The organism is Mucilaginibacter sp. PPCGB 2223 (genome assembly GCF_001705515.1).
In the GTDB taxonomy this organism is placed as follows: domain Bacteria; phylum Bacteroidota; class Bacteroidia; order Sphingobacteriales; family Sphingobacteriaceae; genus Mucilaginibacter.
This window is the reverse complement of sequence record NZ_MDJS01000002.1, coordinates 576,716-692,058: the sequence shown is the minus strand read 5'-3', so window position 1 is coordinate 692,058 and position 115,343 is coordinate 576,716. Positions and strand designations below refer to the sequence as shown.

Below are 115,343 nucleotides of genomic sequence, written 5' to 3'. Positions count from 1 at the left end.
ATCGACCACTATCGATCAGCGCCGCAAGTTTGCCAAACAGGCTTTCAATATCTCATCGCATTACGATAGCGCTATATTTAACTACTTTAACCAGGACGAGCCCATACCGGTATTTAAACAAAGCATACAAACCAGCCAAACCCTGCGCTACGGCGAAAACCCGCACCAGCAAGGCGTATTTTACGGCAACCTGGATGCGATGTTCACCAAGCTGAACGGTAAGGAGCTATCGTATAATAACCTGGTGGATGTTGATGCAGCGGTGCTGCTGATCGATGAATTTACCGAACCGACCATTGCCATATTAAAACATACCAATGCCTGCGGCATTGCTTCGCGATCGTTCATTAAAGAAGCCTGGCTGGATGCCCTGGCCTGCGACCCGGTTTCTGCCTTTGGCGGTGTGATCATCGCTAACGATGAGATCAACGAGGAAACTGCTATCGAGATCAGTAAGCTTTTTTTTGAGGTGCTGATTGCCCCCGCTTACACTGATGAAGCGTTAACACACCTTACCGCTAAAAAGAACCGCATTATTTTAGTGCGCAACCCGGTTGAGCTGCCTGTAAAACAGTTTAAGACTTTACTGAACGGCGTAATTGAGCAGGATAAGGACGCCGTGATTGAAGGACCGGAACAAATGAAGACAATTACCGTAAAAGCACCGACGGAGCACGAACTGCGCGACCTGTTCTTTGCCAATAAGGTAGTTAAGCATACCAAATCGAACACCATTGTTTTCGCTAAAGACAATACGCTGATCGCGAGCGGTGTTGGCCAAACATCCAGGGTTGATGCATTGCAGCAGGCCATTGTAAAAGCCAAGCACTTTGGTTTTGACCTGAACGGCGCGGTAATGGCCTCTGATGCGTTCTTCCCGTTCCCGGATTGTGCCGAGATTGCCGCCGATGCAGGTATAACTGCGATATTGCAACCCGGCGGTTCGATCAAGGATCAGGACTCGATAGATATGTGTAATGCAAAGGGCATAGCCATGGTAATGACCGGCGTGCGCCACTTTAAACATTAAAGCCCCACCCAAACCCTCCAGAGAAGGGAGGGCTTTACCGGGAGAGATTATTCATTAAGTGTTAGTTTTTCATGGTATTCGTGATCGCCGACGCAATTTAGAGAGGGGGCCGAAACTGATTAGTGAAATTCGTGTTAATAACTTAGCTTTGTAAATTATTTATCAACATAGCCAATGGGTCTATTTAATTTTTTTACGCAAGAAATTGCCATCGATTTAGGTACTGCAAATACCCTCATCATACATAACGATAAAGTTGTTGTCGACGAACCATCCATCGTCGCTTTCGACCGTACGACCAACAAGGTAATTGCCATTGGTAAACAGGCCATGCAGATGGAAGGTAAAACACACGATAATATCCGTACCGTTCGCCCGCTTAAAGACGGTGTAATTGCCGACTTTAACGCTGCCGAGCACATGATACGCGGCATGATCAAAATGATCAACCCGGGTAAAGGCTGGTTTTTCCCTTCGCTGCGGATGGTGATCTGTATCCCGTCGGGTATTACCGAGGTAGAGAAACGCGCCGTTAACGACTCGGCCGAGATTGCCGGCGCCAAAGAGGTTTACCTGATACACGAACCAATGGCTGCTGCCGTAGGTATCGGTATCGATGTGGAAGAGCCAATGGGCAACATGATCATCGATATCGGTGGCGGTACTACCGAGATCGCGGTTATTGCCTTATCGGGTATCGTTTGCGACCAGTCGATCCGCGTAGCGGGTGATAACTTCGACAGCGACATCGTTCAATACATTCGCCGCCAGCATAACATCATGATCGGCGACCGTACTGCCGAAAAGATCAAGATCGAAGTTGGCGCTGCATTGCCCGAACTGGCCGATCCGCCAGCCGATTTTGCCGTACAGGGCCGCGATTTGATGACCGGCGTACCAAAGCAGATCACGGTATCGTACACCGAGATAGCGCACTGCCTGGATAAATCCATCTCGAAAATTGAGGAAGCGATTTTAAAGGCGCTGGAGATCACTCCGCCCGAGCTTTCGGCCGATATTTACCAAACAGGTATTTATTTAACCGGCGGCGGCGCGTTGCTGCGTGGTTTGGATAAGCGTGTGGCAGCTAAGACCAAACTGCCGGTTCACGTTGCCGAAGACCCGCTGCGCGCTGTGGTAAGGGGCACTGGTATCGCCCTTAAAAATATTGGAAACTTTAAATTTTTGATGCAGTAATTTAGTAGTATTGCGTATAGCGATATGCGTATTGAGATATAAAGGCTTAACCCACACGCTGTCTCAATACGCAATACGCATATCTCAATACCCAATCAAATATAACAGGAAATGCGTAACCTCTGGATATTCATCAGCAAGTACAACGCATTTTTTCTGTTTGTTATTTTCGAGGTTTCGGCGCTGTTTATACTCATCAATTACAATTCCTTTCAGAAGGCGACTTATATCAGTTCATCAAACCAGATAACAGGGCTTGCTTACCAAAAGGTTGGCCAGGTTACCGAATACCTGTCGTTAGCTACGGTGAATGACAGCCTTGCAAGAGAGAACGCCCGGTTAAGAAGCGAACTGCGTTCGTCGTTCTACATCGACACACTGACCAAAAAATCCATAGCCGATAGCGTTTACAAGCAACAGTATACTTTCATTGTTGCCAAAGTGATCAACAACTCGGTAAACCATCGCAATAATTACATCACCATAAACAGGGGCAGTAAGGACGGGGTACAAAAAGATATGGGCGTTATCTGCGGCTCGGGCGTGGTAGGCTTTGTAGTTAATACTACCGATCACCTGGCCAATATCCAATCGGTTCTGCACAAAAAAACCAAGGTGAGCGCCATGCTGGCCGACACCCGCGATCTGGGCAGCTTTTTATGGGGCGATAACCTCGACCCCCATCAGGGCCTTTTGATCGACGTATCTAATAACGTTAAACCAAGGATAGGCGAAGCGGTAGTTACTTCTACCCTGTCGTCATTATATCCGGCCGGCATACCTATCGGCAAAATAAGCAACTTACATGCCAAAGAGGGCGGCATGTTTTTAAATATGGAAGTTAGCCTGGCTGTTGACTACAGTAAACTGGAATATGTGTACGTGGTAGTTAACAGGCTGGCTATGGAACAAAAACAAGTGGAGGCCACCAGGGTTAAAGATGAGTAGGACAATATTGATCAATGTGCTGCGCTTTTTTGTGCTGGTTTTTTTCCAGGTTTTCCTGTTCAAAAACATCACCCTGTACGATCTGTCAATCCCGTACCCTTATATCCTGATTATTTTATTGCTGCCATTCGAAACACCGAATATTGTATTGTTCCCGGTAGCATTTATTACAGGCTTAACAATCGATGCTTTTTACGATACACCCGGCCTGCATGCCGCAGCATGTACCTTGCTGGCGTTTGTGCGGATATCGTTCATCAACATTACCGTGCAGAAGGACGGCTTTGACAACGACCCCGAACCAACGCTCAGTATTATGGGCTTTCGCTGGTACTTTACCTATATCCTCGTATTAACCCTTATCCATCATTTCTTCTTATTTAACCTCGAAGTTTTCCGTATTTCCGAACTGCAATATACTTTTGTGAGGTTTCTGTTGAGTTCGTTATTTACCGTATTTTTAATGCTGTTATCAGGGTTGTTATTTTACAGGAAGAGGGAACGTTAATGAACAGTTTTTTTGAGCGCAGGTATTTCATACAGGCTTTATTTATAGTAATGGCGGTGGGTTTACTCGCCCGTCTTTATTATATCCAGCTCATCGATCCTCAATATACAGTATCGGCCAATAACAACGTATTACGCAGGATACTGCAATTCCCCGGCCGTGGACCGATATTGGATCGCAATGGAAAATCATTGGTACAAAACGAACCTGTTTATGATATTATGGTTACCCCCCGCGAGGTAAAGCCTTTTGACACGGTTGAGCTTTGCAAGTTGCTGGGCATTGACAGGGAAGGGTTTGATAAACGCTGGAAAAAGGCAGTTACCTATTCGCGCGGCATAGCCTCTCCTTTCGAAAAACAGCTACCTGTCAAGCTATACGCAGCTCTGCAGGAACACTTGTCTGAGTTTCCCGGCTTTTACGCCAACCAACGGTCAGTCCGTACTTATCCGGATTCGGTGGCAGCGCAATTTTTAGGCTACATCGATGAGGTGAACGATGACGATATTAAAAGATCAAATGGTTATTACCACCGCGGCGATTATATCGGACGTACGGGGGTCGAAAAGTCGTACGAACAATTGCTGCGCGGGCAGCGTGGCGTGCACAATGCCCTGGTCGATTCGCGCGGCGTAGAAAAAGAACAATACATGCATGGCGCGCTCGATACACTTCCTGTTGCCGGCGAGCGATTGATTTCCTCGCTTGATGTCCGCATCCAGAAACTTGGCGAGCAGCTGATGAAGAATAAAGTAGGCAGCATCGTCGCCATTGAGCCATCTACCGGTGAAATATTATGTTTTGTAAGCTCACCTACCTACGACCCTAACCTGATGGTAGGCCGCGAGCATGGTAACAACATTGCCGACCTCATCAAAAACCCGTATAAGCCTTTTGTTGTGAGGCCCATACAGGCGCAATATCCGCCAGGTTCGTCGTTTAAACCCTTGTCGGCATTGATCGCTTTGCAGGAAGGGATCATCACCCCGCAAACAACTTATTTTTGTGCAGGCGGTTACCAGGCTGGTAACCACTGGGTTGCCTGTACCCACCATCACGGCGTTACCGACCTGCGTTTAGGTATCGAGGGCTCGTGCAACGTGTATTTCTGCAGCGTTTTTGATAAGCTAATGAATACTAATGGCATAGCCAATACCCGAAACAATTATATCGATTGGAAAGCCCGGGTAAACAAATTCGGGTTCGGGGCAAAGCTGGATGTCGATCTTCCGCACGAGCTCAAAGGCTACGTTCCGGATACTACCCGTTACGACAAAGTTTTCAAGGGCAGAAAATGGCGCTCGAGCACTTTTATATCCGATGCGATCGGCCAGGGCGAAATCTTAGCCACGCCCCTGCAAATGGCCAATATCGATTGTATCATTGCCAATCATGGCTACTATTACGAGCCGCACCTTATCAAACGCATTGGCGATAAAGAGATCATCAAACCCGAATTTACTGTAAAACACAGCGTGGATATCGATCAGCAATACTTTGAACCGGTGATCGACGGGATGCAGGCTGTGGTTGACCATGGTACCGGTGCAGGTTCAAAAATACCCGGCATTGTCATGTGCGGTAAAACAGGCACGGCGCAAAACCCGCACGGCAAAAACCACTCGGTATTCGTAGCATTCGCTCCGCGCGTTAATCCAAAGATAGCTGTAGCGGTAGTGGTCGAGAACTCAGGCCAGGGTGCAGATTGGGCCGCACCTATCGCCAGCTTTATTGTAGAAAAATACCTGCGCGATAGCATCAGCAGCCGCCCATCGGGCAAAACTCCCGAATGGATCATGGCGCAAAACCTGTTGCCCGAGATCAAAGGCAGTAAACCAGTTAAAGCCGATACAGCAAAGCATACCGCTGCCGACAGTGCAAAGAGGGTTGCCAGGCTAAAAAAACCAGCAGATAAGAAAAAGGCGAAAAACCTTGGCGGACAAATATTAGCTATTCAAACCCGTAACGATGAGGACCAGTAACCAGCGCAGCTTCTTTTTCAACGTGGATTGGATAACCGTATTCATCTACCTGGCCCTGTGTACTATCGGCTGGTTCAACATCCATTCGGCTGTTTACGATGATAAATATCCCAGTATTATTGGCTTGCATACAAACTATGGTAAACAATTGCTGTTCATCATTGCCTCTATCAGCCTGGCTACTATTATATTATTACTCGACAGCCGTTTTTTTAGCGCACTGACCCCATTTTTTTACGGCATGACCGTTTTTTTACTATTGCTGGTATTGGTAATAGGGCACAATGTAATGGGCAACCAGGCCTGGATATCGGTAGGACCATTAAAACTTCAGCCTTCCGAATTCGCTAAATATTCGACGTGTTTATTATTAGCGCGATATCTCAGCGGGGTTAATATCAAAGTTACCGAAGTTAAATCGTTCTTCGCAGCAGCAGCCATCATCTTCTTCCCGATGGCGCTTATCAAAATGCAGCCCGATGATGGCTCAACGCTGGTATTTTGCTCATTGATATTTGTACTTTACCGCGAGGGGCTTTCGTCATACTTCCTCATTGTGGGCGCCATGTTCATCGGCCTGTTCATTTTATCCCTGTTGTTTAAAACCATCTTTGTGGTTGGCGGCATACTGATTGTGTTTGGCATTATCATAGCCATTGTAAGGCGAAACCGCAAGCGGGCGTTAACGGCATTGGCAGGTATGATACTGGCCATCGGGTTTACATTTGCCGTACCATTTGTGTACAAACACGTTATTAAAGAGCACCAGCGCGTACGTATCGACGAATGGCTGCAGTTATCAACAGATCTGAAAAAGGCCGGTTACAATGTTCACCAGAGTAAGATAGCCATAGGCTCGGGCAAATTGTGGGGTAAGGGCTATTTTAAAGGTACGCAAACGCGCTTCCAGTTTGTGCCCGAGCAAAGTACCGATTTTATTTTTTGTACAATAGGCGAAGAATGGGGCTTTGCAGGCTCTGTAGTAGTTATCGGCTTGTTTGTGTTTCTGATATTACGCATCATCCTCATCGCCGAACGGCAACGGGCGCCCTTCTCGCGCATTTATGGTTACGGGGTAGCCTGTATCATCTTCTTCCACTTCTTTATCAACATCGGCCTTACCATCGGCATAGTGCCGGTAATAGGCATACCACTACCTTTTGTAAGTTATGGCGGCTCATCGTTGTTGAGCTTTACCCTGCTGTTATTTACCCTGCTTAAACTGGATAGTAACCGGATGGGAATTGCGGGTGGTTAATCATCAGCTAAACCTTCGTCTCAGTAAAGCATAAAACTTCTCTACGGTAGCCTGTTTTTCATCCCAGCTGTTTTTCACCGCATAGTTTGTGCGTAAAAACTTATCGGCTTCTTCAAAACCGCTCATACGGTTTAATATCTCAATAGCTTCGCTGTAGCTTAAGCTGTAACCATGAAACAGATCTTTAACGTAAAGCATCTTATCGTTAAGATTGATAGCCGAACGCAAGTCTTTAATAGGGGGCAACTGCTCAGATATGCGTGTAGTGCCGCTTCTTTGTGCCGATAATATCTGGTTAAGGGTTAGCGGTGGCTTGTTAAAATCGTCCGGAGACTGGCTAACCGGCTCCGGTACAGCGTACGACGGCATTTCGGGCTGCGGGAAATCAGCCACCTGCTCGGTTTCGGTTGGCGTAATCTCCGGCACCGAAAAATGTTCCTCAACTTTCCTAAAAGCCGTATCATCGTCTATTACTTCGTCCCCGGTATAGTTATATTCCTCCCTACTCTCTTCTGCATCTTCATTTTCGTCGGTATAAACGATATCCTCATCCAAAACCAGTTCGTGCCGTATCACCGGTTCCTCGTGCACCGGAGTTTCATGCTCTTCTGCAACAGGAGCCTCAGGCTCATCAACAGGGAGTGCAGGTGGCAGTTCCGGTTCGGGCTCTTGTGTTTGAGTCGCTACTGCTTCTTCGGCAGGTTCAAAATCTGCGTACTCGGGCGTAGGTTCTTTCTTTTCGGGCGCAACACGCACCGGTTGTATTACGGGTTCAAAAAACTTTTCGGTAATGGTTGATGTTTTTTTAACCGTTTGCTTTACGGATTGCGTTTTGAGGGTTTGTTCGTTTATCTTGCGCAGTATCTCGATATGATCGGTTAAAAAATGGCCGTTGGCAACAAATAACTCCAGCTCCAGATCATTAACCGGCTCTTTGGTTTCCTCGATAAACTGGTACTGATCCTGCAGTTCTTTTAATATTACCCCAATTTTCTTTACAATTTCCTGCTGCTTCATAAATCGTAGGCGGTATATAATGTTGGTAAAATCCTCAATCAAAAATACCATTTAATTCTGATATTTGGTGTCAAATAAGGGTAAGATGCTATTTAGCGAAGACGTTTTTAAAAGAAAAAGTGAGTATGGTGGCAGTATTGAATTAATTTGCGGGTCGATGTTTTCGGGTAAAACCGAAGAACTCATACGCCGCCTTCGCCGTGCACAGATAGCAAAACTCAATGTAGAAATATTTAAACCTAAGATCGATGTGCGGTATGACGAAACCGCCGTTGTTTCGCACGATCTGAACTCCATCCACTCCACACCTGTCGAAAACGCCTCATCCATCCTGTTATTAGGTAGTAATACCCAGGTTGTAGGGATTGACGAAGCACAGTTTTTTGATGACGAACTGCCCGAGGTTTGCAATAAGCTGGCCAATAAAGGCATCCGGGTGATCGTGGCCGGCTTGGATATGGATTTTTCGGGCCGGCCTTTCGGACCAATGCCTGCCATTATGGCCATTGCCGAATCGGTAACCAAGGTGCATGCCGTTTGCGTAGTATGCGGTAACCCGGCGCTTTACTCGTACCGTTTGGTAGCCAGCGAAGCCAAAGTACTTTTAGGCGAAAAAGAAAGCTACGAGCCGCGCTGCCGGATTTGCTATAACCTCGATGGCGCGGTACATTAATGCTGGTGCAGGCTCAGGCGGTTACCGTCGGGGTCGGTAACGGCGGCGAAACGGCCCCATGGTGTTTGATCAACCTTGCCAACCTCAATCCCTTTTTCGTTTAATGATTTGATCTCAGCGTCAAGGTCATCCAGCGTTATTACCAAGCCATTAATACAGCCGGGCGTAAGGTTTTCGAACCAGTTTACCAGCGTAATGGTGGTTTGCGCCCCCGGAAAACCCAATTGCACCCAGGTTTGGTTAGGCCCCATTTTATTTTCGACGATCAGATCAAAACCCAACTTAAGATAAAACTCCTTGGCGCGCTGCTGATCGGTTACAGGTATGGAGATGATGCTGATCGTTTTCATAGTTGTTGATTTAATGTAGTTGTGTAAAAGTAAACCTCGTGAAACACTTTTACAACATTACAACCTTCCAACATTCAAACTTTCCAGCTAAACGTCTTTCTCCTCGCGCTTAACCAGCAATATCTCGTCATTATCCAACAACAAATAACCATACTCGTAACAAAAGTTATAAGTGCTGCCGGTTTTGGTCTGATAGATGCTGGTAATATAGTCGAAATCGAAACCTTTGCCCAAAAGCTTTTTGCGCGTGGTTTTGGTTTTACCCGATGGGTTAAGCTCCTCCATAATACGGCGGTTACGTTTAAGCGTATTATTGATATTACGCACCAGGTTATAACTATCGCTGTTGAGCTGGTTGTTGTAATTATTGCGGCACTGGTCGTCGCAAAACTTCTTATCCGACCGGCCGTGCAAAACTGTACCGCAATCCAAACAAAATCTTTCTTCGGGCATAAAATATTCGTTTACATAAAGTTAGGGATTATTTATCCATTTGCAAACGTTTACAAACGAAAGGTAATATTTATAACCGCTTATTATCCGGCTAAGTTTTGATGCCTGCTGCAACTTTGTACTGTCGAATTAAACACGATCATAAATTAAAAAACAGAGTCAATGAGCACATTAAAAAACAGCGTACGCCTGGTAGGTAACCTGGGTACCGATCCCGAAGTAAGAAATTTTGACAACAACCGTAAACTGGTGCGCCTGGCATTAGCCACTAACGAGAACTACAAGAACGACAAAGGCGAGAAGGTAACCGAAACACAGTGGCACAACATTGTGATATGGGGAGCGCAGGCCAAATTCGCCGAAGAGATACTCAGGAAAGGCGACGAGGTAGCCATCGATGGTAAGCTATCCAACAGGCATTATATAGATAAAGACGGTAATAAAAAATACGTAACCGAAATTGTAGCTAACGAGTTTTTAAAGATGAATGCGAGGAAGGTGCAATAGATGGTAAGTAGTCATCCTGAGCCTGTCGGCTTTCTATTTAGCCGACGGGCTCCCCATGACGTTCACATCATAAAATAATTAAAACACAATTACTTATATTTGTATGTACTTAGAAGCAAAAGAAACAACGCGGCTATACAAATTGTTATCTGAAAAATTAGGTGACGATACAACCGACGCAATGTTTAAATACATTGATAATAAAACTGAACGCTCTGTGGAAGCAACGATTAAGACATTAGCTACAAAGGAGGACCTCAATAATGGTCTTGCGAACGTTCGCAAAGAAGCAGCTGATAATAAAGCTGACACAATAAAGTGGATGTTTATTTTTTGGATAGGCCAAATCGGAGTTTTGCTTGCTATTATATTGCTATTTGTTAAAAAATAGAAATATCAATGTCTGAGCTCATTAAGACATTAGCTACAAAGGAAGATATCGCAAGCGTCAGAAGTGACCTTACGAATGGTCTTGCACATGTCAGAGAAGAGATGGCCAGTCTTAATGTGCAGATTCACAAAGAAATGGGGGAACTGAATATAAATATTCGTAAAGATATAAGTGAGAATAAAGCAGAAAGTATCAAATGGATGTTTATATTCTGGATCGGTCAAGTTGGAGCTACATTAGCAATAGTATTTCTATTTTTGAAGAAATAAGGGTACAATGTCAGAACTTATCGATACGATAGCGACAAAAGAAGATGTGACCGGCGAGGTTTCGAGCCTGCGAAAAGATATCCAGGTTACACAAAAGGATGTTTTTAGATGGATGCTCTTTTTTGCCCTATCTCAAACTGCAATATTTGCAGCAATGTTATTGGTACTTTCTTAAATAGCATATCAATTAAGGTGTACTCAAAGCCACCGGGATGATCTTCCCGTTAAAAAACTTATGACCTGTTAAGGCAAAATCGGCAATGTATTTTCCCATCTCAAAAGCCATCACCGGCGACTCGTACCCCGGGAAAGCTTTCTCCAGCATTTCGGTTTGTGCAGAGCCGAGCGCCAGGCAATTCACTTTAATTTGCCTGTCAGCCAGTTCGGCCGCGAGGCATTCGGTTAAAGTGTGCAGGGCAGCCTTGCTTGCCGAATAAGCCGATAACCCCGAAAATTTAGCGCTGCCCTGAAAACCGCCCATGCTGCCAATGTTTACAATATGCGAATTTACACCAATCAGTGGCAATAAAGCCTGGGTAATGCGCACATGGCCCAAAAAGTTGCTCTGTATCATCTCTACAAAATCCCCCTCGAGCAACTCTGCAAACGGTTTATTGATCAGCATACCTGCATTGTTAATCAGGATATCTACACGGCCGTTAAACCGGTCGGCTATAAACTGAACAAGATCATGATAATCGTCGTGTACAATATCAAACGCTATAGGGTATAAAGTACAATTTGGGTTCAAACCCAAAGCAATTTCATGCAGGCGGGCGAGTTTACCTTCCGACCGCGCGAGGGCAATAACCTGATGGTCGCCCGATAGTATCAATTCTAAAACCGCTTCAAATCCAACGCCGCTGCTTGCGCCGGTTATTATAATATTTGCCATTAAAACTAAAGTACAAAAATTTAGTGAGTCACCAACTTTTGCTCTACAGGATGTTGGATGAGGTAAAAACCATCGGTAATCAGTTTCTTTAGTTCGGGTTCTGCGATGATCCTGTTTTCGAGAAAAGTATGTATCTGCTCTGCTGTTTCAGGCAGTGCATGCTCATGATCCAGTATCTCCAGTATCTCTAATGCACACAACCAATCGCCGGGGTGATGCAATTGCAACTGCCGCCAAACATTAGCCAGGATACTATAGTCGGTATGGTTCGTGCGTACCTCGCGCACTTGCTGGTACAGGTGGTGCAGAGCAAGCGTTTTCGAATCGTAAACCGGGTGATGTGTATTGGTTTTGGGTTGGTAGGCTATAGTCTCGAAGGCTTCCTTGTCGGCAGCGCCACAAAATACCGATACGATCTTATCGCCTACAGCCATATCATAAACACCCCATTCGGGTTTAAATAAAATACTTCCATCAGCATCTGTTACTGTACAATCTTCGAAAGTAATGATCTGTATTTTGCCACCTGCCGATGTCATATTTTTCACCTTGCCTTTTATGGTAAGGCCGCTTTCAAAATCCAGCGTGGTGGTTCGGCCAATAACAATATCCATGTTATTCAGCTCGGCTTCGTCAAAATCCTCAAGCGCTTTTGCGTAGCCCGCCAACCTGCCAACAGGCGAGCTAAAGCCATCTTTATGATAATCCTTACCATGGCCGGGTAGTTGCTTATCGCGATAAGCCAGAGCAGTTGGACCAGTAGTTTTGATAAAATACGGCACATCCTTATTTATCTCCTTATCGGTAAACACACCCGATACCTGCAAACCCGAACTGTAAACGGCTGTACAGATATTCTTACTTTCGACAGCCTTTTGCAGCCCGTAGTTTCCGCCCACCCTAAAAGCCATTTTATCCGCAAATTGCTCTAAAACATCAATCAGGTTCTGGAAAGTTGGCGTAACAAAAAGCTGCGGCTGCGGCTTGGTGATATCGTAGCTATAATTGACAGTTTCGGGGCTATACCATAGTTTTTTTACATTGGGCGCCATACAAGTTGAGCTTTCGCCGATGGATGACAGCAGGCCGGCGCCATATATTTTAGGATTTTCCAGCGTACCTATCAGCCCATATTCCACTGTCCACCAGTGCAGGCGGCTCAGCAAAGCCATTTCGGATGGCTCGCCCATATTCTCCTGGCAGTACTCCACCTGTTTTTCGGCGGCTTCGATAGCTTTGGGGTCGGCATCCGGCATTTCTTTCAAAATAGATAATGCACGGATAGCTTCATATAATTCGAAATCCTGGGCCGAGAACATAGCTCTGGCCCCTATCGAACCAAAATAGCTCAGGTATTGGTGGTAGTCCTTATCCGCTATGATAGGCGCATGCCCTGCCGACTCGTGTATGATATCGGGCGCGGGCGTATATTCGATATGCTTTAACTGGCGGATATCGGCAGCTATGACCAGTACCCGGTAAGCCTGGTATTCCATAAAGGCGGCAGGCGGTATAAACCCATCAACTGTAACGGCTCCCCAGCCTATTTTTGCCAGGGCATCATTCATTTCCTGCAGGTTGGGTATCTTCTCGATAGTCAGCCCGGCTTTCTCCAGTCCGGGTATATAGGGGTAGTAAGCTACATCTTTCAGATAGCTGTAATTCTGCCTCATTACGTAGCGCCATACAGCATGATCTACCGGCGTATAATGCTCATAATGCTGATCTACAATGAATTGTTTAAGATGTGTTGGCAAAGCCGCCACCTGCGGGTTATTAAAATCATTAAAATCGCTCATGTTATTTTAGGTAATAACTAACGCGAAATTATGAAATTTAATATTGCAACTAAATTATCTGTTGATATTTAATTTGGACTTTACAACGAAATAACAATTATTTGATTACGCATTTGTTTCGGTAGGTTTTTCGCTTTTTGGCAAGCCATCTTCCAAACGCTTTGGGCGGATAACGTAGTATATCCCCAAAAGGGCAACAATTAACGAAATAATGTAAAACGTACCAGGCAGGAAAACCGCCAGCGATTTTTCCATCGGAAACCATTTGGTTAAATAGGTAAACACCGTTTCACGGATACCGGCGCCGCCAACGCTGATCGGGATAATGGTGGCTAAAGCCGATATCAGGAATGACAGCAGATAGGGTGAGAACTTACCGGTAAAATCCTGCCCTATGAGCACAAAAACAATAGCGATTACCTGGAATCCCTGTACGAAAATGGCTTTTAGGTGCGCCTCGAAAAAGTACCGGGTATACTCGCGGAAAAACTTGTAGGCCACAAAATAATAGATCGCCGATGCGGCTGCAAATATACCTAAAGGTATGCCGATATGGATATCGATCTGCGGGATCAAAAATATCAGGCCGACGGTGATCAGGCCGATCGCCCAAAGGCCGCTCAGCCTGTCGAACATAATGGCCCAGAACACCTTTTTTGCAGGCAGGTTATAATTTTTATGCAGCAGGTATATTTTATAACCATCGCCGCCGATACCTCCCGGAAGGATAAAATTATAGAACAACCCCAACAGGTATAAACGAAAATTAAATTTAGGGTTAAGCTTTAATCCTATCGACTTAAAAAAACTAATCAAGCGCCACGAGGAAACGATCATCGATATAAAAAAACTGATCAGCGCGGCCAGCATCCACCAGTAATTGGCATGCAGCAGCCGGTACTTTACATCGGCAAAAGGCACCTTACGGAACACGAAGTACAACAGCACTACGGTTACAGCTATTTTGAGGATAGTTTTGGTGGCCGTCCAGAGCTTATCCTTTAAAGTTTTAGGCTCGTGGTACTCTACGGTTTCTTCAATTTCTGTCATGCGCGGCAAAGATAGCAATTTAGCGATTAGTTAGTGGGCAACGGCCTTTAGATGATTAAACTGTTACATAGTTTAGTTGTTGTAACTCATTGCGATTAATTATGACCGGGCGATTAAAAATCAATTCGGGCAAAGCATATCCAGGTAAAATGAAAACCGTATTTTTGCGGCAAATATTGAAAGCGGTATGTCTAAAGTAAACGTTGGATTAGTGCAGATGACCTGCACGGCAAATAAACCCGAAAACCTGGCCAAAGCAATAAGCAAGGTTAAGGAAGCGGCTAAAAAAGGCGCCCAGGTTGTGTGCCTGCAGGAGCTGTTCACGTCGCTGTATTTTTGCGATGTGGAAGATCATGATAACTTCCAACTGGCCGAAACTATCCCCGGCCCATCGACAGATGAGCTGAGCAGGGTTGCTGCCGAATTAGGCGTAGTGATCATCGCTTCGCTTTTCGAAAAACGCGCGCAGGGCTTGTACCACAATACCACCGCGGTTATTGATGCTGATGGCCAATACTTAGGTAAATACCGCAAAATGCACATACCGGATGATCCGGGTTTTTACGAGAAATTTTATTTCACTCCCGGCGATTTGGGCTACAAGGTTTTCAAAACCAAATTTGCTACTATCGGCGTGCTCATCTGCTGGGATCAATGGTATCCTGAAGCAGCACGCATTACCGCGTTGATGGGCGCCGAAATATTATTCTACCCAACTGCTATCGGCTGGGCCTTAACGCAGGATGAAGCCACCAATGTAGAGCAATACAACGCATGGCAAACCATACAACGTTCGCATGCGGTAGCCAATGGCGTGCATGTGGTAAGCGTTAATCGTGTGGGCGAGGAAGCGGGCGTAAAATTCTGGGGCGGCTCGTTTGTGGCCAATCCGTTCGGCACGGTAATGTACCAGGCATCGCATGATAACGAAGAGGTAATACTGCAAGAACTTGATCTGCAAAAAACAGATTACTATCGTACGCACTGGCCGTTTCTGCGTGATCGCCGTATAGATTCATATCAGCCGATCACCAAAAGACTAATTGATGAGGAGTAATCAGTCCATAGTCGATAGACCATGGTCCATAGCCAACCACAATTAAAAATATTATAGAATGGCATTCAAATTTGAAAGTCTGCAGGTGTGGCACAAAGCCTTAGATCTGACTGATGAGATTCATGTTTTGACAAAGAAAAAATTCCCAAAGAATGAGTTGTTTATTTTAACATCACAAATCAAAAGAGCTGCTGATTCTGTTGTATTAAATATCGCGGAAGGCTCTACGGGACAAACTGATGCCGTCTTTAAAACATTTTTGGGTTATTCGTTACGATCTGGGATAGAAGTAGTTTCCTGTTTATTTATCGCAAAACGTAGGGCCTACCTTGCTGAGGATGACTTTCAGAGATTGTATAATGAATATGAGGCCCTTTCAAAAATGATCACAGCTTTACGAAACTCTTTATAAGTTTTACTATGGACTATGGACTATGGACTATGGACTCTCCCACTAGAGCAGGATATCACTTCCCCGCCGAATGGGCACCGCACACTGCTACCTGGCTGAGCTGGCCGCACAAGGAGGAATCATGGCCGGGTAAGATCGAGACGATCTATAAGCCTTATTGCGAATTCATTAAAATATTGACCGAGGGTGAACTGATTCGCATCAACGTGAAGGATGTCGAAATGGAAGCCTTCGCGAAAAGCGAGTTAGCCAAGGTAGGTGCCGATTTGAGTAAGGTTGAATTTTTCCATTTCCCGACAAACGATGCCTGGTGCCGCGATCATGGCCCGGCGTTTTTAATCAATACCGAAACCAAACAAAAAGCTATTGTCGATTGGGGGTACAACGCCTGGGGTGATAAGTATCCGCCATATGACCTGGATGATGTCATCCCGACCAAAATTGGCGAACATTTTAATCTGCCGGTTTACCATCCCGGTATCGTGATGGAAGGCGGTTCGGTAGATTTTAATGGTGAAGGCACTTTGCTGACCAGCACTGCCTGTTTACTGAACGAGAACCGCAACCCGCATCTCAACCAGCCACAGATTGAGGAATACCTGAAAAACTACTACGGCGTACAGCAAATTTTATGGCTGGGCGATGGCATAGTTGGCGATGACACCGATGGCCACATCGACGATATCACCCGTTTTGTAAACACCAATACAGTAGTTACCGTGGTTGAAGAAAATAAGCACGACGAGAACTACCACATCCTGCAGGAAAACCTGCAAATGCTGCGCGAGTTTAAACTGTTGAATGGCGAGCCGCTCAATATTATCGAGTTGCCAATGCCTTCGCCGGTGGTTTATGACGGGCAGCGTTTACCGGCATCGTACGCTAATTTCTATATCGGTAATGCGGCTGTTGTTGTGCCCACCTATCGTGACAAAAATGACGAGAAAGCATTGGAAATTTTACGTGCCTGTTTCCCGGACAGGAAGGTTGTAGGAATCGATTCGACGGATATCATCTGGGGATTGGGCAGTTTTCATTGCTTAAGCCAACAGGAGCCTGCTGTTTAATTAAACTTATTACCCCTGGTTTTGTTATAAACTCATAAATTCGGCAAACATTTAACCATCATCATGACTGCACTATATCCGTTAAAATTCAAATCCATTTATAAAGACAAAATTTGGGGTGGCCAAAAGATCAAAACCTATTTGGGCAAAGATTTTGGCAACTTACCCAACTGCGGCGAAACCTGGGAAATATCGGGTGTAAAAACAGATGTGTCGGTAGTGGATGGCGGCGCGCTGGATGGAGAATCGTTAGCAGATTTGCTGGAACAATATAAAGGCGAACTTGTCGGCAAAAAGATCTATGCGCATTTTGGTAACATCTTCCCGTTACTGGTAAAGTTTATCGACGCGAACGACTGGCTTTCCATCCAGGTACACCCTAACGATGAGCTGGCAAAAAAGCGTCATAACTCGTTCGGCAAAACCGAGATGTGGTACATTATCGAGTCGGACCCGGGTTCAACACTGATAGCCGGTTTTAACCAGCAGATTGACGAAAAGACCTATCTCGAAAAGCTGAACAGCGGGCATTTGATGGATATTCTGAATGTGGAAACTGCCGATGCGGGCGATACCTTTTTTTTACCGGCAGGCCGCGTACATACCATTGGCAAAGGTTTGTTACTGGCCGAAATTCAGCAAACGTCGGATATTACCTACCGCATTTATGATTTTGACCGCGTTGACGACCAAGGCAACAAACGCGAACTGCATACGCAGGAAGCGCTTGCTGCTTTAGATTATAAAGTATATCCCGATTATAAAACCCAATACACGCCAAAAGTTAACGAGGATGTACACCTGGTAACCTGCCCGTACTTTACCACCAACGTGATGGATTTTACGCACGGCACGAGTAAGGACTATTCGGCCCTCGATTCGTTTGTAATACATGTTTGTGTTGCCGGCGCTTATACCCTGGTTTGCAACGGCGAAAGCTACGATGTAAAAATGGGCGAATGTATTTTGTTGCCAAAAGTGATCGACCAGGTTGAGCTTAAAACTACCGGAGGTTTTAAAATCCTGGAAAGCTATATTGAATAGTGAGCAGTGAGTGGTCAGTAGCGAGTGATTGTTAGTCGGCTAAATTACTCACCATTTACTACTCGCAACTCACCATCTTATGCTGCCATATTGAACAGCTCGATCAGCTTATTGGGGCTAACCGGCTTTATTAAATAGTCTGAAACATCCGAAATACTTTTTGCGCGATCAATATCTTCGTTGCTGATTGAGGAGCTGATCATATAAACTGTGATTTTTTTCCCCAACTGGGGTTTAATTTTCACATAATTGTCCATAAAATCCCAGCCGTCCATCACCGGCATGTTAATATCAAGAAAGATAATATCAGGAAGAGTTGCCTGATTCTCGGGGTTGGCCAAAAAATCTATCGCCAGCTTACCGTTCTCAAATTCGATCAGATTGGGGCACAATTGTTTGATGCTGATCAGTTTTTTAAGGCCGTACACATAAATCTTATCGTCATCAATTACACAAACGGTCTTAATATTTTCCGAAAAGGTCATTACAGTTAGTTAAAATTACACTAACCTTATTGTAAATTTTGTGCCAACATTTACCGTACTTTCAACGGTGATGGTGCCACCCAGCGATTCTATCTGGTTACGGGTGATGAACAAGCCTATACCCTTTGCATTGGTGTTTTGATGAAAGGTTTTGTACATGCCGAAAACTTTGTCGGCATGTTTGGTCAGATCGATACCGGAGCCATTATCTTCAAAGGTTATATACGGGCGGCCTTCTTCAATATAGCTATTGCAAACAATACGGGGGCTGCGCCCAGGCTGGCGGTATTTTAACGAGTTTGTTAACAGGTTTAAAAATATACTTTCGAGGTAAGCTGGTATGTAGTTTACAACCGGGCAGGCCGAAAAATCGCAGCAGATGATGGCCTTGGTATCGGAGATATTGGTATCCAAAGCATTCTGGGTGTTTTTAAAAACAAGAGCAAGGTCTACAGGTTTAAGCTCCTTGTTTATTTCGGTCTGTATTTTTACGATCTCATTGAGGTGATCGATTGTAGTGGCCAGGCTTTCGCTGATAGAGCGGATGTTGTTAAATATCTCCTGACGGTCGTCAACAGAGATATCCTCTTCAAAAATGTTCACCATGAACTGCAGGTTGCCCGAATGCGACCGCAGATTATGTGATACGATGTGCGCAAAGTTTTGCAGCCTTTTGTTCTGTTCGCTTAATATATCAAGCGAGGCTTGCAGGTTAAGCTCTTTAGTTTTAATCTCATTAATATCCTGAAAAATCCCCCTGATAGTAACGCATTTACCTTCATCATTAATAACGGGTATGCCTTTTACGCGCAACCAGGTAGGGCCATTCTCCGCCGGACGAAATCTGAGCTCGAGGTCAAAAGGCTTGCAAAGCTCTGCCGCATCACGAACCGCATTAATGATTAACTGATGTTGGTCATCCTCAAAAAACTGAAGAACTTTGCCCAGATCAACAGATGATGTTGATGGAATATTGTCGAGCTCAGAGATTTCCTGCGACCAGCTCACCTGGCTGGTATCGTTATTGAGCTCCCAGCCGCCGATATTAGCAATCTTATTGGTTTCGGCCAGTATGAACTGATTTTTTTTAAGCTCAAGTTCATAACGCTTCTTCTGGTCGATGTCGGTTACAGCTCCGATCATTTTCAACAGTTTGCCGTTTTCATCGGGCCAGGCCTTACCCGAGCTCTCAAACCAGCAATAGCCATTATGCTTGGTCAGCATCCTGAATTCAACTTTGTAAACGGATGCGTCGATCAAATGATTTTTGAACGCATTGTAAACCAGTTCACGCTCGTCGGGATGTACCAGGTGATTGATAAAAAAATTATAGCTTTGTTCGATCTCACCGTAATCGTAACCTAATAATTCACAAAACTTGGGCGACCACCAGGCCTCATTAGTAACAATATTGCGCTCCCAGAGACCGGTGTTTGTGCTTTCTAAAAGATTAAGCAATTGCTCATTAGCCAAATAATGATCAGCATTTGAATCGTTGCCCGTATTTCTGTCAGCTAAGCTTATATTTATCTTTTCCGGCATTCCCGTCGGTCACTAATTGTTTTTCTTTAATAGGTTTATGCTATTGTTATGCTAAGGACAATATCCTTGCTTCTCCACGTTAAAACCAGCGATATCCGAATGGTTTTAATTGCAGACATTTATGCACAAAACATTTTCACCCCGGTTTTCTCAGTACCGGGTTCTAAAATTACATTGGTATCCTTAGTTCATATCAGTTAACGCCGGCAGCATTTGAGATATGCTTATGACGGTTTGCACAACTATTTATATAATCGGCGGATAAAAATAAAAAAAAAGCGGGAATATATTATAGTACTTTAATGATAATCAACAGTTTATTTAACAACCGGTTAAACAATCGATTGCTTTATAATATTTACGCCACGGCAAGTTAATATTTACTGCACCTGCTATTGATTATATTTTATTACAAAGCCGGGTTGCACCCGGCTTTGTAATATGATGTATATCTTAATTTAATTATCCGGCATCTACAGGTTGCCCCGCAAGTCCTGTTCGTGTTCTATAGCTTCAAATAAAGCTTTAAAATTACCCGCCCCGAACGACTTTGCCCCCTTGCGCTGAATGATCTCGAAAAACACGGTTGGCCTGTCTTCAACCGGTTTGGTAAATATCTGCAACAGGTACCCCTCATCATCACGGTCGACCAGGATGCCCAACCGTTTTAAAGGCTCCACATCCTCGTCGATCTGGCCTACACGATCCAATAATTCATCATAATAGGTAGTAGGTACGGTCAGGAATTCGATACCGCGGCTTTGCAGTTCGGTCACGGTTTTCACGATATCATGCGTAGCCAAAGCCAGGTGCTGCACACCTTCTCCTTCATAAAACTCCAGGTATTCTTCTATCTGGCTTTTCTTTTTGCCTTCGGCCGGCTCGTTTATCGGGAACTTCACAAAACCGTTGCCGTTACTCATCACCTTGCTCATCAGCGCGGAGTATTCGGTCGAGATCATTTTGTCATCAAAGGTGAGAATGTTTTTAAAGCCCAGAATATCTTCATAAAAATTAACCCACTGGTTCATTTTGTTCCAGCCAACATTACCTACACAGTGATCTACATACAGCAAACCGGTAGTTTCGGGATTGTACGTTGATTCCCATTTCTGATAACCGGGCAAAAACGGACCGTTATAATTTTTGCGTTCGACGAACAGGTGCACGGTTTCGCCGTAAAGGCAGATACCGCTTGTACGTACTTCGCCATGCTCGTCGGTTAAAGTTTGCGGTTGCTGATAGGGTATGGCGCCGCGGCCCACAGTCTGTTCAAAAGCATCGTAAGCGTCATCCACCCAAAGCGCAAGTATCTTTACACCGTCGCCATGTTTTTTGATATGCTCGGCAATGGGGTGATCTGAATGCATGGGGCTGGTGAGTACCAACCTGATCTTGCCCTGCTGTAATACGTACGATGCCCTGTCGCGCACGCCGGTTTCGGGGCCTGCATACGCTATGCTCTGAAAGCCGAAAGCCGTTTTATAAAAATGAGCTGCCTGCTTGGCATTACCTACGTAAAACTCAACATGATCTGTACCGTTCAGCGGTAAAAAATCGGCAGTAGCCTGTTTATTCTCTAAAATTTGTGGTTGCATTTTTTTGTGTTGTAATGTTGAAACGTTTTAATGTTAGCCCCCTCTAAATCTCCCCCGGATGGGGAGACTTTTTAAAGCCCTCCCTACTGGGGAGGGTTTGGGTGGGGCTCCCAGCTCTTATAATAATTTTCGTCTTCTATTTTAACGGCTTCTTCGGTGATCATCAGCGGGTGGAACGGATCGATCATGACAGCCAGTTCTTCTGTTTTTTCTTTACCGATTGATTTTTCGACGGTACCCGGGTGCGGCCCGTGCGGTATACCGCCGGGATGCAGCGTAATCTGGCCTTTCACTACACTTTTACGGCTCATAAAATCACCGTCGACATAATACAGCACTTCGTCGCTATCCACATTGCTGTGGTTGTATGGTGCAGGGATCGAATCGGGATGATAGTCATACTTCCTTGGCACAAATGAGCAGATCACAAAGTTATTACCCTCAAAAGTTTGGTGTACGGGTGGCGGTTGGTGCACACGGCCGGTTATCGGTTCAAAATCGTGTATCGAAAACGCCCATGGGTAATGAAAACCGTCCCAGCCGATAAAGTCGAAAGGATGCGTACCATAGATATAAGGATAGATCAATCCCTGCTTTTTGATCAATATTTTAAAGTCGCCCTTTTTATCGTGCGTCTGCAGGTTTTCGGGCCGTTTGATATCGCGCTCGCAGTAAGGCGAATGCTCCATTAATTGCCCGTAGCTGTTGCGGTAGCGTTTTGGCGGGCGTATGGGGCTAAAGCTTTCGACGATGAACAGCCGGTTATCTTCGCTATCAAATTCCAACTGATAAATAGTTCCGCGTGGCACAACCAGGTAATCGCCATATTCGAATTTGATGTCGCCGAAACCGGTTTTTAACGTGCCTGAGCCAACGTGGATAAAAATCACTTCATCCGCCTGGGCATTCTTAAAAAAATAATCGGTCATACTTTTACGCGGCGCAGCCAGCGAGATATGCAGATCGCTGTTCACCAAAACCGGTTTGCGGCTTTGCAGGTAATCGTCCTCTGGCTTTACATTAAAACCAATCAGGCTGGTATGCTTCAGGTGCTTCGCCCTCGCAATTTTAGGTTCGACGGAATATGGTTCACCCAGTTCTTTTACGATAGTCGGCGGGTAGCAATGGTACACCAGCGAGTACAGGCTCGAAAAGCCCTCGGTCGAAACCAGTTCTTCGGCGTAAAGCTCGCCATCGGGTTTTCGGAAAACCGTGTGCCGCTTATGCGGGATAGTGCCTAATGTATGATATATGGGCATGATACTTTTTGTTTAAAAAGTTGAAATGTTTGAACATTGTAAGGTTTGAAAGTTCCTTTTTGTTGGAACGCAGGGAGTGTTGGAATGTTAGTTAAGGCCAACTTTTCAACCTTACAACATTTCAACATAAAATAATTAAAGCGAGTATTGGGCAAGCACGATCTTCGCCAGCATGGCATCGCGGAACGAAACGGCTACATTATGCCAGATCTCCTGGTGAAGGTATCGGTACTTATCGGCTTTCATTGCTAATTGGTATAACAAATTTAAACCTTATTAGTTTAGTATGCAAGCATAATTTTATAACGCATTTTGCTATGGCGCTAATATTTTATTTGTTTAGATTTGATCAACCTTTTTAAACCAAATAACAGACCTTATGAAGTTAGTTTCGTATAAAACAGAAGACGAAGAGCACCTCGGCGTTTTTATAAACGGGCATATCTATAACCTGCACTCGTGCGATAAACTGATACCCGATAACATGCGCGATTTTTTGTTCGAGGGAGAAGAACTGATGGAGCATGCCAAGCGCGTCCACCGCGACATACGATCGGGTAAACTGGTGGCCCGGCAGGAAGTTTTTTATGAGCTGATAGCCCCGGTACCCCACCCCACCTCCTGCCGCGATGGCTATGCTTTCCGTCAGCATGTGGCTGCCGCACGCCGCAACCGCAAAGTGCCCATGATCGAGGAGTTTGACCAATATCCTGTTTTTTACTTTACTAATCATAACAGCATACAAGGCCCCGGCGATATCCGCTGCATGCCCGATCATTTTAACAAGCTCGATTTTGAACTGGAAGTGGCTGTTGTACTTAATAAAAAAGGCCGCAATATCAGGGCTCACGAAGCCGACGAATATATTGCCGGTTTTATGGTAATGAACGATATGAGCGCCCGCACCCTGCAAATGGAAGAAATGCTGCTTAACCTTGGCCCGGCAAAAGGCAAGGATTTTTCGACCGTGATTGGCCCCTGGCTGGTTACGCCAGATGAGCTGACGCAATACAGGGTCGCCCCCAGGGAAGGCCATACCGGCAACGCTTACGACCTGAAAATGAAATGCTGGGTGAATGGCAACCAGGTTTCGCAAGGTACAATGGCCGATATGGATTGGACCTTTGCCGAGATCATCGAGCGCGCTTCGTACGGTTGTGATGTATTGCCTGGTGATGTGATCGGTTCGGGCACTGTAGGCACCGGATGCTTTTTAGAGTTGAACGGCACCGGCTTATTAAACGATCCGGATTATAAGGTACAATGGCTGCAACCCGGCGATATTGTTGAGATGGAGGTGACCGGACTCGGTGTGTTGAGCAACACGATTATTAAAGAACAAACCGATTGGTCGATTTTGGATCAGAAAAAGACAAGTGTTGAAACGTTGTAATGTTTAAAAGTTAAAAGGTTAATCGTCATTTTTCAACTACTAATTCGATTAAAGTTATTTATGGCTAAAGTTGACGGGTTTGAAGACCTTGATATATGGAAAATAGCGATAGGAATAGCCGTTGATGTTTATCTCTTATGCGATTCTGAGCCATTAAAATCAGACTGGGGGATGAAGGATCAAATAAGACGGGCAGTTTGCTCCTTGTCTGATAATATTGCGGAAGGATTTGAATACAATAATAACGCCGACTTTATTCGTTTCTTAGTTTACGCGAAAGGCTCAGCGGGAGAATTTAGAAGTGAGCCGACGATTCTAAAACTTGCCGGAAAAATCAAACCTGAAATCGCTGATGAGCTTTCTATACGGAGTGTTGAGTTTTCGGCCAAAACGAAAACATTGATCGATTATCTGAAGAAGTTTGAAAAAGAAAAGAAGAAAGACAGATCTAAAAGTCACAAGTCAGAAACAGCTTGAAAAACAACATTCAAACATTTCAACCTTACAACTTTCCCACAAAATTGAAAACTTTATCCATATCCAATCTTACCCCCGTCGAAATACAAACCTATCTTAACGCAGCTATAGCGCCGCGGCCTATCTGTTTCGCTTCAACCGTCGATAAGGACGGCAGCGTGAACCTCAGCCCGTTCAGCTACTTTAATATATTCAGTGTTAACCCGCCGATGTGTATATTTTCGCCATCGCGCAGGGTAAGCAATGGTACGACCAAGCATACCTTACAAAATATCCTGGAGGTGCCGGAAGTAGTGATTAACATCGTGAATTACGATATGGTGCAGCAAACCTCACTGGCAAGCGTAGAGTACCCCAAAGGTGTTAACGAGTTTGTTAAGGCCGGGTTTACCGAGCTGATGTCGGAACTGGTGCGCCCGCCACGGGTGGCCGAGTCGCCGGTACAATTGGAGTGTTTGGTTAAAGAGGTGATCGCGCTGGGCGAACAGAACGGCGCCGGTAATTTAATTTTATGCGAAGTTAAACTCATCCATATACAAGACGACGTTCTGGACGAGAACGGCAAAATTGACCAGGAAAAGATGGACCATGTGGCCCGCCTTGGCGCCGACTGGTACTGCCGTGTTACCGACGATAACTTATTCAGGGTAGAGAAACCGGTGCGCACGGTTGGCATCGGCGTAGATTCGTTGCCTGCGGCAATCCGTAACTCGGCCGTATTAACCGGCAATAACCTGGGGCAGTTGGGTAATGTAGAGGCCCTGCCGACCGACGAGGAAGTAGAAACCTTTAGCCGGACCGACGAAATGAAAGAGTTACTCGACGCAACCATCGGCGACAGCCATACACGCACGGTGCATCTGCATTTAAAAGCCAAGCACTTGTTGGATAACGGGCAGGTTAAGGATGCCTGGAAAGTGTTGCTGATGTAAAGGTTAATACCAGGTCAGTTCGCCGCGCAGGTCGGTTTCGAGCAGGCGGGCAACTTTGATCGGGTCTTGCTCCTGCCCTAATACATACATCATCTTGGTGATGGCGGCTTCGTAAGTCATATCGTAGCCATTGGCTATGCCCATATCTTTTAGCTGCTTGCTGGTTTCGTAGCGGCCAAGCTCAACCGTACCAACTTTACATTGTGAAATATCGAGTATCACCTTACCATTATCTATCGCTTTTTTGAGGCAATCGATAAACCAGGCATCGGTAGTGGTATTACCTGCGCCGAAAGTTTCCATTACTATACCACGCGCATCGGCGTTCAAAATTGCATCAACAACCTTGGGGCTGATACCCGGATAAAGCTTTAATACAGCAATATCATTCACCAGGTTTTTATGTGCTTTAAACGGTTCGTTTTTAGGTTTCAGAATATAATTCTCACTAAAACGCAAATGCACGCCCGACTCCACCAGCACCGGATAGTTTGGCGAACGGAAGGCCTCAAATTTAGACGAATTGTATTTGAACGAACGGTTGCCGCGGAATAGCTTATAATCAAAATAGATACCAACCTCAGGTACCAGTGCACGGCCCTCTTTCATCGACGACGCAATTTCGATAGCGGTCATCAGGTTCTCCTTGGCATCGGTACGGATGGCGCTGATAGGTAATTGCGACCCGGTAAATATTACCGGCTTAGCCAGGTTTTCGAACATAAAGCTCAATGCCGATGCCGTGAACGACATAGTATCCGAACCATGCAGGATTACAAAGCCATCAACCCTGTCGTAATACTTCTCAACAATGCCTGCAAGCTCGCTCCATATGTCAGGGTTCATATTCGATGAATCGATGATATCATCAAACGAGCGCACCTCTATCTGGCAGTTGAGGCGCTCCAGCTCGGGCACGTTATCCATGATCTGCTCAAAGTTGATGGGCTTGAGCGTCTTTGTTTTTGGATCAGTCATCATACCAATTGTTCCGCCGGTATAGATGATCAATATCTTAGTCATGGATGTTTCTGTTAATTTTAAATCAAATACCTGTTAAACCCCAAATATCAGTTTCGAATTGGCCGTGGTAACAGCCGATAAATATTCCATATCAACCTGGTGCAGGTCGGCTATTTTTTGTGCGATATAGCTTAGGTACGAACTCTCGTTAGGTTTACCCCGATACGGAACGGGTGTAAGATAAGGAGAATCTGTTTCTAAAACTATATGTTTCAGCTCAATTTGTTGCACAACCTGAGCTAAACCCGAATTTTTATAGGTCACTACCCCGCCAATACCCAGGTAAAACCCCAGTGCTGTTATTCTTTGAGCCTGCTCAAACGTCCCGGTAAAGCAATGGAAAATACCCCGCAGCTTTTCATCCTGCTCTTCCAATAAAACAGCATAAACCTCATCAAATGCTTCGCGGCAGTGGATCACAATAGGCAGATCTAAGCTTTTGGCATGTTGTATCTGCTTTTTAAATGCCTTTTGCTGAAGGGGTAAAGTGCTTTTATCCCAATACAAATCGATGCCGATTTCGCCGATGGCATAGATCGGATAACCGACCTTCGCACTCAATATCTGCTCCAGCTCAGCTTCCCAATCGGGGGTAACGTGGCAGGGATGCAGCCCCAGCATGGCAAAGCAATTTTGCGGATAAGTATTCACCAGATCAACCACGCGGGACACCGAAGCCAGGTCGACATTCGGTAAAAATAAGCGGCTAACCCCTGCATCAAAGCTACGCTGCATTAAGGCGGCGCGTTTTTCGGTATCAACTTCGTAGTATAAATGGGTATGGGTATCGGTTAGCACCATGCCGCAAAAATAATAAAAAAATGCCTCCTGTTGGTACAGAAGGCATCCCTTTTATGTTAGCTCATTGTCCTTATTTCTTTTTGGCGGGCGTTTTCTTAGCTGTTGTCCCGGTTTTCTTTACCGGCTTTTTGGCAACTGCCGCTTTATGCGGGTGCTTTACCTTTACCAACTCGAGCTCAAACACCAGCGGGGTGAACGGACGGATATCATCGCTCATACCACGCTCGCCGTAAGCCAGGCTGCTCGGTATCACAAACGTGGCTTTCGAGCCTTCGTTCAATAAAGCCAGGCCTTCTTCCCAACCCTGGATCACCTGTCCTTCACCTAAAACAAGCTTCAGCGGCTCGTAAGTACGGCCCGGATTATATACGCTCGACATTTTGGCCACCGGCTCCAAACTGGTATCGAATACCTTGCCTGCCAGCGTATGGCCCACATAGTTTACAAATACGGTATCGCCTTTTGCCGGTTTAGCTTTGATGGACGGCTGTGTAACCACATATTTTAAGCCTGAAAGCGTAGTGGTGGCATTCAGTTTCTGATCGGCAACGTATTTGGTTATCGCGCTTGCTTCGGCATCTTTTAACTGCTGCATTTGCGCGTTACGTTCGGCAATGGCATCAGCCAGCGACTGTACTCGCTCAATTTTAATGTTAAACGCCAGGTAACTGCCTTTGGTCAGAAACGGGGGGCGGCTTTCCTCGTGGCCTTTAAACAGCGAGTCGGTCGGCACTTTTACTATAGCGCTGTCTTTCTGATTAAACAGCGGGAAGATGTCCATCAGGTCGCCGACGTTTTGCGATGGCTGGATTTGTATTTTAACCGGGCCGCCGTTAGCATAGCTGCTGGTTAAAACCGAGTCTTTATCGGTCTTTTGGATAAAGTTAAAGGTGATCACATCGCTCAGCTTGATCCTGGTAGTATCGCCCGATTTGTAAATATGGTATAATACCCCTTTACTGGTTTTGGTAAAATCGGGGGTGGTTTGGGCTTTCGCCGTGCCAAAAAGCGCAGCGCTTATCAGCAATAAAACGCCATAACGTAAATTCATCTTTTTCTGTATCAAATAAAATGCCTCTCCGGTATTTGGGAGAGGCATGGTCAATGGTTGATTTTTATCTTATTTTTTGGTAGCAGGTGCCTGTGCCTGCGGTTGGGCCACCATAGGGGCGGCAGGTTTTGGTGCATTAGGGTTTGGATGTACGATACTCACAACTTCGATATCAAACACCAGTGGCGATGATGGTGGAATAGGACCACCGCCCTGCTCGCCATAACCCAATGAAGAAGGGATGATGAACGTGGCTTTAGCGCCTTTGCTCAGCAGCAGCATACCTTCGTCAAGGCCCGGGATGATGGCATGGGCGCCAACAGCAACGCGCATTGGCTGATATGGGTGCATTGGTGTCATTTTATTTTTGGTCGCAATATCCTGCAGGCTGGTATCGAATACTTTTCCGTTAAGGAATTTACCTACATAGTTTGCAACCACGGTATCGCCGGCGGCCGGTTTAACGTTATCGCCCGGAGTTGTGATAATGTAGTTTAAGCCTGAAGCGGTTTTGGTTACATTAAGCTTATTGCTTTCGATGTAGTTTTTGATCTTACCTGGTTCGGCAGCTTTTGCGGCATCGCCGATTGATTTAACATAAGCAGAAACTTTTTTCTGGAACACAGAATCGGCAACACCTTTTTCTTTCGGAATAACTTTTTCTATACGGATAGTATACACAAAGTACTTGCCTTTAAAGCCCGGAGGTTTTGGCTGGCCGCTCTTTTTAGCAACGGTATCGGCATTGATCTTTACCACGATGCTGTCGCCTTCGCCTACCAGGCTAAGTGCCGAAAGCAGGTCGCCTTTAAACGATGGTTTCTGATCGAGTAAAAATGCCGGGTGGCCACTTTCGTAAGTGCTCGATAATACAGAGTCGCCTTCGCTTTTGATTACACCGTTAAGACTAACAAAGTCGCCTTCCTTGATGGTTGCGCTGCTTTTATGGTCAACTATGTTGTATAGCATACCGCCATCGCCTTGCTTAAAACCGCCTTTACAGCCCGCCAGGCCTGCGGCTACTGCTAAAATCACTAACTTTTTTTTCATTTTTTTCTTATTGCATTAATAGTTTTTTGTATTCAGGTAATATTGATTTAAATTTTTGTACTACGTTTTCCAGCTTATCTGTCGAGCTGCCGCCTGCCGCATTACGGTGGCCACCGCCTTCAAAGTATTTTTTACATACCTCGTTAGCCGGGAAATCGCCGCGCGAACGCAACGAAAGCTTAACTTTATCGGGCCTCTCGACGATAAAAGCAGCTAATTTAATGCCTGTGATCGATAACGCAAAATTCACGATACCTTCGGTATCGCCCGTTACAATGTTGTAGTGTTCAAGTTCGGCACGGGTAACGCTGATCAGGGCCGTGTGGTAATCGTAAAATACCTCGAGCTTCTGTGTAAGGCAATGGCCCAGGAAGCGTAAACGACTTTCGGACGAGTTATCGTAAACCAGTTGGTGGATGCGCCAGTTTTCGGCGCCGGCATCGATCAGGTCGGCTGTGATGCGATGCACACCGGCAGTCGTCGTCGGGAAGCGGAACGAGCCCGAATCGGTCATGATGCCGGTATACAGGCAGGTAGCCACATCTTTATTGATGAGCTTTGGCTCCTGCATCTCATCCACAATAAACCTGTAAACCAATTGTGCCGATGCGCAGGCATTGATATCCCATACGCGGTAATCGTCAAAATCCTGCGGTTCGAGGTGATGGTCGATCATCAACTTAACCGCCGCAGATTTGCCAACAAATTCGCCCATCTCGTTAATACGCCCAAGGGCGTTAAAATCGAGGCAGCAGATGATATCGGCATCGGCAATAAGCTGATTGGAAAGCTCTGTTTGCTCGGGGTAAATAATCACATTCTCGTTGCCCGGCATCCAGTTAAAAATCTCCGGGTAATCGCTCGGGGTAATTACTTTGGCATGATGCCCCTTTTGTATCAAATAATTATACAAACCTAAAGATGAGCCCATAGCATCCCCATCCGGTTTATGATGGGTGGTAATGACAATCTGTTTAGGTTTGGCTAATAATTCTCGCAGCGAGGCTATCTCTAACATATTTTCAAAAGAGTTACAAAGCTAAATAAATAAATCAAATACAAAACCATGTATTTTATTATTAACACTTTATGATACGGCTTTAAAAACATATTTTTGCGGCACTTTTAATACTGATATGGAATCGAACAAAACATTCACGATGATTAAACCCGATGCTGTTGCCAATGGACACATCGGTGCTATTTTAGACAAGATCACCAAAAGCGGCTTTAAGATAGTTGCCCTAAAATACACCGCGCTGAGCGCGCAAAAAGCAGGCGAATTTTACGCTGTGCACGCAGGCCGCCCTTTTTATAACGACCTGGTGACCTTCATGTCGTCGGGGCCGATAGTTGCCGCCATCCTGGAGAAAGATAACGCCGTTGCCGATTTCCGTACCCTGATCGGAGCTACCGACCCGAGCAAAGCCGAGCCGGGCACCATCCGTGCGCTGTTTGCCAAATCGATCGACGCGAACGCAGTTCATGGTTCAGACTCGGACGAGAACGCACAAATTGAAGGCAGTTTCTTCTTCTCGGCTTTCGAGAAATTTTAATCAAAACGCTCAAGCTATTGGTTTTTAATTAAAGTATGCTAAATTTGGATGCGCTTTAATTAAAAACCATTGTTTGGCACAAAGCTTGTACAATAAAAACCGTTGTTTTTGGTTTTACGTACGTTAAGCAGTTTAATTTTAGCCCCACATTAACATGAAAAGAGTATTAAAAGCAGTGATTTACGCTATTACAACAGTATTGTTGTTACTCTTTTGCATCTATATATTCCGCTTTCATCCCGAAATACAATTTGCCTTTTTATTACCGGGTTTATTTTTGATCCTGTTTTCGGCATTTTTGAACGATTTCTCCAGCAAATCGCGCATGGTCAGAGGAAAATAATCTCCTCAATCAAAACAGTCCCCGCTTTTTCGTTTATTTTCTCGATGATCTGCAATTTCATGAGCTGTATCTCGTTTCTAACTACTGATGATTCTATCCGCAGAAAGAGCTTTTTTTCGTAGATGTAGATTTCTTTGGTCCGATTGGCGACAGATTTCCCCATCAGGTCGCCCCAGTGCACCACAACCGATGTTTCCTCAAACTTTCGTTTAAGCTTGTAAACATTGAGCATCTGCTCTATCGCTTCTTTAATCGGCTTATCGTTGGCTTTACGCATTTACGGCTCCTTTCTCAACCTTAAACAGGTTGATATCGATATTGAGGTTATTAAAAATGCCCTGCATCCGCCCGGCGCTGGTATCGGTGATGAACACCTGCCCGAAATCATTGTCGGATACCATTTGCATCAGTTTATGGGTGCGGTTTTCATCCAGCTTATCAAATATATCGTCGAGCAGCAGCAGTGGTTTATAACCTTTTTGCTGGTACAAAAAGGTATATTGCGCGAGTTTCAACGCAATCAGAAATGATTTTTGCTGCCCCTGCGAGCCAAACTTTTTCATGGCCATGCCATGAATGGTAAACTGCAGGTCGTCTTTATGAATACCTGTAGTGGTCCGCTCCAGCATGCGGTCGCGTTCGGTTGATTTTTTGAGTAAACCGGCATAATCATCGGTTAACAACTGCGATTCGTAAACCAGTTCGACCTGCTCGGCATCATTGCTGATAAAGCGGTAATGTTGATTGAATATCCCGGTAAAAGCTTCCATAAAAGCCTTCCGCTTTTCAAATATCCGGTTGCCCGATGCTATCAGCTGCTCATCATAAACCTCAAGCATCGCCGCATCGTATTTACCCGTATCGGCTATCAGCTTCAGTAAAGCGTTACGGTTGATCAATGTTTTATTATAGGCTATCAGTTCGTCGAGGTAATGGTTGTCTGTTTGAGATATGACGTTATCGATGAACTTGCGGCGCTCCTCGCTACCTTCAATGATGATACTGATATCGTACGGCGATATCATCACCAGCGGAAACAGGCCGATATGATCAGCCAGCCGCTGATATTCTTTTTTGTTCCTTTTAAACTGCTTCTTCTGGTTGCGTTTCAGGCCACAGGCTACAACCTCGCGCTGGCCGTCTTTTTCAAACGTGCCATTGATCATAAAAAAATCGGCGCCTTGCCTGATCTGCTGGCTATCTATCGGGTTAAAATAGCTTTTGCACAAGGCCAGGTAATGTATGGCATCAAGCAGGTTGGTTTTACCGGCACCGTTATTACCTGCAAAGGCGTTTACGCCGGGCCTGAACGATAATTCGGCCTCGGTATAATTTTTAAAATTCAATAAAGAAAGCTGCTGTAGATACATGCCGGGTTAATTTTCAAAGGTAATACTAAAGCGCCTTTCGGACGGCTAAATGTTACCGATTTATTTAAACAAAAAAAGCTATTGTTAAAAATGACAAAAAGCGTATTTTTGCACTCTTAATTTTAGAACAGAAATGTCAAATACCCAAGCGAATACGCCAGTTGTTAAGTCGGAAAACGAATTCGGAAAAACCGGAAAATTTGTTTTAGACAATCAAAAAAGCCTTATTTTCATAGCAGGAGCTATAATAGCCCTTATACTTTTATATTTTGCCTATCAGAAATTTTACCTTGCCCCCCGCGAATTGGAAGCTACCGAGCAAATGCACGTAGCCCAGGATTTTTGGGCGAAAAAAGATTGGGACAAAGCTATTAAGGGCGACGCCGGTTACCCCGGTTTTGAAAAAATCATTAACGATTACAGCAATACCAAAGCGGCTAACCTTGCTTATTTTTACCTGGGGACTGCTTACCTTAACAAAGGCGATTTCCAGAAAGCGGTTGATAATTTCACCAACTTCAGAGGCGATGATGCCGTGGTAGCCAGCGAAGCCCTGGGCAGCACCGGCGATGCTTATGTTGAACTGAAGAATTACGACAAAGCCGAAACCTATTTCAAAAAAGCTGTTGATAAAGCCAGCAACGACTTTTTAAGCCCCTTGTATCTTAAAAAATTAGGTTTGGTTTATGATGCCGAAAAAAATTACAAGTCGGCTGTCGAAACTTTTCAGAAAATAAAAACCGATTACCCAACCAGCAGCGAGGCGCAAACTATAGATGAGTATATTGCCCGCGACCAGGCACGTCAATAATATTTGTGAGTGGTGAATGGTGAGTTGTGAGTAGTTAAGCGCCCTTCTCCACCAGAAAATATAATATAGCGATGGGTTTGAAACCCATCGCTATCCGAAAAAACCACTCACCGCTCACTCATAAACCACTCACCAAATGGCCACCCAGCTTAAAAATCTTTCCGATTTTTCGAATACCGAGATACCTTCGGCAGCGCCGTATAAATTTGGCATTGTGGTAGCCGAGTGGAACGCCGAAATAACCAAAGCATTGTATGACGGCGCTTATCAAAGCCTCATCAGTAACGGTGCCCTGCCCGAAAATATTTTCAACTACTCAGTTCCGGGCAGCTTTGAACTCACGTCGGGCGCCGACCTTATGCTAAAAAACTTAAAGTTAGATGCCGTGATTTGCCTTGGTTGCGTAATACAGGGTGAAACAAGGCATTTTGATTTTATTTGCAACGCTGTTGCCAACGGCATCAGCAATGTGGCTATTAAATACGCAAAACCTGTTATATTTGGTGTGTTAACCACCGATAACCAGCAACAGGCTATCGACCGCGCCGGTGGCAAACATGGTAACAAAGGCGACGAAGCTGCAATAACTGCTATTAAGATGGCAAATTTAGCTGCAACTTTAAATACTTAATTACGTTTAACACCGTTATTGATTTAAGTACCGTTTTAGTATGAAAAAGTTGATCTACATTTTAGTTTTAGTTGCTGCCCTGGCTACAGTTGGCAGTTTATCGTCCTGCTCCGAAAGATTGTGCGCTGCTTACGGCACAAACCACAAATAAACAGGCATTTGTCAATTTTTTGATCCGCCCTGTTAAAGCCACATGGTTTTTATTTCCTTTGCAGTAGAATTAACACACACGAGAATTTTTTATGAGGTGGATTGCATTAGAATCGGCGGAGCAAATAAAAAACATTCAACAAAACCCCGGCTATACTATCATTTTTAAACACAGCACCCGCTGTTCCATCAGCATGATGGCCAAACGCAAATTTGAGTTAGATTGGGACGAACTGCCCGAAGATATTTCACTTTACTTTTTAGATCTCATCAGATACCGCGAACTATCCAACCAGATAGCCAGCGACTTCCACGTGCATCACGAATCGCCGCAACTGCTGCTGATTAAAGACGGCGAGTGCATTCTTGACCAATCGCACAGCGGGATATCGGTCGAGGAAGCGATGTCGGTACTTTAGTCCGAAAGACAGGAAGACCGAAAGTCCGAAAGTCATTTTATTACTTTTTTTCAAACTTCCGATCTTATACTTCTTCTTTCCGACTTCCGGACTTATCGGACTGCGGACTACACCTACCATCCAAAATCAACCGTCTTTACCAGGTCGGTATGCAGGCTGTAGTAAACGGGGCATGTTAAAGCCGCGTCAGCAAGCAGTTTCTTTTGCTCGTCGGTATAGACAGCCGGGAATTCGAATTTTATGGCGATCTCGGCCACGCGGCGCGGATTTGCCGCCATAATTTTGGTGATGGAGCATTTGGCGCCATCCAGGTCGATGCCGTCCTTAGCCGTGCGGATAGCCATAGTGGTTAGCATACAGGTACCTAACGATGTTGCCAGCAGGTCGGTTGGCGAAAAAGCCTCGCCTCTACCCTGGTTGTCGGTCGGTGCATCGGTTAATATTTTAGTGCCGCTCTGTAAGTGGATATTTTCGGTGCGGAAGCCGCCTACATATACTGTTTCTACTGTTGCCATTTTTTAGTGAATAGTGAGTGGTGAATGGTGAGTTGTTATTGTTTATTCGATATTTTTAGATGTGCTGCGTGCAGCATGCAATAATTGACACAAATCTAACAACTCAATAACCAATAACTTAATATCCAATAAATATTTCCCTACTTTTGTAACATGATTGAACTGCCGGTAGTGAGTGCGAACCAGGTACAACGCAAACCCGATTGGTTAAGGGTTAAATTACCTGTAGGCAAAGAGTATGCCCATGTACGTAGTTTGGTTGATACCCACAAGCTGCATACCATCTGCGAAAGCGGAAATTGCCCCAATATGGGCGAGTGCTGGGGAGCCGGCACAGCCACCTTTATGATTTTAGGCAACATCTGTACCCGCTCGTGCTCGTTTTGCGCGGTGGCTACCGGGCGCCCGCTGGCTGTCGATCTGGACGAACCCAACCGTGTGGCCAACTCGGTTAAGCTGATGCAGGTTAAGCATTGTGTGATCACTTCTGTCGACCGTGACGACCTGAAAGACGGCGGTTCAATCATCTGGGCCGAAACCATCAACGCCATCCGCCGTGAAAGCCCCGAAACAACCCTGGAAACTTTATTACCCGATTTCAAGGGCATCTGGGAAAACCTTGACCGCGTGATAGCCGTTCGCCCCGAAGTAGTATCACACAACCTCGAAACGGTAAGGCGCTTAACCAAAGAAGTGCGTATACAGGCCAAATACGATCGCAGCCTGGAGTGCCTGAGCCGTATATCTGCCGCCGGGCTGCGTACCAAATCGGGCATTATGCTGGGTTTGGGCGAAAATGAAGAAGATGTGATCCAGGCGATGGAAGATCTGCTGGCAGCCGGGGTACACATCCTCACATTAGGGCAATATTTACAGCCAACCAAGGCGCATCACCCGGTTATCGACTGGGTTACCCCCGAACAATTTGCGAACTACAAACGTATAGGAGAGGAAATGGGGTTCAGATATGTAGAGAGCGGGCCGCTCGTTCGCTCATCCTATCATGCTGAAAAACATCTGTTTGATTTTTAAGAAATCATTGTTACTTTCACATCGTTGAGTCCGAAAAGAAAAATATCACTGACCGAGGAGGAATTAGTACAGGCATTGCGCAACCGTGAAAAGATTGCTGCCGATGCTTTATATGATATGTATTCGGCATCGCTGTTCGGTGTTATTTCGCGCATCATTACGGATACGGCCGTAGCCGAAGATGTATTGCAGGAAACTTTTATTAAAATCTGGAATTCTTTTTCGGGCTATAGTGCCGAAAAAGGCCGCCTGTTTACCTGGATGGTAAATATCGCCCGTAACCTGGCTATCGATAAGGTACGGTCGAAAGATTTTAAGAACCAAAGTAAAAACCACGAGTTAGAAAATAACGTAACTTTTATCGACGAGCAAAGGAACACGGTGTATAAACCTGAATTGCTTGGAGTTAAAGACTTAGTTGATAAGTTAAAACCCGAGCAGAAAATTATTCTGGACCTGGTTTATTTTAAAGGGTACACCCATGTGGAAGTAGCCGAAGAACTGGACGTCCCTTTGGGTACGGTTAAAACCCGTTTAAGGATGGCGATTATGCAGTTAAGGAGATATTTTAATTAAAGTGGAAGACGTAAAAGCATATATGGAGACAGGGATACTGGAGCTTTATGTTCTGGGCGATATAAGCCCCGAAGAGAAGGCCCGGGTGGAGGAGATGGCTTCGAAATACCCCGAGATCAGGGCCGAAATAACGGCGATTGAAAAAGGGTTGGAAGCGTATGCATCAGAAAACGCAGTTGAACCGCCGGCACACTTACGCGACAGGGTATTGAACAGCCTGTTAACGACATTTGCCGACGATAACAAGTTTCCGACAAGAGAATTTTTAGAGAACGATATCGACGACGAGGTTGACGAGCCGGCCGGAAAAGTAATAGCTTTACCCGCTGCAAAAGCTAACAGTTTTTATAAATATGCCTTTGCGGCTTGTTTAGTAGCATTGATAGCAAGCCTGGCAGCCATTTATTCGCTGAACGCACGACTAAACGATTCGTACGGGCAGATCGCTTCGCTACAACAGCGCAATCAAAGTTTTGCCAACCAGGTAAATTACATGCAAGGCGAAATAGATATATTTCACGACCCGGCTTACAAACTGGTCCATTTGCAGGGCACGCCAAAGTCGCCGGCCTCGGCCATGACAGTTGCCTGGAACCCGGCAAAGAAAAAAGTCATGGTGGATATGCAGGATATGAAACTGCCGGCCAACGATCAGGAACATCAATACCAATTATGGGCCATCGTAGCGGGTAAACCGGTTAGCCTGGGTGTATTTGATGCTAAAGCCGACAGTACAGGCATGATACCGATGGACCAGGTAGCTAACGCGGCAGCCTTTGCCGTAACCTTAGAAAAACGCGGCGGGGTGCAAAACCCGACTATGAGCCAGATGATGGTTATTGCAAGTATCTGATCAGCAAACCGATATAAATCATTATTTAAAATATAAAAGCCATCCACACGATGGCTTTTTTTATATAACCCATCTGTTACAAAAAAATATTCAAAAAAGTGTAACTATCGGTATAGTTGCTACGTCTTATACTAAAAAGCGGGATAAACAGTTAATAGTGTGTTAATCGCTTTTTAAACATAGCAGTATAATTTTGCTGCTATTCAAGATATGAGTATTTCGTTCTTTATAAGGTCAGTTAATAGAGAAAACGGCTGTTGATACTTCAGCCGTTTTTTTTATGCCTTGAGTTTTGCCATAACAACCGGCATGTGTTTAGCAACTTCGCCGGCTACTACGGTTGTAAGTTTTGCAGGCAAAGCCAAATCATCCCCGGCCATGCCGTGCAGGTACACACCCATCAAACAAGCATCTTCGGGCAGGTAACCTTGCGCCAGCAGCGATGCGATCACGCCTGTTAGCACATCTCCCATGCCGCCACTTGCCATTGCCGGGTTACCGGTAGGATTAAAATATACCATACCTTGCGGGGTGCCGATGATGGTATATTGATTCTTCAATACAATGTATATCTTAAACTCTTTAGCTTTTTCGATAAGCTTTTCAATACGCCCCCACCAGTTTCGGTGTTCGCCAAACAGCCGGTCGAACTCTTTCATGTGCGGCGTCAGGATACTGTTCGCGGGAACTTTTTCCAACAGATGATTTTCGGCTACCAGGTTTAACGCGTCGGCATCGATCACCATAGGTTTATTAAATTCGGCAAATGCGGCTTGCAGCAAATTCAGGGCATCGGCATGTTTACCTAAGCCCGGCCCGATGGCAATAGCACTGAATTTATTCCACTCTGTTTTGGGCGGGTGATGATCTTTGCGCACAATAGCCATTACTTCGGGATGTGCAGTATTTAAAGCGATTAAACCGCTTTCGGGAATGCAGGCCGTAGTCAAACCGGCGCCGGTATGCGCGCAAGCCGACGAACATAGCAAAGCCGCACCCATGGTTTCGGGCTGACCGGCTATGATCAGCGCATGGCCATAAGTGCCTTTGTGTGTAAATTTTCTACGGAGTTTTAATTTGCTGGTTATATCTGCCTGCTCCAATAGCTGATACGGCGTATTTTGCTGCCGGATGTATTCGGGCTTGATGCCGATATCTGCCACCACAAAGTCATCCATGTATTTGGCCGACTCGGGCAGTAAAAAATTGATCTTGGGCTGCTGAAAGGTGATAACGAGATTGGCTTTTAATACGGCAGCATCCGCCGGCACCTCGCCATCACCCATAAAGCCTGTTGGGATATCGATGGCTATAACTTCCTTATCCAGGCTGTTCAAATGATCAACCAGTTTTTTATAAGCACCGGTTAATGGTTTATTTAAGCCGGTGCCTAACAAACCATCGATCAGGATACCGGCATCTTCTTCGGGCAGTTTATCGCCGGGATGTATCTCGGTAACTTCTATGCTTCTCAGCCGCTTCAGGTTTGTGTAGAAATCACCGGTTGATTTATCGGAAAACCGGGCGATTTTAACCTTAACATTTTTATAGCGTGCCTGATGCAGCAAACGTGCAATAGCTAAACCATCCCCGCCATTGTTACCTGTACCGCAGTAAACTGCAATATTTTTTTCCTTGTCGGGATAATGCTTGACGATGCATGTTACAAAAGCTTTCGCGGCACGCTCCATCAGGTCGACCGAGCTTGTGGGTTCGTGTTCGATAGTGTAGGCGTCGGCAGCTTTGATTTGCGGGGATGTGAGGAGTGGTTGCATGGTTAATGATAACTAATTTAACAGCAACATGCTTAACGGAAGAGTTACTTCTTATACCGTTTCGGTCTGCGGCTGGTATGAAATATCGAATACACCTGTACCAACTTTTTATTTTCGTCAACCCGGTAGATAATCTGATATGGGAATATCTTCAATGTTGCATGATGATAGCGTTTCGCAAACTTCACCACAAATTGATGTGGGTTCAATTCAACTTGTTTAAGATAGTCATTAACCTCGTCAATAAGATCATAACCCAGATCAGGTCTTTGTTCCTGATACCAATTAAATGCTTCCTGCAATTCTTCAATCGCAATATCAAGTAACCGGATTGTATACATTAAGTACGCACAAATCGTTTCCGAACTTCCTCCCAGGGCTGGCTCTTCATCTCACCATTTTCAAAAGCCTTTTCCCTGCTAAGTATTTCTTCTTCCTGCTCTTGCGACAAAGTAAGGTCGTCGTTAGTTCTGTAGCTAATGTTTTTTTTATGCAAAAACTCCAACAAAGCCTTTTCCTCTTCTTGATTATGGATATCAATGGTAAGTGTTGTCATGAGTATTACTTTATATTCAAATATAACGATTTTGCTCAACAAAAAGTTTAGCGGGTAAGCCCGAGTCTTTTTATCCAACAACCAGCACGTTCATCCGGTCTACTTCAACTTTGCCGTCAATTCCATTTCCTTTTTCAGGAATTTACCGGTAAAACTCTCTTTAACCTTGCACAAACCTTCAGGCGTGCCTTCGAACAGGATTTTGCCACCACCCGAGCCGCCTTCGGGGCCGAGGTCGATCACATGATCGACAACCTTAATTACGTCCAGGTTATGCTCGATAACTAAAACCGTATTGCCTTTATCAACCAGCAATTGAATTACACCTAAAAGCACGTTGATGTCTTCGAAATGCAAGCCCGTAGTTGGCTCATCTAAAATATAAAACGTATTACCCGTATCTTTCTTTGAGAGCTCGGTAGCCAGTTTTACGCGTTGCGCCTCACCGCCGGATAATGTTGTTGACGACTGCCCCAGGGTGATGTAACCCAAGCCTACATCCTGCAGGGTTTGTATCTTGCGCTGGATGGATGGGATATGCTCAAAAAACGAACAGCCGTCCTCGATGCTCATATCCAGCACATCGCTGATGGATTTGCCGCGATAGCGTACTTCCAGCGTTTCGCGGTTGTAGCGGCGGCCGTTACACTCTTCGCAGGGTACCTGCACATCGGGCAAAAAGTTCATTTCGATCACTTTCATGCCCGCGCCCTGGCAGGTTTCGCAGCGGCCGCCTTTGACGTTGAACGAGAAACGGCCGGGTTTATAACCACGTATCTTCGACTCGGGCAAACCAACATACAGGTTACGGATATCCGAAAATACGCCGGTATAAGTTGCCGGGTTTGAGCGTGGCGTACGTCCGATCGGTGTCTGATCGATCTCGATCACTTTATCGATATGCTCCAGCCCTTCTATCTTTTCGTAAGGCAGCGGGTGTTTCTTAGCACGGAAAAAGTGATGGTTTAATATCGGGTACAGCGTTTCAGTGATCAAACTCGATTTACCGCTGCCCGATACGCCGGTAACGCCAATGAGTTTCCCTAACGGAAAATCAACCGAAACTTTCTTCAAATTATGCCCGGTAGCTTTTTTAAGTGATAATGTTTTACCATTGCCTTCTCTCCTCTTTGCAGGAATAGCAATGGCGCGCTCGCCGTTCAAATACGATGTGGTCAGCGTATGTTCTTTCATCAATTGCGCCGGTGTACCTTCGGCAACAACGGTGCCGCCGTGCACGCCGGCAGCAGGGCCCATATCGATCACGTGGTCGGCTTCGAGGATCATGTCTTTATCGTGCTCAACCACTAAAACAGTATTACCCAGGTCGCGCAGGTTTTTCAGGGCGTTGATCAAACGGTCGTTATCGCGCTGGTGCAAGCCAATGCTCGGCTCATCAAGGATGTACATCACGTTCATCAGCTGCGATCCGATCTGTGTAGCCAGGCGGATGCGCTGCGCCTCGCCGCCCGAAAGGGTTTTGGCGGTGCGGTCTAAAGTCAGATAACTCAACCCTACGTCCAGCAAAAAGCCGATGCGTGCGCGTATCTCCTTCAGTATTTCTTTGGCGATGATGTTCTGGCGTTCGTTCAGGCGGCTCTCCAAACCATCGAACCAGGCGCTGAGGCTAACAATATCCATACAAGCCAGCTCGAAGATGTTCTTTTCATCCACCTTAAAATGCAGCGATTCCTTTTTCAAACGTGCGCCATCGCAAACCGGGCAGGTCTTTAAAACACGGAATGAATCCATATCGCCTAAAGCATCCTCGCCACGCTTTTCCTGCTGCTCTTCGAGCATTTTAACAATGCCGTCGAAACTGATCTGGTAATTGGTAACGTTCCATTTGTTGTATTCAACCGGCACAGTGATCAGTTCGTGCGAACCGTTGAGGATGACCTCCAGCGTTTCGCGCGGGATCTTTTCTATCGGTGTGCTTAACGCAAAATCGTACTTCTTGGCCAAAGCTTTCAGCACCTGAAATATCCAGGTTTCGCGGTATTCGCCGATCGGGGCCAGGCCACCATTCATGATGCTCAGTTTGGGATTCGGTATTACCGATGCCTCATCAACCTCGAAAATATAGCCCAGGCCGTCGCAACGTTCGCAGGCGCCGTAAGGCGAGTTGAAGGAAAAGGTATTGGGCTGCGGCTCATCGTACGATATGCCCGAAACCGGATCCATCAGGTATTTGCTGAAATAATACAGCTTGCCATCCTTATCAGCAATACGAATGATGCCCTTAGCCAACTTAACAGCAGTTTGGATGGAAGTATGCAGGCGCTTGGTATCGCTTTCGCGGATAGTCAGGCGGTCGACAACAATATCTATGTCGTGTATCTTGTACCGGTCGACCTGCATTTTTGGTTCCACGTTCAATATCTCGCCATCAACCCAAACTTTTACATAGCCTTGCTTGCGTATCTGCTCAAAAAGCTCGCGGTAATGGCCCTTACGGCCTTTCACTACCGGCGCCAGCACATTCACCGGCTGTCCGTCGAATTTTTCGAGGATCGTTTTCAGGATCTGGTCCTCGCTCATGCGCTCCATCTTTTCGCCAGATACGTACGAATAGGCATCGCCGGCGCGGGCGTACAGCAAGCGCATAAAATCGTAAATCTCGGTAATGGTGCCTACGGTTGAGCGCGGGTTTTTACTGGTGGTTTTCTGCTCGATGGCGATAACCGGGCTCAGGCCCGAAACTTTATCAACGTCCGGACGCTCCATGCCGCCCATAAACTGGCGCGAGTAGGCCGAAAATGTTTCCATATAGCGGCGCTGCCCTTCGGCATAAATGGTATCGAACGCTAACGACGATTTGCCGCTGCCGCTTAAACCTGTGATAACCACCAGCTTATTGCGCGGAAAGGACACATCGATATTTTTTAAATTATGTACCCGGGCACCATACACCTCCACTTCACTTTGCTCGCCAAGGTCGATTGTTTTTTCGCTCATATATTTTGCAGAAACAAGTATTTATAACCCCAAAAGCGCTCAACGGGTTTTACAATTTTGCCGCTTTTCGAAGCCTGCGAAGATACGGAAAAAACACTTGAAATACTACAGATTTTAGTAAAATGCAATTATTGTAAAGAATTGGATATTAGGATGACAGAGGGGGTGGATCAATTTGTTTGGTAAAGGCTAACAGGAGATAAATACAATCATATGATTATACATAGAAAGGGAAATGAATTATAATTCACAGGCCAAACATGGCTTACTGCTTTGAGCTTTATGCTTTCTGCTCTTTTTGGGCGATGCCTGCGGCCGGGCTATCCCTACCCGTCCGGCAGGCGGGCGCTCATACTACACAGGCCTTAGCCACGAGGACTGGTATCCACTATTATCCCTAACGCGGTGCATCTGGGCATAAAAAAGCCCGCTTTTTTTAAGCGGGCTGTAAAACGTGCTCCTTAACTGATCAGGTGTTAATCGAAAGATAGCTTATCAGCATTATGCTGGGCTATCATAGCCAAAATCGGCTTCTCGGTAGTATAACCATAATCCATCGGGTGGTTAATGATCTCTTTCATGGCAACCAGGCTATACACATATACACCCGTTTCGCGGTTCATGTGCATTTTAAAATAATTGGCCTGTTTCTGGCTGCGCACCAGCTGTGCCAGGTTAGGCGAGCCTGTGTTGTAAGCAGCTGCCACCATTACCCAGCTTTTAAATTCGCCGTGCAGCTCGTTGAGGTACTTGCAGGCTGCGATGGTCGATTTACGGATGTCCAAACGTTCATCGTGCTTTTTACCCACACGCAAACCATAGGTACGTGCCGTACCGGGCATAAACTGCCATGGGCCGTAAGCTCCGCGCGATGATTTACCTTCGCCAAAACCGGCTTCAACCAGCGGGATGTACTTAAAATCGTCGGGGATACCGTGTGCTTTTAAAATAGGTTCGATGATCGGGAACCATTGTTCGGCCTTACGGTGCAGGATGTCGCTCTGTACATTGCCGAAGCTATGCCTTTGCAGGCAAAGCCTCATTTTTACCTTTACTTTTTTATCACCCAAAGGCAGGGTTTCGTTGGCAAAATTTAATGCAGCCGGCTTAGCGCTTTTGTATAAAATAAAGCTGTAATTCGGTTGGTAATTTTGCGGTGTTTTTCGGATTTTTTCGGTGCCGAAAGACAGCTCGAACATGATCATCAGCGCCAGTATTACGGAGCACGTAAGTAAGCATTTTTTAATCATTTTCTTTCCTATCATTCACAAATCATTTAGTTAAAAACCGCTGCAAAGATAACCCATACCCATCACACAATCAAACACTTACGTAAAAAACAATTTTCAAAAAGCTTTGTTTGGCCTCAAAAAACAGCGTTTTTAGCAACTTAAAGCTGGATTTTTGCAGGGGGGATTTTTGCATATTTTTCCCAAAATCGCGCCTGATTTTGATCGATTTTTAAGTTTTTTACGATTAATTTTTTTAATTTTTGATTAAAAATCGTCGTAAAATTACTCTTGTCAGGATGCGAAAAAATGTATACTTTTGTTGCCCCGCTGAGACAGCGTTAACCCGACAAATATGGCATTCAAAAAATCAGGAAACAGTCGCGACGACAGATCCGCCAACTCATCCCGCAGAACTCCGTCGCAAGGAGGCGAAAGACCGGCCCGTTCAGGTTCGGCTTCACGATCAAAAACACCATCAACAGGTTTCAAAAAATTTGAGTCGGATAGCGACCGGCCAAAAAAGAAATTTGACGGCGAAGCAACCGGTGAAAGAAAACCGTTCAAAAAAACCGGCGAGGGCTACAAAGGCAAACCAGCCGGCGATTTTAAAAGCAGGCCTTACGGCAGCAAAGACTTTTCTGACAAGCCATCACGCGAAGGCGGTTATAAAAAGCCATACGGCACCAAAGATTTCGGCGATAAGCCAGGCGGCGACCGCCGCTTTAAAAAAGAAGGCGAAAGCGATTTTAAACGCAAACCCTACGGCACCAAAGATTTTAACGATCGCCCATCCCGCGAAGGCGGCTTTAAAAAGGAAGGTTCGGGCTACAAAGGCAAAACCGAAGGCGATAGCCGCCCTTTCCGTTTACGTAAAGACAGCAATACCGGCACCAGCCGCCCATCGGATAAACCACGTTCGGTACGCGAAACTTTTTTCGACGCCGACCAGCCACAGCCTGAGCGCACCATGCGCGGGCGCAAAAAATCAGCAACCCAAGATCCGGACAAAGGCAAAATACGCCTTAACCGCTATATCTCGAACGCGGGCATCTGCTCGCGCCGCAAAGCCGACGAGTTGATCGTTGCCGGTGTAATATCGGTAAACGGCGAAGTAGTATCGGAGCTGGGCTTTAAGGTCGACCCGATGCGCGACGAGGTACGCTACAACGGCGAGACCCTGAAACGCGAAAAGATGGTGTATGTATTATTGAATAAACCAAAAGACTATATTACTACTACTGACGACCCGCAGGAACGCCGCACCGTGATGCACCTGGTTGAAAAGGCCAGCAAAGAGCGCATTTACCCGGTTGGCCGCCTTGATCGCAACACTACCGGTTTGTTACTGATGACCAACGATGGCGACCTGGCCGATAAACTATCGCACCCGCGCAGCAACATCACCAAGCTTTACCAGGTTGAACTGGATAAAAGCCTCACCCAGGGCGACCTGAATAAAATTGCTTACGGCCTTGAACTGGAAGACGGCCTGATCAAACCCGACAGCATCAGCTATGTACAGGGTGGCAGCAAACGCGAGATAGGCATACAGATACACAGCGGCAAAAACCGCATCGTACGCCGTATTTTCGAGAGCCTGGGCTATAATGTAGTTAAGCTCGACCGCTCGATCTATGCCGGTTTAACCAAAAAAGACCTGCCCCGCGGCCGCTGGCGCTTTTTAGAGGAGCAGGAGATCATTCAGTTGAAGCATTTGATATAGTTGGGGGAAGTCCGGAAGACGGAAAGTCCGGAAGTCCGAAAGATTTTTCCTAACATGAACATCGACGATTGGCGGTGTGCGAACTTTACATCTTTCGGACTTTACTGACTTGCGGACTCTCTTATTCTTCTGGCAGATTTACTAACTTGCGGCGCAATTATTAAAACCATCTGCATCCATGAAGAAGTTTTTCCTGATAGCCCTGATTGCTTTACCCACATTTTTACACGCCCAAACCGGGAGTAAAGTTTACGATCTGCTTGTCGGCACCTACACCACCGGCAAAAGCCAGGGCATTTATGTATACCATTTTGATACCGGCACAGGCAAGATCACTTATCTTAACAAGGTTACCGGCGTAGATAACCCATCGTATATAGCTATCGCGCGGGGTAACCATTTTGTGTACTCGGTAAACGAGGTGGGTACCGACCGTAAGGGAAGCGTAAGCGCGTTCGCGTTCGATGCGGCATCGGGCGGGCTGAAGCTGATCAACAAACAACCGTCCATCGGTGCGGGCCCGTGTTATATCTTACTGGATAAAGCCCGCAAAAATGCTTTTGTGGCTAACTATGCCGGTGGAAGTTTTACCGTGCTGCCCATCAATGCCGATGGCTCGCTGGCTGCACCGTCACAAAACATACAGGATCAAGACCATAGTATCGACAAAACCCGCCAGAACGAGCCGCATGTGCATACCGCCATACTATCGCCCGATGAGAAATACCTGATGTATACCGATTTGGGTACCGATAAGATCAACATCTGCAAATATGATCCTTCGGCTGCAAAGCCCTTAACACCTGCCAACCCGGCTTTTGCAGCTGTTACGCCCGGCGGCGGCCCGCGGCACCTGGCTTTTCACCCCAACGGAAAGTTTTTATACCTGATACAGGAAATGGGCGCACGGATTGCTGTTTACGATTATCATAAGGGGCAACTAAAGGAAATATCGACCGCGAGCCTGGTCCCAGATGGTTTTAAGGGTACTGTTGGGGCTGCCGACATCCACATCTCGGCCGATGGTAAATTTTTATACAGCACCAATCGCGGCGACGCTAACGAATTGGAGGTGTTTGCCATTGATAAAAGCACCGGGGCACTGACATTCGTTCAGCGCACATCAACACTGGGTAAGACACCACGGAATTTTACTTTGGATCCTACCGGTAACTTTTTGCTGGTTGCCAACCAGAACAGCGATGATGTGTATGTTTTCAGGATTGATAAGGAGACAGGCAAACTGACCTATACCGGCGAGAAACTGGAAGTGGGCAACCCATCGTGTTTGAAGTTTTGCCCGGCGGAATAAGCATCTGTTTTTTGCTTAAATGCCTATTATTTCGTATATTTAAAGGTTACGGCGCAAGGCCCCTGGTCAAAAAATGGATTGTGAATTTGGCAACCGGGCACCGATACCTTTTAGAAAAATACCCATAAATACCCCCCTGTCCGGGTTTTTGGTTGCGAATTTGGCAACGCGGTTCTTGTTGGTGAGAACACCAGCGGGGTGCAGGCTAAAAATGTGGCGAGAATACCCATAAATACCCATGTGTTTGCGTTAAGGATAGCAGCGCCTGCCTGCCGGCAGGCAGGGATAGCCTGACCCGTAGGGGAACGCCCTGCTTAAGAGTAGCGGTTTTTAGTTGCAGTAGCACCTTGTAAAGCTGTAAGCTATTACTTTTCAAACTCTTTCCCTGCCACTGCTACTGCCGCTGCCACTTTCCCCACCCTGGTTATGACACGAATGAAAAAAATTCTAACTTCGAGGCCTGGAATAGTGGATGCTATCCCCCATCGGTGAAATCATAACCCATCGGTGGAATCAAACAAAAGCGAAATCAAACAAACAAAAATGAAATTACTGGAAGGAAAAACCGCGCTGATTACAGGTGCATCGAAAGGTATAGGCCGTAAAATTGCCGAAAAGTTTGCCGAGCATGGCGCCAATGTGGCATTTACCTATTTATCGTCGGTTGAAAAAGGTATAGCTTTAGAGCAGGAGTTACAAGGCTTTGGCACTAAGGTAAAAGGTTACCGCAGCGATGCCTCGAAGTTTGACGAAGCCGAAAAACTGATCAATGATATCGTTACCGATTTTGGCACTTTACATATCGTGGTGAACAACGCTGGCATCACTAAAGATAATTTATTGCTCCGCATGACCGAGGCCGACTTTGACGAAGTGATCGAAGTAAACCTGAAATCGATCTTCAACACTACTAAAGTGGCATCGAAGATCATGCTTAAAAACCGCCAGGGCGTGTTCATCAACATGAGCTCGGTTGTGGGCGTTCAGGGCAATGCGGGCCAATCAAACTACGCTGCTTCGAAAGCGGGTATCATCGGGTTCAGCAAATCGATAGCTAAAGAGCTGGGCTCACGCAATATCCGCACCAACGTGGTTGCGCCGGGCTTTATCAAAACCGAAATGACCGACGTGCTCGACCCTAAAGTAGTTGAGGGCTGGGAAGCGAATATCCCGTTAAAACGTGGTGGTACGCCAGAGGATGTCGCCAATGCCTGCGTTTTCCTGGCATCGGATATGGCATCGTACATTACCGGGCAGGTTATTCCTGTAGACGGGGGGATGCTTTAAAAAGTTAAAAGTCAAAAATTAAAAAGTCAAAAAAGACTTTTTACCGATTAGTGCTTTTGTAATTTCTTTAACATACAAACCTGCTGCTTTGTAATAGGTTTTAAAAACAGCATATTTGATTTCAGGATATGCTGTTTTTATTTTCGATAACATGGGGTTCGGTTTCGGGATGGTGGGTACCTGGTTGCCTGGTGCTGGGTGGCCTGTACGCCTGGCTTTTATACCGGCAACCGACCAGCCTCACCAAAAACTGGCGGTATATCCTCGGCGCTATCCGCACTGTTGTAGTCGCACTGATCGCCTTTCTGCTACTGTCGCCGCTCATCAAATCGGTCACTACACACCCGCAAAAGCCGCTCATCCTGGTTACGCAGGATAATTCGGCATCCATCCGGTTATTCAAACCTGCGGGGTTTGAGCCCGGGCAATTTGTCGATCAGCTTGGCAATTTGAAAAAAGTTTTGGGCGATGGTTATGATGTGCGTGAGTTTAACTTCAGCGACCGGCTCAGGGATAGCCTCTCCACCAAATTTGATGGTAAGCAAACCGATATATCGGGCGTATTTAAAAGCCTGAACGACCGCTTCTCGAACCAGAACATAGGCGCCGTAGTTTTAGCTACCGATGGTTTATACAACAAAGGCAGCAGCCCGCAATACAATGCAGGCAACCTGAAAGCCAGTGTTTACACCATAGCCCTGGGCGATACCGTACCCAAACGCGACCTGCTGATAGCCAATGTAAACTATAACAAAACGGCTTTTTTAGGCAACGATTTTGAAGTGGAGATCTTGACCGAGGCATACCAGAGCAAAGGTGAGAACATGCGGCTAAGCATTGCCGAAGACGGCGGCCCGGTTTTTAGCCAGAATGTTCAGGTAACAGATAATGCTTTCCGTAAAACAATAACCGCAAAGCTGCATGCCGATAAGAAGGGCATTCATAAGTTTACTTTCAGCATACAGCCGGTTGCCAACGAGATATCGACAGCCAATAATACCGAGACCATCTATATCGAGGTTTTGGATGCCAAACAAAAGATACTGCTGGTGTACAACGGCCCGCATCCGGATGTGACGGCCATCAAGCAATCGCTGGAAGATAACCGCAACTACGAGGTAAGAACCACTTTACTAAGTAAACTGAATGAAGCCGAATTGGGAACTTACAGTGTGGCGATTTTATATCAACTGCCAACAAACAGTACCTCGGTAATACCCTCAACCTTGCTGAGCAAGCTGAAGCAGCAAAAAATACCGGTTTGGTATATGGTGGGCGCACAGTCGGATATTTTCCAGGTGAATGCCGCGCAGAAGATCGTACGCATCAACGCCGGCAGGCAGGATGTGCAGGAAACCTTTGCCATGCCCGATGCCAATTTCAGCCTGTTCACCCTGACCGATTCTACCCGGCGTGAACTGGCCTCGCTACCGCCTTTATCGGCACCGTTCGGCAATTACAGTGTAGCTTCGGCACAGTCGGTTTTGCTGAAACAGAAGATTGGTACGATAGAAACTTCGTACCCTTTACTGGCCTTTGGCGAAGAGGACGGGCGCCGCGAAGCGGTATTGACCGGTGAGGGTTTATGGAAATGGCGTTTGGCCGAGTTTCAGTCGCAAGGCAATTACCGTGCGTTTGATGAACTGCTGGGTCAATCGGTACAATATCTTACAGCTAAAAACAACAAAACCAGGTTCAGGGTTTACCCGGCGAAGAACGTATTCGACGATGGCGAGGATGTCCTGTTCAATGCCGAGTTGTATAACGATGCGCTCGAACTGGTAAATACGCCCGATGTAAACATCGAACTGAAAAGCAAAACCGGCAAAACTTACAACTTTGTTTTTACGCGTAACGGCCAAAGCTATACCCTCAATGCACACGCATTGCCTACCGATGAATACACTTATTCGGCCAAAGCCCGACTGGGCGACAAAACCCTGACGGCTACAGGTCAGTTCATCATCAAACCGCTGAACGCCGAAACACGCCAGAGCGCGGCTGACCATCACCTGCTGTACACACTGGCTCATCAAAACGGCGGCGTAATGCTGCGGCCAAATCAAATAGATAAACTGGCCGAACTCATCCGCAAAAACGAGAACATCAAAACACTGGTTTATGATGACAAAACATACAAGGACCTCATCGACGAAAAATGGTTGTTTGTGGTGATATTGGCCTTGCTAAGTGCCGAGTGGTTTTTGAGGAAGCGGGAAGGGGAAGCGTAGCCCCCCCAACCCCCTAAAGGGGGGAGATGATAACCATATCAAAATATATTAGGCGGTTTAAAAATTCGTTATCTTTATAAAAAGAAATTACTATGCTTACAAGGGATAAAGTAAAGGAATTGGTTGATCATATGCCTGAGAACTTTTCTGTGGACGATCTGGTTGAGAAAGTTATCTTACTTCAAAAAATTGAAGAAGCCGAGGTTGAAATTAAAAATGGAGAAAGTATAGACTGGGAGGATCTGAAAAAGGAAATGGATACATGGTGAAAATAATCTTTTCAAGATCAGCGAAACGCGATTTAAAAGAGATTTTCGACTTCATTAAAAGAGATTCTATCCGATACGCAGTTTTAGAAAAACAGCACATTATTGAGGCGATAGATAAATTACTTCTGCATCCGGAAAAAGGTAAGGTGTTTGAGGGAAATCCTGCTTATCGCGAATTGGTTTTTAGAAACTATAGAATTATATACCGCATTGTGTCCGATGTTCAACTAAGGATCCTCACTATCCAACACCATGCCCGCTCAGCAGGAAACAACCCGGCTTTTAAAGACGACGAATAAAACCCTACCTTTGCACAGTGAGCGAAAAAACCATCCTGAAACTGCAATTACCTACCGACCCGCTTTGGGTGAAAAACGTGGTAGAAAGCAATATCGAAGAAATACTGACCGACCATGCGTATTGCGAACAAAAGGCCGCAAGCAATGCCATTACGCTCATCGTACAGAACCCGCAGTACCCCGACCTGGTGCAGGAGATGGCCCTGCTGGTGCAGGAAGAGATGGACCACTTTAAACGCGTACACGATATCATTATCAAACGCGGCTATGCCTTCGGTAAGGAGCGCAAGGATGATTACGTGAACGAACTCTTTAAGTTTTTAACCAAAGGCGGCAGCCGGCAAACCCAATTGATCGAGCGCCTGCTTTTTTCGGCCATGATCGAAGCGCGCAGTTGCGAACGTTTTAAGGTATTATCCGAAAATATCAACGACGACGAACTGGCTGCCTTTTACCACGAGCTGATGATCAGCGAAGCCGGGCATTACACCATGTTTTTACGCCTTGCCAAAAAATACGCCGGCGATATTGATGTGGATGCCCGCTGGAAAGAGTTTTTAGCTTATGAAGCCGAAGTAGTGAAAAACTATGGTAAAAGTGAGACGATACACGGGTAGTTATTGGTTATTGAGTTGCCAGGTCATTTATCTATCTTAACCTGATGAAAAAGCTGCTCGCTTTACTGCCGGTTATTTTTACAACCTGCACGGTATTGGCACAACGATCGAGACCGAAATACCCACCGCCGCCAACGCATCCACCAACCAAGGCAGAACAAAAGGCTTTTGATTACCACAACGATTGCGTACACCGGGATACTTATACCGCAGCACAAAGGCTCAGGTTTTATCCATTTAACAAGGCAGCCAAGGTTATATTGGTTTCATTTTATGGCCCGCTACCTCCGATGGAACCGGCTGATACAGTTCCTCCATACTATAGACCTTTACATGGTTTAAAACTTCCGGGTTTTGATACGATTGGTAAACTAAAATATCCGTTTGATGGTAAAAATGTTGATTATTCTGCTTTTATGGAACAGGTTACATTGACCAAAAACCAGGTAAACAAGCTTACAGATATCTTTTATAATATTAATATACGCGGAACCCCGCTTCCGCCTGGTATGTTAGACATAGCCGACCCAGGGGCCAGCTGTTTTAATCCCCGAAACGCCGTTTTATTTGTGGATGCGAATGGCAATACATTTGCCTATATCGAAATCTGCTTTGAATGCGAAAGGGTTGAATTATACCCTGAAAAGCTTAAAATGTGGGAATGGTGTGATGATAAATGGGGATTGGTCAGAAACTACTTTGCTTCCGCTGGCATCAGATGGGGTGTAACCGTTTTAAACAGGCGTACCTACAAACACAAAAAAGTGGAGATGATCAAAAAGGATAAGTTTGAATTTTAACTTTTAAAAACTCCCACCACATTCCGCATATAGTTATCGATAGTCGCCGTATCCACCACATCGGCCATCAAACCGATGTACATATCCGGGCGTACGATCAATGTTTTACGCTGATCGGCTTTGACCTCAAAAGCATCAAACACGTGGCGGTTTTTATTACTTGGCGGCAGGTAAAAAAAGTTGAGCGTTTGGGCGTAGTTCTGTGTTATCCATCGTGCAAGGGCAAACAGTTCCGTTTCGGGGATGTGCCCTAAGGTTATCAGCGTAAAACCGGGCTTGGCGCACCATTCGTGCAGGTCGGTTTCCTCGTGCTTCTTTTCATCGTGTACTTTGAGGTACGGGAGCCTGTCGCCCGCTTTTACTTTGGTTGCCTGGCTTAAGTGCAGGTTAAGTTTGCTTTCGCGATAGCTGATACCGGTTTGCGATATGATGAGGAACAGCTTTTCCTTAATCGTTTCGTTGCTCCACATCGTTTCCAATATCCGCGGCATGATCCATCGCTTAAAAAAGCTCACCAGCAGGTTGCCCGACATGGCAAGATTGAACGCTTTGTCGGTCGTTTTGAGCAACGACTTTGCGACAGGCATCCGCTCATCAGCATAACTATCCAGGATAGTTTCGTTTGTTTGTTTATTGACCACAGCTGCCAGCTTCCAGGCCAGGTTATAGGCGTCCTGCAAACCGGTATTCATCCCCTGCCCGCCAACCGGCGAGTGGATATGCGCGGCATCGCCAACCAAAAAACACCGGCCCGACCTGAATTTTTCGGCCATGCGGTGGTGCAACTTATATGTTGTAAACCAGTGGCATTGTTTTACCTGCTGCTCTTTGCCGGTAACTTCCTTAAGCCACGGCAGCACATCATCAAGGGTAACCTCCCGGCCCTCTACACCGGGTGGGATATTGCCGATGATACGGTAACGGTTAGGTTCAGGGAGCGGGAAAAAACCCGTAAAGCTATCCGGCGACAGGTGGATGTTCATGTAGTCCGTCGGCTCACCCTCTAACTCCACGTCGGCAAGGTAAAAGTAATGCGGGTAGGTATCGCCGTTAAAGGCGATATCCGATTGCTTGCGCACGGCGCTATGCGCGCCATCGGCCCCGATCAGCCAGTCAGTTGTCAGCTGGTATTCTTCGCCATTGCCCTGCGCCAGGGTAACGACAATTTTATCCGCCTGCTGACCGATGCTTTTCAAACTGGTATCCCAATAAACCGGGCAACAGTTTTGGGTAAGATAATCGAGCAATACCCGTTCATTTTTATATTGCTGGTAAAGAAAAACGTAGGGATATGGCGTTTTGCCCTGCCCTATCTGCCCAACGGGTAAAGTAGCCAGCGGTTTACCTTTTTGATTGAAGATCAGTCCCTGCGCCTGTTTCCCGTCGGATAAAACCCTGTCGATTATACCTAACTGGCGGTAGATCTCAAGTGAACGGGCTTGTACCACGATGGCGTTAGAATGCTGCGTGATGCCCTGCTTGCTATCGATGATTACAGGTTGTATGCCGTAACGCAGTAATTGCGCCGCCATCATCAGCCCGGTAGGCCCGGCGCCAACGATCAAAATTGGTGTATGTTGCTCTCCCGGTTTCATCTGTCAGGAATGGAATAAAAGGAAAATGGTTGGTTTTTTATGCAGGTCGGGTATTTGCTTTTTCCAGTCGCCCGCACTTTGGGTTTTGATCAGTTCATCTTCGGCAGTAATATTGCAGGCAATGCAAAGCCTGGTTTTAGGGTTGCAGGTACGCAATATTTCTTCGAGCATCTGGTTATTGCGGAACGGTGTTTCAATAAACAATTGCGTTTGGCTAAAACGCTCTGCATGGCTTTCAAGTTCCTTAATGCGTTTAGAGCGCTGTGCCTTGTCTATCGGCAGATAACCATGAAAAGTAAAGCTCTGCCCGTTAAAGCCCGAAGCCATCAACGCCAGTAAGATAGAGCTTGGACCTACCAGGGGGACTACTTTTATGCCACGTTTATGCGCTTCGGCAACAATATCCGCTCCCGGGTCGGCAATGCCGGGGCAGCCCGCCTCGCTCATTAAGCCAACATCTTTACCGCTTTCCAATCCTGTAAAAAACTGGCCCGGCCCGCTCTCACGTTTATGTTTACCATAATCATGGATCACCAGTTCGCTTTGCGGGATCTTCAATCCGGCTTCTTTTAAAAACTTGCGCGCGGTTTTTTCGTTCTCTACTATGTACTCTTTAATCTGGTTTATCGTTTCAACCAGGTAAGGTGTAAACGATTTTGCCGCAGCATTGTCGGCAAGGGGTACAGGTATGAGGTAAAGCGTCCCTTTAGGCATCTTGCAAAAATGAATTTTTTTTTCGTAAATTAAGATCGCGAAAGGAGATCAATATAGATGAAATCGTTAGGCATCAACTGGTTTATTGAAGGCCGGATTGATTTTGAACATAAAAAATACATCCTGCTCGATTACCTGCAGGAGATAAACCGGCATTTTGATAAGAGCCGGCTTTATCCCAACTTAACCGATCTGATATTTCATTACAATAATCTGTTAAGTTTTAAAGAGAATAAGAACTCGCTGCAACAGGCATTTCCGCAACGGCTAACCCAGGTTGAGATAGCGGCGGTAAAGCTTACCTATCAAAAAATTGTGGAAGACGATAACTCACTGAAAGAGATCGAGCAGATTATTGCTTACGCGATGGGGCAAATGGACCCGGCCATAAAAACCGGCAAGGAGATTTATGACTTTGTGGAGCGCCACCTCAATATCGAAACCGTTGGCGTTGTACCGCTGATACCCTACCACGGTTATTTTTCGCTGCGCAATGGCAGCGAAAGCGGCCATTTTGTGTACGAATACCAGATCACCCTGTTTGAAGGCAAGGATGATAAATACCGTGGCATTAATACCCGCTTTGTGGACATGTATAAAAGCAGCCTGACCCATACGCCCGAATGGATCAAAAGCGACCTCATCCGCCGCTACAGGCACCTGCCCAACCCGGCTGTTTATCATGTTGAGAGCGATATCAGCTTCCCGATGGAGCAAACGTTATTGCCGGTGGCTAAAAAAAGTTTAGTAAAGTATATCAGCCAAGTGGCGTAGTTAGTCCACAGCTGATAGTCCATAGACCATAGCTTTTGTCTTTTTTATGGACTATCGACCATGGACCATGGACTAAAACACCACTTTCCCCATTGCCGTAACCAACGACGAGATACGCACGGCGTCGAAAATGCGCTCTTCGGTAGTGCCCATTTGTATCAGCGAGTTTTCGTGCGCGTTTACGCACATTTCGCAGCCGTTAACGGCGGATACCGCCAGGCTCATCAGTTCAAAAAACTCTTTGCCGGTAACGGGTTTCATCATGATCTGCATGCGGATACGCGCCGGTATCTGGGTGTATTTTTCCTTTTGCGTAAAGTGGCGGAAACGATAAAACACGTTATTCGATGCCAGTAACGATGCACAGGCGGCAGCCTCGGCGATATCGGCATCGGTAGCGCCCTGTTCGACGGCGTATTTGGTAAAAAATTCGGTCAGCGGTTTGTTGTTGTTATTGATGGCTGTGGTCAGGCCCAGCAAGCCACATTCTTTAGTGCTCAAATGTTCCGAAGTAAGTGTACTGCCGAAGTTCAGCTTCAGGTCGCGCAGATAGCGCGATTCGCCTTTCTCCAGTAAAGTTAAACTATCGGTGCGGTAACCGGCGTCGAGGCCAAGGCTTTGCAATATTTCGGATATGATCTCTATTGATTCGCTCATTATATTGGTTGTCTGTTGCGGGTTGTCTGTTGCCAGTTCGGCCTGCGCACTATCTTTCGATAAGTTCGGCAAGACACCCCTGTTTTTATAAAACTTTTCTTAAACAATAAATCCCCGCATTTACACACGGGGATTTGGTATACCTTTTATTAAGGGGAAATTATACGGTTAAAGTTTCCTGGCCTTTTTCCCAGTTGCAAGGGCAAAGTTCGTCGGTTTGCAAACCATCAAGCACGCGCAAAACTTCTTTCACGTTACGGCCCACGCTCAGGTCGTTAACGCTTACCCAGCGGATGATGCCTTGCGGGTCGATGATGAAAGTAGCACGGTAAGCAATTTTTTCGGTAGGCTCTAAAATACCCAGCTCTTCAGCCAGTGATTTCGAAGTATCGGCCAGCATCGGGAACTTTAGGTCGCGCAGGTCGGCATGATCCCTTCTCCAGGCAGCATGTACAAACTCGCTGTCGGTCGAAGCGCCGATCAAACGGGCATCGCGGTCGCGAAATTCGCCGAAGTTCTTGTTAAATTCAGCAATCTCGGTAGGGCAAACAAAAGTAAAATCCTTTGGCCACCAAAACATTACTGTCCAAACGTTGTCGTCGTTTACCAGGTAATCCGATGTTAAAGTTTCAAACTCTTTGCCTTTTTCGATGCTTACAACAGCAGTTTTAGTAAATGAAGGGAATTTTTGTCCTATGGTTAACATAATTGCAAATATTTTAATTGTTTATTGCAACAAATATAAGCAATTAAGCCTTTAGGTTCAATTGTATTAATCAATAGGGTATAGATTTTGTTTATATGAGCAAGCGGTTGATTATGATGCGATTAGCACATCCGAAAGCTGTTGAAACGTTGTAAGGTTGAAAGGTTATAATATTGAAAAGCTATAGACCAATTTATATGCTCGTAATCTTTTGATTCAATCATTCGGGCCTTCAATCATTCATTCATTGATCTCGGGCGTTCCCCGTGGGTCGGGCTATCCCTGCCCGTCCGGCAGGCAGGCGCTACTATCCCCAACGCGGCAGTTTTAATATCGCATATGGTGTTCAGACAGAAAAACTGCCACTGCTACTCAAAACTTCAAACCTATCCCTCAGGCCGGCATGCGCAATTCTGCTGCTTGCTCCATCGGGATAACCACACTTGGCGCCGGGGCCGGATTTCCGAATAATTTAAGCAACCTGATAATGCGCGGTGCTGCGAGGCTGTTATGCTTAATATCGTCAAAGCCCATCATCTGTTCGAGCTCGTTATCAGCAAAAAGGCGGTAATCCATGCTGCGGTTGGCAAAATTACGGTAGCTTACAGGCATGTCGGCAATGATCTCGATATCGTAATGGCGTTCATCCTGGTGAATATTACCCATTAGCTGGATAACGCTATTTTTGGGCCCTTCGATTAGTTGAATGTATTTACCGCCTGCATAAAACAGCATGCCGGTAATATTATTCTGTGCGTTGCTTTGACGCGACAGCATGAGCTGGCTAAAAAAGTCGCGCTCGTTAAAATTGTTCTTCAAATAACTGATATAAATAACCTGGTGTAGCATAAGTAACGTTTAAGTTAACTTATGGTTATACGCGTATTTTAATTTAGAGTTACAAAAACATTGAGTTTTTACAACTATTTATTTAAAATAGTAAAACAACGCGGTTTGAATTTACATAAACGAAAGCATGAGGGCGTACCTGACGAATTATCTGATAAGTAAGGGCGATCAGGATAACAAAAATCAGATATTCTTTGCCTCAATGATTTTAAAGAATTCTTCGCGGTAGGTATCGCCAACGGGGATGATCTTATCTTTTATCCAGATACGGCTGCGTTCGATACTATCGATCTTATTGATAGCAACAATATATGATTTATGCACCCTGATAAAATGCCTTTCGGGAAGCGCTTCTTCCATCTTTTTCATGATCTGGAGGGTGATGATACGCTCTGCCGTAGTAAAAATAGAGATATAGTCCTTTAAACCTTCAATAAATAAGATATCGTTCAGGTATACTTTCTGAATCTTATGCTCGGTCTTCACAAAGATGAAATCGCTCAGGAGGTCCTGCTGAGGTGCAGCTTCCTCCTTGATAACGGGCGCCGGACTGGCCGACGGTTGTATGATCTGCTGGGCCTTTTGCACCGATTTATAAAACCTGTCGAAAGCGATGGGTTTTAATAAATAGTCGACCACATCCAGCTCATAACCCTCCAAAGCGTATTGCGAGTAAGCAGTTGTGAGTATCACTTTAACCTTGCCATTGGCAATCTTTAAAAATTGGATGCCGGTAAGTTCGGGCATCTGCACGTCAAGAAACACCAGATCGGCGCTGCCATCCTGCACCAGTTGCAATGCCTCGATAGGGTTGGTGGTAGCCTTAACCAGCTGTAAAAAAGGTATTTTGCTGATGTAATCTTCCAGTATATGCAGGGCCAGTGGCTCATCGTCGACTACCAAACACTTGATCATGGCTATAAATTTAAGGATAATTCGCAAACATAGCTCTCGGGGTTATCAACTATGTCTAACTGGTACTTGCCAGGATACAGCAGATCGAGCCTGCGTTTAACGTTAATGAGCCCTATGCCGCCCGCGGCATCTTTGTTAAACTGGTGTTTTTTGTTCTCGATCTTAAACACCAGCCAGTCGGGGCGGATATAGATCTGTATGCTGATAGGGTTGGCCACATCGTTGGCTACGCCATGTTTAAACGCATTTTCGATAAACGAGATCAATAACAACGGAACTATTTTTTGATGATCGACCGTGCCGCTTACCTGGAAATCGACAAAAGCCTTGCTTCCAAAACGTATCTTTTGCAGGTCGATATAGTTTTGCAGGTATTGCAGCTCTTTACCCAGGTCGACCTTGTTATCGTTGCACTCGTAGAGCATGTAACGCATAATTTCGGATAGTTTCAGTATAGCTTCGGGCGTAGTCTCGCTTTTTTGATAAGCCAGCGAGTATATGGTATTGAGCGAGTTGAATAAAAAGTGCGGGTTGATCTGCGATTTGAGGAAAGCCAGTTCGGCACTTAAACGCTGGTTCTCCAGGTCGCGCTGGATGCGTTCGTTCAAAAACCAGTCGAGTGTAAATTTGAGTACCGTGCTCAAAAACACAAAAATGAGGCTGGTAAAGAACGAACTTAAATAGTACGACCAAAAGGTAATCGTTTCGTGCTCGCGTACCAGTACATATCCTTTAAAGATATTGGCCAGGCCATATTTCAGTACACCATAAATCAGTATCACCAGCAAAACCATCAGGTTGTATCTGAGATACTTTTTGTGATTTAAATACGCCGGTATCAGCACCAGGTAGTTGAGGTAGAACAAGCTGATATTAACCAGCCCGAACAGCAGAAAGATAACGATAAGCCCTTCGGTGGGTATTTTGGTATTGCCGTGAGTGATGAACATGAAAAATGCGATCATGCATGTCCAGAAAAGCGTGTGCCAGAATATTTGCCAGCCTTTTTTCATCTTCAAAATTGTTACCGGTTACCGTAAACTCTATCGTTCAGCCATTTAACCGCATCGATAGTTTACTGCATCTAAAATAATATAATTAGCAATAATACAATTTGTGTTTAGATGTACCACCCGTTTTTAACGATGAACCCCAACCCAAACCCGACGAACCGGTTAGTTGCCGCCGCTGCCTGTTGGTCTATAATTACGGTGTGTTGGTCTAAATGTTTTTAGCAGTCAGATAATTAGCTGTTCATTTGTATCATCAAAATCAAACATCACAATCAAATCAGACCATGAAAAAGTTCATTACTAACTCAAACCCATTTGTACTGTTAGTTGTACCGGTGTTATTTGCTATGATCATGGGTGTAAGTTATCAGTTTAAAGCCAAAACCAACTTTGCTGCTATCGACGGTTCGTATAAACAAAGCACTTCGTTATTCGTAAAAGGTGTAACTTTGTTTAAGGCGGTATGTTCCGTTAGCAAAGAAAAATTATGGTAATCCGTACCGACAGGTTATCTTTTCACTTCGGCGATCAGCAGGTTGTAAAATCTGTATCGCTCGAAGTTCCGCAAGGAAGCATCTATGGTTTTTTAGGCCCCAACGGCGCCGGCAAAACCACTACCATTAAACTACTGCTAAACCTGTTGCACGCCGAAAACGGCACGATACAGATCTTCGACAAGGATCTGCAAACCAACCGGATCGAAATACTATCACAAATAGGCTCATTAATTGAGCAGCCGGCCATTTACGGGCACCTTACCGGTAAGGAAAACCTGTGCAACCGTGCCCTGCTGTTGCAGGTACCGGCCGAGCGTGTTGACGAAATGCTGGAATTGGTACGTCTAAAAAGCGCTGCCAACAAAAAAGCTAAACAATACTCGTTAGGTATGAAACAACGCCTGGGCATTGCTTTGGCGTTACTGTCTGACCCCAAACTGATCATCTTAGACGAGCCCACCAACGGCCTCGACCCTAACGGTATCATCGAAATACGCCAGTTGCTCATCCGTTTGGTGAAAGAACACGGCAAAACTGTTTTCATATCGAGCCACCTGCTTGCCGAAATTGAGCGTATGGCTACACACGTGGGTATTATCAACCATGGCGACCTGGTTTTCCAGGGCACCATCGATGAGTTGGCCGGCCTGAGCAAACCCCTGGTGCAAATTGAAGTTGATAACGGTGTTGATGCGGCCAATTTGCTGACGCGTAATGGATATACCATAAACGGCATTGAAGAGAATACCTTGCTCTTACCCTATACCAGTAAAGAAGACACTGGTAAAATGAATGCCCTGCTTAACCAGAACAGTTACATGGTATACAGCATCGGCAAAGTGCAAAAAGACCTGGAAAATTTATTTTTAGATATAACCCAAAATACCTAACCCATGAAAGGATTTATATTATCACTCCGCTCGGAGTTTTATAAGAGCCGCAAAACCATGGGTTTTTGGTGTGCCGTTATTTTGCCGTTAATCATTGTGGGACTGATATTCATTGGTTTTTTAACCCATCCGGGTAATTTATCAAAGTATCCCGGTATGGCGCTGTGGATGTTTTATGTGGCGCCAATATCGGTTATCATGGGTAATTTGCTGTTGCCGATGTATATCATATTTGCATCGTACTCGGTAAACGCGATGGAGCATAAAGCTGATACCTGGAAAACGCTTTTTACCTTGCCCATATCAAAATGGTCGGTTTATACGGCTAAATATGTTTTTGCCATGTTTCTGCTGTTTTTGTGCCTGCTGCTTTTTTACCTCTTTTTATTAGGTAGCGGTAACCTGTTAGGCGTATTAAAACCCGAACTTAAATTTTACGATTACCACGTTGAAAGCTATCTGGCGCAAGTGTACACCAAGTTATTTTTGGTATCGCTGGGCATACTGTCGTTACAATTTTTAATGAGCTTGCTTTGGAGCGATTTCATCAAACCCATGGGTATAGGTTTTGTATGTACCATAGCCGGCTTGATAGCCGTTGGCGTAGGATGGCAATATGCCTATTTTATCCCTTATGCCGCCCCTGCTTTAGCCAATAGCCCGTTGAAAAGCAATAATAACACGGCACATAATAGTGGCGTGCCTCACTTAACCGTTGATATGTTTACCAAAGAAGTTTGGGTAAGCCTTGTGGTTGCTGCTGTGGTATTTATCTTGGGCTTTTTCATTGTACAGAAAAAGAGCGTTAAGTAAGCTCCACCGTCTAAACCAGTATAAGTTTAACGCCTTGTTTTTTGATATGCTCCAGCTCGGGCGATCTCGAATTGGTTATCAGTGTATCAACAATGCTGTTATCTGCAAATTGCAAATAGGTTTCTTTTCCAATCTTACTTTCATCGCATAGCAAATATGTTTTTACGCTTTGGGCAGCAAATGCCTGCGTAATATCGGCCTCCAGTTCGCTGTTGGCAAATAATCCTCTGCGGGATATGCCGTCGACACCTAAAAAGGCCTTTGTTGTATGATACCTGGCTATATGCGCCTGGGCTATGCGGCCATGTACTGCCTGGCGTTCGTCGTCAAACTCGCCACCGATAATATTAATACCAATGCCGCTGTTTTGCAATTCGTAAACAACAGGCATAGAGTTGGTGATCACCTTTATTTTTTTATTGCGGATAAACTGGCAAAGCCTGAACACGGTACTCCCGCAATCCATAAAAATAACATCGCCATCATTTATCTCTTTTGCTGCTGCCCTGCATATTTCATCTTTGGCCCCCACATTTTTAGCAGCCTTGTTCATAAAAGTGTGGGGGATTTCGTGCGGGTTAACTTTCATTGCACCGCCATGGGTACGGTACAGCAGGCCATCGGCAGCCATTTGGTTCAAATCGCGCCTGAGCGTTATTTCGGATGTTTTCAGTTCGAGCGCCATTTTCTTAACGTCGATTTCGCCCACCCTGTCCAGTTTTTCAATGATTTTTTGCTTCCTGCTTTGAAAACTCATTATTTATCTTTTAGATTTGTTCAAAAATAATCATAAACAATCAAAATCAATCATATAATTTTGAACAACATTAAAATTCTTAACACGGAAATATTATCCGATAACTGGTACACGTTAAAAAAAGTAACCTATCAAAGTACACATGCCGATGGCTCTGTACATACCCAAAGCCGCGAAGCTTACGACCGGGGGAACGGGGCCGTTATCCTGCTTTACAACAAAGCCAAACAAACCGTAATACTAACGCGCCAGTTCAGGATGCCGACTTATATTAACGGTAATGCTGATGGTTACCTTATTGAATGCTGCGCCGGTTTGTTAGATAAGGACAATGCCGAAGACTGCATCCGCAAAGAAACGCAGGAAGAAACCGGCTATAAAATATCCGAAGTAAAAAAGATATTCGAGGCCTATATGTCGCCGGGCTCGGTTACCGAGATATTATACTTTTTTGTTGCGGAATACGATAAGGATATGCAGGTAAGCGACGGCGGCGGCTTAGCCGAAGAGCAGGAGCATATTGAAGTGCTGGAAATTCCGTTTGCCAAAGCCCTGCAAATGATAGGCTCCGGCGAAATACGGGATGCCAAAACTATCATGCTGTTGCAATATGCGCAGATTAATCAATTGTTATGAAACCTATGACCATTTTAATTGCCGGGCCATACCGCTCGGGCACCAACGACGACCCTGTATTAATTCAGCAAAATCTCGATCGGCTGGAAGCAATGGCCTTGCCGCTTTTTCGGGCGGGCCATATTCCGCTTATTGGCGAATGGCTGGCTTTACCTTTATTGAAACTGGCCGGGTCGGCCAAACCGGGCGACGAAGCTTACCAGGAAATATCATACCCGGTAGCGCACCGCCTCATTACCAAGTGCGATGCCATTTTACGTATCGAAGGCGCATCAAAAGGTGCCGATGCCGATGTGGAAGTAGCACGCAAACTCGGGCTTAAGATATTTTATAATCTCGAAGATATTTTGGCGCTCTGACGCCTGTTAAGCAATTTACCGTCCGCGCGCCGGCCTTGGGTAAACAGGTAAACTCTCGTGCCCCTCGGCGTCGACAGCCTGCACGGCAAAAAGGTAATTATCCTTCGAAAAATTGAGCGTGGTTTCGTTACCTGTCACGTAAAATTTCTTTTCCCAGTACGGGCTGATGGTTTCGCGCATTAAGATGTTATAACCAGCCGGTTTTTTTCCTATTGTTGGTGTATTCCATTTCAGCGTGGTTTTATTGGTCAGCTCGGCAGTGGTAACCACCACGTTTTCGGGTGCGGCTGGGGCGCTGGCCAGGTTTGCCAGAACTGAAAGGTTCATGCGCGCTACTTTCTGGATAAATTTGTAGTTGGCAAATTCGGGCAGGTCGCCGTAAACAATGCCGTTTTCGGTACGCAGGTCCTGGTGTTGGTGGGTAAAGTCTTCGTTCATTTCGGTAAACCTGACGGCGGTAAACCCGTTCAGCTGGAACGAGGTTTGATCGCCGCCACGTAAAAAACGATCGCGGCGATAGATCAGTTTTACATCCAGCTGGCTGACATAGCGCTCGGCAGTTTCCTTAATGTAGCGCGCCAGCTGCCGCGATGGGCTATCGTTTTCGCCTCCGTTGCTAACCAGACCGTTTATAGCCAATGCAGCGCGGCGGGCAGCGACCGAATCGCCTCGCGGCGCTATATCTGTCGATGGTATACCTTCGCTAAATACCCGCACATGCACATCATCATCCAGGTTATTATCCTGCCCATGGGTGTTGCCCACGATATCGTTGTTCAGCATGGCGTCGACGTTCCATTTCTCGTCGCGGGCGCGTTTGGCGATATGTGCCGAACCGTTCAGGCCCTGCTCCTCACCCGGAACCGCCATAAAAATAATCGTAGCCGGGAACGAGCGTTTGGCCATCACCCGGCATATCTCCATCGATACCGCCGTTCCGGATGCATCATCCACAGCTCCCGGCTCAACGGCGTTGGCGTTCATCACGTCCGTCACCCTCGAATCGTAATGGCCCGATACCACATAAATGCGTGTATCGGTAGGGTCGGTACCTTTTAATATAGCCAGCACGTTTTTGAGCACGGTAGGCTTATCAAAACGGCCGCCTGCAGGCTGGGTAAAAACATCAAATTCCACATGCATGCGGCCGTTGCTTGCGGCAGCATATTTTTCCATTTCGCTTTTTATCCAGTTACGTGCCGCCCCGATGCCTTCGGTTTTGCTGGTCGTATCGCTCAGTGTATTGCGGGTTTTAAAACTTACCAGCTTGCTTACAATGGCTTCGATATTTTGCGAGGATACTTCGTCAACCATCTGTTTGATAGCCGCATCCTGCTTAACAGTGGTTTGCGCGTTGGTATAAAAACCGGTAAAGCAGAACAATAAGGCAAAGGGTAAATATCTTTTCATCGGGGCGTTATTTTTGTTTTGAAGGTCAGCCTATTTAATTTTCCTAATTTCCATTTTCCCAATATATTAATTTGTAACAAATTTGTTAGTCGCGGCTTTATTTTTTTAAGCCGTATTTGGATAGTTTTGTTTAACTGACTTTATCAAACAATCATGAAGAAAAAACTACTCCTTACGGCGCTGTTAAGCGCATCAATGGCTGCCACGGCATTTGCCCAGGATACACCCGATCCGGCAATGGTTAAAAAAATTCGCGAAGAAGGTCTGAACCATTCCCAGGTAATGGACATCGCTTTTCATATTACCGATGTTTCGGGCCCAAGGCTATCGGGTTCGCCGGGTTTAAAGCGCGCCCAGGACTGGGTTGTTGAAAAACTGAAAAGCTGGGGCATGGTGAATACCAAACGCGAAGACTGGGGCAAATTCGGCAAAGGCTGGGAAGTACAAAAAAACTATGCGGCTATAACTGTACCTTATTATCATGCAATCATCGCTATCCCCAAAGCCTGGACACCCGGCACAGGCGGATTAATACAAGGCGATGTAATGTATATTAAAGCCGATACCGTTACCGATTTAGATAAATATAAAGGCAAAATTAAAGGCAAAATTGTAATTGTTGACGCACGTCCACCGGCCGAAATCAATTTTACCCGCCCCGATGCAGCACGTTATGCCGATACCACGTTAGAGCAGATGGCCAAGGCCACTGCCGGCGCCCCTGGCAGGCGCGGCAATTTCGCAGGCCGGCGCGGTAACCTCGCAGGCTTGCTTGCTTTACGTACGGCATTAACCAAATTCGAACTGGAAGAAGGTGCTGCCCTGGTGCTGAGCCAGGCACGTGGTACCGACGGTACGGTATTTACTACCAACGGTGCATCATACCGCGATACGGCTAAGGCTGTTTGCCCTGAGCTGGAAGTAAGCGCCGAAGACTATCAGCGCATTTTACGTTTAACCAAAGCTAACATTAAGGTAAGCATGGAAGCCGATATCAAAACCGAATTCTTCACTAAGGACCTTGACGGTTATGACGTAGTTGGCGAAATACCCGGCACCGACTCTAAACTGAAAGCACAACTGGTAATGCTGGGCGGCCACCTCGACTCGTGGCACGGCGCTACCGGCGGTACCGACAACGCCGCAGGTGCAGCGGTGATGATCGAGGCGATGCGCATCCTTAAAACTATCGGTGTTAAACCCAAACGCACCATCAGGATTGCTTTATGGAGCGGCGAAGAACAAGGCGAGTACGGCTCGCGCAATTATGTGATCAACCATTTTGCCGACCCCAAAGATATGGTACTGAAGCCCGAGCATGCACTGGTTTCGGCGTATTATAATTTAGACAATGGTACGGGCAAAATACGCGGCGTTTATCTGCAGGGCAATGCCGCCGCGGGGCCTATCTTCCAATCGTGGCTGGAGCCGTTTAAGGATCTGGGAGCTAATACAGTAACCATCCGCAACACGGGCAGTACCGACCATGTTCCGTTCGACGCGGTGGGCATACCGGGTTTCCAGTTTATACAGGACCCTATGGATTATAACTCGCGTACCCATCACAGCAACCAGGATACTTATGATAAAATAAGCGAAGAGGACCTGAAACAAGCCGCAACCATTGTTGCCTCGTTTGTATACAATACTTCGGAACGTGCCGATATGATACCGCGCAAAGAGTTGCCTAAAGCAGGCGCTCCCCAAGGTTTTTAAGGGTAATAAATCAAAAGGCACCGGGCGAAACCCGGTGCCTTTTGATTTAGGATAATTACTTTTATGCCATGGTTCGATAAGTTCGCCATGACAGCCCCGCTCCCGGATCCGGGTTAAGGATGGCAGCGCCTGCCTGCCGGCAGGCAGGGATACCGGCCAGTGGCTAATGCCCGTGTAGTATGAGCGCCCGCCTGCCGGACGGGCAGGAACAGCCCGGCCCGCAGGGAACGCCCAAAACAATGATTAACGGTCCGAATGATTGAATTAAAAAGCCTGTACATATTATAAATCCTTTCGAATAAACTCCGTCAAAAACCCTATCGATATCAGGTTTAACATCCCATAAAATTTCCCAATTGTTAAACTTTGTTAAATACACTCATTATCCACAGATATTAGCACAAAAATTTCGCAACTAACTAATTAGTTCGTAGCTTTATACTTATGACGCAGATAAAAGAGTTAACCCGTGCCGAGGAGCAATTGATGCAAGTGCTGTGGCAGTTAAAAAAAGGGTTTGTTAAAGATGTAATAGATGAATTGCCCGAGCCGAAGCCCGCTTACAATACCGTATCGACTATCATCAGGATACTGGAGACCAAAGGCTTTATCGATCACACTGCTCATGGCAAAAGCCACGAGTATTTCCCCATTATCAGTAAAGAGCAGTACCAAAACTTCGCTACCGAAAAGTTATTGAACGGATACTTTGATAATTCGGTGCAGCACATGTTTTCGTACTTCGTAAAAAAAGAAAAGATCGACCTGAAAGAGGCCGACGAGATCATGAAATTAATTGAGAAATTAAAGAACAAGTAAGCAATTACTACTATGACCTGGTGGCACTATTTATTGCTGGTAAATTTGTACCTGCTACTGTTTTATGGGTTTTACGCGTTGCTGCTCCGCAACGAAACGTTTTTTCAGCTAAACAGGGCATACCTTGTTGCAGGTGCCTTTTTATCGTTTATTATACCGGGTATACAATCCAGCTGGATTAAGCAGCTGTTTATCACCCAAAAGGTGCAGCAAACCATTTATGCCACCATTTACCACCCCGACCTGGTTTACCAGGCTAAACCCGCAGAAGGTTTTACTTTTACCATTGGGCAGGCGTTCGCCGTAATTTATATAGGTGTTGCTGTTTTTTTATTGGGAAGGTTTTTCTTCCAATTGCTGTCGGTTAAAAAAATCATCAGCAACCTCGAATCATCGGCGGCGTTTTCATTTTTCAGTAAGATAAAAATTGACGACACTTTGCCCGGGCAGCAAACTATTATGGACCACGAGGAAGTACATGCCAAACAATGGCATTCGGCCGATGTGCTGTTCATCGAAGCAGTGATGATCATCAACTGGTTTAACCCGGTAGTGTATTTTTACCGCAAGGCCATAAAGCATGTGCACGAGTTCATTGCTGATAAAAAAGCCATCGAACGCGGCACTTCAAAAACTGAGTATGCTTACCTGTTATTAAGCCAGACTTTTGGCGCCGTGCCGCACCAGCTCACTAATAACTTTTTTAATAAGAGCCTGTTGAAGCATCGTATCATCATGCTCAACAAGGATGAGTCGAAACGCCGTAAGCTGTTGAAATATGGTTTATCTGCACCGCTTTTCGCGGCTATGCTCATCCTGTCGTCGGCGACGGTAAAAAACAGCAATGTAGTACGGCTCATCAATAAAAAAACCGAGCAGATTTTCCTGATGAACCCGATGCCCGAAAAACAAACCACTGGCGAAGTAACGATAGATTCGGGAGATAAGCAGCCTGAATTAAAGATAGACGGGCAACAGCCGAAAGATATTAAAATAGATATTTCCGAAGCCCCCGCACCGCAGGATAAGGCTAAAATTGCTGAGGAGAAAGTGGTGGCCGATAACAATCAGGTATTTACTGCGGTTGAAATTCAACCCGAGTTTCCGGGCGGCGAAGCGGCTTTAACCCGGTTTTTACAGCAAAACTTAAGATACCCCGCCCTGGCTAAGGAGAACGGTGTACAGGGTAAAGTTTTTTTACAATTCGTGGTGCAGAAAGACGGTGATATTGATAACCTCAAAGTGCTGCGCGACCCCGGAAGCGGTTTGGGCGACGAAGCCCTACGCGTACTGGCCGAATCGCCAAAATGGAGACCCGGTATCCAAAACGGGCGCACAGTAAATGTGCAGTATACAATACCTGTTAGTTTTAAGCTCAATAACGATGATAACAACTTTAGGCGGGATACCCTGCGCCGAATGTTAAGTGCAGTGAGCGTTGTAGGGCGGGCAACAAGGCCGGCGCATTTTATAGGCCCGGTCATCGATACAGACGGCGCCCGCAGCAAACAGGTAGCTGCCGGTAAAATGTATTATTATTTTAAAACTACAACTGCTGCTACGCAGGTTAACGACCCGGTTTACTATGTGAATGGGAAAGAGGTTACCCGCGATCAAATGATGGCTATTAAACCCGACCAAATACAAAATATACAGGTAACCAAAGAGCCGGATAATAACGATAAGTTAAAAAAGCCAATTGTAACAATCTTGTTAAAGAGCGCCAAGGCCGACCATCAGTAGAATTTATTGCTTAAAACTATCAGAAGCCTATTTTTAAGCAAAAAATATTTTCCCTATTAAATTTGGATTATTGCCTCAATAAACGCTAATTTTATGGGATAAGATTAAACTCTTAAAACACAGAAAAATACGTTTAGGCAAAGGCCGTAAAAACGGTTCGGTGTAATAGGATTTAATAGGATTTTAATTGTTAATTTTTTTGGGGAAAGCCGCTCATCAAACCAATGAGCGGCTTTTATTTTTAGTGTGCATCTGCGGGTAAAGCAACAGATTTTTTAAACGGTTGCAAGTAGATCAAAGGTATACTGAACAGCATGATCAAACCCGCTACCCAGTAAGCATCATCGTAGGTTAGCAACAAGGTCTGCCTCACAACTTTACCTTCCATAGCTTTCATAGCCATTGTGGTAGCGTCTATCAAACTGCTGCCTTTAGCCATAAAGTTTGCTATCAGCCCGTTTTTTTGCTGGATGTAAGCATTGTTATACGGGTTGATGTTCTCCAGCAAAATGCTCCGGTGATAACCCTGGCGTATGTGGATCAGCGTTGTTAAAGCCGCTATACCGAACGAACCGCCTAACTGGCGCATCATGTTGTTCAAACCTGTACCCTGTCCCAACTCGGGCCCTTTCAAATCCTGAATAGCCAGTGTGGTTAATGGCACGAACAACAAAGCCATACCCACACCGCGTATCACCAGCGGCCAAAAGAAATCGCCGGTGCCGGATGCCAGTGTTGAGCGGCTCAGCATGGTCGTAAAAACAAAGAACAATATCATACCGCCGGTAGCCATAAATTGCGCCGGCACACCTCCCTTTAACATCTTACCGATAAAAGGCATCATGATGATGGTACACATACCGCCCGGAAACAATATTAAACCGGTTTGCTGAGGCGAAAACCCAAGCAGGTTTTGACAAAACACCGGGAATACGAATACCGACCCGTATAAGCCAAAGCCCAAAACAAATGATGTAAACATACCCACGGCAAAACTCCGGTGCCGCAATATCTTAAAGTTTACGATCGGGAACTCAAAAGTCATCTCGCGCCAGATAAAGAAGAACAAGCCAAGTATTGCGGTAATGGTCAGTATCAATATATACGTTTTCGCAAACCAATCTTCGCTTTCGCCTTTTTCCAACACGGTTTGCAAGCTGCCTACCGCCAAAGCCAACAGGGCGATGCCCCACCAGTCTACCGGTTTACCTTTGGCATCTTTTGGCGTCTCCCTTACAAAGGTTACGGTTAAAAACGCGGCCAATGCACCTACCGGGATATTCACATAAAATATCCATGGCCAGGTAAAGTGCTCGGTAATAAAACCGCCTATGGTTGGCCCAACCGTTGGGCCAAATACAGCGCCCAAACCAAATAAAGCTGTCGCTGTACCGATTTCTTCACGGGGCCAAGTCTCCACCAAAATCGCCTGCCCGGTTGATATCAAACCGCCGCCGGCAAAACCTTGTATGATGCGGAAGATAACCAGTTCGTTCAAACTGGTGGCATTACCGCACAAAAACGATACGGCAGTAAATATGATAATTGATGCTAAAAAGTAATTCTTCCTGCCAAAGCGGCTTCCCAGCCAGCCCGACATAGGCAATACAATTACGTTGGCTACCGAATAGCCTGTTACCACCCAGGCTATATCCTCGAGGGTTGCCCCGAGGTTACCCTGCATATCAGGGAGGGATACGTTCACAATCGTGGTATCAATGAGCTCCAAAAGGGCCGCAATGATAACCGTAATGGTGATGATCCATTTCCTAAAACCTGTTTCAGCCATTATTAATTGTATTAATTAGTCTTTATATATTACAGATACCTTTACGCTCATACCCGGGCGCAGTTTTTTCATTACGTCGTCAGCAGCTTTGATCTTAATCTTTACCGGCACGCGTTGTACCACTTTTACATAGTTACCGGTAGCATTATCAGGCGGCAGCAGCGAAAATTTAGCACCCGTAGCAGGCGAAAAATTGTAAACTTCGCCCTCTATCTTCTGATCGGGCAACGCGTCAACTTCGACGTCTACTTTTTCGCCCGAGCGAAGGTTGCCCAGCTGGGTTTCTTTAAAATTAGCAGTGATGAACAAGCTGCCATCCTCAACTACCGAGAACAGGGTTTGCCCCGCCTGTACCAGTTGCCCTTTTTGTACATTCTTTTTCGATACCGTACCGGTTGCAGGGGCGGTGATGCGGGTATAGCTTAACTGCAGTTTAGCAAAATCGATATCGGCTTGCTTTTGGCTAACGCCGGTATTGGCAACGTTTAACTGGCTGCGTGTACCGGCAACCTGATCTTGCGCGGCCTTTAATTGCGATTGTGCACCTTTGTATTGTTCTTGCATGGCTACCAGGCTGGCCCTGGCAGCATCGCGGGTTACCTGTGCCTGCTCAAATTGTTGTTGGGTCACGCTACCGTCTTTCACCAGGTTGGCATAACGTTCGTAATCGCGCTGTGCCTGTAATAATTTAACCCTTGCGGTCTCAACGTTTGCGCCTACCGTAGCAACGTTTGCCGAAGCGGCGGCCACATTAGCCGTTGTTGACGATATCTGCGATTCGGATACGCCTACAGTAGCGCTGGCGCCTTTTTGCGAGGCCTCAGCCTGCTCCAGTTTAACTTTATAATCGCGATCGTCTAATTTAACGAGTAACTGGCCTGCAGTTACGTGTTGGTTGTCTTCGAATAAAAGACTGTCTACATATCCGCCAACGCGGGCAACTACAGGGCTGATGTTGCCGTCGATCTGGGCATCATCTGTATCCTCGTGTTTGCTGTAGTATATGTATTCTTTGACGCCAAAAATGATACCCGCTACCAGTAATAACCCTAAAATAACAGGCATTACTTTGCTCGACTTTTTGGTTGTTTCTTCGTGTTCTGATGTCTTTGCCATTGTATTGTTTGATTTTATTTGTTCAGTTTTCCGGTTGATTTTAATAAAGTGTAATAAGCCAGTCCGGCATCGGCCTTAGCCAGCTCCAGGTTTATCTGAGCCTGGTACAGTAATGTTTGCGCATCTACCCTGTCAGTCGCCGAAGCGATATTGCTTTGGTATTTCGACTCGAGTATCTTGTTGTTTTCGCCGGCTTGTTCGATCGACGTTTGCAACAGTTTTACCTTATCCTGCGCGGTTAAAAAATTTTGATAGTTGCGGTTCACCTCGTTCTTCAGGTTATCGATGGTGATACCTTTACTGATCACGGTTTCCTGTTGTTGTATCTTAGCCTCGGCCACTTTGTTTTTGGCTGTCCACAGGTTGCCGAAGTTCCAGGATACCGTTGCGCCAAGCGTGATAGGTAAAATGTAACTGCCGCCTTGCGGGATAGGGTTCCCCGATGCATCGATATAATACAGGTTAGCACCTACCGACAGGTTTGGCAGGGTTTGCGATGCCACTGTTTTGATATTTGTTTCGGCAACCTTATTTTGCAGGTCGAGCTGTTTCAACTCCTGGCGTGCAGCCATAGCTGTATCCAGATAATTTGAAAGCGGGGCAAGGCTGCGGCCGGCTTCGTTAATATCTGCAATTTTAAGATTTGTGCTTTCGGGCAAACCCATTAAAATATCCAGGTTGTAATTAATGATCTTGCGGTTGCTTTCCAGGTCGATGCCGTTAAGCTCGATGTTCGACCGCTGCAGCTGGAAACGCAGCACATCGTTTTTGGTTACCAACCCCTGTTCAAAAAAGCGCTGAGCCTGTTTCAATTGCTGATCCACTGCGGCGATGTTCTGAGCTACTACTTTTTGGCTTTGCAGCACTTTGTAAAGATTGTAATAAGCGCTGATCACGTCGTAAGCTATCTGATCCTTGTCTTTTTCGGCGTCCAGGCGGGCTATCTGTGTTAACAGATCGGTTGACAGCTGGGCATATTTTAAGCGGTAACCGCCAAAAATGGTTTCCTGTATGCCGGCTAAGCCAATGTAAGCGTCGGCGCTGCTTGGCAGGTGTATCGACGAGCCGCCCAGATCGAGCGTATGCGCCGGTATTTCGGCACGGTTATAAGCAAAACTCGCCGAACCGGTTGGCAGTACGCGGTCTTTAGCCTGGTTGTATTGCGATACAGCACGATCGATCTTGGCTTGCGACAGCTTAAGCGTTTTGCTGTTATCGAGCGCCAGTTTAATAGCTTCGCTAATAGTAACAGTACGCTCCTGCGCCTGCGCGCTTATGCCTAATGCGCTCAAAAGCAATAAGATAACGCCGTATCTCGCTGCTTTTTGCGCCACTTGTTTTAAGAGGAATGTAGTGGTTTGATTGTTTGGTGTCATTGTTTTACTAAGTAAGATTTTATCAATTTTTTCATATATACCTTCATGCGGGGTTTTAAACTAACCTCAAGGTAAGTGTCGTCGAGCATATCGATACCCAATACCCGCGATGTGATATGCGGGGAGTTGACGACATAATTTTTGGTACCGAAAATCGTCATCACGATCATTTCCGGGTCGGCATCGCTGTAGAACTGACCATTATCTATACCGTCCTGGATTATTTTTTTGATCTCATAAACGTTGGTCATCAATATATCGGTCATTTTATCGGTTATTTCCGACCGTTTATTGAAGAGCTCCCTGTTAATAAGCTTTTGAAAGCAACTGTTGTTCACAATCCGGTCGACGTAGTTTTCGATACAGCGTTCCATCTTGTCCCAGGCCGAGATGCTGCCATCGCTGCCGATATTTTGCAGCAAGGTTCTGAATGCCGATATCTTACGCTCAAAAACGGCCAGGTATAAACCTTCTTTGCTGCCAAAGTAATAGTTCAGCATGGCCATATTTACGCCTGCCTCGCCCGAAATTGCCCGGGTTGAGGCGCCGTCATATCCTAATTCAGAAAAAATCCTTTCTGCCACATCAAGGATATGATCCTTTTTATCTGTCTTCTCTTTTTCCATTGTTCTGATTACCGATACAAAATTAATCAAACGATTGATTAATTAAATGAAGTTTATGTCATCTTTTTGTAAACACATGTGGATTGTCACAATTGCTCGCAATAGCATTAACATCCTGTTAAACATAAGGCAGGTTTATTATGTTTTTCTTAGTTATTGAATTTCAACGGGATATGTTTGTTTTTAGGGTGAGATACCTGAAAGTTGAAAAGGTTAAGTTTATCGTAGTTTGCCGGGTATTAAAAGCCGGAGACTGACTAAGGGGTGGAAACTATTTAAAAATTGAGAGAGCTAAAAGGTACGGTAACTTACAATATTTCGTAATTTTTTGATTTAGTTGTTAATTATCCTTTTATGGGCGTGCCCCAGTGGGTCGGGCTATACGCTTATACTGCACAGGCGTTAGCCACAAGGCCGGTATCCGCTTCTATCCCTCACGCATACTTGCAGATATGTCCCGTAGGTACTACCCGTTTGTGGTCGAAACATTAATTAAAAATGTTTTATGCCTCGTTAGAGGCTACCCCCATTCACCCTGTATAACAAGAAGGATAGCACCTGCGGCGGAAAAAACCTATTATTTTATACTGCAAATAGGTAGCCCTACGGGACATATTTTCATAGTTATGAGCAGATTCTTATTTTATTTTTTTGTTCGACAACTGGTAAGATTTGACAACTTTCAAAAAGTTGTCAAATCTAAAACCATCACATCTCATCACCATAAATTTACATTACCCGCATAAACCTTACCGCAGCTTTTCGTTATCTTTCGGCATTTATTAAACCACCCTTATGAAATTTCGTAGTTCAGCTATCCTATTGCTGCTTGTGGCGCGCACTGCCTTTGCGCAAACCGCGCCGCCTGCATCACTTACCGATATCAAACAGTCGCTAAAAAAACTCAACGTTTTAGGCAGCGTACTGTATGTGGCCGCGCACCCGGATGATGAGAACACCCGCCTGCTGGCTTACCTGGCGCAGGAGAAACATTACCGTACCGGTTACCTGGCTTTAACCCGGGGCGACGGCGGGCAGAACCTGATCGGTAACGACCAAAGCGAGTTACTGGGTTTGGTACGCACGCAGGAATTGCTGGCTGCACGACGCGTTGATGGTGCCGAGCAGTTCTTCAGCCGCGCAAACGACTTTGGTTTTTCAAAAGGCCCGGATGAAACATTAAAAATATGGGACCGCGAAAAAGTATTGAGCGATGTGGTGTGGACCATCCGCAAGTTTAAACCCGATGTGATCATCTGCCGCTTCCCTACCACCGGCGAAGGCGGGCACGGGCACCATACTTCATCGGCTATTTTGGCGCAAGAGGCTTTTACGGCTGCTGCCGACCCGAAACGCTTCCCCGAACAACTGCAATACGTACAGCCATGGCAGGCCAAACGCCTGTTGTGGAACACTTTTAATTTCGGCGGCGCCAACACTACCGCGCCCGATCAGTTTAAGATAGATGTAGGCGTTTACAATGCTTTATTAGGTAAAGGCTATGGCGAAATAGCTGCCGACAGCCGCTCGAACCATAAAAGCCAGGGATTTGGTTCGGCAAAAACACGCGGGCAGTCTTTCGAGTATTTTAGAACTATACTGGGTGCCGTACCTCGTACCGACCTGTTCGATGATGTGAACACTACCTGGCGCCGGGTGAAAGACGGCGAACCGATTGAGCAAACCGTTAATACCATTGCTAAAGCTTTTGATGAAAACAATCCGGCAGGGTCTGTACCTGCATTGGTACAATTGCTGGGTCGCGTCGAAAAAATACCCGACGCTTACTGGCGCGAGCAAAAAACAAAAGAGTTGAAAGACCTGATAGCTGCCTGTGCCGGACTGTGGTTTGAGGCTTATGCCGCCGAGCCCACCTATGCCATTGGCGACAGTATCCCGGTAAGGGCACAGATCATCGACCGGTATAACGACAGGGTTAAACTGGCCGTTATCACAACTAACGGCGTTAACAAGCCGATGCCGCTGGCTCTGCAGAACAACCAACTGCAAACGGTTAACAGCAAAGTATTTGCAGATAAACTTACCCAGCCTTACTGGCTTGAAACGCCGCACAACATTGGCAGCTATAACATCTCTAATCAGCAATTGGTGGGCAATCCCGAAAATCCCGATCTGCCGTCAGTGGGTTTTGAGTTTGTCATCGAAGGCAAACCTATACGCTTTGAGCGCCGTTTGGTTTATAAATATGTAGACCCTGTACGCGGCGAGGTTTACCAACCGGTGGCAATTACACCTCCGGTAACGGCAAATATTGCCAGCCAGGTTTATGTGTTTAATACTGGTGTTCCACAAAACCTGGTAGTTAAGATGAAGAGTTTCCGTAAGGAGCCATTTGGCAGTATCCACCTAAAATTGCCCAAAGGCTGGAAATCGGAACCGGAAAATATCGACTTTAAGAATAAAAACAAGGGCGAAGAGTGGATAGAGCGTTTTACCATTACCCCTACCGGCAACCAAACCGAGAATGGGACAGTTGAGGCCGGGGTAACCGCCGGGATGAACAAAACGGTTTATAATTATGGTATTAAGGTGATCAACTACGAGCATATCCCGGTGATTACCTTGTTTCCGCCCGCACAGGCGCAGTTGCTCAATTTGAACCTAAAACTGGCCGGTAAAAAGATCGGTTATATTGATGGCGCGGGCGACCTGATACCCGATGCCTTGCGCCAGGCCGGTTACGAAGTGCATGAGCTTGACGAAAAAGAAATTATGAACGGCGACCTGGGCCAATATGATGCCATTGTTACCGGTGTACGTGCTTATAACGTAAACAGCCGCCTTGTTGTTGAGCAGCCGAAGTTGATGGAATACGTAAAAAACGGCGGCAATCTGCTGGTACAATACAACAACAACCAGGGTATCGTGGTGAATGATATCGGCCCGTACCCTTTCCGTGTGGTAAACCAGCGCGTTACCGACGAGAATGCCAAAGTAACCGTAACCGACCCGAACAGCCCGGTACTGAACTACCCCAACAAGATCGTTCCGTCTGACTTTGACGGCTGGGTGCAGGAACGCGGCTTATATTTTACCACCGGCGCCGACAGCCGTTACCAGGCCCCGCTGCAGATGAACGACGCCGGTGAAGCGCCAAACAGCGGCTCGCTGATCATGACGGATTATGGCAAAGGCAGGTTTATTTATACTTCGCTGTCGTTCTTCAGGCAGTTGCCTGCGGGTGTGCCCGGGGCTTATAAGCTGTTTATTAATATGCTGAGTAAGCCAGCGCAGCCGGTGAATTGAGAAGTAATTACCCGTTGTTATATGACGGTAAAGATTTCTCGTCGCTACGCTCGCTCGAAATGACAACTTCATAATTCATAAAAAGAAAAACCCGGATAAACCGGGTTTCTTTTTATATCAATTTTAGAGAGATTTGACAACTTTTAAAAAGTTGTCAAATCTAAATTACACGCCTAACAACAACCTCGCAGGATCTTCCAGCAATTGTTTTACACGTACCAGGAAGCTTACCGATTCGCGGCCGTCGATGATGCGGTGATCGTACGACAGGGCCAGGTACATCATCGGGCGGATAACCACTTGTCCGTTTACGGCTACCGGCCGCTCAACAATGTTGTGCATACCTAATATAGCCGACTGCGGTGAGTTGATGATCGGCGTCGACATCATCGAACCGAATACACCGCCGTTGGTGATGGTGAATGTGCCGCCGGTCATTTCGGCAAGGCTTAATTTATTTTCGCGGGCTTTACCTGCTAAAACAACCACGGCTTTCTCAATATCAGCCAGGCTCATTGCTTCGGCATTGCGAATAACCGGAACAACCAGGCCTTTAGGAGCAGATACCGCGATAGATACATCTACAAAATCGCTGTAGATGATCTCTTCGCCTTCGATGCGGGCGTTTACTGCGGGCCATTCTTTTAAAGCCTCGCAAACCGCTTTGGTGAAGAACGACATGAAGCCTAAACCAACACCGTGTTTTTCTTTGAATTTATCTTTGTATTTGCTGCGCAGCTCCATAATCGGCGACATGTCGACCTCGTTAAAGGTGGTGAGCATCGCGGTTTCGTTTTTAACAGCTACCAAACGTTTGGCAACAGTTTTACGCAGCGGCGACATTTTTTCGTGTCTTTCGTTTCTTGCTCCCGCTACCGCAATAGGCTGCGGTGCCGGAGCAGCGGCTGCCGGCTTTGCCGGTTGAGCCGCAGGGGCAGATTTTTGTGCATTCAGCGCATCCTCTTTAGTGATACGGCCACTAACACCCGTACCGCTTACCGAAGCAGGGTCGACACCTTTTTCGGCTAATATTTTACCTGCAGCAGGCGATGGTGTGCCCGATGCGTAGTTTGAGGCTGATTGAGCGGGTGCTGAAACCGGAGTAGCAGTTACAGCAGCAGCGGGTTGTGCTACAGGAGCAGCAAGCGGAACACCAGCACCAGCGCTGATACTGCAGACAACGGCACCAATAGCCAATACATCGCCCTCTTTAGCAATGGTTTTTAATGTACCGGGTTGTTCGGCAGTTAGCTCAAAAGTAGCTTTGTCTGATTCGAGTTCGGCGATGGCTTCGTCCATAGCAACGGTGTCGCCATCTTTTTTCAGCCAGCGCGATAGGGTCACTTCGGTGATCGACTCGCCTACCGGCGGAACTTTTACTTCGATAGTTTTACCGGCAGGTACTGCTGCCGGAGCTGCAACAGGGGCTTTATCGGCAACTGGGGCCGGTACTGCTTCGGCAACTGGGGCAGCGGTCGGTTTAGCCGGTACCGCGCCACCGTCTTCAATAATACAAACAGGCGCGCCAACTGCAATGGTGTCGCCCTCTTTGGCAATAGTTTTTAAAGTTCCGGCTTGCTCGGCAGTTAGTTCAAAAGTAGCTTTGTCTGATTCCAATTCGGCAATCACTTCATCCATCGCCACTACATCGCCATCCTTTTTAATCCAGCGTGATAAAGTAACCTCTGTGATCGATTCGCCCACCGGCGGAACTTTTATTTCTAAACTCATAATATGATATGGTATAACAAATTAATCTGCGTTTGTCTCGGCCATTTTTTCGACCGTTTTTTTAACTGCTTTTTTAGCTGTCTCGGTAACAGGTGCTTCAAAAGCTTTACCTACGATATACAATTGCTGCGAGGTATGCTGTTTAGCATAACCTGTAGCGGTACTGCTGGCCTCCTTGCGCGAGATCACATCCAGCACCAGATCGGTTTTGCGGAACTTGCGCCACATATAAGGCCATGCACCCATGTTCTCAGGTTCTTCCTGCACCCAGATAAACTCGGTAGCGTTGGCATATTTGGCCTTAAGTTTCAGCATCTGCTGCATTGGGGTCGGGTATAACTGTTCAATACGAACAATGGCCACATCCTTGCGTTTGTCGGCCTGCTGTTTCTCGAGCAGGTCGTAATATATTTTACCTGAGCAGAACAGTACGCGTTTTACGCCCTTTTCGGTAACGTAAGCATCGTCAATCAGCTCGCGGAACCTGCCTTTGGTAAACTCGTCAATAGTAGATACGCAAGCGGCGCTGCGCAGCAAGCTTTTAGGTGTAAAGATTACCAGTGGTTTGCGGTACTCGCGGTGTAACTGGCGGCGCAGTACGTGGAAGAAGTTTGCCGGCGTGGTACAGTTGGCAACCTGGATATTGTTATCGGCACAAAGCTCCATAAAACGTTCGATACGTGCCGACGAGTGTTCTGGGCCCTGGCCTTCGTAACCGTGCGGCAGTAACATTACTAAACCGTTACCGCGCTGCCATTTGGTTTCGGCGCTGGCTACGTACTGGTCGACGATGATCTGAGCTCCGTTAAAAAAGTCGCCGAACTGGGCTTCCCAGATGGTTAGGGTTGACGGATCGGCCAAAGCGTAACCGTACTCAAAACCCAAAACGCCATATTCGGATAAGTGCGAATTGTAGATATCGAATTTGGCAGCTTTATCTAAAGTATTTAAAGGCGTGTATTCCTCTTCGCTATCGGCTAAAGTTAATACTGCATGGCGGTGTGAAAAAGTACCGCGTTTAACGTCTTCACCACTTAAGCGAACGCGTGAACCTTCGCGCAGTAACGAACCGTAAGCAATCAGCTCGCCCATGGCCCAATCGAAAGTGCGGGTTTCGGTCACCATTTTGCGGCGTTCTTCAAACAGCTTTTCGATCTTTTTAAAAAACTCTTTATCTTTCGGCAGCTCGGTTATCCTGTTGCCTATCGCTAAAAACTCCTTTTCGCTGATGGCAGTATCCGGCTGTTCGGTTATTTCTTTTTCGGCAGCAATATGCAGGCCTTTCCAGGCGCCGGCAAACATCGGCTTGCTTTGCGTAAATTTCTCTTCGGCTTTCGATTCGTCGAGCATCACCTGTAATTTGCCACGGAAAGCTTTTTCCATCTCGGCAGCCAAAGTAGCGCCGATAGCGCCTTCGCTCAACAGCTTCTGGTTGTAGATCTGCAGCGGGTTAGGGTGCGATTCGATGGCCTTATATAATAAGGGCTGGGTGAATTTAGGTTCGTCAGACTCATTATGACCGTAACGGCGGTAGCAGAGGATATCGATAAACACATCCTCGTGGAAAGTTTGGCGATATTCCATTGCCATATTGACAACGTAAGCTAAGGCTTCAGCATCATCACCATTAACATGGAACACAGGCGAGAGCACGGTTTTGGCAATATCGGTACAGTAGGTGCTCGAACGGGCGTCTTTATAATTAGTGGTAAAACCGATCTGGTTGTTGATCACCAGGTGAATGGTGCCGCCGGTGCGGTAACCATCCAGTTTCATCATCTGTAAAACTTCGTAAACAATACCCTGACCGGCAACCGAAGCATCACCATGTATTAATATAGGTGCGATCTTGCTAAAGTCGTGGCCATATTTAAAGTCGAGTTTAGCCCGGGTCAAACCTTCAACAACCGGGTCGACAGCCTCAAGGTGCGACGGGTTAGGGCAAAGGCTCAGGTGTATTTTTTTACCGCTGTTGGTGCTGATATCGTTCGAGTAACCTAAGTGGTATTTAACGTCGCCGCTGAAAGCCGAATCATCTTCGAAAGTTTTACCCTGAAATTCGCTGAAAATTTCTTTGTAGCTTTTTTTCATGATGTTGGCCAGCACGTTTAAACGGCCGCGGTGCGCCATACCGATCACAAATTCTTCCAAACCCAGTTCGGCGCCTTTTTCGATAACCGAATCGAGGGCCGGAATTAAAGCCTCTGCGCCTTCGAGCGAGAACCGCTTTTGACCCAGGAATTTAGTGCCTAAAAAGTTCTCGAACAGTACGGCTTCGTTCAGTTTATTGAGGATGCGTTTTTTCTCTTCGATCGAGAAGTGCGGCGTGTTGCGTTCCTTCTCCATCCTGTCCTCAAACCACTTGGTTTTTATCGGGTTACGGATGTATTTATATTCGGCACCTATCGACTGGCAATAGGTTTGCTCCAGCAGGTCGTGTATATCGCGTAGTTTGGCCGCGCCTAAACCTACTTCAACACCGGCGTTGAAAACGGTATCCAGGTCGGCATCGCTCAGGCCAAAAGTTTCGAGTTCTTTACCGGGAAAGTACTTTTGCGGCTCCCGAACCGGGTTTGTTTTGGTAAACAGGTGCCCGCGCGAACGGAACCCGTTGATCATATTGAGTACGTTGATCTCTTTTAAGAAGTGCTCGTTGCTTTCGGGGGCGGTGGTGGCGCCACCAATTTCGGCCGACTCTGAGCCCCGGCCAAAATCAAAGCCTTCGAAGAATTTTTGCCAGCCGAACTCTACCGATTCGGGGTCTTGTTGATAAGCTTGATAAAGGGTATCAATATAGGCAGCGTTGGCGCTGTTAACATAATTTAGACGATCCATGTGAAATAAATCAGTGAAACATTGCAAAATTAAAACAATAAAGCCATAAAAAACTCATTTAATTGGAAATAACTTTTTAAAAAAGGGGCTTTTTGAGCTTTTAACTGGCCGAAATTAACAGATTTTAACTTGCACCTGTAAAGTAAGGTATAATAATTGTACCAATCGGTATATTCTGACAAATTGACTTAATTCTTATTTTCTTAATGAAACTTGCTATTTTTTATGACGAATATCATGGAGTGTCATTTTTACCTTAATTATTGAAAAATATTGAAGCGCTTGGGGCTTATTGAAGCTGAAAAGTGCTGTGTTATAAAGTTTGGGTTTAAAACGTGGAATACTCTATAGAAGGCATCTTTAATCAGTCAATGTTTTAAAAGAAGAGTTGGATCAGGGAAAACTATTTGGGCGTTGCCTCCGGCCGCGCTTTCCCTGCCCGTCCGGCAGGCGGGCGCTTCAATCGCTAACGCAGCCTGTAAAAGATTTAATTAATGATGAAACGTTTCGCGGATATAATCGCGCAACTTGCCGAAGCCCTCAATAGCGATAGCTAACAGGCCGATGATCAACGTATATTCCTCGAAAGAGTTCATCGCGCAGAAAGGTTTATAATAGTATGACGCTATCCGTGAGATAAAGTTACGCTTTTCTGGTTAATTATTTTCCAGGGTGCTTCGATGGCCAGTTCGGGATAAGTTTCTTCATCGATATGATACAACGCCCTTTCGGCGGGGCTTAAGTTAAAGGGTGTATGCACCTGCTTGCCAGGTATCAAAGTGAGTTGCGGCAGCCAGGTTTTAACATACTCGCCTTTCGGGTCGAATTCAAGTGCCTGTTTTAATACATTAAACTGCCGGTTCTCGCGCGGGTCGTTACCCACCCCGGCTACGTATGCCCAGTTGCCCCAGTTGCTGGCCGGCGAATAGTCGATCAGTTTTTCTTCGAAGTAGGCGGCGCCCCAGGTCCAGTTCACTTTCAGGTCGTGCACTAAAAAGCTGGCTACGTTTTGCCTGCCGCGGTTGCTCATAAAACCAGTGGCGTTGAGCTCACGCATATTGGCGTCGATAAAAGGCATACCGGTTTGCCCGGCTTTCCATTTCTCAAAAAGCTCCTGCTGGTTGGATGATACCTCAGGCGCCCGGCCTTTAAAACCGCCCGCCTTAAAAAACTGGTTTCCATACTTTTTAAACATAAAGCGGAAGTAATCGCGCCAGAGTAATTCAAATATCAGCCAGTAGGTAGAGTCGTTTGCACCGCGTTGCTGCTCATAGCGTTTTACTTCCCAATACAGCTCACGCGTCGAGAGGCAGCCAACGGCAAGCCATGGCGAAAACTTGGAAGAGTAACCCGCGCCAAGCAAACCATTGCGGGTTATTTTATAGGTTTTAAGCAGGTCGCTCTCCCAAAAATATCGGTGCATGTGCTTTAAACCTTCGGTTTCGCCGCCTATAAAGCGCATCACGGCGCGGGGGTCGTCGGCAGGCGCGGTCAAACCCAATTGTTCGATGGTTGGTATTTCGCCGGCATCATCAATAGCAGGCACATTAATAGTAGCCGGCGTTTCGAACGATGGACGGATATCGCTGTCGCGCTCTATCTTTTTCCGAAAAACGGTAAAAACGTCGGGTATATCCTTGATCGGGAAAGGCAGATCTTCTTTATGATACAGGGTGTGCCCGATAAAATGCTTGAGGTTCAAACGTATCTTCCACAATGCGGCTTCAACTTCTGCCGAAATACTCGTCTCTTCAAAAGCCACTTCGCGGTGGTGATAAACTTCGGATACCTGGTATTGCTGGGCAAGTTGCGGGATAATGTCGGCCGGGTTGCCAAAACGCACGATCAGGTCGCCGCCGGCTGTGCGTAAAGTTTCGCGCAGGTTAGTTACCGATTCGATTAAAAAGCGTGCCTGAAAGCTCCCGGTTTTGTGTGTACCGAACAGGGTGATTTTAAAATAGAACGGGTCGAAAACGTACACCGGCAAAATTTTATCGGCCTTACGGGTAGCCTCCAATAGAATTTCATTGTCGTGTATACGCAGATCGTTTCGGAACCAGACGAGTATCGTTTTATCGCTCATATTAAAACTCACCACAACCCCGGGCAGGGTTTACAAAATGTAAAAATGCGAATTTTTTACGTTTTACGCATTCAATTCTGTAATGTTTGACATTTTAGTAACATTTAACTGCACCTTCGTACGGAAATTTACTCAGAGGTATAAATACATATGGTCGTATGTTCGACGATTAGTGTACCTTTAGTTCGATGAGCTCTTTACGGTATCCTATTTATTTAACATTGCTGATACTTACCTGGGTGATGGCCCCGGGTAAGGTTAAGTCACAAGACGCCAGCCAGCGTACACCAGTGCAAATAGATTCTATCATAAGTAGTAAAACAGCTAAAAATGGCAAACTGGATAGCATATCAGGCGGTTACGATGGACATTATACTTTTTACAAAAAGATAATATTCATAAAAACCAACGTCGAAAAAGGTTTTTACTTTTACTATACTTTGCTCTTCAATAAACAGCTCTTTTATCGTGAGGAGAATTATTCGAGTACTAATTTAAAAACGCCTAAACACACCATAGAGAAATTTTATTTTCTAAACAATCAGCCGGTAAAGTTTGTAAGAACTGTAGTATACGGAGATTTTAAAAATCCGGCCTCAAAAAACATAACAACAATATACCTTGACCAACAGATAATCACCCAAGTCAACACGTCAGGCAACCGCCAGTTTACAGCGAAACAATTGTCCAATTTTCAGAACTATATCAATAGCAAACTACCCTGTGTTAAAACAAGTAAACCTTTGCTGTTTTAAATTAGCCGTGTTAGCCGAATTTACAAACAAAACAAGAGGGTAACGTATTTATTATAAGTGTCGCGCAAAGAGTTTATCTATAGAGCAAGCCTAAATAGCTGCTTAAGTGCAAAACGCATCCCAAAATCAAAAAATAATGATTTGATGACTATGCCTATTAAAAAAGATTTATTATCTTTAAAACACCAATTATAAACTTATTGTAAGTTACGTAGCCGCCCCTTATATCTCTCGTGCATAGGCTTAGTGCGTAGTTTTTTTTATTTACTAAATTTTATAGTCCAATGAAAAAGATCAGGAACATACTCGAAAACAAAGGACACCAGGTTTACTCAGTTAGCCCCGAAACTTCTGTTTATGATGCTTTACAGGTAATGATGGAGAAGAATATCAGCTCGCTGCTGATTATGGAAAGCGAAGCATTGAAAGGTATTTTTACTGAACGCGACTATGCACGCAAACTGGTGCTGATGGGCAAATCATCAAAAGAAACACCCATCGGCGAAATTATGACGGCCGATCTGTACACTATTGCCCTTAACGACTCGATAGACCACTGTATGGAGCTGATGAGCAACCATAAGATAAGGCACCTGCCTGTTATTGATAACAACCGGGTAACGGGCATGGTATCGATAGGTGATGTGGTAAAATTCATCATCGAGGATCAAAAACGTACCATACAGCAGCTGGAAAGTTATATAGCTTCGTAATGTGCAAATGATTCGTATAAGCGTTTGATTTATTTGCAGATTTACTCATCCGCACATTTGAACATCTAAAAAAAGCCCATAAATACCCATGTGTTATATGAGGCTAATTGGCTAACTTTACTATTGCTAAGCGAAACACATGAGCAAACATATTTTAATTACCGGCGGTACGGGCATACTTGGGCGTAACCTAACCCAAACTTTACTGCAAAAAGGTTTTACAGTTAGCCATTTAAGCCGTAAGCCTGGCAAAAACCCCGATGTTAAAACCTACCTGTGGAATGTTGAGCAGGGCGTTATCCATCCCGACTGTATTACCGGCGTAGATACCATAGTGCATTTAGCGGGCGAAGGCATAGCCGACAAACGCTGGACGGACGAGCGTAAAAAGGTCTTGATTGAAAGCAGAACCAAATCCATTGAGCTTATTTACAGTTTACTACGAGCCAATCCGGGCCACCAGGTAAAAAACGTCATTTCGGCTTCGGGCGTAGGGTACTACGGTAATAGCGGCGAAGAGCTGATGTACGAGGACAATATCCCATCGCAGAGCTTTTTGGGTGAATGCTGTGTATTGTGGGAAAAAGCTGTTGACAAAGGATTGGAGCTGGATATGCGGGTGGTGAAGTTTCGCACCGGGGTAGTTTTAACTTTGGATGGCGGCGCATTACCGCAGATAGCTGCGCCGATTAAATTAGGTGTGGGTTCGCCACTGGGCGACGGCCTGCAATGGGTGCCCTGGATACACATACAAGACGCCATAGGCATGTACCTGATGGCTATTGAGAACGAAGAACTGCAGGGCGTGTATAACATGGTTGCGCCAAACGCCGTAACGAACAAGCAACTCACCCAGGCTATTGCACAGCAGTTGCATAAAGTGCTATGGGCGCCCAACGTACCCGCATGGCTGCTTAAATTGCTGTTTGGCGAAATGAGCACGGTAATATTGGGCAGCACCAAAGTTTCGGCAGCGAGGATACAGATAGCCGGCTATAAGTTTTTGTACGAAAAAGCCGGCGATGCGCTGGAAGCGCTATACGGCCCGCCGAAGATTTTGCAGGAAGAGCTGATACCCGAAAAACAGCCGGAGGAGAATTAATCAAGAGACAAAAAGCAAGAGCAAGGCAAAAATTTCTTACAATTTCCCCCCCCTTGTTTTATTCGCATCATTTGCACATCATTAAATCACCCTGCACAACAAACCCTTAAGATATTCTCCTTCGGGAAACGATGCCCTTACAGGATGATCGCCAGGCTGGCAAAACTGGTGGATGAACTGCACTTCTTTACCGGCATCCAGGGCGGCCCAGGCCAGTATCTGTTTAAAGGTGGTCATATCCATAGCGCCGGAGCAGGAATAGGTTGCAAGTAAGCCGCCGGGGGTTAGCAATAACATGGCTAAGCGGTTCAGGTCTTTATAGGCGCGTGCGGCACGGTCTAAAGCCGAGCGCGAGGGTGCGTATTTGGGCGGGTCGAGGATGATGAGATCGAAGGTTTCGCCGTCTTCTTTGAATTTACGCAACTGCTTGTTGACGTCGGATTGGATGGCGCGATGCTCCAGGGTATCGAATTCGTTTAAAGCCAGGTTGCTCATCAGTGTTTCGATAGCCAGGGCCGAGCTATCCACGCTGGTTACCGATCTGGCCTCGTTTTGGAAACAATTGAGCGTGAAGCCGCCAGTATAGCAAAAGCAATCGAGCACGTTTTTATTGTTGGCGTAATGTGCCAGCACACGGCGGTTGTCGCGCTGATCGCAATAGAAACCCGACTTTTGCCCTTCGGCGATATTGATGCCGTAACGCAGGCCGTTCTCAACCACTTCAACCAGTTCGGACGGCTGGCTGCCGGCTAATATACCGAACGATGGCGCCATGCCTTCGTGCTCTCGCGATGAGGCATCGCTGCGGTCGAATATACTGGCGGGATTCAATAGTTTTTGCAGCTCATCGATGATAATGGGCTTAACCTTCTCCATACCCGAGGTGAGTATTTGCAGCGACAGGTGATCGGCATATTTGTCTACGATCAACCCCGGCAGGTAGTCGGATTCGCTAAAGATGAGACGACAGGTATCGGTGATGCCCTCTTCTAAAATAGATTGACGTGCTGCCACTGCAACTGCTACTTTGCTGCGCCACCAGGCCTCGTCGATGGTAACGGCCTCGTCCCATTCCAGCAGGCGCAAGGCTACGCGCGATTGATCGTTATAAAAACCATAGGCCATAAAGGTGCCTTTGGCATCGAGCAGTTTTACAATTTCGCCATTGGCGGGTTTGCCTTTAACCCGCTCTATCGCACCCGAAAATACCCAGGGGTGCTTTTGTAAAACCGCTTTCTCTTTACCTTTCTTTAGTATAACGTCGATCATGGGTGCAAAGGTAATTTTTTTAGGTGAGTAGTGAATGGTGAGTGAGTTGAATCGAATAGAACCACTCTCTACTCATAATTCACCGCTCACTTCATTATATTTGCCCTATGGAAACTATATCCTGGCATGATTTTGAAAAGGTTGAATTGAGGGTTGGAACCATCCTCCAGGCACTCGATTTCCCCGAAGCCCGTAAACCTGCTTATAAGGTACAGGTTGATTTTGGTCCGCTGGGAATTAAATGGAGCAGCGCACAGATTACCAAACATTATAGTAAAGAAGAGTTGACCGGCCGGCAGATCATCGGGGTGGTGAATTTCCCTAAAAAACAGATCGGCCCGTTCATGTCGGAATTTTTGGTAACCGGCTTTGCCGACGAGAATGGCGATATTGTATTATCCGCAATTGATAAACCTGTGCCCAACGGGCAAAAACTGATATAATGAGATTTATAAGCTTTGGCGATGAGCCCGAAATTGTACCCGATATTTTTTTTATGAAAGAGGCCTTTAAGGAAGCGCAATTAGCCCTGGCCGAGGATGAGATACCCATCGGGGCAGTGGTGGTTTGTAACGGGCAGATCATCGGCCGCGGGCATAACCTTACCGAGCGCCTGAACGATGTATCGGCACATGCCGAAATGCAGGCGCTGACCGCTGCAGCAAACTATATGGGCGGTAAATATCTGCCCGAGTGCACGCTGTACGTTACCCTTGAGCCCTGCGTGATGTGCGCCGGGGCATCGTATTGGTTCCAGGTAGGGAGGATAGTTTTTGGCGCTTATGATACCAAACTGGGCTTTGGGCGCATCAATCAAAAAATAACCCATCCTAAAACCCAGATAACGGGCGGCATTATGGAAAACGAGTGCGGCGAACTGGTACGCGGGTTCTTTAAAAATAAAAGACTTAAAAGTTAACACTTCAGTGAACAAATATCCCGCATCTGCCTTTATATTTGTGGTGTTACTATTCCAAACAAATAATTTAACCTTTAAAAATAATCACTATGGCCTTTGAATTACCAGCGTTACCTTACGCTACCGACGCCCTCGAACCGCACATTGATAAACTGACTATGGAAATTCACCATGGCAAACATCACCAGGCTTATGTAACCAACCTCAACGCAGCGTTGGAAGGCAAACCTGAGGCTAACAGCAGCATCGAAGATATTATCCATAACATTTCGAAATTCCCGGCACCTGTACGTAACAATGGTGGCGGCCATTACAACCATACTTTTTTCTGGACCATCCTGTCGCCAAACGGCGGTGGCGAGCCAAACGGCGACCTGGCAGCAGCTATCAATAGCGCTTTCGGTTCGTTTGCCGATTTTAAAACCAAATTCAGCCAAGCCGGCGCTACCCGTTTTGGTTCGGGCTGGGCATGGTTAATTGTTGGCGCCGATAAAAAACTGGCTGTAACCTCAACCCCTAACCAGGATAATACCTTAATGGACATTGCCGAAGTAAAAGGCACGCCGATTTTGGGTGTTGATGTTTGGGAGCACGCTTACTACCTGAAATATCAAAACCGCCGCCCGGATTACCTGGCTGCTTTCTTCAATGTGATCAACTGGGCGCACGTTGCCGAGTTATACAAAAAAGCGATAGGATAATCATTCTTATATCAAAATATCAAACGGCCGGGCTATTTAAGTCGGGCCGTTTTTGTTATCACTATATTTGGATTAGAATTTAAAAAAATACCCATGAAAGCCATCGTTCTCGAAAGCGCCGAAAACCCCATCGTATATAAAGAAGTTGCCAAACCTGTTTTACAGCCCAACGAGGTTTTGGTTCAGATAAAAGCCGCGGCCTTAAACCGCCGTGATTACTGGATAACCGTTGGCAAGTACGCGGGCATTAAATACCCTACCATTTTGGGATCCGACGGTGCAGGTGTTGTTGTTGAAACCGGCAAAGATGTTAACACCGCCTGGATGGGTAAAGAGGTGATCATCAACCCCAGTCATGATTATGGCGAGAGTAATGATTTTCAGGGTAAAGATTTTAAAATATTGGGCCTGCCCGAAGACGGCACCTTTGCCGAATACGTAAAAGTACGTGCCGAATACCTGTACCCGAAACCAATACATTTAACCTGGGAACAGGCTTCGGCCATCCCACTCGCGGGTTTAACTGCCTACCGCGCCTTATTTACCAAAGGGCACTTAAAAGCGGGCGACAAGGTACTGATAGTTGGCGCAGGCAGCGGCACAGGCAGTTTTGCTGTACAATGGGCGGTTGCCGCAGGTGCCGAAGTATATGTAACATCGGGCACAGCCGAAAAAATAGAACAGGCAAAAAGCTTAGGCGCTACCGCCGGGGCAAATTACCACGATGCCGATTGGGATGAGCAGCTAAAAAAACTGGCAGGTGGCTTTGATGTGGTTATTGATAGCGCCCTGGGCGAAGGTTTTGCTAAAATACCCGATCTGTGTAAACCCGGCGCACATATTGTAACCTTTGGCGGTACAGCCGGTAACTTCCCGGAATTTAACGCCCGTAAATTTTTCTATAAGCAATTGCAATTGTCGGGCTCGATGATGGGCACGGTTGAAGAGTTTGAAGCGATGCTGCAACTGGTTGATCAGCACAAGATAGTACCGGTGGTTGACGAGGTATTTCCGCTGAGCGAAGCTAAAGAAGCCATCGCCAAAATGGAAAAGTCCACACAGTTTGGTAAGATCGTTTTAAAGGTTTCGTAACTAAGATGCTCCGGCTAAAGGTTGAAGGTATCAAATGGGAAACGCCTGATACGGCTACTTTTTATTTAAGTAATATTGACGGCCAAAAGATCCATTACCAGGCAGGGCAATTCATTACTTTGGTATTTGCGCACCACCAGGACGAAATACGGCGATCGTACTCGTTAAGCTCTGCACCCGGCGAAGAATTGCTGAGCATCACTGTAAAGCGGATTGAGAATGGTGAGATATCACGCTTCCTGCTCACCAAAACACAGGTTGGTGATGTATGGGATGCCCTTGCCCCTGCCGGAAAGTTTGTTATTACAGATGATACCAACAACAAAGACATCTTATACTTTGCTGCCGGCAGCGGTATTGCCCCGGTGTATGCACATTTAAAATATCTTTTATCCGTTGCCGGGAACAGCCGCATTACGCTCATCTACAGCAGCAGAAATGCCGCAACCACCCTGTTTTACAATGAACTGAACAGGATGATGACAGATCATCCTGAAAGGTTAAAAGTGATCTATCTTTTTAGCGATGCCGGGTTAGATCGCAAACGCCTCAACAATGAGCTGGTGATCACTTTAGTTAATCAGCATCTAAACCACTCAAAGAGAGGGGCCGTATTTTTTATCTGCGGACCGTTTGTTTATATGCGGATGGTGAGACTGACGTTGATCTACATGGGTTTTGAGGCTGATCAGATCCGGAAGGAAAATTTCGTACTCGAAACTGTGAGCGTACCCGCCGATGTTAAAAGCTTCCCGCCAAGAACAATCAAACTCAGGTTTAAACATACCGAATACGACCTGGCAGTTGGCGAAAATCAAACCATATTACAGGCCGCCCTGCAAAACAATATCGCTCTCCCTTATAGCTGCAAGGCTGGTATATGCTCAAGCTGCACAGCCATTTGTAAAAGTGGTAAAATCGAGATGTCGGTAAACGATGTATTGACCGATACCGACCTGAAACATGGCTGGATACTCACCTGCACCGGGCACCCGGCAAGCGATGATGTGGTGGTAGACTTTTTATAGCTGGCTGCGGGTTTTGCTTTCGGGCTCTTCGGCCAGTATTTCCATTTCGGGGTACTCCAGGTACCGTGCGTACCAGTGTATGGCTGCAGCCATATCTACGGCATCTTCGGCAGTTATGCCATCTGTTTCGAAAGCCAGGCGGCTCCCCTCGTATTCGCCGTATAATTGTATCTCATCGGGATTGGGTATAAATGGCTCCTTATCCAGGCAATAAACCTTAATGCGCAAACCTGTATCGCGCGAACGGATCACATCGCGGCAGGCATTGTTCGGGTCGGTTACCAGCAGGTATATGTTAGGCTCCATTATAAAGCTAACATCCGATAACTCTAATGGTTTGCAAATGTTACAATACTTTATTTCATTAAAAATCAGCAGTTAAATCATTTAAAGCAACGCCGTAACCTATAACCGGCGCTGCTTTTTGTTTTGGTAATATTGCCTATGGGATCACCGGGTTCGAAACTATCGGACTTTTGTTGATACCGAACTCAAAACAGCCCAGATCCGGACTGGCACCTGTAAAGGTAAAGCCCAGGTTAACCCCTTTGTCGATCAGGTCGCTACCCGAAACCAGGCGCAGGAAGTCGTTGGTCGGCAGGGTAAAGTCCGAATGGCGGCCCTGTGTCAGCAACGACTGCGTAATGCTTACGAAATCAGTATCCGATATCGTGATACCGCTGATCTGCCAATAGTTATTGCTCAATGTACAAAGCGGTTGGTTGATGTTCACCAACCCGGCCGAGGTTGCCGCATACCCCAGGTTATTCTTCATAATATGGCTGTATCCGGGTACATCGCTGGTATAATCGGCGCTGCGGTTCAGCATATTGTAGTTATCAGCATTTTTGTACGCGGTGTTGTTATACCAGGTATTGCCGGTAAGGTGATGGTTGGCATAAAAACCGTTTGCCTTATTACCCACCGCTAAACAAAAGCGCACAGTATGGCTCGGGATAGTTGCCGGTACGCTCGGTGTGGTACTTGTACCAAAACCGCCGATCTTAAAGCCGTTGCCATTGCCTAAGCTCTGGAAGGTTTGCGAATAGCCATTGTTAAACGCCCAGCAGTTTTCGTAGGTAATAGCTTCGAAAGCATTGATACAATCAAAGCCATCGTCGCTATTGAACCAGGCACGGCAGCCGCGGAATACATTACCTGTATAGCCTACACCCTGTTTATACGGGTGGCAACCAAAACCGTCGACATTGCCCCCTAATTTATCTTCGGATACATTATCCCAGTTGTTGTAGGCATCGCAGTTCAATATCAGGTTATTACCGCCCTTGGTGAGGTAAAAGCCATTGGCCATACCATCGTGCATTTTGCAGGCTTCGTAAATATTATTGCTACCCTCGTTGCGGAAGCACTCGCTTTGGGTATGCGTGGTGATGGTAACCTGCACGCCTACGATCTCGATACCTTTGATATAGATGTACGAGCCGGTTACAAAGAAGGCCGTAACCCTCATGCCCGATGGCTTGATAGCCGAGAAGTTGAACACCGGAGTTTCGCCGGGATAGGCCCGGTAAGTAATCGGCGCACCGGCCGTGCCGCTTTTGTTAAGATAAAATACGCAATCGTACAAGCCATCGGTAAAGGCCATCTGGGTGCTGGGCACATTATAGTTGCCTCCGCGAATGTAAATGAGATCGCCAGGCACCGCGGCTGCCTGTGCGGCCTGCACTGTGGCAAAAGGCGCAGCCATGGTGCCCGGGTTGCTATCGCTGCCCGTTGGCGATACATAATAAGTATTGGTTGAAAAAGTGGAAAGCTTGCCGCCGCCTGTGGTAGTAGTGGCATCGCCAGATGCCGTAGTGGTGCTTAAGGTTTCTACTTTGCTGCAACCGGCCGCGACTAAAAGCATAGCCATAGCCGTGCATTTGAGGATCGTGCTCCTCAACGAGTTAAGTTCTTTCATGAAATAGATCAATTGGTTAGTGCTTACTCTTAAAGATTTTCGGCTTTCTCTATAGGTTTATGTAAACTTATTTTAATATATACACTGCGGCAACCTGTACCGTCCTGTATAGCGTTCGGTTTGGCTATTTTATTAAAAATTGATAATCAACATTTTACGAAAATAAAACAAGTAAGGCATGTGATTTTATTACAACAAATCTCTCAAAATAATATTTATGAGATTAGTTCTTTAAGATATAAGGTGAATAAACATCGGTATTGGAAAGAAGCAGATATCCTAATCCAATATATCTTAAAGAAATATTTAGAGCTGGATTTTAGATACATGTAACACCGGTGAGAATATGGCGTTAATTATTTGTTGGGCGTGCCCCTGCGGGTCGGGCTATGCGCTCATACTGCACGAAGCATTAACCGCGGCCCGCCTTAAACCCATCGCGCGGCCGGTATCCGCTACTATCCCTCACGCGTTTTTCCAATGCGCCGCCAACTTGCAACTTATTATAAAAACAAAAGGCCTCCCAAATAATTGGGAGGCCTTTTAATATGGTGAGCCCTGCTATTAGCTTTCGTGCACGTGCTGTTCGCGGAATAGTTTGGCACTTAAGTAATCATTGTTCATGCGGCCGATATTGGTGAGCGATATCTCTTTAGGGCATTCGGCTTCGCAGGCGCCGGTGTTGGTACAGTTACCAAAACCTTCGGCATCCATTTGCGCTACCATGGCCTGTACACGGTTGTAACGCTCGGGCTGCCCTTGTGGCAATAATGCGAATTGCGATACCTTAGCCGATACGAATAACATCGCGCTTGCATTTTTACATGCCGCAACGCAAGCGCCGCAACCTATACAGGTGGCAGAGTTAAATGCCTCATCGGCGATAACTTTTGATATGGCAATCTCGTTGGCATCGGGCACTCCTCCGGTATTTACCGAGATATAGCCTCCGGCCTGTTGTATACGATCGAACGCCGAACGGTCTACCGCCAAATCCTTCACTACCGGGAAAGCAGCAGCGCGCCAAGGTTCGATGGTGATGGTTTGCCCGTCGTGGAAGCTGCGCATGTGCAACTGGCAAGTGGTGATGGCGCGTTTAGGTCCGTGCGGCTGGCCGTTAATATATAGCGAACACATACCGCAGATACCTTCGCGGCAGTCGTGGTCAAAATGGATCGGGTCTTCACCTTTGTGGATCAGGCTCTCGTTCACTACATCCAGCATTTCGAGGAACGACATATCAGGCGATATGTTCTCGGCCTTGTAGGTAACCATTTTACCCGGTGTTTGCGCATTTGGTTGACGCCATACTTTCAGCGTCAGGTTCATATTTCCGTTACTCATTCTTCGTTAGATTTGAGATATGGTATCAAGTAGTTAGTATCAAGTAGCAAGATGTGTTTTTGTCTTGCTACTTGATACTTGCTACTCACTACTATTTATAACTACGTTGTGTTAACTTAACATTTTCAAATACCAGCTCTTCTTTGTTCAATACCTCTGGTACGTTATCGCCTTTATACTCCCATGCTGCCGCGAATGCAAAGTTATCGTCATCGCGTAAAGCTTCACCTTCTTCGGTTTGCGATTCAACCCTGAAGTGGCCGCCGCATGATTCCTTGCGCATCAGTGCGTCGTCAACCATCAGCTCGCCCAGTTCGAGAAAGTCGGCCACCCGGCCGGCTTTTTCCAGCGACATATTGAACTCTTCGTTAGCGCCCAGCACAATAGCGTTCTTCCAGAAATCGGCACGAAGCTCCTGGATCATGCCCTTCGCTTTTTTCAGGCCTTCTTCGGTACGTGCCATACCGCAGTACTCCCACATAATGTGGCCAAGCTCGCGGTGGTACTCGTCGACAGTTTTGGTGCCCTTTAAGGCTAATAATTTAGCTATGCGGTCTTCAACATCCTTTTTGGTTTGTGCAAAGGCCGGGTGTTTCTCGTCGATAGGCTTCGGGCCAATACCTGCCAGGTAATCGCCGATAGTGTATGGTATCACAAAGTAACCGTCGGCCAGGCCCTGCATCAGTGCCGAAGCACCAAGGCGGTTAGCGCCGTGATCGGAGAAGTTACATTCGCCCAAAGCGTATAAACCAGGTACGGTAGTCATCAGGTTATAATCAACCCAAAGGCCGCCCATGGTGTAGTGCACCGCAGGATATATCCGCATCGGCACTTTGTATGGGTTCTCGTCGGTTATCTGCAGGTACATATCAAACAGGTTACCATATTTGGCGCGCACCGTATCTTCGCCTAAGCGGGCGATAGACTCGGCAAAATCCAAAAATACGGCTACACCCGACGCGCCTACGCCCTTGCCTTCGTCAACAGCTTCCTTGGCGTTACGCGATGCTACGTCGCGGGGCACCAGGTTACCGAACGACGGATATTTTCTTTCGAGGAAATAATCCCTGTCGTCTTCTTTCAGATCGCTTACCTTGATCTCGCCTTTGCGAAGCTTTTGAGCCAGCTCGGGAGTTTTAGGCGCCCAGACACGGCCATCGTTACGCAGCGACTCCGACATCAGCGTCAGTTTCGACTGGTGATCGCCCGACACCGGGATACAGGTTGGGTGGATTTGCGTATAGCATGGGTTACCGAAGAAAGCACCGCGTTTGTGCGCGCGCCATGCAGCGGTAACGTTACAGCCCATCGCGTTTGTCGACAGGTAGAATACGTTGCCATAGCCACCTGTACATAACAATACGGCGTGGCCGCTGTGAGTTTCTATTTCGCCGGTGGTTAAGTTACGGGTAACAATACCTTGCGCTTTACCATCAGCTACAACCACATCCAGCATTTCGGTACGGGTGTACATTTTCACCTTGCCTTCGTGAATCTGGCGGTTCAGCGCAGAGTAAGCGCCCAAAAGTAATTGTTGTCCGGTTTGGCCCCGGGCGTAGAAGGTACGCGATACCTGCGCACCACCGAACGAACGGTTATCTAACAAACCGCCGTACTCGCGGGCAAAAGGTACACCTTGCGCCACGCACTGGTCGATAATATTAACCGATACCTCGGCCAAACGGTAAACGTTTCCTTCGCGGGCACGGTAATCGCCGCCTTTAATGGTGTCGTAAAATAAACGGTAAACGCTGTCGCCATCGTTACGGTAATTTTTAGCTGCGTTGATACCTCCCTGTGCAGCAATTGAGTGCGCACGGCGTGGGCTATCCTGAAAACAGAAAGCCTTAACGTTGTAGCCAAGCTCGGCCAATGATGCCGCGGCAGAAGCACCGGCCAAACCGGTTCCTACTACAATCACATTATATTTACGCTTGTTTGCAGGGTTAACCAGTTTAAGATTAAACTTGTGCTTGCTCCATTTTTCGGCTAATGGGCCTGCTGGAATTTTAGCGTCTAAAATCATATCTATTATTTTGCTATCGACTTGATGTAATAAAAAATTGGCATGGCCGCAAAGCCCAGCGGAATAATTACCGCAAAAAACCAGGTGCCTATAAATTCGACTATAGGCGTGTATTTACGGTGTATCCAACCTACGGTGCGGAAAGCGCTTTGAAAACCGTGCAGCAGGTGGAACGATAAGGCACCCATTGCTATCACATATAAAGCTACATACCATGGCTGGCTAAAGCTTTTTGATACCGTGGCATACAGATTTTTAACGCGCACTACTTCCATATTGCCTTCGTTTGATACTGAGTGCTCAAACTCTTTATACTCGGGCGTATAGTCGGCCGAGGTAGTCGCGCCGGTTATCAGGTTGGTGCGATATTCTTTAAAAGTTACACTATCGGTGTATTTATATTTGAACCAAAAATCGCCCATGTGTATCACGATGAACAAAAACAGGACAGAGCCTAAAAGACCCATGTTTTTTGACGACCATGTTGCCGGAGAGTTATTTGAGGCAGCATACGCAATAGGGCGTGCTTTACGGTTTTTCACCGTAAGGATGAGCGCGTAAAGTGCGTGCACCAGAATGCATATATATAAGATATAAGCTATTACCTCGATCGGCGGAAAGTGCGTGAGGAAGTTGGCATAAGCGTTAAAGCTATAGCCATTATCGTTGTTAAACAGTAAAAGGTTACCGCCCAGGTGCACAATGATAAAAGTGCACAGAAACAACCCTGTTAAAGCCATGATCAGCTTTTTGCCCAATGATGAGTTAAAGGTTTGTTTAAAGTCGCTCATTACAGATCAGATTTTATTTTTTGCCAAAAGTATTTATTAAATAGCAAAAGATTTAGATGAAATGACCTAATTGTGACTTAAAAAACTATTTAGAAACATTCTAATTAAAACAGGATAAACAAGCGAAACTCATAGCAGAATATATTATAAATCATACTTCATGGAAATTAATTCGTCAAAATCCTGATCATACCATGATCCAGCAACTGTTTCAAAAATTCGGTGGTATCGGCTGTGGCTTCCTCTTCATCCACCTCATATTCATCCAGGATAGCAGCCATAAGCCCTGCCATAGTGATCGGTTTTTCGAGCATTTCCCATATCACCCGGCCCGAAGTGCGGAGCGCGACGTAGTTGCCGGTTTTTACATTCATCAATATCACATCTCCGTCAACCATATTGCTTATAAAACGGCTGTCGTCGCGGGTTATTAATGTGTTCGGTTTAAGGCTCCACTGCGTAGGCATAGCTAATTAACTGGCACTCAAATATGCTGAATTATTTATGAAAAAAGCAATTAAATATCTGTAAATTAGTTATTTAAACAGAATTTATATATCATTCAATCGATTTTACCACAGATTAATTTTTTAGTTAAAAAAGCCGGCTTGCTGCTCAATCCCTATACTTTGCAGAAACATTTTTACACTATCTTATCATCACAAATAATTAATGATATCTTTAGTTCGTATAAATACGACATCTATGCCATTTAAAAAATACTTTTACCTGTTAACACTGCTGACATTCCTGGCAGGTTGCGGCAATCCTAATATTATAGAGTTCGACATCGATGCTCCGGGATTGAACGACGCTACTTTTATTGTAAAGACCGATAATGGCAAAGACGCCTTTGGCGGTAATGTTGTAAATGGCAAGTGTATAGTAAAAAGCTCGCTCGAAGCTGAAGGTTTTTATACTTTCGATATTGTAAAAAACGGCTCCAGGCGGCATGAGCCCTATGAGATATTTTTGGAGCCAGGCAAATATACCATTAATGTTGATGCCAAACACCTTAGTAACTATCCTAAGGTAACGAGCGGCTCCAAACGCCAGCAGGAGATCAGCGATTACCATAATCTGGTTACCCAGCTATCTAAAAGTTTTAAAGCAGAGGCCGATAGCCTGGATGCAGCATTAATTAAAAAAGGCGACCGCCTTGACCGCGATCAGTTTAACTTACTAAACCAAAAGGCGTCTGATGCACGGGATAAAGCGCGCTCGACCGGCTTTAGCGCTTTAGCGCAATTTATCAAAAGCCACCCCAACAGCGAGTTTGCTGCCCGTTTTATGGAAGAGCAGGACTATCGCAGCCAGCCTGTTAAATATTATGCCCTGTATCAGCAAATGGGCGCCACCGCAAAAAATAGCGCCGAAGGGAAAATGATCGGCGAAGCTTTAAGTCACCTGGCAAAGCTTTTACCGGGTCAATCTGCCCCGGCTATCAACGGCAAAACATTCGATGGTAAAACATTCGCCCAGATAACTGCCGGTAAGAAAGTTTTTCTGATCGATTTTTGGCGCGCAGGTAACAGTTTCAGCCGCACTAACCACACGGATATTTTAAATATCTATGATGAGTTGAAGAAAAAAGGACTTGAGGTGATCAGTGTATCATTAGACAGTAAGGCCGACTGGTGGACAACCGCTGTCAGAGATGACAAATTACCCTGGCCACAGATGGCTGATCTGAAAGGGGAAGATTCGCCCAATATTATAAACTGGGGTATAAGTAAGGTACCTACTTATGACATTGTGAGCGGCGACTGGAAACTGGTAGCTACCGATGTAACCTTAGCCGAACTGAGCCTTACGTTATCAGAATATATCGAAAAACACAAATAAACTATACAGCTATTACCTTATCAGGCAACACCGCAAATAATTGATCGGTTGGCTGATGCTGCAGGCTCATGCGGCCGGTAAATTTACCGAACGAAGGTAATACGGCTTGCTTTTCGCTAAAGAAAAAACAGGGCAGGGTGAGCGATTGCCTGCCTTTGCCGCGCAAGGTAACGCCCGGGTGTATATGCCCGCAAAGTACATAGCCTTTTGCCTGCTCCGCATCAGCACTGTTAAGCGGGTGGTGCAGCATCAGGAAAGGCTCTATCAGCAATTCATCATGGAGGGCAATATTAAGCTTTTGATAGTGCTTATCTTGTATCACATCGTGGTTACCGCGTATCAGTATAATTTCAAGCTTAGGGAATTGCTCCCGCCATAGCGCAAACCAATCCCAATCGGTATTCATATCGCTGTGAAACAGATCACCCAAAAAAATCAGCTTTTGAGGTTTATACTCATGGATCAGATCGGATAAGGTAGCCAGATCACCCTGGGCCAGATTAAGCGGAATGGCTATACCCGCTTTGCGGAAGTGGCCGCCTTTTCCTAAATGCACATCGGCGCATATCAGTGCTTTTTCCTCTTCCCAGTATATCGCTTTTTGGCAAAGTAATAACAGGTTTTGGTTTAAAAAACGGAACTCGAGCGCAGCACAATTCATCGGGCAAAAATAACGAAAGTATCAGCCCCTCCCAACCCTCCCCAGAAGGGAGGGCTTTCAAAGCTCCAAAATTTAAAGCCGCTCCTTTGGGGGAAGGTTTAGAGGGGCAAAAAAAACGCCTCCCGGTATGTTCCGGGAAGCGTTTCAAATTATTAATTATTAAGGGCTGGGCAATTTTATTGCAGCTGGAACCTGTTGGTAAACGAGCTTCCATCGGGGTTGATACCCGAAATGGTTAAAAAGCCGTTTTTAATGTTGGTGATAGCTTTGTCGATATCGGCCGAGCTATTAATCGGCGTTTTATTGATGCTGGTGATCACCGAGCCTGGCTCCATGCCCAACTGATCGAACATTTTACCGGGACGAACCTGTGTTACCACCACACCTGAGTTTACATGAAACTCGTTCTTTTTAGCATCGCTCAACGGCTGGAAGCTTGCACCTAATTTATTGTACAATTCTTCGGCCGAGCGGTTACTAACTATTTTATTGGTACCGCCCGGCTCAGCTTTCAGGGTTACGGCAAAGTTTTTTTCAGCACCATCGCGTAAAACGGTCAGGTTAACTTTATCGCCTGGCTGCAAGCGGCCAACGGTTTCCTGCAAGTCCGACGATTCGGTTACGGTACGGCCGTTAACTTTGGTGATGATATCGCCTTTGCGTAAACCGGCTTGTTCGGCGCCGCCGCCAGCCACCAGGTCGTTTACATATAAGCCTACAGTGCTGTTTACGTGCAGGGCCTCGGCAGCATCAGGGTTCAACTCCTGGAAGCTTACACCTACATAACCGCGTTTTACCGCGCCGTATTTCTGGATATCATTTAATACCTTTTTAGCAAGGTTAACCGGGATGGCAAAACCATAACCTTCGTAACTGCCTGTTTGCGATGCGATAGCGGCGTTGATACCGATGAGCTCGCCTTTGGTGTTTACCAATGCGCCGCCGCTGTTACCGGGGTTGATTGCTGCATCGGTTTGGATGAACGACTCGATACCTTTATTCAGTTTCGGAGCCTGATCCTGCCCCTGATAACGCATACGGCCGCCAAACGGGCTCATTTGTTGTTGCTCATCATTATCTTCGCTGCCTATGATACCGATGTTACGCCCCTTGGCGCTAATGATGCCGGCGGTTACCGTCGATGTCAGGTTAAAAGGGTTACCTACGGCTAAAACCCATTCGCCTACGCGGGTATCATCAGAGTTGCCTAATTTAACAATAGGCAGGTTGGTAGCGCTGATCTTGATCAGGGCCAGATCGGTGTTAGGGTCGGTACCGATCACTTTTGCCTGGAAGGTGCGCTTATCGTTGGTGGTCACCTCAATTTTATCAGCTTTGCTTACCACGTGGTTATTGGTCACGATGTAGCCATCGGTCGAAATGATCACGCCCGAACCCGAAGCACGCTGAGGAGCCTGCGACCGCTGGCGCTGACCGAACATCTGGCCGAACATTTGTTCCATCTGGTCTTCACCGCTGCCCGATGTTGCCGAATACGTGGTACGGATATAAACAACGGCCGGTGTAACGGCTGCTGCAGCCTCGGTAAAATCAACGTTACCAGTCGATGATGTTACCGATGGCATCGGGTTACTTGCAAAATATACTTTCTGACTGTCTTCGAAAGACATGTTATTGTCTCTGTTAGCCTCAATTACCTTGTAGCCGCCTATAGCCATGGCACCGCCAAGGAATGCGGTTAGTATTGTTAAACCAATCTTTTTCATATTATTCTTTTACTCCTTTAGTTTTTACAATTTCAAATTTAATACCATATAGACGATAAGAGCAATAGGATGTTATATGGTTTTATGTTAAAAAATGTTAAACCTATATTTGACGGTAATATTGCAGCTTTTACAAATTAACGCCGTAATATTGATGCACTTATTTATGCAGTAAAAAACATGACGATTTTATAGTTTACCATGAAGTTACACTTTTATAAATACCAGGGCGCAGGAAACGATTTTATTTTGGTTGATAACCGGAAAAACATTGTAAATCACGCAAACCCGGCCTTAATTGCCAGGGTTTGCGACCGTCGTTTTGGCGTGGGTGGCGACGGGATGATGTTTCTGCAGGAGAAAGAAGGGTACGATTTTGAAATGATCTACTACAATAGCGACGGGCAGCCGAGCAGCATGTGCGGCAACGGCGGGCGTTGTATGGTGGCCTTTGCCAAATTTTTAGGTGTGATTGACAGCGAGACTGATTTTTTGGCGGTCGATGGCCCGCACTATGCCAAAATTTCAGAAGAAGGCAACTGGGTAAGCCTCGAAGTAATTAACGCCGCACCCGTAAAACGCGATGGTGAGGATTATGTATTGAATACCGGTTCGCCGCATTATATACAGTTGACTGCAGGCCTGGCCGATAAAGATGTGTTTGCCGATGGCCGCGCCATCCGTTATAACGATACCTACAAAGCCAATGGCATCAACGTAAACTTTGTGGAGCCGCAGGGCGAAGGCTATTTTGTGCGCACCTACGAACGCGGCGTTGAAGATGAAACCTATGCCTGCGGTACCGGCGTTACTGCTGTTGCACTGGCAATGGCCGTACATAACAAACAAACCGGGCATATTACTACACCTATTAAAGCTTTGGGCGGCAACCTCAACATCCGTTTTGATTATGATGGCCAAACTTTTAGCAATATCCTGTTAGAAGGCCCGGCAGAACAGGTTTTTGAGGGGGAGATAGAGGTGTGAAAAATGTCAGATGGGGTATGGCTGAATTTATGAGTAAATTCCCTGCTCCAATTGATTCAACCAACTTTTTTGAAACCATTAAAGTAGCCTGCGAAAAGAAATGGCAAAAGGCAACCTTGGATACAGGAGTTTGGGGTTATCAAACACAGCAAGGTACAAAATGGAAACCCGGCTTAACCGACATAGAAATAAAAGCGTTTGAAATTCAATTAGGCTTTACGTTTCCGCCACCGTTAAAGAATTTCTATAAAACAATGAACGGTACTACCAAGCCCGGAATAAATATAGGGGGTGTTGATCAAGGTTTACCGCCTGAATACCAATCTAAATTTTATTCTTTACCTGGTGATATTGGACTCGCTGTGGAATACATCAATTGGATTTATGAGAAAACCGGTGTAGCAAAAAACACGATGCAGCGAGAAGGAATATCAAGAATATTTCCTGTTTATGGACATCGGTTCATGTTAATTGATCATCCCGCAAACCCAATTCTTTCGATGTATGGCAATGATATTATCTATTGGGCAGATAGTATAGGGGAATTGTTAGCAATGGACATTTTCAATAAATCGAAATATTTCGATTCCGACAGAGCGAAAGAAATTGCTGATATGGGCATTAAGTTTTGGTTAGACTTTCACTAATTAGCAGATTCGCCGTCTCATACACTCATTAAAGATTTTTTAACCCGATCTGGTGATTGGTATAATCAACCAGAAATTCGTTTTGGGTAAAAAAGTCGATGCCGAAAATGCTACGGTTTTCGCCACTGCTGGCGGGGTTTTCAATTACAGTAGTATAAGCCGAATTGCTTATTGTATAAATATAATTAAAACCGTTACTGGTAACTATTCTCACCGTCGAGCCTGTGGCCAAAGCGCTGTATCCGGTACCGGTATATTTAGGATCCTGGATAACCGATGCTGACGTATACCCGGTACTGAATGCCACCGGCCCGCTCAATGATGTGCCGTTGTAAACGATAGTGCCGTTGATATAATTAGCATAACCCGCACCGCCTGCAAGCACGCTAAGTGGGTGCAGGTTAAAGCCGTTCGATGCTTCCAGGTCGGCCGGTGTTAAGCCGATAGTAAGTATACATGCGCCTTGCGAGATATTAAAGTTTACCATGCTCAACTTAAAACCGCTGATCAGATCGCCGGAAACAGGCAGATAGGTTAGCGGACTGGCGATAAGCTTATTCCCGTTACTGTAACCGTGCGCAATACCAAACAGGTCGGCGCCATGCGCAGGTACCGGATTGCCCGACTGATCTACAGCTTTATAGTATAAAAAGAAGGGGATACGTTTTGTTGTGATCTGCGGGCCGGAGCCATCGCCGAAAGCCACGGTTGCATACGCCAGGTTGCCATATAGCTTAGTGGCGTTAAGCATATCGCCGTGGGTAACAATTCCGGTTTTATTGGTAATGGTGATGCCGTTGTAAATTACCGAGTCGCCGGTAAAGATAAACCCCGAACTGCCGATCATCGATGCGGGCAGCAGCCCCGAAGCGTCCATATCCAAACCAGCGCTTATGGTAGATAAGGTAACATCTTTCTGTACGCTCGCGGTACCTAAAGCCGAAACTGAAAGTGTTAATTTTTTACCGGCACCGGCCACAACCGTACCGGTAAGTTTAATAGCGGCGATAGGTTTTGTACCTGTGCCAGTGGTAGAATTTAGCAGCGAGGAACCATCGCCTTTTTTACACGATGTAGCAAGCCCTATGCAAAACAGCACAGCTATTACAAGCGACAGTAAATTAATTGCGGGGCGGGGCATTCTCATAAAAAACTCAGTGTCAGGTCAATGATAGTAAAATTAATCCATAACTAAAAACCAGGCCCGTTAAAAACGCGTTTAGGGGATTTTTGGTATTGAAACTAATAACAGAATAGCGGGTTCTGTGTTTGCAAAAGTGCCGCGGATTGGGTATATTTATAGTAACCAGGAGCAGCAGTAAAGGCATAAACGGTTGAAATATTTCTTACTTTATCCCCCCTGCCACCCCTGACCGGTTCTTTATTTCAGACTGGTATCTGCGTAATAAATCATCGCATTACGCATAAAGGCGGCAAATTCGGGGTCGGGTTTACCGTTTTGAGCCATGTAACGATCGTCGGCCATGTATAACTCGGCCAGGCCCTTATATCTTGCCGTATTAAAACCTTCGTGCGGCGCCAGGCCCCAAAAGCCGCATATATTGATGTAATGCCTGGCAATCTGTTGTTGCACGGCGTTGTTTTCAATACGGTCGCCGGCTAAAAACCTGAACCTGAGCTGATGCCTGATGTCCTTTTGATCAGATTTAAGTTGCTCAAGGTCGCTCTGGGGCATTGCCAGCAGCATTTCTTCGGACCGGGTGACGGCCAGTTCGCCCCATTTTTCTATAGCGTCGTTGCGCCATGCGGTGGCTTGTTCCTTCGGCATGCCCTCGTAAAGCTCTTCGTAATTTCTCATGGTTTTGTTCTTTAAATGATTAACGGTTTTGTCGATGGTAACCAACAGCGTGTTTAAGCGTTCCCTCTTTTTAACCAGCGCTGCACGATGACCACCGAGTGCAGTAATGAGGTCAAAATCCGGATCGTCGAGTATGCGGCAAATGTCTTTAAGCGAAAAATCGAGTTCGCGGTAAAACAGTATCTGCTGCAAGCGCAGCAGTTCGGGTTCGCCGTAGCGGCGGTACCTGGCCTGCGTGCGCCGGGATGGGGTAAGCAAGCCAATTTTATCGTACAAATGAAGTGTGCGCACACTCACGCCGGCCAGTTCGGCTAATTGCTTAACTGCGTAGTTGGTATCCATCTTTTTGTTATTTGATACAAAGCTATGGTATGACGTAAGGTTAGAGTCAAGTACTTTTTTCAAATAAATTTTGAAGGGGCGCATTTCTTCCAAAAAAATGTAAAAATGATAATCGAAAGAAAGTTTCAGGTGAAAAACACCGACAAATACCCCCCTGCTCGCCGGGGCCTGTTGCAAAGTTCATAATATTTCGATTTCCCCGCTTCAAGGGATAGCATTTACAGTTTATTAACATCGGCCACTGTTAACAATTTTTTCACATCAAAAACTTTTGATTAATACAATTAATAACTACGTTTGAATTTTTTGTTGATGTAGCTTCCACAAATTTTTACATCAACCCAATGTTACGCGTCGATAGTACCAGGCCATGTCAAATCGTATATGCTGTTTGCAAACACGAGTACCTGTCGTATGTCATTGAGCCTCACATTGTTCAGTTAAATCCCAACGGCGAATTTTCACTAACCTACCAGCGTTTATTTTCGAACACGGCCAAAGAGTTTGCGTCGTTTTTGGATGAGACAGACCTGAAACTGATCAAAATATTGGAAGACCTTGAGCAGGCCGCGATCATCCGTAAATACTATAAAAAACAGATCAGGCCCATCGAGTTCTTCTCGAAAATATTTAACGAGCAGTTTTATGAAACCATACGCCCAAAAATGGAAAAGCGTATGGTTGAAGCGCTGGGGCTGATGCACCATAAACAGGTGTACCAAATGAGCAAGGAGGGTTACCCTGCCGGTAAACAACTGCAAATGGCTACCGAACCAGCTTCGGTACTGTTCCACTTTCGCCGTAATGAGGAGGAGATCCGCTACTTCCCAACCATCAAATACCAGGGTATGCGCATCGAGTTTATGTTTAAAAATGCCGAGGTGATCTGCAACCAGCCCGCCTGGATGATGCTGGATGATACCCTGTATTACTTTGATAAGGAGATAGAAGGCAAGAAGCTGGTACCTTTCCTCAACAAGCGTTATATCGCCATACCGCGCTCGTCCGAGCAATCGTATTTTGAACGCTTTGTGGCACCGTTGATAGAGAAGCACCATGTATATGCGGAGGGCTTCAAGATCATTAACGAAAAGCACGAAGCCACACCGATACTGAAACCGATCTATATCGAGAACGGCATATCGCAACTGCAGCTTTACTTCCGCTACGCCGATTATGTTTTCCCTTACGGGGATGGCAGGCTGGTTTCGGTACGAATAGAGAAAAACGGCGATGAGTACAGCTTCCATCGCGTTAAGCGCTCAATAGCCTGGGAAAAAGGAAGGTTGGAACAACTGGAAAACCGGGGACTGAAGACCGTATCGTCGCTATTCCAAAACCTCGAGGTGGCTTCGACCGAAGAAGATGAAGACCAATCGTTTTCGGTATTCGAGTGGCTCAACCAATACCACGATGAGCTATTAGCCGAGGGTTTCGAACTGGAGCAACCCGATGGGCAAAAACGTTACCTGTTTGGCAGCAGTAAGATCGACCTGCAGGTAAGCGAGAATAACGACTGGTTTGATATTTATGCGGTAGTGCATTTCGGGCCGTACCAGATTCCGTTTATGGAGCTGCGCAACCATATCCTGAACCGTAAAAAAGAATTTCTGCTGCCTTCGGGCGAGATAGCCGTGATACCCGAAAAATGGTTTTCGCAATACGGCAACCTGCTGGCTTTTGCCGAAAGCGATAAGGACCTTAAACTCAAGAAGCACCACGTTGGCCTGATTAACGACCTGACAGATGGCGAAATGGCCAGTATCTCCATCAACCGCAAGCTGCAAAAATTAGTGGAGTTTGAAGAGCTGGAAGAAGTGGCCATGCCGGTGAATTTTACCGGCACGCTGCGCCATTACCAGCAGGCAGGCTATAACTGGTTCCATTTTTTAAAGGACTACCATTTTGGCGGCTGCCTGGCAGATGATATGGGCCTGGGTAAAACCATACAGACGCTGGCCCTCATCCAGAAAAATAAAGAGGAAGCACAGGCAGCGGGCAAGAGCAGCACTTCGCTCATTATTATGCCTACCTCGCTCATCTATAACTGGCTCAACGAGGCCAAAAAATTTACGCCGCAGCTGAAGCTGATGATCCATACGGGCACTTTCCGTAATAAATCGCCCGAGGTATTTGGTCATTACGATGTAGTGATCACGACCTATGGCATTACCCGTATCGATATCGATGTGCTGAAAGAGTTCTTTTTTGATTATGTGATACTGGACGAAAGCCAGAATATCAAAAACCCGTCGTCAAAATCGTATAAATCGGTAAAACAACTCAAATCGGCCTACAAGTTGATACTGAGCGGTACGCCGGTTGAAAACTCGGTGAATGACCTGTGGACGCAGATGTCGTTCATCAACCCGGGTCTGCTGGGCAGCCAGCAGTTTTTTCAGAACGAGTTTGTAACCCCTATCGAGAAAAAGAAAGATGAGGAAAAGGCGCGCAAACTGCAGGCCATCATCAAACCCTTTGTGCTGCGCCGTACCAAAGAGCAGGTGGCTACCGAGCTGCCGCCAAAAACCGAAAACCTGTTCTACTGCCAGATGAGCGAAGAACAAGCCAATGTTTACGAGAAGGTAAAATCGGAATACCGGAACGAGTTATTGAAAAGTTTGGAAGATGGCACTTTCGCACAGTCGCAGATGCAGGTGTTACAAGGCCTCATCAAATTGCGCCAGATTGCCAACCACCCGTCGATGATCGATGAGAATTATGAAGGCGATTCGGGCAAATTTGAGAACGTTACCCACACATTGACCAATGTGCTGGATGGCGGCCACAAAGTGCTCATATTTTCGCAATTCGTAAAGCAGCTAACTATTTACCGCCAGCATTTTGAACAGGAAAACATACCATACCTGTACCTGGATGGCAGCACGCAGAACCGCGGCGAGATCGTAAAAAAGTTTCAGGAAGATGAAACCACACGCGTGTTCCTCATCTCGATCAAAGCAGGGGGCGTAGGTTTGAATTTAACCGAGGCCGATTATGTTTTCATCCTCGACCCATGGTGGAACCCGGCAGTCGAACAACAGGCTATCGACCGTACGCACCGCATCGGGCAAACCAAAAACGTGTTCATTTACAAGTTCATCACCAAGGATACGGTTGAAGAAAAGATACTGGCTTTGCAGCAACGCAAGCTAAGTTTATCGCGTGCACTAATTACAACCGAGGAGAGCTTTATCAAATCGCTTACGGCTGAGGATATCAAGGAGATTTTGGGGTAGGTACCAACGCCATTTGTCATCTCGACCATCGGGAGAGATCTTCTGCAAGAGAAATATGCCCGGTGCAAAGTATGTAACAGAAGATTTCTCGCTATCGCTCGAAATGACAACCAAGGTAAAATTATCGCTCTCAATTACCGCTCTTGCTGCTATCGCCTTTTACAGTGGCCATAGCCATTGGCTTACCGATGATCTTGTACGAACCTTCGCCTTTTAAAATATTAGCCACCTCATTCTTATCGTTCATCAGCTTAGCGGCACGCGCAAGTTCCTTATCGTACTTAAAGTTACACTGGTAACGGCCTTTTTCGTAGTAGTAGCGCGACGCGATCTCGTTCTCGAGCACTTGTTTGATCTCATCTTTATGCTGCTGCATATCGTTGGCTTTGGCGCTTGCCAGTTTAGCTTTCAGCGATTCGTATTCGGTTTTGATATCGTCGAACTCTTTATCGCGGTCGGCTTCGGTTTTCAGGTCGGCCAGTACTTTTTCGGAGCGGTTACTGTATTTATAATCCTTGTTTGAAAGGAACCTGATGAAATCGGCATAATCGGCATCGCTTAAAGTAAATGTTTTAGGGTCGCCTATTTTTGGATGGGTATTACGGTATTGCGTAGCATAATCAAATATCAGCAGCTTGCCTACCAACACCTGGGTTACATTGGCAAAACGCTCCTGCGGGATAAACAAATCGGGGTAGATACCGCTGCCATCGTATACCGAACGACCATCCTTGGTCTTATACTCGTGCATCAGCGAATCGGCAACCTTATCCACGCTGCCATCGGCATTGCGGTGGGTATAATCCAAAGCCTGTATACACCGGCCCGATGGTGTGTAATATTTAGCGATGGTGATCTTAACCAAACTGTTGTACGGCAGGTTGAAAGTTTGCTGCACCAGGCCCTTGCCGTAGCTGCGCTGGCCGATGATCACGGCACGGTCCAGGTCCTGCAGTGAACCGGCAACAATTTCTGATGCCGAAGCCGAGTGGCTGTTCACCAGTACGACCAAAGGCAGGTTAGGTTCGATAGGCGTATTATAGGTATGATAAGTGTAGTTCTTATCTTTCACCTTACCCTTTTGCGATACCACTTCAACATCTTTAGGTACAAACAGGTTCACGATCTTTACGGCCTCCTGCAAAATACCACCGCCGTTTGAGCGCAGGTCGAGGATGATACCGTTAGGGTTATTTTTTTTCAGGTTGACAAGCGCGTTGGTCACTTCGTCGCCGCTGTTCTCTAAAAACTTATCGAGCTTAATGTAACCCATATTGCCCTCAACCATGCCGAAGTACGATACGTTGGGCTGTTTGATCTCATCGCGGATGAGGTCCTTTTCGATAGGTTCGGCAACACCGTCGCGTTTAAGCGTGAGTTTGATGGGTGCGCCTTTACTGCCTTTGAGCAGGGCGCTTACCTGGTCGCTGGTTTTACCGTCGAGGTTGATGTCGTTGATCTTCATCAGTTGATCGCCGGCATGCACATCGCCTTTTTGAGCAGGGAAACCTTCGGCAACTTCGGAAATATATACCTTTTTGTTGCGGGTAAATATGCTGGCGCCAATGCCACCGTATTGGGTGCTTACGTATTTAAGCTTGTAGTCCTCGATCTCCGATTCGGGTACGAACTCGGTGTACGGGTCGAGCCCTTCGAGCATGGCATCCACACCGGTTTTCACCAGTTTCGACGGGTTGATCTCATCAACATAATTGATATTGATCTCTTTGTAAACGGATGCAAAAACATCCAGGTTTTTCGATATCTGGAACAGATCATCGTTAAAGCTCCACAAAACCACGGCAAATGCAAATACCCCGGCAGCTATCCCCAGCTTCTTATAAGTTTTAGTCAACACAACGCGCCCTTTCATGCTAAATCAGGTAATAATGTGGTATAAATGTATAAAAAAACACTTGCTGTTTAAGCTTGTGTTAAATTATTTTACAAAATATTGGTATCAATGTTTACCAAAGCTTTACGCAAGGTAAAAACAACGTATTTGCGATCGCGGTTGATCAGGCCCATCAGGCGGTTTATCAGTTCATCTTCCTTGCCGGCAGTATATTGCAGCTGCTCATCAGTTAAATGGTTATACTTTCTTCTAACCTTAATTTTCACACGTTCCCAGTCTTTGTTGCTTATGGTAATCTCAGCCATTTCTCAATTTTATTTTGAACAAAAATATAAAAATCAAAGCATTGTCGTTTTATTATTTGGTTCAACTTTTGTTGTACTCTATATATCTGCCAACTAAAACTGAAAAAACTATGAAAAAGTATATGTTAAGTATAGCGGCAATGCTGCTTCTAAGCATCGCGGCTAAGGCCCAGTTCACCCTGGGTTTAAAAGGGGGGATGAACATCTCCAAGATCAATACCGATAATGTTTCCGAATCAACTGTAACCGGATATCAATTTGGCGCGTTTGCACGCATAGGTAATGGTCTTTACCTGCAGCCCGAAATGTACGTAGGCAGTAAAGGCGGGCAGTTCAATTTCGATTCGAACGGTACCAATACCGGCGGCTCGGCCAAAGTAAGGTTCACCTCGCTTGATGTACCGCTGTTATTAGGAAAATCCTTCGGGGCCAAAAGCCTGAACTTCCGCATTATGGCCGGCCCAATTTATTCGTACATTTTAAATACCGACCAGAGCTTTTCGGATAACTTGAGCGCCGCTTACAGAGACCTCGGCAATTACGACCGCAGCACGCTTGGCTACCAGGCAGGTGCAGGTATTGATTTAGGGAACATTTCGTTAGACGCACGTTACGAAGGCGGCCTGACCCAGATCAACCAAAAATATGGCCAGCGTCAAAATCTGTGGCACATCAGCTTAGGGTTTAAGATATTGTAACCCCTCCCAACCCTCCCCTAAAGGGGAGGGCTTTTAATTAACGCTTAACGAAATTTATTGCTTTAGATCTCCCTTTAGGGAAGATTTAGAGGGATTTTTACTTCGTTTTTGTAAACGTATAAATTACATACCCTATTTTGCTGCTGCCCACTTTAACCGGCGTTTTAAGCACCATGGTATTACCATCAATGCTGCCGATAACTAAACGGTAGCCCGAATCAATATCTTTAGCTTTATCGCCCTGGTACACTTTTTTAAACTGAAAGGCCGGGTCTTCGCCGTTACCGGGATTGTAATACGACCAGTAAATGCTTTGCGACATACCGTTTACCAAACTGTATTGCCCGTTGCCGCTATTGGTGAGTATCCACGTGCTATTCACAAAGGCTTGCGGTGGCGCCTGATCGAATACCTTTTGAACTGTGCCGGTAACAATATCCTGGTAAGTAACCGTATTGCACATCCAGGTACCTACAAATTTACTGCGCGAGGCCCCTGCTGTATAGGATACCGCCTTTTGCGTTGTTGAACATGAACTAAAAAGCAAGCCTGCAAACGCAATTATTAAACTGTATTTAACTAAATTCTTCATTGTTTTTATTTTGTTTATTACCCCATAACACACAGAGGTGCCCAATGTTAGTAAAAACCGTTAAATTTTACCTGGGATAATTATCAACAGCCGCCAAAACCAGCTTTGTCCGGTACTCGACCGAGGTAACGCCGTCGATGCGGATCAGTTCGCATTTGAGTTTCGACATCCAGTTAAGGTGCACGCCGAGCGATCTCCTGGTTGATGCCGGGTCATCGTATGAAGCCGCCCATGCTATAAAATCGAGGTATTGCTGATGGCGCTCAGGGTTTTTATAGATCACATCGCCATAACGTTCGTATTCGCGTTTTTTTAACCGGTCGAGCCGCACCTGTGGCGGTACGTACAAAAACACGGCCAGGTCAAAAGCTAACAGCCATTCGTCGCCCCAGCTTACCATCGAACCGCCAACGATATAATTTCCGTCCGTCAGCGAAAGATTGTCTTTCAGTAATTGATTGCGCAGGTGAGGCGCTCTCCGAACAGTAAACGGCGGGTCTGATTTCTCCCAAAAGAAATCATCGTTATCAAAATAAGGGTATTGCAATTGTTGAGCAAGACGTAGCCCTAAAGTGGTTACACCTGATCCTGATGCACCGAATATGTGTATGCGCATAATGATGGAGAATTCTGAATCTGGTTACGAATCCATATCAAGGGTTAAAAAGATTTGCCCGTTCGCCCGTTTGTAGATGTATAAAGTATTGAGCGCTAAATCTGCAAGATCATGACCCCAAATACCATATTTGCCGTCGGTTTGATTCCTGTTAAGCAGTTGTTTTCGTTCTTTTTGAGGGATTATCTTTATATGTGATGTTTGTTCTTCCTCAGCATAAATTTCGCGGTACTTCTCATTCACCAGCCAAATAAAGTCCTTACGCGACATGCCGTTTTTGCCCGGCGTTATGGTAAATATTGCGTTATTTTTTAAAGGATAATCAATTATTAAAGAACAAGCCCCGGGCTGAATAATGATCTCATCTGCATCAAGAAGCCTGTCAATTTCTTTTTCGGGGTTTTCGATATCTATCCACGGCATAATGCCATCTTTAAATATTGTATCGTCTTTTAATGCCTTTACCCTAAACCTGATCTTTTTGATCAGCACACCTAACGTATCGCTATTGTCCTGTTTCTGACTAATAGCTTCCATCTTTAATATTGTATCCTTTGCCGTTGCAGCATTATCATGGGTATGACGAAAGGTGCAACTGCAAAGTAAAATCGCAATAGTGAATGGAATATGCTTAATCATAAAGACTTTTAAAGCTCAATATCAGGCTATCGCTTTGCTCCGCTCAATCACCTCACGGTAATAATCCTCGTAAACAGGCCGTATCAGGCTCAGATCAAACTGTTTGGCACGGGCCAGCGCATTATCCTTAAATGTTTTTAAACGGGCATCGTCCTGCAAGATATAGATCGATTTTTCGGCCATGCCTTTTACATCGCCCGGATCGCATAAAAACCCGGTCACGCCTTCCACATTCAGTTCGGGCAAACCGCCCGCATTCGAGCTGACAACCGGCACGCTGCAGGCCATAGCCTCCAGGGCTGCAAGGCCAAAGCTTTCTGTTTGCGAGGGCATCATGAACAGATCCGACACCGACAGGATTTCTTCAATCGCTTCCTGCTTGCCTAAAAAACGCACGTTGTCGCAAACGCCTAGGTCGCGGCAAAGCTGTTCGCACTCCGACCGCTCGGGGCCGTCGCCCACCATCAGTAACTTAGATGGGATAACTTTATTGACGATGGCAAATATCCTGATCACATCATCCGTACGCTTAACCTTACGAAAGTTGGAGGTATGGATCAGTATTTTTTCGCCGGCTGGCGCTATGGCTTTCTTAAAATGATCTTTTGCTTTCAGGCTAAAGCGTTTCAGGTCGATAAAGTTTGGTATTACCCGTATCTCGTTCTCGATCTCGAAAAAATTCAGGGTGTCGTCTTTCAGGTTTTGCGAAACTGCGGTTACGCCGTCGGACTGGTTGATAGAGAAGGTAACCACCGGTTTATAAGTGCGGTCCTTGCCTACCAAGGTAATATCGGTGCCATGTAAAGTAGTAACAACAGGTATGTGTATGCCATAAGTAGCCAGTATCTGTTTAGCCATAAACGCCGCCGAGGCGTGCGGAATGGCATAATGTACATGTAATATATCCAGGTTTTCGAACCTTACCACGTCAACCAGCTTGCTTGCCAGGGCCAGCTCGTAAGGAGGATAATCAAACAGCGGGTATTTGGATACGGAAACTTCGTGGTAAAACAGGTTTTCGGAAAAGAAATCGAGCCTGGCGGGTTGGTTATAGGTAACAAAATGCACCTGATGACCGATATCGGCTAAAGCCTTGCCTAATTCAGTCGCAACTACGCCGCTACCCCCAAAGGTTGGATAACATACAATGCCAATTTTCATATTGGATACGTGTTAATTAAAAACGACGCA

General features: G+C 46.0%; 113 protein-coding genes (1 of these 113 cut by a window edge). 57 read left to right on the top strand and 56 right to left on the bottom strand.

Annotated features, from left to right (window positions below; genetic code table 11):
• From purH to rodA, 6 genes are all read left to right on the top strand, one after another.
• Positions 1-1,030 carry the 3' portion of a bifunctional phosphoribosylaminoimidazolecarboxamide formyltransferase/IMP cyclohydrolase gene (purH, locus tag BEL04_RS13530; protein WP_066004738.1) on the top strand. 497 nt of this gene lie to the left of the window's left edge, so only the last 1,030 of its 1,527 coding nucleotides appear in the window; its start codon lies beyond the left edge, outside the window; the stop codon is at positions 1,028-1,030.
• 174 nt (positions 1,031-1,204) lie between these two features.
• Positions 1,205-2,227 (top strand): rod shape-determining protein, encoded by a 1,023-nt coding sequence (locus BEL04_RS13525; RefSeq protein WP_066004734.1) that lies wholly within the window; start codon positions 1,205-1,207, stop codon positions 2,225-2,227.
• Positions 2,228-2,338: 111 nt separating this feature from the next.
• Complete coding sequence (gene mreC, locus BEL04_RS13520) at positions 2,339-3,175, top strand: rod shape-determining protein MreC (protein WP_066004733.1); 837 nt, start codon at positions 2,339-2,341, stop codon at positions 3,173-3,175.
• Positions 3,168-3,683, top strand: a complete 516-nt coding sequence (locus BEL04_RS13515; RefSeq protein WP_066004732.1) for a rod shape-determining protein MreD — start codon at positions 3,168-3,170, stop codon at positions 3,681-3,683. The genes mreC and BEL04_RS13515 overlap by 8 nt, the downstream gene beginning before the upstream one ends.
• Positions 3,683-5,665: a penicillin-binding protein 2 gene (gene mrdA, locus BEL04_RS13510; protein WP_066004731.1), complete on the top strand. Its 1,983-nt coding sequence runs from the start codon at positions 3,683-3,685 to the stop codon at positions 5,663-5,665. The genes BEL04_RS13515 and mrdA overlap by 1 nt, the downstream gene beginning before the upstream one ends.
• The gene (rodA, locus tag BEL04_RS13505; protein WP_066004729.1) at positions 5,652-6,923 is read left to right on the top strand and encodes a rod shape-determining protein RodA; all 1,272 of its coding nucleotides are present in this window, start codon (positions 5,652-5,654) and stop codon (positions 6,921-6,923) included. The genes mrdA and rodA overlap by 14 nt, the downstream gene beginning before the upstream one ends.
• A gap of 3 nt (positions 6,924-6,926) precedes the next feature.
• On the opposite strand, the gene BEL04_RS13500 is transcribed toward rodA, so the two are convergent.
• Positions 6,927-7,940, bottom strand: coding sequence for a hypothetical protein (locus BEL04_RS13500; protein WP_139113041.1), 1,014 nt, complete (start codon positions 7,938-7,940; stop codon positions 6,927-6,929).
• Between the two features lie 85 nt (positions 7,941-8,025).
• Here BEL04_RS13500 and BEL04_RS13495 point away from each other — a divergent pair, with 85 nt between their 5' ends.
• Complete coding sequence (locus tag BEL04_RS13495) at positions 8,026-8,613, top strand: thymidine kinase (protein WP_066004725.1); 588 nt, start codon at positions 8,026-8,028, stop codon at positions 8,611-8,613.
• Here BEL04_RS13495 and BEL04_RS13490 read toward each other — a convergent pair.
• Both BEL04_RS13490 and BEL04_RS13485 read right to left on the bottom strand, forming a co-directional pair.
• Positions 8,610-8,963, bottom strand: coding sequence for a glyoxalase superfamily protein (locus BEL04_RS13490; RefSeq protein ID WP_066004723.1), 354 nt, complete (start codon positions 8,961-8,963; stop codon positions 8,610-8,612). The genes BEL04_RS13495 and BEL04_RS13490 overlap by 4 nt on opposite strands.
• An 87-nt stretch (positions 8,964-9,050) precedes the next feature.
• Positions 9,051-9,416, bottom strand: a complete 366-nt coding sequence (locus BEL04_RS13485) for a hypothetical protein (RefSeq protein ID WP_066004722.1) — start codon at positions 9,414-9,416, stop codon at positions 9,051-9,053.
• A gap of 162 nt (positions 9,417-9,578) precedes the next feature.
• Here BEL04_RS13485 and BEL04_RS13480 point away from each other — a divergent pair, with 162 nt between their 5' ends.
• The 4 genes from BEL04_RS13480 (at position 9,579) to BEL04_RS24330 (ending at position 10,758) form a co-directional block, all read left to right on the top strand.
• Positions 9,579-9,923 carry a single-stranded DNA-binding protein gene (locus BEL04_RS13480; RefSeq protein WP_066004721.1) on the top strand — a complete coding sequence of 115 codons (345 nt, stop codon included), beginning with the start codon at positions 9,579-9,581 and terminating at the stop codon, positions 9,921-9,923.
• 103 nt (positions 9,924-10,026) lie between these two features.
• Positions 10,027-10,314 (top strand): hypothetical protein, encoded by a 288-nt coding sequence (locus BEL04_RS13475; RefSeq protein ID WP_066004719.1) that lies wholly within the window; start codon positions 10,027-10,029, stop codon positions 10,312-10,314.
• A gap of 8 nt (positions 10,315-10,322) precedes the next feature.
• Positions 10,323-10,583, top strand: coding sequence for a hypothetical protein (locus BEL04_RS13470; protein ID WP_066004717.1), 261 nt, complete (start codon positions 10,323-10,325; stop codon positions 10,581-10,583).
• Between the two features lie 7 nt (positions 10,584-10,590).
• Entirely contained in the window at positions 10,591-10,758 is a 168-nt protein-coding gene (locus BEL04_RS24330) for a hypothetical protein (protein ID WP_175404076.1), read from the top strand.
• A gap of 12 nt (positions 10,759-10,770) precedes the next feature.
• Here the strand turns inward: BEL04_RS24330 and BEL04_RS13465 are convergent, their stop codons facing one another.
• From BEL04_RS13465 to BEL04_RS13455, 3 genes are all read right to left on the bottom strand, one after another.
• Positions 10,771-11,478 carry an SDR family oxidoreductase gene (locus BEL04_RS13465; protein ID WP_066004715.1) on the bottom strand — a complete coding sequence of 236 codons (708 nt, stop codon included), beginning with the start codon at positions 11,476-11,478 and terminating at the stop codon, positions 10,771-10,773.
• 20 nt (positions 11,479-11,498) lie between these two features.
• Entirely contained in the window at positions 11,499-13,277 is a 1,779-nt protein-coding gene (locus tag BEL04_RS13460; protein WP_066004710.1) for an aromatic amino acid hydroxylase, read from the bottom strand.
• Positions 13,278-13,382: 105 nt separating this feature from the next.
• Positions 13,383-14,327 carry a lysylphosphatidylglycerol synthase transmembrane domain-containing protein gene (locus BEL04_RS13455; RefSeq protein ID WP_083227917.1) on the bottom strand — a complete coding sequence of 315 codons (945 nt, stop codon included), beginning with the start codon at positions 14,325-14,327 and terminating at the stop codon, positions 13,383-13,385.
• 187 nt (positions 14,328-14,514) lie between these two features.
• Between BEL04_RS13455 and BEL04_RS13450 the strand changes: the two genes are divergently transcribed.
• The 4 genes from BEL04_RS13450 to BEL04_RS13435 all read left to right on the top strand — a co-directional run bounded on the left by BEL04_RS13450 (position 14,515) and on the right by BEL04_RS13435 (position 17,907).
• Entirely contained in the window at positions 14,515-15,384 is an 870-nt protein-coding gene (locus BEL04_RS13450; RefSeq protein ID WP_066004707.1) for a carbon-nitrogen hydrolase, read from the top strand.
• 58 nt (positions 15,385-15,442) lie between these two features.
• Positions 15,443-15,796 (top strand): four helix bundle protein, encoded by a 354-nt coding sequence (locus BEL04_RS13445; protein ID WP_066004705.1) that lies wholly within the window; start codon positions 15,443-15,445, stop codon positions 15,794-15,796.
• A gap of 8 nt (positions 15,797-15,804) precedes the next feature.
• Complete coding sequence (locus BEL04_RS13440) at positions 15,805-16,863, top strand: agmatine/peptidylarginine deiminase (protein WP_066004699.1); 1,059 nt, start codon at positions 15,805-15,807, stop codon at positions 16,861-16,863.
• 63 nt (positions 16,864-16,926) lie between these two features.
• Entirely contained in the window at positions 16,927-17,907 is a 981-nt protein-coding gene (locus BEL04_RS13435) for a type I phosphomannose isomerase catalytic subunit (RefSeq protein WP_066004694.1), read from the top strand.
• A 77-nt stretch (positions 17,908-17,984) separates the two neighbouring features.
• Here BEL04_RS13435 and BEL04_RS13430 read toward each other — a convergent pair whose 3' ends face one another.
• The 4 genes from BEL04_RS13430 to BEL04_RS13415 form a co-directional block, all read right to left on the bottom strand.
• Positions 17,985-18,392, bottom strand: a complete 408-nt coding sequence (locus tag BEL04_RS13430) for a two-component system response regulator (RefSeq protein ID WP_066004692.1) — start codon at positions 18,390-18,392, stop codon at positions 17,985-17,987.
• A gap of 15 nt (positions 18,393-18,407) precedes the next feature.
• The gene (locus tag BEL04_RS24720) at positions 18,408-19,934 is read right to left on the bottom strand and encodes a PAS domain-containing protein (protein WP_066004690.1); all 1,527 of its coding nucleotides are present in this window, start codon (positions 19,932-19,934) and stop codon (positions 18,408-18,410) included.
• A gap of 473 nt (positions 19,935-20,407) precedes the next feature.
• Entirely contained in the window at positions 20,408-21,532 is a 1,125-nt protein-coding gene (gene hppD, locus BEL04_RS13420; RefSeq protein WP_066004688.1) for a 4-hydroxyphenylpyruvate dioxygenase, read from the bottom strand.
• A gap of 83 nt (positions 21,533-21,615) precedes the next feature.
• Entirely contained in the window at positions 21,616-22,791 is a 1,176-nt protein-coding gene (locus BEL04_RS13415) for a homogentisate 1,2-dioxygenase (RefSeq protein ID WP_066004683.1), read from the bottom strand.
• A 379-nt stretch (positions 22,792-23,170) separates the two neighbouring features.
• On the opposite strand from BEL04_RS13415, the gene BEL04_RS13410 reads away from it, so the two are divergent.
• From BEL04_RS13410 to BEL04_RS13400, 3 genes are read left to right on the top strand one after another with little or no spacing between them, the layout of a single operon-like run.
• Complete coding sequence (locus BEL04_RS13410) at positions 23,171-24,184, top strand: fumarylacetoacetate hydrolase family protein (protein WP_066004682.1); 1,014 nt, start codon at positions 23,171-23,173, stop codon at positions 24,182-24,184.
• Positions 24,185-24,244: 60 nt separating this feature from the next.
• Positions 24,245-24,661, top strand: a complete 417-nt coding sequence (locus tag BEL04_RS13405; RefSeq protein WP_066004681.1) for a four helix bundle protein — start codon at positions 24,245-24,247, stop codon at positions 24,659-24,661.
• A 44-nt stretch (positions 24,662-24,705) separates the two neighbouring features.
• A complete protein-coding gene (locus tag BEL04_RS13400; RefSeq protein ID WP_066004680.1) occupies positions 24,706-25,593 on the top strand; it encodes a flavin reductase family protein in 888 nt (295 codons plus the stop codon).
• Between the two features lie 3 nt (positions 25,594-25,596).
• On the opposite strand, the gene BEL04_RS13395 is transcribed toward BEL04_RS13400, so the two are convergent.
• The 5 genes from BEL04_RS13395 to BEL04_RS13375 form a co-directional block, all read right to left on the bottom strand.
• The gene (locus tag BEL04_RS13395) at positions 25,597-26,616 is read right to left on the bottom strand and encodes an asparaginase (RefSeq protein WP_066004678.1); all 1,020 of its coding nucleotides are present in this window, start codon (positions 26,614-26,616) and stop codon (positions 25,597-25,599) included.
• A gap of 33 nt (positions 26,617-26,649) precedes the next feature.
• Entirely contained in the window at positions 26,650-27,417 is a 768-nt protein-coding gene (locus BEL04_RS13390) for a TatD family hydrolase (protein ID WP_066004675.1), read from the bottom strand.
• 70 nt (positions 27,418-27,487) lie between these two features.
• Complete coding sequence (locus BEL04_RS13385) at positions 27,488-28,468, bottom strand: FKBP-type peptidyl-prolyl cis-trans isomerase (RefSeq protein ID WP_066004673.1); 981 nt, start codon at positions 28,466-28,468, stop codon at positions 27,488-27,490.
• A 69-nt stretch (positions 28,469-28,537) separates the two neighbouring features.
• Positions 28,538-29,518, bottom strand: a complete 981-nt coding sequence (locus BEL04_RS13380; protein ID WP_066004672.1) for an FKBP-type peptidyl-prolyl cis-trans isomerase — start codon at positions 29,516-29,518, stop codon at positions 28,538-28,540.
• A gap of 7 nt (positions 29,519-29,525) precedes the next feature.
• Complete coding sequence (locus BEL04_RS13375) at positions 29,526-30,536, bottom strand: bifunctional oligoribonuclease/PAP phosphatase NrnA (protein ID WP_066004670.1); 1,011 nt, start codon at positions 30,534-30,536, stop codon at positions 29,526-29,528.
• A gap of 118 nt (positions 30,537-30,654) precedes the next feature.
• Between BEL04_RS13375 and BEL04_RS13370 the strand changes: the two genes are divergently transcribed.
• Both BEL04_RS13370 and BEL04_RS24035 read left to right on the top strand, forming a co-directional pair.
• Positions 30,655-31,074: a nucleoside-diphosphate kinase gene (locus tag BEL04_RS13370; RefSeq protein ID WP_066004668.1), complete on the top strand. Its 420-nt coding sequence runs from the start codon at positions 30,655-30,657 to the stop codon at positions 31,072-31,074.
• 154 nt (positions 31,075-31,228) lie between these two features.
• Complete coding sequence (locus tag BEL04_RS24035) at positions 31,229-31,417, top strand: hypothetical protein (RefSeq protein ID WP_139113040.1); 189 nt, start codon at positions 31,229-31,231, stop codon at positions 31,415-31,417.
• Here BEL04_RS24035 and BEL04_RS13365 read toward each other — a convergent pair.
• Both BEL04_RS13365 and BEL04_RS13360 read right to left on the bottom strand, forming a co-directional pair.
• Positions 31,404-31,694 (bottom strand): DUF721 domain-containing protein, encoded by a 291-nt coding sequence (locus BEL04_RS13365; RefSeq protein ID WP_066004667.1) that lies wholly within the window; start codon positions 31,692-31,694, stop codon positions 31,404-31,406. The genes BEL04_RS24035 and BEL04_RS13365 overlap by 14 nt on opposite strands.
• On the bottom strand, positions 31,687-32,787 hold the full coding sequence (locus BEL04_RS13360) for a DNA replication/repair protein RecF (protein WP_066004666.1): 1,101 nt from the start codon (positions 32,785-32,787) through the stop codon (positions 31,687-31,689). Before BEL04_RS13360 ends, BEL04_RS13365 begins: the two co-directional genes overlap by 8 nt.
• Before the next feature lie 133 nt (positions 32,788-32,920).
• Between BEL04_RS13360 and BEL04_RS13355 the strand changes: the two genes are divergently transcribed.
• From BEL04_RS13355 to ytxJ, 3 genes are all read left to right on the top strand, one after another.
• Positions 32,921-33,598 carry a tetratricopeptide repeat protein gene (locus BEL04_RS13355; protein ID WP_066004665.1) on the top strand — a complete coding sequence of 226 codons (678 nt, stop codon included), beginning with the start codon at positions 32,921-32,923 and terminating at the stop codon, positions 33,596-33,598.
• A gap of 136 nt (positions 33,599-33,734) precedes the next feature.
• The gene (ribH, locus tag BEL04_RS13350; protein ID WP_066004663.1) at positions 33,735-34,229 is read left to right on the top strand and encodes a 6,7-dimethyl-8-ribityllumazine synthase; all 495 of its coding nucleotides are present in this window, start codon (positions 33,735-33,737) and stop codon (positions 34,227-34,229) included.
• 242 nt (positions 34,230-34,471) lie between these two features.
• A complete protein-coding gene (gene ytxJ, locus BEL04_RS13345; RefSeq protein WP_066004661.1) occupies positions 34,472-34,798 on the top strand; it encodes a bacillithiol system redox-active protein YtxJ in 327 nt (108 codons plus the stop codon).
• Positions 34,799-34,911: 113 nt separating this feature from the next.
• Here the strand turns inward: ytxJ and BEL04_RS13340 are convergent, their stop codons facing one another.
• Positions 34,912-35,313 carry an OsmC family protein gene (locus BEL04_RS13340; protein WP_066004656.1) on the bottom strand — a complete coding sequence of 134 codons (402 nt, stop codon included), beginning with the start codon at positions 35,311-35,313 and terminating at the stop codon, positions 34,912-34,914.
• Positions 35,314-35,466: 153 nt separating this feature from the next.
• Between BEL04_RS13340 and lipA the strand changes: the two genes are divergently transcribed.
• The 3 genes from lipA to BEL04_RS13325 are packed head-to-tail and all read left to right on the top strand — an operon-like array spanning position 35,467 to position 37,774.
• Positions 35,467-36,345, top strand: a complete 879-nt coding sequence (gene lipA, locus BEL04_RS13335; RefSeq protein WP_066004654.1) for a lipoyl synthase — start codon at positions 35,467-35,469, stop codon at positions 36,343-36,345.
• Between the two features lie 24 nt (positions 36,346-36,369).
• Positions 36,370-36,921, top strand: coding sequence for an RNA polymerase sigma factor (locus BEL04_RS13330; protein WP_066004653.1), 552 nt, complete (start codon positions 36,370-36,372; stop codon positions 36,919-36,921).
• 1 nt (position 36,922) lies between these two features.
• Positions 36,923-37,774 carry an anti-sigma factor domain-containing protein gene (locus BEL04_RS13325; protein WP_066004652.1) on the top strand — a complete coding sequence of 284 codons (852 nt, stop codon included), beginning with the start codon at positions 36,923-36,925 and terminating at the stop codon, positions 37,772-37,774.
• A gap of 278 nt (positions 37,775-38,052) precedes the next feature.
• Here the strand turns inward: BEL04_RS13325 and BEL04_RS13320 are convergent, their stop codons facing one another.
• The 5 genes from BEL04_RS13320 to BEL04_RS13300 form a co-directional block, all read right to left on the bottom strand.
• Positions 38,053-39,549, bottom strand: a complete 1,497-nt coding sequence (locus tag BEL04_RS13320) for an NAD(P)H-hydrate dehydratase (RefSeq protein WP_066004650.1) — start codon at positions 39,547-39,549, stop codon at positions 38,053-38,055.
• Between the two features lie 44 nt (positions 39,550-39,593).
• Entirely contained in the window at positions 39,594-39,890 is a 297-nt protein-coding gene (locus BEL04_RS13315; RefSeq protein WP_066004649.1) for a type II toxin-antitoxin system RelE/ParE family toxin, read from the bottom strand.
• Positions 39,890-40,105 (bottom strand): addiction module protein, encoded by a 216-nt coding sequence (locus tag BEL04_RS13310; protein ID WP_066004647.1) that lies wholly within the window; start codon positions 40,103-40,105, stop codon positions 39,890-39,892. The genes BEL04_RS13315 and BEL04_RS13310 overlap by 1 nt, the downstream gene beginning before the upstream one ends.
• 99 nt (positions 40,106-40,204) lie before the next feature.
• Positions 40,205-43,063 carry an excinuclease ABC subunit UvrA gene (uvrA, locus tag BEL04_RS13305; RefSeq protein ID WP_066004645.1) on the bottom strand — a complete coding sequence of 953 codons (2,859 nt, stop codon included), beginning with the start codon at positions 43,061-43,063 and terminating at the stop codon, positions 40,205-40,207.
• Between the two features lie 476 nt (positions 43,064-43,539).
• Positions 43,540-44,328, bottom strand: a complete 789-nt coding sequence (locus BEL04_RS13300; protein ID WP_083227916.1) for a lytic transglycosylase domain-containing protein — start codon at positions 44,326-44,328, stop codon at positions 43,540-43,542.
• Between the two features lie 319 nt (positions 44,329-44,647).
• On the opposite strand from BEL04_RS13300, the gene BEL04_RS13295 reads away from it, so the two are divergent.
• The 8 genes from BEL04_RS13295 to BEL04_RS13265 all read left to right on the top strand — a co-directional run bounded on the left by BEL04_RS13295 (position 44,648) and on the right by BEL04_RS13265 (position 52,833).
• A complete protein-coding gene (locus tag BEL04_RS13295; protein WP_066004637.1) occupies positions 44,648-46,018 on the top strand; it encodes a pseudouridine synthase in 1,371 nt (456 codons plus the stop codon).
• A gap of 178 nt (positions 46,019-46,196) precedes the next feature.
• On the top strand, positions 46,197-47,330 hold the full coding sequence (locus BEL04_RS13290; protein WP_066004634.1) for a lactonase family protein: 1,134 nt from the start codon (positions 46,197-46,199) through the stop codon (positions 47,328-47,330).
• 543 nt (positions 47,331-47,873) lie between these two features.
• Positions 47,874-48,617 (top strand): 3-oxoacyl-[acyl-carrier-protein] reductase, encoded by a 744-nt coding sequence (fabG, locus tag BEL04_RS13285; protein WP_066005277.1) that lies wholly within the window; start codon positions 47,874-47,876, stop codon positions 48,615-48,617.
• A gap of 128 nt (positions 48,618-48,745) precedes the next feature.
• Positions 48,746-50,848 carry a hypothetical protein gene (locus BEL04_RS13280; protein ID WP_066004633.1) on the top strand — a complete coding sequence of 701 codons (2,103 nt, stop codon included), beginning with the start codon at positions 48,746-48,748 and terminating at the stop codon, positions 50,846-50,848.
• A gap of 92 nt (positions 50,849-50,940) precedes the next feature.
• Entirely contained in the window at positions 50,941-51,117 is a 177-nt protein-coding gene (locus BEL04_RS24030; RefSeq protein ID WP_139113039.1) for an FHIPEP family type III secretion protein, read from the top strand.
• Positions 51,111-51,416 carry a type II toxin-antitoxin system RelE/ParE family toxin gene (locus tag BEL04_RS13275; protein ID WP_066004629.1) on the top strand — a complete coding sequence of 102 codons (306 nt, stop codon included), beginning with the start codon at positions 51,111-51,113 and terminating at the stop codon, positions 51,414-51,416. Before BEL04_RS24030 ends, BEL04_RS13275 begins: the two co-directional genes overlap by 7 nt.
• Positions 51,417-51,433: 17 nt before the next feature.
• Positions 51,434-52,033 (top strand): tRNA-(ms[2]io[6]A)-hydroxylase, encoded by a 600-nt coding sequence (locus tag BEL04_RS13270; RefSeq protein WP_217493640.1) that lies wholly within the window; start codon positions 51,434-51,436, stop codon positions 52,031-52,033.
• A gap of 44 nt (positions 52,034-52,077) precedes the next feature.
• A complete protein-coding gene (locus tag BEL04_RS13265; RefSeq protein ID WP_066004628.1) occupies positions 52,078-52,833 on the top strand; it encodes a hypothetical protein in 756 nt (251 codons plus the stop codon).
• Here the strand turns inward: BEL04_RS13265 and BEL04_RS13260 are convergent.
• Both BEL04_RS13260 and BEL04_RS13255 read right to left on the bottom strand, forming a co-directional pair.
• The gene (locus tag BEL04_RS13260) at positions 52,830-54,428 is read right to left on the bottom strand and encodes an FAD-dependent monooxygenase (protein WP_066004627.1); all 1,599 of its coding nucleotides are present in this window, start codon (positions 54,426-54,428) and stop codon (positions 52,830-52,832) included. The genes BEL04_RS13265 and BEL04_RS13260 overlap by 4 nt on opposite strands.
• Positions 54,429-54,431: 3 nt before the next feature.
• On the bottom strand, positions 54,432-55,142 hold the full coding sequence (locus BEL04_RS13255) for an SAM-dependent methyltransferase (RefSeq protein ID WP_066004625.1): 711 nt from the start codon (positions 55,140-55,142) through the stop codon (positions 54,432-54,434).
• A 57-nt stretch (positions 55,143-55,199) separates the two neighbouring features.
• On the opposite strand from BEL04_RS13255, the gene BEL04_RS13250 reads away from it, so the two are divergent.
• Positions 55,200-55,916, top strand: a complete 717-nt coding sequence (locus BEL04_RS13250; RefSeq protein ID WP_066004624.1) for a hypothetical protein — start codon at positions 55,200-55,202, stop codon at positions 55,914-55,916.
• Positions 55,917-55,988: 72 nt separating this feature from the next.
• Here BEL04_RS13250 and BEL04_RS13245 read toward each other — a convergent pair whose 3' ends face one another.
• The 5 genes from BEL04_RS13245 to BEL04_RS13225 all read right to left on the bottom strand — a co-directional run bounded on the left by BEL04_RS13245 (position 55,989) and on the right by BEL04_RS13225 (position 60,056).
• The gene (locus BEL04_RS13245) at positions 55,989-56,645 is read right to left on the bottom strand and encodes a carboxymuconolactone decarboxylase family protein (RefSeq protein WP_254659576.1); all 657 of its coding nucleotides are present in this window, start codon (positions 56,643-56,645) and stop codon (positions 55,989-55,991) included.
• A gap of 88 nt (positions 56,646-56,733) precedes the next feature.
• Positions 56,734-57,279: a peroxiredoxin gene (locus BEL04_RS13240; protein ID WP_066004623.1), complete on the bottom strand. Its 546-nt coding sequence runs from the start codon at positions 57,277-57,279 to the stop codon at positions 56,734-56,736.
• A gap of 393 nt (positions 57,280-57,672) precedes the next feature.
• Positions 57,673-58,128: a BLUF domain-containing protein gene (locus tag BEL04_RS13235; protein WP_066004618.1), complete on the bottom strand. Its 456-nt coding sequence runs from the start codon at positions 58,126-58,128 to the stop codon at positions 57,673-57,675.
• Between the two features lie 183 nt (positions 58,129-58,311).
• Positions 58,312-59,043: a LytTR family DNA-binding domain-containing protein gene (locus tag BEL04_RS13230; RefSeq protein WP_066004617.1), complete on the bottom strand. Its 732-nt coding sequence runs from the start codon at positions 59,041-59,043 to the stop codon at positions 58,312-58,314.
• Between the two features lie 2 nt (positions 59,044-59,045).
• Positions 59,046-60,056: a sensor histidine kinase gene (locus BEL04_RS13225; protein ID WP_066004616.1), complete on the bottom strand. Its 1,011-nt coding sequence runs from the start codon at positions 60,054-60,056 to the stop codon at positions 59,046-59,048.
• Between the two features lie 284 nt (positions 60,057-60,340).
• Between BEL04_RS13225 and BEL04_RS13220 the strand changes: the two genes are divergently transcribed.
• Genes BEL04_RS13220 through BEL04_RS13210 form a run of 3 tightly spaced genes read left to right on the top strand, consistent with a single transcriptional unit; the run spans position 60,341 to position 62,256 of the window.
• A complete protein-coding gene (locus BEL04_RS13220; protein ID WP_139113037.1) occupies positions 60,341-60,550 on the top strand; it encodes a hypothetical protein in 210 nt (69 codons plus the stop codon).
• Positions 60,544-61,443: an ABC transporter ATP-binding protein gene (locus tag BEL04_RS13215; protein ID WP_066004612.1), complete on the top strand. Its 900-nt coding sequence runs from the start codon at positions 60,544-60,546 to the stop codon at positions 61,441-61,443. The genes BEL04_RS13220 and BEL04_RS13215 overlap by 7 nt, the downstream gene beginning before the upstream one ends.
• Positions 61,444-61,446: 3 nt before the next feature.
• On the top strand, positions 61,447-62,256 hold the full coding sequence (locus BEL04_RS13210; RefSeq protein WP_066004611.1) for an ABC transporter permease: 810 nt from the start codon (positions 61,447-61,449) through the stop codon (positions 62,254-62,256).
• 10 nt (positions 62,257-62,266) lie between these two features.
• Here BEL04_RS13210 and BEL04_RS13205 read toward each other — a convergent pair whose 3' ends face one another.
• Positions 62,267-63,013 carry a DeoR/GlpR family DNA-binding transcription regulator gene (locus BEL04_RS13205; protein WP_066004606.1) on the bottom strand — a complete coding sequence of 249 codons (747 nt, stop codon included), beginning with the start codon at positions 63,011-63,013 and terminating at the stop codon, positions 62,267-62,269.
• 60 nt (positions 63,014-63,073) lie between these two features.
• Here BEL04_RS13205 and nudK point away from each other — a divergent pair, with 60 nt between their 5' ends.
• Both nudK and BEL04_RS13195 read left to right on the top strand, forming a co-directional pair.
• Positions 63,074-63,649, top strand: a complete 576-nt coding sequence (gene nudK / locus BEL04_RS13200; RefSeq protein ID WP_254659575.1) for a GDP-mannose pyrophosphatase NudK — start codon at positions 63,074-63,076, stop codon at positions 63,647-63,649.
• 5 nt (positions 63,650-63,654) lie between these two features.
• Positions 63,655-64,008 (top strand): DUF4406 domain-containing protein, encoded by a 354-nt coding sequence (locus tag BEL04_RS13195; RefSeq protein WP_066005270.1) that lies wholly within the window; start codon positions 63,655-63,657, stop codon positions 64,006-64,008.
• A 15-nt stretch (positions 64,009-64,023) separates the two neighbouring features.
• Here BEL04_RS13195 and BEL04_RS13190 read toward each other — a convergent pair whose 3' ends face one another.
• Positions 64,024-65,418 (bottom strand): M20/M25/M40 family metallo-hydrolase, encoded by a 1,395-nt coding sequence (locus BEL04_RS13190; RefSeq protein ID WP_066004604.1) that lies wholly within the window; start codon positions 65,416-65,418, stop codon positions 64,024-64,026.
• A 153-nt stretch (positions 65,419-65,571) separates the two neighbouring features.
• On the opposite strand from BEL04_RS13190, the gene BEL04_RS13185 reads away from it, so the two are divergent.
• The 3 genes from BEL04_RS13185 to BEL04_RS13175 all read left to right on the top strand — a co-directional run bounded on the left by BEL04_RS13185 (position 65,572) and on the right by BEL04_RS13175 (position 69,696).
• Positions 65,572-67,134 (top strand): M20/M25/M40 family metallo-hydrolase, encoded by a 1,563-nt coding sequence (locus BEL04_RS13185; protein ID WP_066004602.1) that lies wholly within the window; start codon positions 65,572-65,574, stop codon positions 67,132-67,134.
• A 444-nt stretch (positions 67,135-67,578) separates the two neighbouring features.
• Entirely contained in the window at positions 67,579-67,953 is a 375-nt protein-coding gene (locus BEL04_RS13180) for a BlaI/MecI/CopY family transcriptional regulator (protein ID WP_066004599.1), read from the top strand.
• 12 nt (positions 67,954-67,965) lie between these two features.
• Entirely contained in the window at positions 67,966-69,696 is a 1,731-nt protein-coding gene (locus BEL04_RS13175) for a M56 family metallopeptidase (RefSeq protein WP_066004597.1), read from the top strand.
• Between the two features lie 241 nt (positions 69,697-69,937).
• On the opposite strand, the gene BEL04_RS13170 is transcribed toward BEL04_RS13175, so the two are convergent.
• The 4 genes from BEL04_RS13170 to BEL04_RS13155 are packed head-to-tail and all read right to left on the bottom strand — an operon-like array spanning position 69,938 to position 74,603.
• Positions 69,938-71,485 carry a DHA2 family efflux MFS transporter permease subunit gene (locus BEL04_RS13170; protein WP_066004595.1) on the bottom strand — a complete coding sequence of 516 codons (1,548 nt, stop codon included), beginning with the start codon at positions 71,483-71,485 and terminating at the stop codon, positions 69,938-69,940.
• Positions 71,486-71,500: 15 nt separating this feature from the next.
• Positions 71,501-72,601: an HlyD family secretion protein gene (locus tag BEL04_RS13165; protein WP_066004593.1), complete on the bottom strand. Its 1,101-nt coding sequence runs from the start codon at positions 72,599-72,601 to the stop codon at positions 71,501-71,503.
• A 14-nt stretch (positions 72,602-72,615) separates the two neighbouring features.
• On the bottom strand, positions 72,616-73,977 hold the full coding sequence (locus BEL04_RS13160) for a TolC family protein (protein WP_083227915.1): 1,362 nt from the start codon (positions 73,975-73,977) through the stop codon (positions 72,616-72,618).
• Positions 73,974-74,603 (bottom strand): TetR/AcrR family transcriptional regulator, encoded by a 630-nt coding sequence (locus tag BEL04_RS13155; protein ID WP_066004590.1) that lies wholly within the window; start codon positions 74,601-74,603, stop codon positions 73,974-73,976. The genes BEL04_RS13160 and BEL04_RS13155 overlap by 4 nt, the downstream gene beginning before the upstream one ends.
• 795 nt (positions 74,604-75,398) lie before the next feature.
• Here BEL04_RS13155 and BEL04_RS13150 point away from each other — a divergent pair.
• Complete coding sequence (locus tag BEL04_RS13150; protein ID WP_066004584.1) at positions 75,399-77,870, top strand: PIG-L family deacetylase; 2,472 nt, start codon at positions 75,399-75,401, stop codon at positions 77,868-77,870.
• Between the two features lie 165 nt (positions 77,871-78,035).
• Here the strand turns inward: BEL04_RS13150 and odhB are convergent, their stop codons facing one another.
• The 3 genes from odhB to BEL04_RS13135 form a co-directional block, all read right to left on the bottom strand.
• Positions 78,036-79,601: a 2-oxoglutarate dehydrogenase complex dihydrolipoyllysine-residue succinyltransferase gene (gene odhB, locus BEL04_RS13145; protein ID WP_066004583.1), complete on the bottom strand. Its 1,566-nt coding sequence runs from the start codon at positions 79,599-79,601 to the stop codon at positions 78,036-78,038.
• A 21-nt stretch (positions 79,602-79,622) separates the two neighbouring features.
• Positions 79,623-82,436 carry a 2-oxoglutarate dehydrogenase E1 component gene (locus tag BEL04_RS13140; protein WP_066004581.1) on the bottom strand — a complete coding sequence of 938 codons (2,814 nt, stop codon included), beginning with the start codon at positions 82,434-82,436 and terminating at the stop codon, positions 79,623-79,625.
• 625 nt (positions 82,437-83,061) lie between these two features.
• Complete coding sequence (locus BEL04_RS13135; protein WP_066004578.1) at positions 83,062-84,519, bottom strand: DASH family cryptochrome; 1,458 nt, start codon at positions 84,517-84,519, stop codon at positions 83,062-83,064.
• Between the two features lie 188 nt (positions 84,520-84,707).
• Between BEL04_RS13135 and BEL04_RS13130 the strand changes: the two genes are divergently transcribed.
• The 3 genes from BEL04_RS13130 (at position 84,708) to BEL04_RS13120 (ending at position 87,089) form a co-directional block, all read left to right on the top strand.
• On the top strand, positions 84,708-85,274 hold the full coding sequence (locus BEL04_RS13130; RefSeq protein ID WP_066004576.1) for a hypothetical protein: 567 nt from the start codon (positions 84,708-84,710) through the stop codon (positions 85,272-85,274).
• 284 nt (positions 85,275-85,558) lie between these two features.
• Entirely contained in the window at positions 85,559-85,987 is a 429-nt protein-coding gene (locus BEL04_RS13125) for a CBS domain-containing protein (protein ID WP_066004573.1), read from the top strand.
• 139 nt (positions 85,988-86,126) lie between these two features.
• On the top strand, positions 86,127-87,089 hold the full coding sequence (locus tag BEL04_RS13120; protein ID WP_066004571.1) for a TIGR01777 family oxidoreductase: 963 nt from the start codon (positions 86,127-86,129) through the stop codon (positions 87,087-87,089).
• 81 nt (positions 87,090-87,170) lie between these two features.
• Here the strand turns inward: BEL04_RS13120 and BEL04_RS13115 are convergent, their stop codons facing one another.
• On the bottom strand, positions 87,171-88,358 hold the full coding sequence (locus BEL04_RS13115; protein WP_066004569.1) for a class I SAM-dependent rRNA methyltransferase: 1,188 nt from the start codon (positions 88,356-88,358) through the stop codon (positions 87,171-87,173).
• Positions 88,359-88,465: 107 nt separating this feature from the next.
• On the opposite strand from BEL04_RS13115, the gene BEL04_RS13110 reads away from it, so the two are divergent.
• From BEL04_RS13110 to BEL04_RS13090, 5 genes are all read left to right on the top strand, one after another.
• A complete protein-coding gene (locus BEL04_RS13110; RefSeq protein WP_066004567.1) occupies positions 88,466-88,801 on the top strand; it encodes a tRNA-binding protein in 336 nt (111 codons plus the stop codon).
• Complete coding sequence (locus BEL04_RS13105; protein ID WP_066004565.1) at positions 88,801-89,277, top strand: nucleoside deaminase; 477 nt, start codon at positions 88,801-88,803, stop codon at positions 89,275-89,277. Before BEL04_RS13110 ends, BEL04_RS13105 begins: the two co-directional genes overlap by 1 nt.
• 89 nt (positions 89,278-89,366) lie before the next feature.
• The gene (locus BEL04_RS13100) at positions 89,367-89,978 is read left to right on the top strand and encodes a superoxide dismutase (protein ID WP_066004564.1); all 612 of its coding nucleotides are present in this window, start codon (positions 89,367-89,369) and stop codon (positions 89,976-89,978) included.
• A gap of 93 nt (positions 89,979-90,071) precedes the next feature.
• On the top strand, positions 90,072-91,070 hold the full coding sequence (locus tag BEL04_RS13095; RefSeq protein WP_066004562.1) for a zinc-binding dehydrogenase: 999 nt from the start codon (positions 90,072-90,074) through the stop codon (positions 91,068-91,070).
• Between the two features lie 5 nt (positions 91,071-91,075).
• On the top strand, positions 91,076-92,098 hold the full coding sequence (locus BEL04_RS13090) for a ferredoxin--NADP reductase (protein WP_066004560.1): 1,023 nt from the start codon (positions 91,076-91,078) through the stop codon (positions 92,096-92,098).
• Here BEL04_RS13090 and BEL04_RS13085 read toward each other — a convergent pair.
• The 6 genes from BEL04_RS13085 to BEL04_RS13055 form a co-directional block, all read right to left on the bottom strand.
• On the bottom strand, positions 92,093-92,404 hold the full coding sequence (locus BEL04_RS13085) for a hypothetical protein (RefSeq protein ID WP_066004558.1): 312 nt from the start codon (positions 92,402-92,404) through the stop codon (positions 92,093-92,095). The two genes, BEL04_RS13090 and BEL04_RS13085, sit on opposite strands and share 6 nt — an antisense overlap.
• 136 nt (positions 92,405-92,540) lie before the next feature.
• A complete protein-coding gene (locus BEL04_RS13080) occupies positions 92,541-94,019 on the bottom strand; it encodes a right-handed parallel beta-helix repeat-containing protein (RefSeq protein ID WP_254659574.1) in 1,479 nt (492 codons plus the stop codon).
• 564 nt (positions 94,020-94,583) lie between these two features.
• Positions 94,584-95,363 (bottom strand): succinate dehydrogenase/fumarate reductase iron-sulfur subunit, encoded by a 780-nt coding sequence (locus BEL04_RS13070; protein ID WP_066004554.1) that lies wholly within the window; start codon positions 95,361-95,363, stop codon positions 94,584-94,586.
• 91 nt (positions 95,364-95,454) lie between these two features.
• On the bottom strand, positions 95,455-97,389 hold the full coding sequence (locus BEL04_RS13065; RefSeq protein WP_066004551.1) for a fumarate reductase/succinate dehydrogenase flavoprotein subunit: 1,935 nt from the start codon (positions 97,387-97,389) through the stop codon (positions 95,455-95,457).
• A gap of 5 nt (positions 97,390-97,394) precedes the next feature.
• A complete protein-coding gene (locus BEL04_RS13060; RefSeq protein ID WP_066004549.1) occupies positions 97,395-98,180 on the bottom strand; it encodes a succinate dehydrogenase cytochrome b subunit in 786 nt (261 codons plus the stop codon).
• A gap of 167 nt (positions 98,181-98,347) precedes the next feature.
• Entirely contained in the window at positions 98,348-98,647 is a 300-nt protein-coding gene (locus BEL04_RS13055) for a PqqD family peptide modification chaperone (RefSeq protein WP_066004546.1), read from the bottom strand.
• Positions 98,648-98,885: 238 nt separating this feature from the next.
• Between BEL04_RS13055 and BEL04_RS13050 the strand changes: the two genes are divergently transcribed.
• On the top strand, positions 98,886-100,025 hold the full coding sequence (locus BEL04_RS13050; RefSeq protein WP_066004541.1) for a redoxin domain-containing protein: 1,140 nt from the start codon (positions 98,886-98,888) through the stop codon (positions 100,023-100,025).
• Between the two features lies 1 nt (position 100,026).
• Here BEL04_RS13050 and pdeM read toward each other — a convergent pair whose 3' ends face one another.
• Both pdeM and BEL04_RS13040 read right to left on the bottom strand, forming a co-directional pair.
• On the bottom strand, positions 100,027-100,686 hold the full coding sequence (gene pdeM, locus BEL04_RS13045; RefSeq protein WP_066004539.1) for a ligase-associated DNA damage response endonuclease PdeM: 660 nt from the start codon (positions 100,684-100,686) through the stop codon (positions 100,027-100,029).
• A gap of 176 nt (positions 100,687-100,862) precedes the next feature.
• The gene (locus tag BEL04_RS13040) at positions 100,863-102,413 is read right to left on the bottom strand and encodes a trypsin-like peptidase domain-containing protein (protein ID WP_066004537.1); all 1,551 of its coding nucleotides are present in this window, start codon (positions 102,411-102,413) and stop codon (positions 100,863-100,865) included.
• Between the two features lie 201 nt (positions 102,414-102,614).
• On the opposite strand from BEL04_RS13040, the gene dapF reads away from it, so the two are divergent.
• Entirely contained in the window at positions 102,615-103,400 is a 786-nt protein-coding gene (gene dapF / locus BEL04_RS13035) for a diaminopimelate epimerase (protein WP_066004535.1), read from the top strand.
• Positions 103,397-104,047 (top strand): SMI1/KNR4 family protein, encoded by a 651-nt coding sequence (locus BEL04_RS13030; protein WP_066004533.1) that lies wholly within the window; start codon positions 103,397-103,399, stop codon positions 104,045-104,047. The genes dapF and BEL04_RS13030 overlap by 4 nt, the downstream gene beginning before the upstream one ends.
• A 28-nt stretch (positions 104,048-104,075) precedes the next feature.
• Here BEL04_RS13030 and BEL04_RS13025 read toward each other — a convergent pair whose 3' ends face one another.
• Together BEL04_RS13025 and BEL04_RS13020 are read right to left on the bottom strand one after the other, a co-directional pair.
• Positions 104,076-105,194 carry a hypothetical protein gene (locus BEL04_RS13025; RefSeq protein WP_175404075.1) on the bottom strand — a complete coding sequence of 373 codons (1,119 nt, stop codon included), beginning with the start codon at positions 105,192-105,194 and terminating at the stop codon, positions 104,076-104,078.
• 234 nt (positions 105,195-105,428) lie between these two features.
• Entirely contained in the window at positions 105,429-106,208 is a 780-nt protein-coding gene (locus tag BEL04_RS13020; RefSeq protein WP_066005268.1) for a MerR family transcriptional regulator, read from the bottom strand.
• Between the two features lie 344 nt (positions 106,209-106,552).
• On the opposite strand from BEL04_RS13020, the gene BEL04_RS13015 reads away from it, so the two are divergent.
• Positions 106,553-109,447, top strand: coding sequence for a DEAD/DEAH box helicase (locus BEL04_RS13015; RefSeq protein WP_066004527.1), 2,895 nt, complete (start codon positions 106,553-106,555; stop codon positions 109,445-109,447).
• A gap of 130 nt (positions 109,448-109,577) precedes the next feature.
• Here BEL04_RS13015 and BEL04_RS13010 read toward each other — a convergent pair whose 3' ends face one another.
• Both BEL04_RS13010 and BEL04_RS13005 read right to left on the bottom strand, forming a co-directional pair.
• Entirely contained in the window at positions 109,578-111,320 is a 1,743-nt protein-coding gene (locus BEL04_RS13010; RefSeq protein ID WP_066004524.1) for a S41 family peptidase, read from the bottom strand.
• Between the two features lie 71 nt (positions 111,321-111,391).
• Complete coding sequence (locus BEL04_RS13005) at positions 111,392-111,607, bottom strand: hypothetical protein (RefSeq protein ID WP_066004522.1); 216 nt, start codon at positions 111,605-111,607, stop codon at positions 111,392-111,394.
• A 110-nt stretch (positions 111,608-111,717) separates the two neighbouring features.
• Here BEL04_RS13005 and BEL04_RS13000 point away from each other — a divergent pair, with 110 nt between their 5' ends.
• On the top strand, positions 111,718-112,305 hold the full coding sequence (locus tag BEL04_RS13000; RefSeq protein ID WP_066005267.1) for a porin family protein: 588 nt from the start codon (positions 111,718-111,720) through the stop codon (positions 112,303-112,305).
• Positions 112,306-112,402: 97 nt separating this feature from the next.
• On the opposite strand, the gene BEL04_RS12995 is transcribed toward BEL04_RS13000, so the two are convergent.
• The 4 genes from BEL04_RS12995 to bshA all read right to left on the bottom strand — a co-directional run bounded on the left by BEL04_RS12995 (position 112,403) and on the right by bshA (position 115,313).
• Positions 112,403-112,897, bottom strand: a complete 495-nt coding sequence (locus BEL04_RS12995; RefSeq protein ID WP_139113034.1) for a hypothetical protein — start codon at positions 112,895-112,897, stop codon at positions 112,403-112,405.
• A gap of 67 nt (positions 112,898-112,964) precedes the next feature.
• The gene (locus tag BEL04_RS12990; RefSeq protein ID WP_066004517.1) at positions 112,965-113,513 is read right to left on the bottom strand and encodes an AAA family ATPase; all 549 of its coding nucleotides are present in this window, start codon (positions 113,511-113,513) and stop codon (positions 112,965-112,967) included.
• A 24-nt stretch (positions 113,514-113,537) separates the two neighbouring features.
• Positions 113,538-114,050, bottom strand: a complete 513-nt coding sequence (locus BEL04_RS12985) for a hypothetical protein (protein WP_066004515.1) — start codon at positions 114,048-114,050, stop codon at positions 113,538-113,540.
• Positions 114,051-114,173: 123 nt separating this feature from the next.
• A complete protein-coding gene (bshA, locus tag BEL04_RS12980) occupies positions 114,174-115,313 on the bottom strand; it encodes an N-acetyl-alpha-D-glucosaminyl L-malate synthase BshA (RefSeq protein WP_066004510.1) in 1,140 nt (379 codons plus the stop codon).
• Positions 115,314-115,343 lie beyond the last annotated feature (30 nt).

Excerpts from the sequence above, each read along its gene's own strand:
- BEL04_RS13525 (WP_066004734.1), top strand. The coding sequence starts at position 1,205 with ATGGGTCTATTTAATTTTTTTACGCAAGAAATTGCCATCGATTTAGGT.
- mreC (WP_066004733.1), top strand. The coding sequence starts at position 2,339 with ATGCGTAACCTCTGGATATTCATCAGCAAGTACAACGCATTTTTTCTG.
- BEL04_RS13515 (WP_066004732.1), top strand. The coding sequence starts at position 3,168 with ATGAGTAGGACAATATTGATCAATGTGCTGCGCTTTTTTGTGCTGGTT.
- mrdA (WP_066004731.1), top strand. The coding sequence starts at position 3,683 with ATGAACAGTTTTTTTGAGCGCAGGTATTTCATACAGGCTTTATTTATA.
- rodA (WP_066004729.1), top strand. The coding sequence starts at position 5,652 with ATGAGGACCAGTAACCAGCGCAGCTTCTTTTTCAACGTGGATTGGATA.
- BEL04_RS13500 (WP_139113041.1), bottom strand. The coding sequence starts at position 7,940 with ATGAAGCAGCAGGAAATTGTAAAGAAAATTGGGGTAATATTAAAAGAA.
- BEL04_RS13495 (WP_066004725.1), top strand. The coding sequence starts at position 8,026 with ATGCTATTTAGCGAAGACGTTTTTAAAAGAAAAAGTGAGTATGGTGGC.
- BEL04_RS13490 (WP_066004723.1), bottom strand. The coding sequence starts at position 8,963 with ATGAAAACGATCAGCATCATCTCCATACCTGTAACCGATCAGCAGCGC.
- BEL04_RS13485 (WP_066004722.1), bottom strand. The coding sequence starts at position 9,416 with ATGCCCGAAGAAAGATTTTGTTTGGATTGCGGTACAGTTTTGCACGGC.
- BEL04_RS13480 (WP_066004721.1), top strand. The coding sequence starts at position 9,579 with ATGAGCACATTAAAAAACAGCGTACGCCTGGTAGGTAACCTGGGTACC.
- BEL04_RS13475 (WP_066004719.1), top strand. The coding sequence starts at position 10,027 with ATGTACTTAGAAGCAAAAGAAACAACGCGGCTATACAAATTGTTATCT.
- BEL04_RS13470 (WP_066004717.1), top strand. The coding sequence starts at position 10,323 with ATGTCTGAGCTCATTAAGACATTAGCTACAAAGGAAGATATCGCAAGC.
- BEL04_RS24330 (WP_175404076.1), top strand. The coding sequence starts at position 10,591 with ATGTCAGAACTTATCGATACGATAGCGACAAAAGAAGATGTGACCGGC.
- BEL04_RS13465 (WP_066004715.1), bottom strand. The coding sequence starts at position 11,478 with ATGGCAAATATTATAATAACCGGCGCAAGCAGCGGCGTTGGATTTGAA.
- BEL04_RS13460 (WP_066004710.1), bottom strand. The coding sequence starts at position 13,277 with ATGAGCGATTTTAATGATTTTAATAACCCGCAGGTGGCGGCTTTGCCA.
- BEL04_RS13455 (WP_083227917.1), bottom strand. The coding sequence starts at position 14,327 with ATGACAGAAATTGAAGAAACCGTAGAGTACCACGAGCCTAAAACTTTA.
- BEL04_RS13450 (WP_066004707.1), top strand. The coding sequence starts at position 14,515 with ATGTCTAAAGTAAACGTTGGATTAGTGCAGATGACCTGCACGGCAAAT.
- BEL04_RS13445 (WP_066004705.1), top strand. The coding sequence starts at position 15,443 with ATGGCATTCAAATTTGAAAGTCTGCAGGTGTGGCACAAAGCCTTAGAT.
- BEL04_RS13440 (WP_066004699.1), top strand. The coding sequence starts at position 15,805 with ATGGACTATGGACTATGGACTATGGACTCTCCCACTAGAGCAGGATAT.
- BEL04_RS13435 (WP_066004694.1), top strand. The coding sequence starts at position 16,927 with ATGACTGCACTATATCCGTTAAAATTCAAATCCATTTATAAAGACAAA.
- BEL04_RS13430 (WP_066004692.1), bottom strand. The coding sequence starts at position 18,392 with ATGACCTTTTCGGAAAATATTAAGACCGTTTGTGTAATTGATGACGAT.
- BEL04_RS24720 (WP_066004690.1), bottom strand. The coding sequence starts at position 19,934 with ATGCCGGAAAAGATAAATATAAGCTTAGCTGACAGAAATACGGGCAAC.
- hppD (WP_066004688.1), bottom strand. The coding sequence starts at position 21,532 with ATGCAACCACAAATTTTAGAGAATAAACAGGCTACTGCCGATTTTTTA.
- BEL04_RS13415 (WP_066004683.1), bottom strand. The coding sequence starts at position 22,791 with ATGCCCATATATCATACATTAGGCACTATCCCGCATAAGCGGCACACG.
- BEL04_RS13410 (WP_066004682.1), top strand. The coding sequence starts at position 23,171 with ATGAAGTTAGTTTCGTATAAAACAGAAGACGAAGAGCACCTCGGCGTT.
- BEL04_RS13405 (WP_066004681.1), top strand. The coding sequence starts at position 24,245 with ATGGCTAAAGTTGACGGGTTTGAAGACCTTGATATATGGAAAATAGCG.
- BEL04_RS13395 (WP_066004678.1), bottom strand. The coding sequence starts at position 26,616 with ATGACTAAGATATTGATCATCTATACCGGCGGAACAATTGGTATGATG.
- BEL04_RS13390 (WP_066004675.1), bottom strand. The coding sequence starts at position 27,417 with ATGGTGCTAACCGATACCCATACCCATTTATACTACGAAGTTGATACC.
- BEL04_RS13385 (WP_066004673.1), bottom strand. The coding sequence starts at position 28,468 with ATGAATTTACGTTATGGCGTTTTATTGCTGATAAGCGCTGCGCTTTTT.
- BEL04_RS13380 (WP_066004672.1), bottom strand. The coding sequence starts at position 29,518 with ATGAAAAAAAAGTTAGTGATTTTAGCAGTAGCCGCAGGCCTGGCGGGC.
- BEL04_RS13375 (WP_066004670.1), bottom strand. The coding sequence starts at position 30,536 with ATGTTAGAGATAGCCTCGCTGCGAGAATTATTAGCCAAACCTAAACAG.
- BEL04_RS13370 (WP_066004668.1), top strand. The coding sequence starts at position 30,655 with ATGGAATCGAACAAAACATTCACGATGATTAAACCCGATGCTGTTGCC.
- BEL04_RS24035 (WP_139113040.1), top strand. The coding sequence starts at position 31,229 with ATGAAAAGAGTATTAAAAGCAGTGATTTACGCTATTACAACAGTATTG.
- BEL04_RS13365 (WP_066004667.1), bottom strand. The coding sequence starts at position 31,694 with ATGCGTAAAGCCAACGATAAGCCGATTAAAGAAGCGATAGAGCAGATG.
- BEL04_RS13360 (WP_066004666.1), bottom strand. The coding sequence starts at position 32,787 with ATGTATCTACAGCAGCTTTCTTTATTGAATTTTAAAAATTATACCGAG.
- BEL04_RS13355 (WP_066004665.1), top strand. The coding sequence starts at position 32,921 with ATGTCAAATACCCAAGCGAATACGCCAGTTGTTAAGTCGGAAAACGAA.
- ribH (WP_066004663.1), top strand. The coding sequence starts at position 33,735 with ATGGCCACCCAGCTTAAAAATCTTTCCGATTTTTCGAATACCGAGATA.
- ytxJ (WP_066004661.1), top strand. The coding sequence starts at position 34,472 with ATGAGGTGGATTGCATTAGAATCGGCGGAGCAAATAAAAAACATTCAA.
- BEL04_RS13340 (WP_066004656.1), bottom strand. The coding sequence starts at position 35,313 with ATGGCAACAGTAGAAACAGTATATGTAGGCGGCTTCCGCACCGAAAAT.
- lipA (WP_066004654.1), top strand. The coding sequence starts at position 35,467 with ATGATTGAACTGCCGGTAGTGAGTGCGAACCAGGTACAACGCAAACCC.
- BEL04_RS13320 (WP_066004650.1), bottom strand. The coding sequence starts at position 39,549 with ATGCAACCACTCCTCACATCCCCGCAAATCAAAGCTGCCGACGCCTAC.
- BEL04_RS13315 (WP_066004649.1), bottom strand. The coding sequence starts at position 39,890 with ATGTATACAATCCGGTTACTTGATATTGCGATTGAAGAATTGCAGGAA.
- BEL04_RS13310 (WP_066004647.1), bottom strand. The coding sequence starts at position 40,105 with ATGACAACACTTACCATTGATATCCATAATCAAGAAGAGGAAAAGGCT.
- uvrA (WP_066004645.1), bottom strand. The coding sequence starts at position 43,063 with ATGAGCGAAAAAACAATCGACCTTGGCGAGCAAAGTGAAGTGGAGGTG.
- BEL04_RS13300 (WP_083227916.1), bottom strand. The coding sequence starts at position 44,328 with ATGATAGGAAAGAAAATGATTAAAAAATGCTTACTTACGTGCTCCGTA.
- BEL04_RS13295 (WP_066004637.1), top strand. The coding sequence starts at position 44,648 with ATGGCATTCAAAAAATCAGGAAACAGTCGCGACGACAGATCCGCCAAC.
- BEL04_RS13290 (WP_066004634.1), top strand. The coding sequence starts at position 46,197 with ATGAAGAAGTTTTTCCTGATAGCCCTGATTGCTTTACCCACATTTTTA.
- fabG (WP_066005277.1), top strand. The coding sequence starts at position 47,874 with ATGAAATTACTGGAAGGAAAAACCGCGCTGATTACAGGTGCATCGAAA.
- BEL04_RS13280 (WP_066004633.1), top strand. The coding sequence starts at position 48,746 with ATGCTGTTTTTATTTTCGATAACATGGGGTTCGGTTTCGGGATGGTGG.
- BEL04_RS24030 (WP_139113039.1), top strand. The coding sequence starts at position 50,941 with ATGCTTACAAGGGATAAAGTAAAGGAATTGGTTGATCATATGCCTGAG.
- BEL04_RS13275 (WP_066004629.1), top strand. The coding sequence starts at position 51,111 with ATGGTGAAAATAATCTTTTCAAGATCAGCGAAACGCGATTTAAAAGAG.
- BEL04_RS13265 (WP_066004628.1), top strand. The coding sequence starts at position 52,078 with ATGAAAAAGCTGCTCGCTTTACTGCCGGTTATTTTTACAACCTGCACG.
- BEL04_RS13260 (WP_066004627.1), bottom strand. The coding sequence starts at position 54,428 with ATGAAACCGGGAGAGCAACATACACCAATTTTGATCGTTGGCGCCGGG.
- BEL04_RS13255 (WP_066004625.1), bottom strand. The coding sequence starts at position 55,142 with ATGCCTAAAGGGACGCTTTACCTCATACCTGTACCCCTTGCCGACAAT.
- BEL04_RS13250 (WP_066004624.1), top strand. The coding sequence starts at position 55,200 with ATGAAATCGTTAGGCATCAACTGGTTTATTGAAGGCCGGATTGATTTT.
- BEL04_RS13240 (WP_066004623.1), bottom strand. The coding sequence starts at position 57,279 with ATGTTAACCATAGGACAAAAATTCCCTTCATTTACTAAAACTGCTGTT.
- BEL04_RS13235 (WP_066004618.1), bottom strand. The coding sequence starts at position 58,128 with ATGCTACACCAGGTTATTTATATCAGTTATTTGAAGAACAATTTTAAC.
- BEL04_RS13230 (WP_066004617.1), bottom strand. The coding sequence starts at position 59,043 with ATGATCAAGTGTTTGGTAGTCGACGATGAGCCACTGGCCCTGCATATA.
- BEL04_RS13225 (WP_066004616.1), bottom strand. The coding sequence starts at position 60,056 with ATGAAAAAAGGCTGGCAAATATTCTGGCACACGCTTTTCTGGACATGC.
- BEL04_RS13220 (WP_139113037.1), top strand. The coding sequence starts at position 60,341 with ATGAAAAAGTTCATTACTAACTCAAACCCATTTGTACTGTTAGTTGTA.
- BEL04_RS13215 (WP_066004612.1), top strand. The coding sequence starts at position 60,544 with ATGGTAATCCGTACCGACAGGTTATCTTTTCACTTCGGCGATCAGCAG.
- BEL04_RS13210 (WP_066004611.1), top strand. The coding sequence starts at position 61,447 with ATGAAAGGATTTATATTATCACTCCGCTCGGAGTTTTATAAGAGCCGC.
- BEL04_RS13205 (WP_066004606.1), bottom strand. The coding sequence starts at position 63,013 with ATGAGTTTTCAAAGCAGGAAGCAAAAAATCATTGAAAAACTGGACAGG.
- BEL04_RS13195 (WP_066005270.1), top strand. The coding sequence starts at position 63,655 with ATGACCATTTTAATTGCCGGGCCATACCGCTCGGGCACCAACGACGAC.
- BEL04_RS13190 (WP_066004604.1), bottom strand. The coding sequence starts at position 65,418 with ATGAAAAGATATTTACCCTTTGCCTTATTGTTCTGCTTTACCGGTTTT.
- BEL04_RS13185 (WP_066004602.1), top strand. The coding sequence starts at position 65,572 with ATGAAGAAAAAACTACTCCTTACGGCGCTGTTAAGCGCATCAATGGCT.
- BEL04_RS13180 (WP_066004599.1), top strand. The coding sequence starts at position 67,579 with ATGACGCAGATAAAAGAGTTAACCCGTGCCGAGGAGCAATTGATGCAA.
- BEL04_RS13175 (WP_066004597.1), top strand. The coding sequence starts at position 67,966 with ATGACCTGGTGGCACTATTTATTGCTGGTAAATTTGTACCTGCTACTG.
- BEL04_RS13170 (WP_066004595.1), bottom strand. The coding sequence starts at position 71,485 with ATGGCTGAAACAGGTTTTAGGAAATGGATCATCACCATTACGGTTATC.
- BEL04_RS13165 (WP_066004593.1), bottom strand. The coding sequence starts at position 72,601 with ATGGCAAAGACATCAGAACACGAAGAAACAACCAAAAAGTCGAGCAAA.
- BEL04_RS13160 (WP_083227915.1), bottom strand. The coding sequence starts at position 73,977 with ATGACACCAAACAATCAAACCACTACATTCCTCTTAAAACAAGTGGCG.
- BEL04_RS13155 (WP_066004590.1), bottom strand. The coding sequence starts at position 74,603 with ATGGAAAAAGAGAAGACAGATAAAAAGGATCATATCCTTGATGTGGCA.
- BEL04_RS13150 (WP_066004584.1), top strand. The coding sequence starts at position 75,399 with ATGAAATTTCGTAGTTCAGCTATCCTATTGCTGCTTGTGGCGCGCACT.
- odhB (WP_066004583.1), bottom strand. The coding sequence starts at position 79,601 with ATGAGTTTAGAAATAAAAGTTCCGCCGGTGGGCGAATCGATCACAGAG.
- BEL04_RS13140 (WP_066004581.1), bottom strand. The coding sequence starts at position 82,436 with ATGGATCGTCTAAATTATGTTAACAGCGCCAACGCTGCCTATATTGAT.
- BEL04_RS13135 (WP_066004578.1), bottom strand. The coding sequence starts at position 84,519 with ATGAGCGATAAAACGATACTCGTCTGGTTCCGAAACGATCTGCGTATA.
- BEL04_RS13130 (WP_066004576.1), top strand. The coding sequence starts at position 84,708 with ATGAGCTCTTTACGGTATCCTATTTATTTAACATTGCTGATACTTACC.
- BEL04_RS13125 (WP_066004573.1), top strand. The coding sequence starts at position 85,559 with ATGAAAAAGATCAGGAACATACTCGAAAACAAAGGACACCAGGTTTAC.
- BEL04_RS13120 (WP_066004571.1), top strand. The coding sequence starts at position 86,127 with ATGAGCAAACATATTTTAATTACCGGCGGTACGGGCATACTTGGGCGT.
- BEL04_RS13115 (WP_066004569.1), bottom strand. The coding sequence starts at position 88,358 with ATGATCGACGTTATACTAAAGAAAGGTAAAGAGAAAGCGGTTTTACAA.
- BEL04_RS13110 (WP_066004567.1), top strand. The coding sequence starts at position 88,466 with ATGGAAACTATATCCTGGCATGATTTTGAAAAGGTTGAATTGAGGGTT.
- BEL04_RS13105 (WP_066004565.1), top strand. The coding sequence starts at position 88,801 with ATGAGATTTATAAGCTTTGGCGATGAGCCCGAAATTGTACCCGATATT.
- BEL04_RS13100 (WP_066004564.1), top strand. The coding sequence starts at position 89,367 with ATGGCCTTTGAATTACCAGCGTTACCTTACGCTACCGACGCCCTCGAA.
- BEL04_RS13095 (WP_066004562.1), top strand. The coding sequence starts at position 90,072 with ATGAAAGCCATCGTTCTCGAAAGCGCCGAAAACCCCATCGTATATAAA.
- BEL04_RS13090 (WP_066004560.1), top strand. The coding sequence starts at position 91,076 with ATGCTCCGGCTAAAGGTTGAAGGTATCAAATGGGAAACGCCTGATACG.
- BEL04_RS13085 (WP_066004558.1), bottom strand. The coding sequence starts at position 92,404 with ATGGAGCCTAACATATACCTGCTGGTAACCGACCCGAACAATGCCTGC.
- BEL04_RS13080 (WP_254659574.1), bottom strand. The coding sequence starts at position 94,019 with ATGAAAGAACTTAACTCGTTGAGGAGCACGATCCTCAAATGCACGGCT.
- BEL04_RS13070 (WP_066004554.1), bottom strand. The coding sequence starts at position 95,363 with ATGAGTAACGGAAATATGAACCTGACGCTGAAAGTATGGCGTCAACCA.
- BEL04_RS13065 (WP_066004551.1), bottom strand. The coding sequence starts at position 97,389 with ATGATTTTAGACGCTAAAATTCCAGCAGGCCCATTAGCCGAAAAATGG.
- BEL04_RS13060 (WP_066004549.1), bottom strand. The coding sequence starts at position 98,180 with ATGAGCGACTTTAAACAAACCTTTAACTCATCATTGGGCAAAAAGCTG.
- BEL04_RS13055 (WP_066004546.1), bottom strand. The coding sequence starts at position 98,647 with ATGCCTACGCAGTGGAGCCTTAAACCGAACACATTAATAACCCGCGAC.
- BEL04_RS13050 (WP_066004541.1), top strand. The coding sequence starts at position 98,886 with ATGCCATTTAAAAAATACTTTTACCTGTTAACACTGCTGACATTCCTG.
- pdeM (WP_066004539.1), bottom strand. The coding sequence starts at position 100,686 with ATGAATTGTGCTGCGCTCGAGTTCCGTTTTTTAAACCAAAACCTGTTA.
- BEL04_RS13040 (WP_066004537.1), bottom strand. The coding sequence starts at position 102,413 with ATGAAAAAGATTGGTTTAACAATACTAACCGCATTCCTTGGCGGTGCC.
- dapF (WP_066004535.1), top strand. The coding sequence starts at position 102,615 with ATGAAGTTACACTTTTATAAATACCAGGGCGCAGGAAACGATTTTATT.
- BEL04_RS13025 (WP_175404075.1), bottom strand. The coding sequence starts at position 105,194 with ATGAGAATGCCCCGCCCCGCAATTAATTTACTGTCGCTTGTAATAGCT.
- BEL04_RS13020 (WP_066005268.1), bottom strand. The coding sequence starts at position 106,208 with ATGGATACCAACTACGCAGTTAAGCAATTAGCCGAACTGGCCGGCGTG.
- BEL04_RS13015 (WP_066004527.1), top strand. The coding sequence starts at position 106,553 with ATGTTACGCGTCGATAGTACCAGGCCATGTCAAATCGTATATGCTGTT.
- BEL04_RS13010 (WP_066004524.1), bottom strand. The coding sequence starts at position 111,320 with ATGAAAGGGCGCGTTGTGTTGACTAAAACTTATAAGAAGCTGGGGATA.
- BEL04_RS13005 (WP_066004522.1), bottom strand. The coding sequence starts at position 111,607 with ATGGCTGAGATTACCATAAGCAACAAAGACTGGGAACGTGTGAAAATT.
- BEL04_RS13000 (WP_066005267.1), top strand. The coding sequence starts at position 111,718 with ATGAAAAAGTATATGTTAAGTATAGCGGCAATGCTGCTTCTAAGCATC.
- BEL04_RS12995 (WP_139113034.1), bottom strand. The coding sequence starts at position 112,897 with ATGAAGAATTTAGTTAAATACAGTTTAATAATTGCGTTTGCAGGCTTG.
- BEL04_RS12990 (WP_066004517.1), bottom strand. The coding sequence starts at position 113,513 with ATGCGCATACACATATTCGGTGCATCAGGATCAGGTGTAACCACTTTA.
- BEL04_RS12985 (WP_066004515.1), bottom strand. The coding sequence starts at position 114,050 with ATGGAAGCTATTAGTCAGAAACAGGACAATAGCGATACGTTAGGTGTG.
- bshA (WP_066004510.1), bottom strand. The coding sequence starts at position 115,313 with ATGAAAATTGGCATTGTATGTTATCCAACCTTTGGGGGTAGCGGCGTA.